This is a genomic window from Streptomyces vastus (assembly GCF_039532825.1).
Classification (GTDB): domain Bacteria; phylum Actinomycetota; class Actinomycetes; order Streptomycetales; family Streptomycetaceae; genus Streptomyces; species Streptomyces vastus.
The window spans coordinates 1-115,343 of sequence record NZ_BAAASJ010000044.1; the positions used below are offsets into that span (position 1 = coordinate 1).

Sequence of the window (115,343 nt, forward strand, 5' to 3'; positions counted from 1 at the left end):
CCATGGAGCAGGCGGAGCCGACCTCGCCCTGGCAGCCGACCTCGGCGCCGGAGATGGAGGCGTTCTCCTTGAAGAGCATGCCGATGGCTCCGGCGGCGAGCAGGAAGCGGACCACGCCGTCCTCGTCGGCGCCCGGCACGAAGTTGATGTAGTAGTGCAGGACTGCCGGGATGATGCCCGCGGCGCCGTTGGTCGGGGCGGTGACGACGCGTCCGCCGGCCGCGTTCTCTTCGTTCACGGCCATCGCGTAGAGCGTGATCCACTCCATGGCGTGGGCCAACGGGTCGCCCTCTGCCCGGAGTTGGCGTGCGGAGACGGCGGCCCTGCGGCGGACCTTCAGGCCGCCGGGCAGGATGCCCTCGCGGGACATGCCGCGTTGGACGCAGGCCTGCATCACGTGCCAGATGGTGAGAAGCCCCTCGCGGATCTCGTCCTCGGTGCGCCAGGCCCGCTCGTTCTCCAGCATCAGCGCGGAGATCGACAGGCCGGTGTCCCGGGTCAGGCGCAGCAGTTCGTCGCCCGTGCGGAAGGAGTACTTCAGGACCGTGTCGTCGAGCTTGATGCGGTCCGCGCCGGCCACGCCTTGATCAAGTACAGCCTCGTCGACGACGAAGCCGCCGCCGACGGAGTAGTACGTCTTGGTGAGGAGTTCGGCGCCGGAGGTGTCGTACGCCCAGAGCGTCATGCCGTTCGCGTGGTACGGCAGCGTCTTGCGGCGGTGCAGGATCAGGTCGTCGTCGAAGGAGAAGGGGATCTCCCGCTCGCCGAGCAGCTTCAGGGACTTTTCGGAGCGGATCGCGTCCACGCGCTCGTCCGCCGTCTCGACGTCCACGGTCCGCGGGGAAGCGCCCTCCAGGCCGAGCAGCACCGCCTTCGGGGTTCCGTGGCCGTGCCCGGTCGCGCCCAGGGAGCCGTACAACTCGGCGCGTATCGAGGCCGTCCGGGCCAGCAGGCCCTCGTTGTTCAGGCGGTGGGCGAACATGCGTGCCGCGCGCATCGGGCCGACCGTGTGGGAGCTGGACGGGCCGATGCCGATCGAGAAAAGGTCGAAGACCGAGATGGCCACGGTGACTCCTCAACAACAGGTGGTACATGGGCGGGCACCGCGCACGTACGTCTCAGTGTGCGCGGTGCCCGGAAGAAAGCGCCCGAACAACTCGTACGGAACTACGGAACGTACGGACTTACTTCAGGCCCGCGTACAGCGGGTGCTTGTCGGCCAGCGCGGACACCCTGGCCTTCAGCGATTCGGCGTCGTAGGCGGGCTTCAGCGCCTCGGCGATGATGTCCGCGACCTCGGCGAAGTCCTCGGCCCCAAAGCCGCGGGTCGCCAGGGCGGGCGTACCGATCCTGAGCCCCGACGTCACCATCGGCGGGCGCGGGTCGTTCGGGACGGCGTTGCGGTTGACGGTGATGCCGACCTCGTGGAGGCGGTCCTCGGCCTGCTGTCCGTCGAGCTCGGAGTGGCGCAGGTCGACAAGGACGAGGTGTACGTCCGTGCCGCCGGACAGCACCGAGACGCCGGCCGAGGTGACGTCGTCCCGCATCAGGCGCTCGGCGAGGATCCGCGCGCCCTCCAGTGTGCGCCGCTGGCGCTCCTTGAACTCCTCAGAGGCCGCGACCTTGAAGGAGACGGCCTTCGCGGCGATCACATGCTCCAGGGGACCGCCCTGCTGACCGGGGAAGACAGCCGAGTTGATCTTCTTCGCGAGATCGGCCGTGGACAGGATCACGCCACCGCGCGGACCGCCCAGCGTCTTGTGGGTGGTGGTCGTGACGACATGCGCGTGCGGGACGGGGTTCGGGTGCAGGCCCGCCGCGACCAGGCCCGCGAAGTGCGCCATGTCGACCATCAGGTACGCGCCGACCTCGTCCGCGATGCGGCGGAAGGCGGCGAAGTCGAGCTGGCGCGGGTACGCCGACCAGCCGGCCACGATCAGCTTCGGCCTGGACTCCTTGGCCAGCTTCTCGACCTCGGCCATGTCGACCTGGCCGGTGGCGTCGTCCACGTGGTACGCGACGACGTTGTAGAGCTTGCCGGAGAAGTTGATCTTCATGCCGTGGGTCAGGTGCCCGCCGTGCGCGAGGTTCAGGCCCATGATCGTGTCGCCGGGCTTGAGCAGGGCGAACATCGCGGCTGCGTTGGCCTGGGCGCCCGAGTGCGGCTGGACGTTGGCGTGTTCGGCGCCGAAGAGCTCCTTGATCCGCTCGATGGCGATCCGCTCGACGACGTCGACGTGTTCGCAGCCGCCGTAGTAGCGGCGGCCCGGGTAGCCCTCGGCGTACTTGTTGGTGAGGACCGAGCCCTGGGCCTCCATGACCGCGACCGGAGCGAAGTTCTCCGAGGCGATCATCTCCAGGGTGGACTGCTGACGGTTCAGCTCGGCGTCGACGGCGGCGGCGACGTCCGGGTCGAGTTCGTGCAGGGGCTGGTTCAGAAGCGACATCAGTCAGGAGTCCTTCAGGAGGCGGAGTCGGAGCCGGAGAATTCGGTGTACTCGGCGGCGGAGAGCAGGTCCTTCGGCTCCTCCGCGATCCGTACCTTGAACAGCCAACCGCCCTCGAACGGCGCGGTGTTCACCAGCGCCGGGTCGTCCACGACGTCCTGGTTGATCTCGGTGACCTCCCCGGTGACCGGCGAGTACAGATCGCTGACCGACTTCGTCGACTCCAGCTCGCCGCAGGTCTCGCCCGCGGCCACCGTGTCGCCGACCTCGGGGAGCTGGACGTATACGACGTCGCCGAGCGCGTTGGCCGCGTACTCGGTGATGCCGACCGTCGAGACGCCGTCCTCGGCGACCGACAGCCACTCGTGCTCCTTGCTGTAGCGCAGCTGCTGGGGGTTGCTCATGGCCTGAATTCTCCTGTACGCGGGGGACTGGTGATGAGCGGGTTGTCGTGTGTGACAAGACCGCGGATGCCGGACGGCAGACACGAGACGGCAGATACGAGACGGCACACGGGAACGTACGTCACGTCGGCGCGCTGCCGAACCGCCGACGGGACTACTTCTGACGCTTGTAGAACGGCAACGCCACGACCTCGTACGGCTCGTGGCTGCCCCGGATGTCCACGCCGACACCGGGCGTGCCGGGCGCGGAGTGCGCGGAGTCGACGTACGCCATCGCGATCGGCTTGCCGAGCGTCGGCGAGGGCGCGCCGGAGGTGACCTCGCCGACGACCTGGCCGCCGGAGACGACCGCGTACCCGGCGCGCGGGACACGGCGGCCCTCGGCGATCAGCCCGACGAGGACGCGCGGCGGGTTCTCCTGAGTCCTGGAGGCGGCTTCGGCGAGCGCCTCGCGGCCCACGAAGTCGCCCTCCTTCTCGAACTTCACGACCCGCCCGAGCCCCGCGTCGAAGGGGGTGAGCGAGGTCGACAGCTCATGCCCGTACAGCGGCATGCCCGCCTCCAGACGCAGCGTGTCCCGGCAGGACAGGCCGCTGGGGACGAGGCCCACCGAGGAACCCGCCTCGGTCAGCGCCTGCCACAGCTTTTCCGCGTCGGCCGGGGCGACGAACAGCTCGAAGCCGTCCTCGCCGGTGTAGCCGGTGCGCGCGATCAGGGCCGGAACGCCGGCGACCGTGCCGGGCAGGCCCGCGTAGTACTTCAGGCCGTCCAGGTTCGCATCGGTGAGCGACTTCAGGATGCCGGGGGACTCGGGGCCCTGGACGGCGAGCAGCGCGTACGCGTCGCGGTCGTCGCGGACCTCGGCGTCGAAACCGGCGGCGCGCTCGGTCAGCGCGTCCAGGACGGTCTGCGCATTACTCGCATTCGCGACGACCATGTACTCGGTCTCCGCGAGCCGGTACACGATCAGGTCGTCGAGGATGCCGCCGTCCTCCCGGCAGATCATGGTGTAGCGGGCGCGGCCGGCCTTGACGCTCCCGAGGTTCCCGACCAGCGCGTAGTCGAGCAGCGCGGCGGCCCCTGGTCCGGTGACCGTGATCTCGCCCATGTGGGAGAGGTCGAAGAGGCCCGCCTTCGTACGTACGGCGAGGTGCTCGTCGCGCTCGGAGCCGTACCGCAGGGGCATGTCCCAGCCGGCGAAGTCGGTCATCGTGGCGCCGAGCGAGCGATGCAGCGCATCGAGTGCGGTACGGCGTGGAATGGTGCTGCTCATCGGACAGGGCTCCCAAGGCATGACGGCGAGGTCGTTCCTCCCCATCTGTCATCGGAACCTGAGAGGTTCGCCATGACCTGTACGGTCACTGGCTTGCACCGTGGGTGGAGCCGACGCCCTGGCTACCAGGAGACGGCCCGCTTTTCAGATGTGCCTCGCCCGCGCGGTAACGGGGCCTGAGAGATTCAAGGGAGGAACTTGCTCCTTCGGCGCCCGGACACTCGTACACCTTCGTGTACATGTGCCCGGAACTCTCCCGCGCGGATTCAAGCGGCCGGTATGCAGTTGGCGCGCACATCATCGCACGCATCGGTGCGGCACGGCAGGGGGGACTTTCACAGGGGCTCAGAGGCGTTCACGTCGTTCACAGGGATCTGTGACGGGCCTGTGGCACGGCGAGAACGAAAACGACAGGGTGCTCGCATTACCTTCTCTTTACACTCGACGGGGATGGGTCTCGCGACCCCATGGGGAGGACGAACAGCGTGAACAGGACCACGGCGTACGCGACGGGTGCCGCCGTCGCACTGCCCAAGCAGCCCGCTGTCCCGGCTGTCCCGGCCAAAGAGGCGTGCGGCCCGCTCCCGGCGCCCGTCGTCCGTGATCTGCGGGAGCGCGCGGGACACAGTCCGCACGGCCTGCGCTTCGGCGCGGCCGATCTCGTCGTGGTCACGGGCCTGCCGGGCAGCGGCAAGTCGACCCTGATGCGCCGCGCCGTGACGGGCGTGCGCATCGACTCACAGGACACCCGCGACCGCTGGGACCACCGCCTGTCCCGCTTTCTGCCGTACGCGGTCTACCGCCCTCTCGTACGGGCCGCGCACTACGCGGGCCTGCGCCGTGCCCTGCGCTCCGGCGAGGGCGTCGTCGTGCACGACTGCGGCACCCAGGCCTGGGTGCGCAACTGGATCGCGCGCGAGGCCAGGCGCCGCGGCGGCACGCTGCATCTGCTGCTGCTCGACGTTCCGCCGGACACGGCCCTGGACGGCCAGCGTGAGCGCGGCCGCGGGGTCTCGCGGTACGCCTTCGCCCGGCACCGCGCCGCGGTCGCCCGGCTGCTGCGCTCCGTCGAGAAGGGTGACCTGCCGGAAGGCTGCGGTTCGGCCGTCCTCATCGACCGGTCCGCGGCGGACGTGCTGCGGCGGATCGACTTCGGCGACTGAACGGCTCGCGCCACGTGGGCGCTAGGGTTTTCAGTCGCAGCGGTCGCTGCCCCGGCGGTGGTATCCGGCCTATCCGGCACTGGTTCCGGCAGTGGGTTTCGAGCAGGTGGTAGAGGCAGATGGACTTCCCGGCACAGGCGCACCCCCATCCACACGTCGGCTGGCCCGGCAACGAGTTGGAGGAGGTGCTCGCCGCGTCCCTCGGCGCTCCTGCGGGGCCCGCAGCGCCCTCAACGGGTGCCCGGATCGTGGAGGTCCTCGGACGCAGCTTCCTCTGGGTGCCACTGCCGAACGGCGGCGGCCCGCACAGCGGCCCGCTGGACCTGCCCGCGATGGAGCTCGGTGGACAGGCGTACGTCCCGGTCTTCAGCTCGGCGCAGCAGTTCCGGCAGATCGCCGGCGACCACATGGCGTACACGATCGCGCCCGCCGTCGAGTTCGCGCGCGGACTGCCGCCGCAGGTGGGCATCGCGGTGAACCCGGAGGGCACGGTGGGCATCCCGCTGCCCCCGCCCGCCGTCGCCGAACTGTGCCGCGCCGGCCGCACCGAGCTGGACGGCCCCGCGAGCGGCGGCCGGGTCCGCCTGTTCGAGCCCGACTGGCAGCAGGACCCGGTGGACTTCCTGACGGCCGCCTCCACCGAGTTCGAAGCCACCGGCGCCGTACGAACCGCCCGCCGCTGCCTGGCAGCCATCGAAACGGCAGACCCGGTCCTCTTCATAGGCGTGGAACTGACTTCCTGGGACCCCGAGGCCCGAACCCACCCCCTGAACGCCCTGGGCAGAGCCCTGACCCGAGCCCCAGCCCCCTGGCCGGTCAACCTGGTCTTCCTGGAAGCAGCCCACGACCCAGTAACCACGTGGCTACGAGAACGGGTCCGCCCCTTCTACCAGGGTCCCGCTGCAGCGCCCCTGTAAGGGGCGCGGGGCTGCATCGATTTGCGGCTCCGCCGCGTGGGCGCGACAAGCCACAACGGACCGGCAGCCCGTAATCGACATGGAGCCCCGAGCTCAAATCGGCACATGCAGCGGAGGCCGGCTCACATCGGTTCGGCCGGCGCAGCGCATAAGCTGGTTTCATATCCGAGTCAACTTCTCGAAGGGGCGGTACAGGTGAGCGCCAGCGGCATCGCGGCCGGGCAGGTCGAGCACATGCTGCGCCAGGTCACGCCCGGGCGTTACGACGCCTACGAGGCGCTCCTGCGGGCGCTCGCGACCCCCTCGGCGGGCCAGATCTGGATGCTGCTCTGGCACGGGCAGGCCGGCTCACCGGACGCCCAGTACGGGAACATGGAGGTGGAGGGCTTCAGCTACGCGCCCTGCGTCACCTCCGCCCAGGAACTCTCGGCCAGCGGCTGGAACCGTTCGTACGAAGTCGTCGACGGCCTCGATGTGGCCCGCACCCTCTACCCCGACCACTACGGCCTGTGGCTGAACCCGCACGCGCCCGGCGGCGGCGTCGGCGTCCCCTGGCTCGACCTGCGCCGCATCGCCACCGGCCTGGAGCGGCAGCCCGCAGGACCGCTCCGGATGGCCGAGCCGAGCATCGAACTCCCGCAGTTCTACGCCCTCCTGGCGCAGAACGCGCATCGCACCGCCGCCGTGCGCTCGCTGCGCCGCGCCTGGGTGCAGCCCGCCCTTGGCGCTCCGTATCTGGCCATCGGGCTCGATGTGTACGACACGAGTCCGCCCGCCGTGGACTCGGTACGGGCGATGATGCAGCAGTCGATCAGTGCCGTGCCGGAGGGGCTGCCGGTGTCGACCGTCGCGATGTCCGACGAGTACGACCCAGTGGCCATGTGGATGCGGGCCATGACGCGCCCGTTCTACGACCGCGAGGCCCACGCGGCCCCCGCGCAGGCTCCGGTGGCGGGCGGATACGGCTACCCGGATTCTTACTGACCTCTCGTACTGACCCGCTGGTACTGAGCCGCTCGTACTGACACTCCGTCGGACTCCGCCCGACGCGGCTGACCCGGGCTCACCTCGCCAGATCCCCTCCGTTCGGCTTCCGTTCGACCTCGATTCGACTTCGGATCCGGTTCGGGTTTATTGTCCCGATCTACGCGGGTAAACGCGGCGTGTGACTCTTGAGTATCAACTGTCCCGCGTCCGCACCTCGTTACGTACCGTTCGGATAACGGAACGTCGCAGACAGCATCACGTTTAGGCATCCATTCACCGCCAGGTCTGGCAACAGATCGCTGAACCGTTGAAGACTCCGGCTTCGGGGGTGTTCGCCCCTGTGTACGACGGACTGATCACGCCGCTTACAAGCGGCATGTGGGGGCCGGCTACAGCCGGTTGAGAGGGGTCGCTGCCACGATGACGGCACCATTGCACGAGCCGACCGCGGAAGCGGCCCCGAGCGCTGCCGAGGAGGCGGTGCTCGCCGGCTCCGCCGAGGGCAGGGCGGTACAGGGGCGTTCCCTCGGCCGGATCGCCTGGGAGCGCCTCAAGCGCGACAAGCTGGCCCTCACGGGCGGCGTCGTCGTGCTCGTACTGATCGCGATCGCACTGCTCGCACCGGTGATCACCAACCTGGTCGGGCAGGACCCGGAGACGCACCACGAGGACCTGATCGACCCTCTCTTCTCGACCCCCAAAGGCTCCTGGGGCGGCATCAGCGCGGACCACCCCTTCGGCGTCGAACCGGTCAACGGGCGTGACGTGTTCGCCCGCATCGTCTACGGCGCCCGCATCTCGCTTCTGGTCGGCTTCCTGTCCGCCCTCGTCGCGGTCGTGCTCGGCACGGTTCTGGGTGTTCTCGCCGGGTACTTCGGCGGCTGGCTGGACGCGGTCATCAGCCGTGTGATGGACGGTCTGCTGGCCTTCCCTCAGCTGCTCTTCATCATCGCGCTGGTCTCGGTCATGCCGAACGAGATGCTGGGCCTCACCGGCACGGGCGTGCGCATTTTCGTGATGATCCTGGTGATCGGCTTCTTCGGCTGGCCCTATGTCGGACGCGTGGTGCGCGGCCAGACGCTCTCGCTGCGTGAGCGCGAGTACGTCGAGGCCGCCCGCAGTCTCGGGGCCGGGCGGGTGTACATCCTGTTCAAGGAGCTGCTGCCCAACCTCGTCGCGCCCATCATCGTGTACACGACGATGATGATCCCGACCAACATCCTCACCGAAGCGGCACTCAGCTTCCTGGGCGTGGGCGTCAAGCCGCCCACAGCCTCCTGGGGGCAGATGCTCTCGAGCGCGATCGACTACTACGACTCGGACCCCATGTACATGGTGATCCCGGGTCTGGCGATCTTCATCACTGTGCTTGCCTTCAATCTTTTCGGCGACGGCGTGCGCGACGCGCTGGATCCGAAGGGTTCCCGCTGAACTGCCGTACCCCCAGGGCCCGTCATCTGTCGGCGGGCCGCTACACACACGGAGGATCCGAGTGACTACCCAACGCACCACAGGGCGGCGCAAGCAGGCCGTGGCCGCCGCCGGCGTGGTCGCCGCGCTGCTTGCCACGGCGGCGTGCGGCGGCGGCGGCACCGACGAAGGCGGGGAAGGCGGCGCGGCCGGCTTCAACGCCGCCAACAACAAGGTCGCCCAGGCCTCCGAGGCCAAGAAGGGCGGCGAGCTGAAGTTCGCCGGTGTCCAGGACGCCGACTCGTGGGACACCACGCGTGGCTACTACGGCTTCGCCTGGAACTTCATGCGGTACTACAGCCGCACGCTGGTGACCGGCAAGACGGAGCCCGGAGCGAAGGGCGCCGAGGTCACCCCGGACCTCGCCACCAGCACGGCGAAGATCACCGACGACGGCAAGACGTACACGTACACGCTGCGTGACGGGGTGACCTGGGAGGACGGCAAGCCGATCACCTCCAAGGACGTCAAGTACGGCATCGAGCGCCAGTGGGCGCAGGACGTGCTGTCCGGCGGTCCCGTCTACCTGAAGGACGTCCTCGACCCCAAGGGCGAGTACCCGGGCCCCTACAAGGACCCGTCCGCGGACAAGCTGGGTCTGAAGGCGATCGAGACCCCGGACGACAAGACCATCGTCTTCAAACTGCCCGCGGCCAACTCGGACTTCGAGGACATGCTCGCCATGGCCTTCGCCTCGCCGGTCCGTCAGGACAAGGACACCAAGTCCAAGTACGGCCTGAAGCCGTTCTCGTCCGGCCCGTACAAGTTCCAGTCGTACACGCCGAACAAGAAGCTGGTCCTGGTCCGCAACGAGAACTGGAAGCAGTCCTCGGACCCGGTTCGCAAGGCGTACCCGGACAAGATCTCGCTGACGCTGTTCACCAACGCCAATGACATGGACCAGCGCCTGATCAACGGTGACTACGATCTGGACATCAACCAGACCGGCATGTCCCCGCAGGGCCGCACCACTGCCCTGAAGGAGCACAAGGGCAACCTGGACAACCCGGTCTCCGGCTACGTCCGCTACGCGGTCTTCCCGCAGAGCGTGAAGCCGTTCGACAACGTGGACTGCCGCAAGGCCGTGCTCTACGGCGCCGACCACGAGTCGCTGCAGACCGCGCGCGGCGGCCCGGTGGCCGGCGGTGACATCGGCACCAACATGCTGCCGCCGTCCGTCCCGGGTGCCGAGGGTCAGAAGTACGACCCGTACGACATGGCGGGCGCGGACAAGAAGGGCAACGTCGCCAAGGCCAAGGAGGCGCTGAAGGCCTGCGGCCAGCCGAACGGCTTCAAGACCACCATCGCGGTCCGCAACAACAAGCCGGTCGAGGTGGCCACCGCCGAGTCCCTGCAGGCGTCGCTGAAGAAGGTCGGCATCGACGCCGAGATCGACCAGTACGACGGTGCGCAGACCACCGGCATCATCGGCAGCCCCTCGAACGTGGTGAAGAAGGGCTACGGCATCATCATCATGGGCTGGGGCCCGGACTTCCCGACTGTCCAGGGCTTCGGGCTGCCCCTGTGGAGCAGCAAGTACATCCTTGAGAGCGGCAACAACAACTTCGCCCTGATCAAGGACAAGACGATCGACGGCCTCTTCGACGACTACGTCAAGGAGCTGGACGACGCGAAGAAGGAGCAGATCTCCACGGAGATCAACCACAAGGTCATGGAGGGCGGTTACTACCTGCCCTTCGTCTTCGAGAAGTTCATCCACTGGCGCGGCAACAACCTGGCGAATGTCTACACGACCGACAACTACAGCGGTCAGTACGACTTCGTGAACCTGGGTCTGAAGAAGTAAATCCGACCGGCGCACCCGCCATACGGCACGAAAGGCAGGTGAAGGCCGGCGCGGCGTAACTCGTGGGCCACCGGAAGACCTCCGGTGGCCCACGGTCCGCCGCCGGGCCGAGAGCAGTGCTCGCTTACCTCACCAGGCGGCTCTTCGCCGCCGCAGTGATGCTGGTGGTCATCATCCTGGTGGTCTTCTGCATCTTCTTCCTCGTTCCCCGCTGGGCGGGCGTGGACCCGGCCACGATGTTCGTGGGCAAGCAGGCCGACCCGGGGGCCGTCGAGGCGGTGCGCCAGAAGCTTGGCCTCGGCGATCCGATCCTCGTCCAGGTCTGGGAGTTCTTCAAAGGCCTCTTCGCGGGACGTACGTACGTCGGTGGCGGCGACGTGACCAACTGCGCGGCACCGTGCTTCGGTTACTCCTTCCGCAACGAGCAGGCCATCTGGCCGGTGCTCACCGACCGCTTCCCGGTGACCCTGGCCCTCGCGCTCGGTGCCGCCGTGCTGTGGCTGCTGTTCGGTGTCGCGGCGGGCGTGCTCTCCGCGCTCAAGCGCGGGTCCCTGTGGGACCGCGGCGCGATGGTCGTCGCCCTCGGCGGCGTCTCGCTCCCCATCTACTTCACCGGCCTGCTGTCGCTGGCGATCTTCAGTTACGGACTCGGCTGGCTCGACGCCCAGTACGTCCCCATCGAGGAGAGCTTCGGCGGCTGGTTCGGCGGCATGATCCTGCCCTGGATCACCCTCGCCTTCCTTTATGCGGCGATGTACGCCCGGATCACCAGAGCCACGATGCTGGAGGTCATGGGCGAGGACTACATCCGCACCGCCCGCGCCAAGGGCCTGCGCGAGCCGGTCGTGATCGGCAAGCACGCCATGCGCTCCACCATGACGCCGATCCTCACCATGCTCGGCATGGACCTCGGCGCCCTGATCGGCGGCGCGATCCTCACCGAGACCACCTTCAGCCTTCCCGGCCTCGGACAGGCGGTCCTCAAGGCGATCAGCGACAAGGACCTCCCGGTGATCCTGGGCGTCACGCTGATCACCTCGCTCGCGGTGATCATCGCCAACCTCGTCGTGGACATCCTGTACGCCGTGATCGACCCCCGAGTGAGGCTCACATGACCGAACTCAGCAAGAGCGGGTCGGCGCTGAGCGAGCCCGTCAAGGACTCGCCCGCCCCGACCGCCTTCCTCGAAGTCCGCGACCTGAAGGTGCACTTCCCGACCGACGACGGACTGGTCAAGTCCGTCGACGGGCTCAGCTTCACGCTGGAGAAGGGCAAGACCCTCGGCATCGTCGGCGAGTCCGGCTCCGGCAAGTCGGTGACCTCGCTCGGCATCATGGGCCTGCACACCACCGGCCAGTACGGCAAGCGCAAGGCGCAGATCTCCGGCGAGATCTGGCTGGACGGCACGGAACTGCTCACCGCCGACCCTGACCACGTACGCAAACTGCGTGGCCGGGACATGGCGATGATCTTCCAGGACCCGCTGTCGGCGCTGCACCCGTACTACACGATCGGCCACCAGATCGTGGAGGCGTACCGCATCCATCACGACGTCGACAAGAAGACGGCGCGGCGGCGCGCGATCGAGATGCTCGACCGCGTGGGCATCCCGCAGCCCGACAAGCGCGTCGACGGCTACCCGCACGAGTTCTCCGGCGGTATGCGCCAGCGCGCGATGATCGCGATGTCGCTGGTCAACAACCCCGAACTGCTCATCGCGGACGAGCCGACGACCGCCCTGGACGTGACCGTCCAGGCGCAGATCCTCGACCTGATCCGGGATCTGCAGAAGGAGTTCGGCTCCGCGGTCATCATCATCACCCACGACCTGGGCGTCGTCGCCGAGCTCTCCGACGACATCCTGGTGATGTACGGCGGCCGCTGCGTCGAGCGGGGCCCGGCCGAGAAGGTCTTCTACGAGCCCCGGCATCCCTACACCTGGGGCCTGCTGGGCTCGATGCCGCGCCTGGACCGCGACCAGCAGGAGCGGCTCATCCCGGTCAAGGGCTCCCCGCCCTCGCTGATCAACATCCCGTCGGGCTGCGCCTTCAACCCGCGCTGCCCGTACGCGGACGTCCCCAAGGACAACGTCACCCGCACGGTCCGCCCCGAGCTGGCCGAGGTCGGCAGCCACCACTGGGCCGCCTGCCATATGACGCAGGAGCAGCGGGAGCGTATCTGGACCGAAGAGATTGCGCCCAAGCTGTGAGTGAGAAACCCGAGGACGCGGCAGTGACCAAACCCGCAGAGAGCGACGGCGCGGGCCCGAAGACGGCCCCGGGCGCGACCCTCACCAAGGACGCCGCCCCCGGCGAGACCCTGCTGAAGGTGACCGGGCTCCAGAAGCACTTCCCGATCCGCAAGGGCCTGCTCCAGCGGCAGGTCGGCGCGGTGCGGGCGGTCGACGGCATCGACTTCGAGGTCAAGTCCGGCGAGACGCTTGGCGTCGTCGGCGAATCGGGCTGCGGCAAGTCGACGATGGGCCGGCTGATCACCCGGCTGCTCGAACCGACCGCGGGCACCGTGGAGTTCGAGGGCAGGGACATCACGCACCTCGGGGTCGGCGGTATGCGCCCGATGCGCCGTGACGTTCAGATGATCTTCCAGGACCCGTACTCGTCGCTGAACCCGCGCCACACGATCGGCACCATCATCGGGGCCCCCTTCAAGCTTCAGGGCGTCACGCCCGAGGGCGGCATCAAGAAGGAGGTCCAGCGGCTGCTGTCGGTGGTCGGCCTCAACCCCGAGCACTACAACCGCTATCCGCACGAGTTCTCCGGCGGTCAGCGCCAGCGCATCGGCATCGCCCGCGCGCTCGCGCTCAACCCGAAGCTGGTCGTGGCGGACGAGCCGGTCTCCGCGCTGGACGTGTCCATCCAGGCGCAGGTCGTGAACCTGCTGGACGACCTCCAGCAGGAGCTGGGCCTGACGTACGTGATCATCGCGCACGACCTGTCCGTCGTACGCCATGTCTCGGACCGTATCGCGGTGATGTACCTCGGCAAGATCGTCGAACTCGCGGACCGCGACTCGCTCTACAAGGCGCCGATGCACCCGTACACCAAGGCGCTGATGTCGGCCGTGCCCATCCCGGACCCCAGGCGCCGGGCCGCCAAGAGCGAGCGCATCCTGCTCAAGGGCGATGTGCCCTCGCCGATCTCCCCGCCGAGCGGCTGCCGCTTCCACACCCGGTGCTGGAAGGCCACGGAGATCTGCACCACCAAGGAGCCGCCGCTCATCGAGCTGAAGCCCGGTCAGCAGGTCGCCTGCCACCACCCGGAGAACTTCGAGGACCAGGCCCCGCAGGACACGGTCCTGCTTTCCGCGGCCAAGGAGGCGGCGGAACTGGTGCCTGAGGAGATGCAGGCGGAGAACAGCGGCGGCCAGGAGAGCACCGACAACTGACCCTGGCAATTGCCCCCCGATCGCCCCCGTCGGCCTGAATAGGCTCGACGGGGGCGCCGCGTTTCCCTAATGTCATGGATAGTCGCATAGTTTGGTCAAGTCTTGAAGACTGTCGCGCGCCGGAGGGGGTAGGCTTTATTTTCGGTCATGCAGACACCGATAAAGTGAGCCTGTTTTATTGCGGTTAGTCCGGATGGAATCACATTTGTCCGATGGAGACCCAACGGGGGTGGTCGCGTCGTGCAGTCATTGGATAGCTCGGTGGAGTTTCGGATTCTTGGTTCCCTTGAAGTCAGATCCACTGGCAAGCGAATAATTATCACAGCTCCCAAGCAGCAGGCAGTGCTCGCCTCCTTGCTGCTCGGTGTCAATGAATTCGTTTCGCTCGACCACCTCGTGGGGTATGTCTGGGATGGGCGCCCGCCAACCGCGTACCGCACCACTCTGCAAGCCTACATATATAGGTTGCGCCAGTTGCTCGGCCGCACGGCCGGCGTTGAACTGCACACCGGGAACGCCGGCTACATGCTGGAGGTTGACCCGGTAGCGCTTGACCTGCGGGTGTTCCGGCATAAGGTCGACGAGGCCCGTGAATTCGTGCGGTCCAGGGATCTTAATCGAGCGACACCGGAGCTGCGGGGGGCTTTGTCCATCTGGCGCGGAAGTGCGCTTTCTGGTGTGCCCGGAGAAATCCTGCAGCAAGAAGCGCGGTTTCTTGAGGGTGAGAGGCTTGCCGCGTACGAAGAGTTGGTGAGTCTGGAAATCTCCCTCGGGAACCATCGGCGCATCATTCCCGAGCTTTCCAAACTGGTCAGTGCTCACCCGTTGCGGGAAACGCTGGCCGCTCAGTTGGTTCTTGCGTTGTATCGGTCCGGACTGCAGGCAGAGGCTCTTCAGAGTTATTCGACGACGCGCGGCAGACTCCGGGAGGAACTCGGGATCGAACCCGGAGTGGAACTACAGGAGTTACAGAAAGGCATTCTTGGCCGACTGCCGGCAGCTCAAATCCCGGTACCCGCCTGGTCCGAGTGATCCCCCGTGGTCCGGACACGAGTGCCTGGTCCGGACCACGTCTCACTACTGCTGTACCTGCCATCCGTCAGAGCGCAGACTCCTGCTGAGCGCAGCGGCGGAGCTCTGCGCCACGAGGAGTTCCACGAGTCCACGCGGCGGATCGGGAACATGCTCGATCCGCACATCCTCCACGTTCACACCGGCCGCCCCCACGTCGGCGAGCAACTGGGCCAGTATGCCGGGACGGTCCGAGACCTCCACCTGGACCACAGCCAGGTCCGTATGCGTTCGGCCCTTCTTCTGTGGAATGCGGTTGCGCCCGGTGTTGCCCCGGCGCAGTAGTTCCTCCAGGTCCAGGCGGCTCCGCTTGCGCTGCACTTCGTCGGTGTCGGTCAGCGCGCGGAGCGCCGAGACCGCCAGCGTCAGATCCTCCGCGTAGGCCTGGAGGACATCGGCGACCGCCGGGGCGTTGGCGTCCAGGATCTCGCTCCACAGCCCGGGATCACCGCCCGCGATCCGGGTCATGTCGCGCAGGCCCTGCCCCGAGATGCGGACCGACTGGTCGTCCGTCTCCGCCAGGCGTGCGGCCATCAGGGCTGATACCAGATGGGGGGCGTGGGAGGTGAGCGCCACCGCACGGTCGTGCTCGGCGGCGTCCATGACCACCGGGACCGCACCGCACAAAGACACCAGCTCCAGGGCCTGGTTGAACACGCTCTGCTCGGTCCGCCTGGAGGGGGTGAGCACCCAGTACCGGCCCTGGAAGAGATCGGCAGCGGCGGCGAGCGGCCCGGGCCGCTCCCCGCCGGCGAGCGGATGCCCCCCGACATAGCTGGCGGGGTCTCCGCCGAAGACGCACAAGTCCTCGTGGGCTCGGCCTTTGACGCTGCCCACGTCGGTGTACGCGCGCGCCAGCCCGCTCTGCTGCTGGCGGGTCACCTCAGCGCTGATGCGCGTGGGCGGTACCGCGAACACCGCCAGGTCCACCGGGTCGTCCGGGAGGCCGAAGGAACCGGCTCCCATCGCGGCAGCCGTTCGCGCACTGGCTGTATTCGTGTCGCTGAGGTGAACGGTCACTCCGTGGCGGGTCAGCGCGAGCGCGACCGACGTACCGATGAGACCGGTTCCGATGACCGCGGCGGACCTCATGACGCCGTCTCCGTGTGGCGGGAGGTCTCGGCATCGATAGAGCGAGCCAGTCGCCGGCCCCCCTCCGCGATCTCCTGTGGCGTCAGGTAGCTGAAGGACAGGCGCAGCGCGTGCTCACCGCCGCCGTTGGGGTAGAAGTGCGACATCGGTGTCCACAGCGGACCGAAGTCCCGCGCGCAGCGGGCCAACGCAGCGTTGTCCCCCGGGAAAGCGACGTTCATGGTCAGGAAGGATCCGCCGCTGGGCTCGTTCCACCGCACACCGAGCCGCTCCCGCTCAGCCGGCGAGAACACCTCGGTCAGCTCGCGCAGGACGCTGCGCCCCCCCGTGCCGTAGTGTGCGGCCGCCTCCGCGTTGGCCTGTGACAGACGCCCGTTGGAGGCCAGCAGTACCCCGGACACCGCCGCCTGGCTGAGCGGTGAGGTGTTCACCGTCACCGTGCTCTTGATCGTGGCGAGTTCGGCGGCCGGCAGGCCGGTGGAGCCGGTGACGACCGCGGCGACCAACTCGGTGGGCAGCGCCCGCTCGCCCGCTGCGGTAGCGGCCACGTCGTCGCATCCCAGAGCGATGTCGGCGATGCCGTCGCAGTGCTCCTTAAAGGATTCGGTTGCCGGGCCGCTCGTCACTACCAGGTGGAAATCTCCCTGACGCAACAGGATCGAGTCTCTTTCAGGCGTCTCGGAAACTCCTGTTTCGCTGAACCCGAATGGCGCGGTGAAGTACTCGGACGCCTTGTGGCGGTCGACGGCGTGCAACTCGACATAGGGGGCGTTCACAGCGGTCATGTTCGTACCTCCCGGCGTAGGAGCAGTTTGTTGTTTGAACCTCGCCAGGTCGAAAGGCTGGCACGTGGTCAGGCCTCGCAACAAGGGAATCCAGCTGGCCGCCGATAAGACGCCAGCGACCTGCCAGCAGGGCACCGTGAACCGTTCAACGCGGAGCCAGAGGCGTCGTTTGACTGAGTCTGGATCGACCGTGCGACAGGTGGTCTGTGGACGACGAAATGAGAAGAGGTGCCCCTGCTGATCTGGGATGTTGGGAGTTCCTACGCCCTCATCAGTCCCACGAAGCAAGGCACCTCGTAAGTGAAAGTCTCCCACAGCCCGGCGACGCTGTTCGCCGCGTTCGACGACCCGGACCTGATCGCGCGTGCATGTTGACGTCCGGGATCTGCGCGAGACGGGCGATGGCCTGCGCGTAGGGGGCGACTTCGTCGGCGATCTGAGCGTCCACTGCCGTGATGTCGGCGTCGATGGCGTCGATGCGGTTGAGCATGCGCGCGAGGATGAAGGCGTGGTGGTCGGTGAAGGCCTCCTCCAGAGCAGGGATCTCGGCCCGCAGCCGACGGCGGGCCAACTGGGCGAGCGTCTTGGGGGCACGCTCCCGGCGATCAGTGCGGCGCACATGTCTCTTCTCGGGTGGCCGAAGATGTCGGTGGCCAACGAGCTCAGTTTGATTTGCGCGTCCTCCAGAAGCTTCTCCACGCGTTGTTTCTTGCTGGTGCGGGCGCCGACCAGGTCGGTGCGGTAGCGGGTCAGGTCGCGCAGGCACGGATCTCGCGGGGCGGTACGAAGCTGGGCCAGACCATCTCCCGTTCGGCGACCTTGGCCAGGCACACCGTGTCGAGTTTGTCGGTCTTCGGGCGGTCCGGCAGGTGCTTGACGTCCTTGGCGTTAACCAGCCACACGTCGAAGCCCGCCGCCTCCAAGACGTAGAAGACCGGCTTCCAGTAGCCCGAAGTGGTGTCCTCGACACGGTGGCCACCGCACCAAGCAGCGTTCGCCCTGTACCTCCGTGCGGGCGTTCACACCGATTCGGGACCGGTCGGGCGTGCAAGGACAGTTCGGCGAAAAGCCGTCGGTTGTGGCGCGTCACCGCCGGTTCAGCGCTGAGTCAGCGTGCGATACGACGATCTCATTCATGCGAGCAACGCAGGGAACCACGCTGCACGAACTGATCGCTGCCCAGACGCGTGAGGACCCGTCGAGGATCGCGGTCACCGGACCCGACGGCACGCACACCTACGGCGAACTCGAATGGCGGGCGGAGCGGGTGGCCGTCCGGCTCCTCGCACTTGGCGTGGGAGTGGATCGTCCCGTAGGCATGCTGATCCCGCGATCAGCAGCGATGATCGTGGGGATGCTCGGAATACTCCGGGCGGGCGGGGCCTACCTGCCACTCGACCCCGAGCTTCCCGGCGCCCGAGTCAACGCCTTGCTGTCGGCCGCGGGCGCGGCGGCCCTGGTGACGACGCCGGAGCTGGCAGAGCGGGCCGAAAGCTCCGGGCTTCCCGTCGTAGTACTGGGTGAGGACCCCGGTGAGGCGGGCCCGAACAGGCCGCTCACGCCCGGCTCGGCCCTGTGCTATGTGCTGTTCACCTCGGGCTCGACCGGCGAGCCGAAAGCCGTCGCCGTCGAGCATCGCCAGTACGTCCACTACCTGAACGGCCTGTACGAGCGGATCGAGCCGGGGTGGTCCTGGGCACTGGTGTCCACGTTCTCCGCGGACCTGGGCAGTACCAATGTGTTCGGGGCGCTGACCACCGGCGGTTGCCTGCATGTGCTTTCCCGGGAGCAGGCGATCGATTCGGAGGCCTTCGCGGCGTACTTCGCACAACACCGGATCGACGCGATGAAGCTCGTACCGAGTCATCTCGCGGCTCTGGCGGGCGCGGACGGTGCCGCGGTCGACCGGGTGCTGCCGCGGCGCCTGCTGATCTGCGCGGGTGAGCCGCTGCCGCCGAACCTGGTCCGCCGGGTCCGGGCGGCCCGGGCGGACCTGGCCGTCGAGAACCACTACGGCCCGACCGAGACCACCGTCTCGATGCTGGCCCACCGAGTGCCGCGGGACCTGCCGGAGGCCGCGACGGTTCCCCTCGGCCGCCCGTTCCGAGGTGTGCGCGTGCATGTTCTCGGGCCGGACCGGGAGCCTGTCCCCGACGGGGCCACCGGGGAGCTGCACATCGAGGGGGCGAACCTGGCCCGCGGCTATCTCGACGCCCCCGCCGCGACCGCTGCCGCCTTCACACCGTGCCCAGCAGGCCCGTCCGGGGCGCGCATGTACGCCACCGGCGACCTGGTCCGGTGGCTGCCGAGCGGAGATCTGGAGTTCGCCGGGCGCGCCGACGACCAGGTCAAGGTCATGGGATACCGCGTCGAGCCCGGCGAGGTCGCGGCCGTCCTGGCCCGCCATCCGCGCGTGGGGCAGGCCGTCGTCCTGCCGTACGGCGCCGCCGGCGAGCTACGGCTGGCGGGCTATGTGACCGGATCCGGCGTCACCGGGGCGGATGTGCGCGTCTTCGCTGCGGACCGGCTGCCCGACCACATGGTGCCCGCGGCCGTCGTGGTGCTCGACGCCATGCCGCTGACCCCGAACGGCAAGATCGACCGTGCCGCCCTGCCCGCCCCGGTCGTCGAGCGGACCGGCCACCAAGGGGCGCCGCGGGCCGGCCTGGAGGAGGAGATAGCCGCGGTCTGGGCCGAGACGCTCGGCCTCGAGAACGTCGGCGTGCACGACAGCTTCTTCGACATCGGCGGCACATCGCTGCTGCTGATGCGGCTCAGGGTTCGGCTGGTCAAGTCGCTCGACCGGGAGATTTCGATGGTCACGCTCTTCCGCAACCCGACTGTGCGCCTGCTGGCGCGCCATCTCGAGACCGCCGCGGATCCCGCGCTCGAGGCGGACCGGGGCCGGGCACGCAGCAGGCTGACAACGGCTGCCCGCGCCCGGCGGCGTGCCGCGATGGGAGGGGACGAGCGATGACCCAGCAGCAGGCGGAGCCGACCGGGCTCGAGATCGCCGTCGTGGGTATGGCGGGGCGCTTCCCCGGCGCAGACTCTGTCGGACGGTTCTGGGACAGTGTGCTCGACGGCGGTGACCGGATCACGTCGTTCACCGCGGAGGACTCCATAGCCGCCGGTGTGGCGCCGGACGAGGCCCGGCACTCCGACTACCGGCATGTCCACGGCGTGCTCGACGGAGTCGAGTACTTCGACAACGTGCTGTTCGGGTACACGCCACGGGACGCCGCCCTGCTCGACCCGCAGCAGCGCGTCTTCCTCGAGTGCGCCTGGGCCGCGATGGAGGACGCGGGGTACGCCCCTCGCACCGAAGCAGGCGCGCCGGTGGGCGTCTACGCCGGTGTCAGCCAGAACGCCTACCTGCTCAGCAACCTGCTGGGGGCCCCTGGGGCGCTGGCGAACACGAGTCCGCAGGAGTTGTTGCTGGCGACCGAGAAGGACTTGCTGGCGGCTCGGGTCTCCTACCACCTCGACCTGCGCGGGCCGAGCGTGAGTGTGCAGTCGTCCTGCTCCTCGTCCATGGTCGCCGTGCACATGGCCTGCCAGGCGCTGCTCGCCGGTGAGTGCGAGATGGCCCTGGCCGGCGGCGTGACGATCCATGTGCCCCAGCACGAGGGGTATCTGCACACCGTCGGCTCGGTGTTCTCCCAGAGCGGGCGCTGCCTGCCGTTCGACGCCGGGGCCGATGGGACGGTCTTCGGCAACGGTGTGGGCGTGGTCGTGCTGAAGCCGCTGGCGGACGCCCTCACCGACCGCGACACGATCCACGCTGTCATCCTGGGGTCCGCGGTGAACAACGACGGCGCGCGGCGTCTCAGCTTCACCGCTCCGGGGGTGGACGGGCAGGTCGCCGTCGTCCGCGCGGCGCATCGCGTCGCGGGCGTGGACCCCCGCACCATCACGTACGTGGAGACGCACGGGACGGGTACCCCCCTGGGGGATCCGATCGAGTTCGAGGCGCTCACCGAGGCGCTCGGCCGCGACGGTGCTCCTTGCACCCTCGGGACCCTGAAGGCACAGATCGGTCACCTCTCCTCGGCGGCCGGCGTGGCCGGCCTCATCAAGACGGCGCTGGCGCTGAAGCACCGCGTCCTGCCGCCCAGCCGCCACTTCACCCGGCCGAACCCGGAGATCGAACTGGGCTCCGGCCGGTTCCGCCTGCTCACCGAGGCGATGCCGTGGCCGGAGTACGACGGGCCGCGGCGCGCGGCGGTCAGTTCCTTCGGTATCGGCGGGACGAACGCCCACATGGTTCTTCAGGAGCCCCCACCCCCGCCGCCGCGCTCTCCCGCGGGCCGCAAGCACGAGGTGCTGCTTCTGTCCGCCCGTGCGGACGAGCCGCTGCTCGAACTGGCCGTCCGGCTCAGGGAGCACCTAGCGACCCACCCGGAGGCCGAACTGTCGGACGTCGCCGGAACCCTGCAGAGCGGCCGTACACCCCAGCGCCGCAGAGCCGCGGTCACCTGCACGGACCTCGACTCGGCAACCGCTGCCCTGGCCGCCGTGCGTCCGCCGGCGGCGGACGCACGCGACCGTGGCGTGGTCTTCATGTTCCCCGGGCAGGGCAGTCAGCGGGTGGGCATGGGGCGGGAACTGTACGAGACGGAGGAGACCTTCCGCTCCTGGATCGACGCCGCGGACGAGCGCCTGGACTTCGATCTGCGCGGCCTGCTGTACGCGGGGGATCCGGCCGAGAACGCGCGGACGCTGGCACTCACCGGCTACACACAGCCGGCGCTCTTCGCCGTCGAACACGCCCTCGCCCGTCTGTGGATGGGGCTCGGGCTCGTGCCCAGGGCGATGATCGGGCACAGCCTCGGCGAGTACGTGGCGGCGACCGTCGCGGGGTGCTTCGACTTCGACGTCGCGCTCGATCTGGTCGCCGTGCGGGCGCGGCTCATGCAGGACCAGCCGCCCGGCGCCATGCTCACCGTCAACCTTCCGGTGGCTGAGGTGCAGCCCGCCCTCGACGCGGAGACCGCGGTCGCGGCCGTCAACGGTCCTGCCCTGTGCGTCGTGTCCGGTCCCGAGCCGTCCGTGGAGATGCTGGAGAAGCGGCTGCGGGAGGCCGGGGCCACCTGCCGTCGACTGCGCACGTCCCATGCCTTCCACTCCCCGATGATGGAAGCGGTGGCCGCGCCCTTCGCGTCGAGGCTGCGTGAGGCCGTTCTCCGGCCGCCGGAGATCCCGTTCGTGTCCAATCTGACCGGCGACTGGATTCGCGCCGAGGCGGCCGTGGACCCGGAGTACTGGATCCGTCACCTGCTGGCCCCGGTCCGCTTCCACGAAGGGGTGGGGCGGCTGCTGAGCGGCCCGGCGTCGGTGCTCCTCGAAGTCGGTCCGGGGGCCACCCTTCGTACCCTCGTCGGCCGGGTCGGCGACGACCATGTCCTGCTCGGCGGCCTGCCCGACCCGGAGCGCGAAGCGGACGGCGGTGCCTATCTGGCCCGTACGGTCGGCCGGCTGTGGGAGGCGGGAGTCCCCGTGGACTGGAGCCGATGGCGCCCGGGCGAGTGGTCGCGAATACCGCTGCCGACGTACCCGTTCCGGCGCCTGCGGCACTGGGTGGACCCGATGCCCGGATCTGGCCCGGCCTTCGCGGTCGTGGGGGAGGAGACACCCGACACCTCGGGCGTACGGCCCCTGACGGATGCCGGGCCGGCCGGTGCGACGAGGCCGGGTGAGTCTCTGTCCGAGACCGTTCTGGGCATCTGGCGGGAGTTGCTCGGCACCGAGGACGTCGGTCTCGACGACGACTTCTTCGAACTCGGCGGCCACTCGCTGCTGGCGACCCGCATCATCGCCAAGGTGGCCGACGCGACCGGCATCGGGCTTCCGGGCGACGCGCTGTACTCGGCACCGACGCCCCGGGAGCTCGTCGCGCTCGCCGAGGAGCGCCAAGTGCCGCCTGTCGAGGCCGTCCAGCGGGACTCGGAACTGATGGCCCAACTCATCGCGGACATCGCGGAGATGTCGCCCGAGGAGGTGGAGCAGCAGCTGCGCGAGGGGAGCTGACGGCTCCGATTCTGTTCAGCGAAGCGTTCAGGGTGCCGTAAAGACACCGATGTGAAGATGACGTCGACCGGGGTCCATGGGGACCCCTGGGTTACGGGGGCAGTCATGGAGCGTGCAAGGCTCAGCCATGTCCACCTTTACGTGGGCGACGCCTGTCAGGCGTCGTACTACTACCGAAAGGCCTTCGGCTTCCGGCCGATCGCGGAGTCGCCCTCGGGCCGGCAGACGCACACGGTATTGCTGGCCCAGGGCCGCATCCGCCTGATGCTCAGCTCGACCACCGACGCGAGCGACGCGGTCGCTCGTTATGTGGCCGCGCACGGCGACGGTGTGGCCGACATCGCGATCGCCGTGCCCGACGTAGTACAGGCCTTCCGCACCGCGGTGGCGAACGGCGCCGATCCGGTCAGGGAGCCGGCGTCCCGCACCGGCTCGGGCGGCACCGTCCTGAGCGCCTCGGTGCGCGGCTTCGGGGACGTCATGCACACGCTAGTCGAGGAGGGTGCGCCGCTTCCCCACCCCGATCTCTCTCCCGTCGAGGAAGGGCATCCCGCGCCCTCGGACGGCGAACTGCTCAGGGACATCGACCACTTCGCCGTATGCGTTCCGGTCGGTGAACTGGACAAGACGGTGAGTCGGTATCAGCAGATGTTCGGCTTCGAGGAGATCTTCTCCGAGTTCATCGAGGTGGGGCAGCAGGCCATGCTGTCCAAGGTGGTGAGCGACCCGTCCAGCGGCATCACGCTCACCATCCTGGAGCCCGACGCGACGCACGACCCCGGCCAGATCGACACCTTCCTGCAGTCCCACGGCGGGGCCGGAGTCCAGCACATGGCCTTCGAGACCGGAGACATCAGGGAGGGCGTGCGGCGCCTCGCCGGCCAGGGCGTCGAGTTCCTCACGACGCCCGACGCCTACTACGACCTGGTGGAGGACCGGGTCGGGGAACTCGGCGCCGAACTCCCCGACCTGCGGGCGAGGGGCATCCTCGCCGACCGCGACGAGTGGGGTCTGCTGCTGCAGATATTCACCCGGTCCCCGTACGCCCGCAGGACGCTGTTCCTGGAGCTGATCGAGCGGCGTGGGGCGCGCACCTTCGGCAGCGGCAACATCAAGGGACTCTACGAGGCGGTCGAGCGGGAGCAGAGCCGCGAGGGAGTCATCGATGCGGGCTGAGCCCAAGCTCGGCGAGACGCCTCCGGCGCTGCTCGCCGAATACGCCGAGGCCGCCCGCGCCGCGCTCGACCCGGGGATCTGGGACTTCATCTGCGGAGGCGCGGGCGACGAGCGGGCGGTCGCCCGCAACACGGCGGCCTTCGAGGCGGTACGGCTCGCGCCGCGGGTGCTGACCGGGGTGGGTGCGGCCGACCTCTCGGTGCGCCTGTTCGGCCAGTCGTGGGGTATGCCGGTCGCTGTCGCCCCCATGGCCCATCACACGATGGTGCACCCCGAGGGAGAGGTGGCGACGGTACGGGCGGCCGGCCGCTTCGGCGTCCCGACCGTGGTCAGTACGTTCGCCGGCCGCACCTTCGAGGAGCTGGTGGCGGCCGCCACCAGCCCGCTGTGGCTGCAGCTGTACTGCTTCCGCGACCGCGGGCTGACGCGCGAGCTGGTCGAGCGGGCCACTGCCGCGGGCTTCGCCGGGCTGGTGCTCACCGTGGACGTTCCGCAGCTGGGCCGGCGTCTCCGCGATGTCCGCAACGCCTTCCGCCTGCCCGACGACGTGCGACCGGTGAACCTGCCGGTCTCCGAGGCGTACTCCTCGACCGACGTCCACGCACGCTCGGATCTCGACCCGGCGCTGGACTGGTCGGTCGTCGACTGGCTGCGGTCGATCTGCCCGCTGCCCGTGCTGCTCAAGGGAATCCTCACGCCCGCGGACGCGGCTCGGGCGGTCGAGGCCGAGGCCGACGGCATCATCGTGTCCAACCACGGCGGCCGCCAGCTGGACGCGGCCCCCGCCACGCTCGACGCGCTGCCGACCGTCGCCGAGGCCGTCGACGGCCGCTGTCCGGTCCTCCTGGACGGCGGGGTGCGGGCCGGCCGCGACATCGCGGCCGCCGTCGCCCACGGCGCGGACGCCGTACTGGTCGGGCGGCCGGTCCTGTACGGGCTGGCCGCGGCCGGCGAGGAGGGTGCCGCGGGGGTGCTCGGCATCCTCTCCGAGGAACTGACCGACGTGCTGCTGCAGACGGGCCGGCGGAGCCCGGCCGACCTGGACGCCTCGCTGCTGTTCGGCGCCGCGGCGCCGGCCGTCCCCGCCCCGGCCGCGACCGCGGCCGGCCCGGTCGACGCGGGCGGCGGGCTGCTGTCCAAGGAGGGGCTGCACCCGAGCGTGTCCGAGCCGGTGATGGACACGATGAACTTCCTCAACGAGATCACCATGCGCCATCCCGACGCGATCTCCTTCGCACCGGGCAGGCCGCTGGAGGACTTCTTCGAGACCGAGCAACTGTTCCGGTGGCTGCGCCACTACATCGATCACCTGGCGAGCAGCGGCCGGTCCGAGGAACAGATCCGCACCACACTGTTCCAGTACGGCACGACCGCCGGGGAGATCAGGGGCCTGGTGGCCCGGACCCTGGCCGACGACGGCATCACCGCGGATCCCGCCGACATCGTGGTCACGGTCGGGGCGCAGGAGGCGATGTTCCTCGTACTGCGGACCCTGTTCGCCTCCCCGCGGGACGTGTTGCTGGTCGCCAGCCCGTGCTATGTCGGGATCACCGGGGCGGCCCGCATGCTCGACATCGAGCCGGTCGAGATCCTGGAGGAGTCCGACGGGCTGACGGCGGCGGCGTTCGAGCAGGCGGTGGCGGCGGTCCGGGCCCGGGGGAACAGGCCGCGTGCGTGCTACGTCGTGCCCGACTACTCCAACCCCTCCGGCAGCACCATGCCCCTTCGGGCGCGCCACGAGCTGCTTCAGGCAGCCGCCCGGCACGGTGTCCTCATCATGGAGGACAGCCCGTACCGGATGGTCAGCTCCGCCGAGCCGCTGCCGCCGCTGAAGGCGCTCGACCCGGCGCGCTGCGTCGTCCACATCGGATCCTTCGCCAAGTCCGCCTTTCCCGGCGCCCGGCTCGGTTACCTGGTGGCCGATCAGGAGGTCGAGGACAACAACGGCAAGCGCACCCGCCTGGCCGACGAGATCTCCAAGCTCAAGAGCATGCTCACCGTCAACACCCCGAGCCTGAGCCAGGCGATGGTGGGCGGCCTGCTGCTGGAGTCGGGCTTCGGGCTGCGGGCGCGGAACGCGGCGGCGGCCTCCGCCTACGACGCCAACCTGACCGCGGTCCTGGACACGTTGAGCCGACTGTTCCCCGAGCGCGAGCGGGCGGCGCACGGCGTCTCCTGGAACCATCCCGCGGGCGGCTTCTTCCTCGCGGTGACCGTGCCGTTCGCCGCCGACGACGACGCGCTGGCCGTCTCCGCCGAGAAGTACGGGGTCGTCTGGACACCCATGCGCTACTTCCACCCGAGCGGCGGCGGCGAGAACGTCATCCGGCTGGCGTGGAGCTACCTCACGCGGCAGCAGGCCGTCGAGGGCGTCGAGCGGCTGGCCGCCTTCGTCACCGACCACTCCCGGCACGGCCGCGTTTCCTGACCCCGGAGCCCGAACCGACGGCGGGGGATCGTCGTACGGACACGAGGGAGCATGATGCAATTCTGCATTCTTGGTTGCCTCCAGGTGTGGGACGGCGACCGACTGATCGACATCGCCGCCGACAAACAGCGGACCGTGCTGGCCGTCCTGCTGCTGCGGGCCGGCCAGACCGTGCCTGTGCACGAACTGCAGGACCAGGTCTGGGGGGACGCGCCCCCCGCCAAGGCAAAGAACACGCTGCAGGCCTACGTCTACCGGCTCCGCCAGCTGCTGAAGTTCGGCTCGGACACCGCACTGGTGACCGAGGCGGGCGGCTACCGGATGATGATGCCCGACGGCGCACTCGACCTGCACCGCTTCGAGGAGCTGACGGCCCGGGGGCGCGCGGCGATCAAGGCCGGGCGGGTGGACGAGGGGTTCGTCGCCCTTCAGGCGGCGCTGGACCAGTGGCAGGGGCCCGCCTTCGCCGACGTGTCCGCCACGGCGCTCCAGGCCGACGTCCAGCGCCTGGAGGATCAGCGCATCGCGGTCGCGGAGGACGCCGCCGAGGCGGCGCTCGCGCTTGGGCGGCAGGCGACGATGGTGCCGCGGCTGGAAACCCTGGTGGCCGCCCATCCGTACCGTGAACGGCTGTGGGCCCTGCTGATGGTGGCGCTCTGCGGCACCGGCCGCAGAGCCGACGCGCTGGCGGCGTACGGGCGCCTGCGGGCCCGGTTGCGGGAGGACCTGGGCATCGAGCCCGGGCCCCAGCTGCGGCAGCTGCAACGGGACATCCTTTCCGCGCGGACCGTCGGCAGGACGGGGGACGCCGACGGCTTCTGGTTCGTGGGGGCGGCGGCCGCACGGTCCCGCTCCGGGACCGGCGCCGGGCCGGTACGGCTGGCCGCCGAACTGCCCCGTGACACCTCGACGTTCGTGGGGCGCCGGGCCGAACTGGCGGAGGTCTGCGGCTGGTTCTCCGAAGAGTGGGCGAGCCGGGTCGGGATGATCAACGGTTCGGCGGGGGTCGGGAAGACCACTCTCGCCGTGCACGCGGCGCACCGGCTCGCCGCACGTTTTCCCGACGGCCAGTTCTATGCCAATCTCCACGGAGACGACGACACCACGCTGGAACCGGTGGAGATCCTCAGGCGTTGGCTTCCCATGCTGGGCGTCACCGCGGTGCCTCGCGGCGTCGAGGAGTCGGCCGCGCTGTTCCGATCGGCGCTGGCGACCCGGCGCGTGCTGGTCGTCGTGGACGGCGCGGCCGGCCTCAGCCATGTCAGCCCGCTGCTGCCCGGGGCCGGCAACTCCGCCGCGCTGGTCACCGGGAAGCGCGCGCTCACCATGATCGATGGTTCCGCGCATCTCACCCTGCGGGTCCCGGACGACGAGGAGGCGCTGGAACTGCTGCGTCGTACGGCCGGACCGGAACGGGTCGACGCGGAGCTCATGGCCGCGCGGACCGTCGTCCACCTGTGCGAGAACCTGCCGCTCGCGATCCGTATCGTGGCAGCGCGACTGGCCGCCCGGCCGGAGCTCTCGCTCAAGGGCATGGCCGGTCAACTCTCCGACGAGCAGCGGCGCCTCGACGAACTCGCCTTCGGCGGGCTGACCCTGCGGGCCCGCATCCGGGCGGCCTACGACCGGCTGCTGTCGGCGGACGGCAGGACGATGTTCCGGACGCTCGGTGACTGGCCGCAGATCGACTCCCTGGGCGTGGCCGCGCCCGCGCTCGCCGCATGCACCGGGCTCACGCTCTCCCGGGTGCGCACCGGCCTCAACGCCCTCGCCGATGTGCACCTCCTCCTGGCGCAGCGGGACGGGCGGTACCGGATGCCCACGCTGGTCCGGCTGGTCGCGGCCGAACTGGCCCCCGAGCCCGGGGGCGTGAGGCGGTTGCCCGTGGTCGGCGCGGGCAGTCGTGCCGACGGCGCGTGAGCGCGTCAACGGCGGACCAGTGGGCCGTCAGCGGCGCGCCAGAGCCGCAGACGAGGCTGGGTACCGCGGTCCGTTGCAGGGCCGCAGGGAGGTGGACCAGCCAGCCATGACCAGCGCCCATGACCACCCGAACGGCATGGACACCCTGCACGGCCTGTTCGAACGCCAGGCCGTGGCGACCCCGGAGGCGGTCGCCGTCGTCCAGGAGGGCACCGTGCTCACGTACGCCGAGCTCAGCGAGGCGGCCTGCCGCCTCGCCGAGCGGCTGCGCGAACGCGGCGCCCGTCGGGGCGGCAGCGTCGGTGTTCTCCTCGACCGCTCTCCCGAGCTCGTCGTCGCGCTGTTGGCGGTGCTGAAGTCCGGTGCCGCGTACATCGGGCTGGAGACGGCCTATCCGCCCCGCCGGCTCGGCGTCATGCTCGACAACGCCGGCGCCGCCCTGGTGGTCACCCGCACGGATCTCGCCGACCGGGTCCCCACCGACGCCTGCCCTGTGGTGCTGGTCGACGAGCGCGCCGGCTCCCGCCCCGGTGGCGGCCTCCCCCGCACATCCGCGCGTCCCGGGGACCTGGCGTACATCATGTACACCTCCGGTTCGACCGGGAGGCCCAAGGGCGTCATGGTCGAACACCGCTGTGTGACCGCCTTCCTCGCCGGAATCGGCAGCCGTGTCGGCTTCGGACCGGAGACCCGGACTCTGCAGTTCGCCGGGATCACCTTCGACGCGACCATCGGGGAGATCTTCGGGCCGCTGACCAACGGGGGCGCGGTGGTGCTCCCGCCGCCGGGCGCCGACCTGATCGGCCCCGGGCTGGCACGGCTGCTCGAACAGGAGCGCGTCACAACGGCGTTCCTGCCCCCCTCGGTACTCGGGGTGCTGCCGGACGCGGAACTGCCCGACCTGCGCACCCTGGTGGTCGGCGGTGAGGTGGTCCCCCCGGAAGTCGTCGAACGCTGGGGCCGGGGACGGGACTTCCACGTCGCCTACGGCCCCACCGAGACGACCTTGATCGTCACCACGAGCGATCGGCGGCTGCCGGACCGGCCGCCGCCCATCGGCCACCCGCTCCCCGGTGTGGAGGCCTACGTCCTGGACGCCGACCTCTGGCCGGTCGCACCCGGGACGGTGGGTGAACTCTTCCTGGGCGGCCCGACGGTGAGCCGCGGCTATCTGGGCCAGCCGGGGCTGACCGCCGATCTCTTCGTCCCGCATCCCTTCGCCGAGCAGCCGGGCGCCCGGCTCTACCGGACGGGCGACCTCGCGCGCGTGCTGCCCGACGGTCAGCTCGAGTTCGCCGGCCGGACCGACGACCAGGTGAAGATCCGCGGTGTCCGGATCGAACCGGCCGAGGTGGAGCGGGTGATGTCCACTCTTCCCGGCGTGCGCCAGTGCGCGGTGGTCGCCCGCGGTGACGGCGCCGACGCCCGGCTGGTCGCGTTCGTCTGCGGCAGCCGTCTCTCGGCCGCCCGGCTTCGCCGCGAAGCCGCCGCCGCACTGCCGTCGACGATGGTTCCTTCGCTGTTCGTGCCGCTCGCGGCGCTGCCCATGCAGACACACGGAGGCAAAGTCGACCGCGCAGTGCTGCGGACGCTGGAACTCGACCCCCGCCTGGACGGCACGCCCTTCGAGGAACCCTCGGACGACCTCGAACGCGCCCTGGCCGCCATCTGGGAGGACGTGCTCGGCGTGCGGCCCGTGGGCCGAGCCGACGGCTTCACCCGGCTGGGCGGCAGCTCCCTGCAGGCCGCCCGTGTGCTCACCAGGATCGTGGCCGACCTCGGGGCCCGGCCGACCCTGCGGGAGTTCCACGCGGCCGAGTCACTGGCCGCCCTCGCCGCCCTGATCCGCGCCGGGGACGCCGGACGGGCGTCCTTCCCCGAGGTCACGTCGTCGGACGCGCCCCGCGTCCCGGCGCCGGGGCAGCGCCGGCTCTGGTTCCTGTCCCACCTGAATCCCGCCGCCGCCCCCGCCTACAACGTGCCCTCCGCGCTACGGCTGCACGGTCCCCTGGACACGGCCGCCCTCGACAGGGCGCTCGTGGCGCTCGTCGACCGCCACGACGTGCTGCGGTCGGCCTTCGGACTCGTCGACGGCAACCTGGTCGTGTCCCAGACCGCCGTGGACCGCACGGTGCTGAGAGTGGCCGACGCGGCCGGACGTCCGGCCGATGAGGTCCTGGCGGAGGCCGCGGCCGAGGCCGCGCGCCCCTTCGACCTCGCCCGTGCGCCGCTGGTGCGGGCCACCCTGTACGCGTTCGCACCGGACGACCATCTGTTCGTGATCGTGGCGCACCATCTGGTCACCGACGGATGGTCGCAGAATGTCTTCGACCGCGATCTGGCCCTGCTCTACGCCCGGGAAACCGGGGCGGGCACTCCTCCCGGTCCGCCCGCGCTCCGGTACGCCGACTTTGCGCGCTGGCACGACACGCTCGCCCGGTCCGGTGCGCTGGAGTCCGGCCTCGTGTACTGGAGCCAGGCGCTGAGAGGTGCTCCCACCCGCATCGAGCTGCCCGCGGACCGGCCCCGGCCGCCGGTCCAGACCCACACGGGCGGCCGGGTCACCACGACGCTGACCGCGGACCGGGCGGCCGCCGTCGCCGCCTTGGCCACCGCCGAGAACGCCACCCCGTTCGCCGTGTACCTGGCGGCGTTCGGCGCGCTGCTACGCGTCGTCGGCGCGGGGGACGACATGGTGGTGGCCGCGCCGACGGCCGGGCGGCCGAGCCTGGAGACGGAGGACCTGGTCGGCTTCTTCACCAACACCGTGCTGCTCCGCCTGCGCCCGGACGGCCGGCAGACCTTCCGCTCGTTCCTCCGGGAGGCCCGGGACCTCACGATGGACGCGCACGAGCACCAGTACGTTCCTCTCGATGCCGTCGTGGCCCGGGTCGCGCCCGACCGCGACCTGTCCAGGCAGCCGATCGCGCAGGTGGCGTTCGCCTACCAGGGGCCGCTGCGGCCGCAGGCCGCACTGCCGGGGCTCGACGTCGAGCCGGTCGCCCTCGACAACGGCACCGCGAAGTTCGACCTCACCCTCGAGCTCGACGAACTGCCCCAGGGCGTCAGGATCACGGTGGAGTACAGCGCCGACCTGTTCGAGCGCACCACGGCCCAGCGGCTCCTGGACTGGTACACACGGCTTCTGGACGCGGCCGTGGCCGCACCCGGCGCCCCGCTGGGCACCCTGCGGTCCACCACCGAGGCCGAACGCGCAGTGATCCTCCCCGTGCGGACCTCCGGCCCCGAGGGCTGTCTGCACGAGCTCTTCTCCGCCCAGGCCGGCCGTACCCCGGGCCGGGTGGCCGTCAGCGACGACCGGACCCGTCTCACCTACCGGGAGCTGGACCTGGCGTCCAACCGGCTGGCGCACCGGTTGCGTGCCCACGGTGCGCGACCGGAGACCCTGGTCGGAATCTGCCTCGACCGCGGGGCCGACATCGCCGTCGCGATCCTGGCTGTGCTCAAGGCGGGCGCGGGCTACCTGCCGCTCGACCCCGGCTACCCACCGGACCGTCTCGCTCGGACCGTCGAGGACTCCGGCTGCCGCACGGTCGTCGGACATCGCCGGTACGCGGACCTGGCACCCGGGGCCGACTTCGTCGACGTCGCCGACGCGTACGACAGCACCGCGCCGGACACCCCGCCGGACAGCGGCGCGGGCCCGGAGAACACCGCCTACGTCATCTACACCTCCGGCTCGACCGGACGCCCGAAGGGCGTGGTGGTGACGCATGCCAACGTGTCCCGGCTCTTCGCCGTCACCGCCGCGGACTTCGGGTTCGGGCGCGAGGACACCTGGTCGCTGTTCCACTCCTTCGCCTTCGACTTCTCCGTGTGGGAGCTGTGGGGAGCGCTGCTGCACGGCGGCCGAGTCGTGGTCGTCCCCTACGCCCTGAGCAGGGATCCCGAGGGGTTCTGGGAGCTGCTTCGGAAGGAGCGGGTCACCGTCCTCAGCCAGACACCGTCGGCCTTCCGGCAGCTCGCCGCGGTCGCCGCCGACCGCGGCCATCCGGCTACGGACCTGCGCCTGGTCGTCTTCGGCGGGGAGGCGCTCGAACCCGCCAGACTGCGCGACTGGCTGGCGCACTACGGCGACCGGACCCCACGCCTCGTCAACATGTACGGGATCACCGAGACGACCGTCCATGTAACGCTCCGGCCCCTCGACGCCGCGGATGCCGAGGCGGCGGGCAGCCCCATCGGCGGCCCGCTCGCCGACCTCGGGCTGGCCCTGCTCGGCGCCGACCTCGAACCGGTCCCGGTCGGAGTGCAGGGCGAGTTGTACGTGAGCGGCGCGGGGGTCTCCCGCGGCTACCTGGGGCGGCCCGGTCTCACCGCGGAGCGATTCCTGCCCGATCCCTTCACCGGTACCGGCACCAGGATGTACCGGACCGGCGACCTCGCGATACTCCGCCCGGACGGCGAGGTCGTGTTCTGCGGGCGCGCCGACCAGCAGGTGCAACTGCGCGGCTTCCGGATCGAGCCGGGGGAGATCGAGGCGACACTGCTCGCCGATCCGGAGGTCCGTTCGGCGGCCGTGGTGGTGCGGGCCGACCGGGATGAAACGGAACGGCTCGTCGGCTACGTCGTACCGACGCCCGGCGCGCGGCCGGACGTCGCCGCGTTGCGCCGACGGCTCGCCGAGCGGCTGCCCGCGCACATGGTGCCCGCCGCGCTGGTCACCCTGGACAGGCTGCCGCTCACCGTGAACGGCAAGCTCGACCGGGCCGCGCTGCCCGCCCCGGACGCGGTGCGACCCGCGGCGGTGCGACCGGACGCGTCCGCCGCCGCCACGTTGTCCGGCATCTGGGCGGACGTGCTCGGCATCGAGCGGGTCGGCGAGGACGACGACTTCTTCGTGCTCGGCGGTGACTCCATGCACGCCGTCCAGGTCGTGGCGGCCTCGCGGGCCGCCGGACTGCCGATGACGGTAGCTGACCTCTTCACCTATCCGACGGTCGCCGAGCTGGTGGGGTCGGTCCTCGGCGGAGGCGACGTGGCCCGCACGGAGGCCGACGGAGCCGGGGCGGGCGGGGAGCCGGCCGGAGAGCCGGCGCACCACCTGTCCGACGGCACGGCGGACGGGCTGGTGGACGCCTACCCCGCCGCGACGCTGCAGACCGGGATCATCTACGAGTACGAGATCCGCGACGATCCGACCCTCTACCACGACCTGAGTACCGTCCGCCTCGCCGGGCCGCTCGACCCCGCGGCACTGGGCGACGTACTGAACACCGTCTCGGCCCGGCACGACCTGTTGCGCACCTCGTTCGACCTGCTGCAAGACGACGGGCCGGTCCTACGGGTGCACAAGGAGGCTCCGATCCCCCTGACGGTGGTTGGGGCGCCGGTCGGGCCGACGGGCGACCATGCGGCGGTCGTGCGTGACTGGTGGATGCCGAACTGGCACGAATGGTTCGACCTGACCCGGCCTCCGCTGGCCCGGTGCCATGCACTGGACCACGGCGACGGCTCGTGGACGCTGGCGCTGTCGGTGCATCACGCGGTGATGGACGGATGGAGCCTCGCGGTCTTCCTCACCGAGGTCGTGCGGGCCTACGACCTGCGGCTCTCCGGGAGCGGTGCGGGCATCACCGAACCGTCGCGAGCGGGCGGTTACCGCGACTTCGTGGCGCTCGAACAGCGGACGGCGACCGATCCCGGCGCCGCGGAGTTCTTCACGGCGATGCTGAAGGGACACGTTCCGGCGCCGGCGGTGACGGCCCGGGAGCGGCCCGCCTCGGACCCGTCGGCCGATCCCGACGCCGACGTCCGGCGGGTGCTCGACCCCGAGGTACTGCGGAGCGCGCGGGCGGCGGCCGCGCGGCTGGCGGTGCCGGTCAAGAGCGTCTTCCTCGCCGCGCACCTGCGGGCGCTGGCCCAGCTGAACGGCTGCGACGACGTCGTGACCGGTCTGACCGTCAACGGCCGCGCCGAGACGGACAGCGCGGACCGGCTGATCGGCATGTTCGTCAACAGCGTGCCGCTGCGCGTCGAAACCGCGGACGCGGCGGGCTTCAGCGACGTGGTCGCCGCGGCCTGGGCCGCGGAACGCAAGGTCACGCCCTATCGCAGGTTCCCCCTGGCCACGCTGCGGGGTGCGCTCGGCTCGGCACCGTTCGACGTGCTGTTCAACTACGCCGACTTCCACACCTACGACTCCCTCGCGGACCTCCGGCACATCCGGCCGCTGGAGTTCTGGTACTCGGACCGCAACGACTTCCCGATGACCGTCACGATCGCACGGCGGCCGCTCTCGGAGAAACGGGAGTTGATGGTCCGGGTGCGGCCGGACCTCGCCGACGAAGGGCTCGCCGGCCGCATGGCCGATCTCGTGCTCGCGTCGATCAGTGACGGGGTCGCGGACCTCGAAGGGCGGACAGTGCGATGACCAAGGACCTCGGCGAGCTGCTCGACGGGCTCACTCCGCAGCAGCGCAGACTGCTCCAGGCCAGGCTCGCCCAGCGAGGCACCGCCTCCGCACCGGCCCCTGGGACCGGTGACAGGGACGCGCTGCCCCTGTCGCCCGCACAGGAGCGGCTGTGGCTGGCCGACCAGCTCTCGCCCGGCCGGTCGGTGCCGGTGACGTTCGCGGTTCGGCTGACCGGTCCGCTGGACCGGTCCGTTCTGCACGCGGCGACAGGGGACGTCGTCGCCCGCCAGTCGGCGCTGAGAACGGTGTTCCGCAAGACGCCCGACGGGCCTCGCCAGATCGTTCTCGACTCGTTCCTGCCGCCCATGCCCGTGGTCGCCGTGGAGGCGAGGGCGGGAGAGCCGGCCGGACCGGACTCGCCGGCCCTCGCGCGGCTGGTCGCCGAGCGGGCCCGGCCGGTGTTCGACCTGACCGCCGCTCCTCCGGTGGGCGTGACCCTGTTCGAGCTGGGCCCGGACGAGCACCTGCTGCTGGTCTGCGCCCACCACATAGTCATCGACGGCTGGTCCACCGAGGTCTTCCTGGGCGACCTGGTCGCCTGCTACGCCCGCCGCAAGGGCGAGGACGCCGAACTGCCCGGACTCCGGCTGCGGTTCGCCGACCATGCCGCGGCCGAGCGGGAGGCCGCCACCGATGAACGGCTCGCGTCGCAGTTCGCCTACTGGCGCGAGCGGCTGGCCGACGCCCCGGCCCTCTCGACCGTTCCGGAGGACCGGCCCCGCCCGTCCCTGCAGAGCGGCCGGGGCGCCCACACGGAGTTCGCTCTCGCCGCCGACGTGACCGACCGTCTGGTGGCGGTGGCCCGGCGGGCCGGAGTCACCCTCAACAACGCCGTCAGCGCGGCCTTCGCGGCGCTGGTCCAGCAGGCCACCGGACAGGACGACGTGCTGTTCGGCACGCCGGTCGCGCGGAGGAGCCGGACAGAGCTCGAACCGCTCGTCGGCTGCTTCGCGGACACGCTGGTGACCCGTGTCGAGCTGTCCGGCAGTCCGTCGGGCGAAGAACTGATGCGCCGGGTCCAGCGGTCGGCCGCCGCTGCCGCGGCGCACCAGGACGTGCCCTTCGCCACGCTCGTGCGGGAGCTCGCGCCCACCCGGCGGCCCGCGTACAACCCGCTGTTCCAGATCATGCTCAGCGTCAGTGAGATCGGCTCGACGGAGCCCCGCGAGGCGGGCGGCGTCACGTTCACGCCCGAGCGCGTCGAGACCGGCACCACCGACTTCGACATGTTCCTGACGCTGCGCCGCACGGCCACCGGGCTGACCGGCCACCTCGGGTACAGCACCGACCTCTACCTGGACGAGACCGCCCGGCACATCGTTGACGACCTGGCCGCCGTACTGACCGGGCTCGCCGAGACGCCCCACCTGCCGATCGCCGAACTGGTGCCGGTGCGCCGCCGCACGGTCCAGGTCGCCGCGTCGTTCACTGCCGAGTCGATGGGCGAGACGATGCGGTTCTGGTCCGGTTTCTCGCGCGTTCCGTTCCACACCCGGTTCGCGCCCTACGGCCAGCTCCTCCAGCAGCTCCTTGGCGGCGACGCGGGCGACGGGCAGGTCGTCCTGCTGCGCTGGGAGGACTGGTCCCGCCACCGGCCGGGCCGCTCCTCGGCGGACCACCTCGCCGGAGTGGTCGACGAACTGCTCGCGGGTGTCGCCTCCTTCCGATCCCGGACGAACACGCCGCTGCTGGTGATGGTCTGCCCGTCCCGGGAGGGGACCGACTTCGGCGCGGCGGACGAGCGGCTGGCCCGGGGCCTGGCCAAGGTGCCCGGCGTCGAGGTGACATGGCCCGAGGAGTTCGCCGCCGGGCTGGGCGTCACGGAGATCACCGACCCCGCCGCCGACGCGTTCGGGCACGTCCCGTACACCGAGGAGTTCTTCGCCGCGCTTGGCACGCTCGCCGTCCGGCAGATGCACGCCGCATGGCGGGCAGCGCCGCCGGGGCCCGAACGCGCGGACCACACGGCCGCTCATCTCGCCACCGCGGCGCAGATCCTGGAGTCGGCGAGGCGCCCCGCGGAGCCCGCCGCGGAAGTGGATCCGCAGGAGTACGTGGAGCCGCGGACGGAGACGGAGAAGCGGCTGGTGGCGCTGTGGGCCGATCAGCTCGGCGTCGACACGGTCGGCACGCACAGCAACTTCTTCGCCCTGGGCGGGCACTCGCTGCTGGCCACCAGGGTGCTGGCCCAGGTGCACCGGGAGTTCGGCGTGACCGTGCCGTTCCACGAGTTCTACGCCGACCCCGTGATCACGGCGCAGGCCCGCGCGATCGACCTGGCCCGCTCCTCGGAGAACGAGGCCGCACCGGAGCCCGGTGGCCACCCGGCGGTCGTCCCGGTGCCGCGGGACCGACCCGTCGAGCCGACTCCGACGCAGCGGCGGATGTGGGCGCTCGCGCAACTCGGCACCACCTCCGCGGCGGTCACCTTCGCGGCCACCCTGACCGGGCCTCTCGACGAGGCGGCGCTGCGCGGCGCGGTGGACGACGTCGTACAGCGGCACGAGGGCCTGCGCACAACCTTCGGCAGCGAACAGGGCCGCCCCGTCCTGGTCGTCCACGACCGGCTCGACTGCTGGTGGCCCACCGAACGGACGGACGACGTCAGCGGCCGGCCGGACGAGGCGGCCGCGGCGATCCGGGAGCACGCGGCGCAGCCGTACGACCTGGGGACGGGGCCGCTGCTGCGGGTACGGCTCCTCAAGGACGGCCCCGACCGGCATCACCTGTTGATCGGCATGCACCACATCGCCTGCGACGACGGATCCTGGCACCTCTTCCTGACGGACCTGTCCGCCGCCTACCGGGCCAGGCTGGGTCTGGGCGAGCCGCTGTCCCGGCTGCCCGTTCAGATGACGGACTACGCGGTGTGGGAGCGCAACCGGCTGGCCGGCGAAGCCGCTCAGGCCGACTCGGCCTACTGGGCGGACCGTCTGCGGGATGCGCCGCCACGGCTGGAACTGGCCCGCGCCCGCGACGGCGGGAGCGCGTCGGCGGTGGGGGCGACCGGTGCGGTAACCCGGCCGCTCCGCGGTGACCTGGGCGCCCGTGCCGAGGAGCTCGCCCGGGTGTGCGGCGTCAGCACGTTCGTCGTGCTGCTCACTGCGTACGCGCTGGTGCTGGGCGAGGAGAGCCGCAGAGGGGACGTCGTGCTCGGTATGCCCTCAGGGGGCCGGGACCGCCCCGAACTGCAGGGCCTTGTCGGCCGCTTCGCCAACCTGCTGCCGCTCCGCCTGGACCTGTCGGGGGCGCCGACGTCGCGGGCGCTGCTGCGCCGCGTGCACGAGGCGGTGCTGAGCTCGCAGCGGCATCGAGGCCTGCCGTTCGCTCGGATCGTCGAGGCGGTCCGGCCACCGCGCGACCCCTCGTACCATCCGGTCTTCCAGCATGCGTTCAACGTGGTGGAGGAGCCGTCGGTCGGCCTCGACCTGCCGGAGGTGTCCGTACGGACGCACGACGTGCCGGTGGCGGCCACTGCGTTCGAGTTCTTCCTCCATCTGCGCCGGCGGGACGGAGCACTGGAGGCGGATGTCGAATACGACACCACCAGGCTCGGCGGGGACGTGGTCGACGATCTGCTCTCCCGCTTCGAGTCGGTCGTTGCGCAGATGAGCGACGCCCCCGACGGCGCCGTCCCCGGGCCACCGCTGCCGGAGCCCGCCCGCGCCGGCTCGCGCACCACCGTGCCGAGGCTGACCATCGCCACGACCTGCGAGGCCGAGCCGATCCGCGGGGAGACCGAGCGACTGCTGGCACGCCTCGACGGCAAGCCCGGCCTCGCGATCACCTCCCGCGTGTTCGGCACCCTGCTCGACCCCGCCGGCGCCTTCGCGGCCGGGTCCGAAGGGCTCAACGTGGTGGTGCTGCGCTGGGCCGATCTGATCGGGGCACCGGTGCCCGGACGGCTGGGCGCGCTCGTCCGTCGCCTGGATGACGCGGTGACCGACTTTGTGGCGGCGGTCCGGGCGTACCGGTCCGGATCGAGCCGTCCGCTGGTGGTGCTGCCCCGAGCCTCGGAGGGCCTGCTCCAGCCCCGTCTGGAGGCCCGCCTGGACGCCCGGCTGCAGGTGGAGCTCGCCGCGCTCCCCGGGACGGAGGTGCTGACCGGTCCGTTCCGGGCATCGGTCGGCGAGACGGCCGTGCGGCGGCTGCACCAGGCCTTCCGCGTCCCCCCGGTGAAGTGGGTGGTCACCACGGCGACCGGCTGGTCGCGGGCCGACCTGGTCCGGCTGGCCGCGCTGCAGCACGGCTACGGCCGCCGCCTCGTCGTCTGCGTGCCGCCCGGCACCGAGGCTCCGGGCCGGCTCGGCGATGACCAAGGTGTCCGAATGATTGATGGTGACGTGGACATGTCGCTGGCTACGCTCACCGCCATGGACGGGACCGGATCGGCCGAGTACGCGGTGCTGCTTCCCGAAGGAGACGATCCCTGGGCCGACGTGGCAAGCCGGTGGGAGCTGGATCCGCCGATGACGACGTCCGACCGGTCACCGGCGGTGCCGCTGACCTTGTCGGAACAGACGGGCGAAGGGCCCCGCGACGACCGGGAACTGGCGTTGGCGCACATCTGGGCCGACCTGTTGCGCCTGGATGTCGCCCGGATCGGCGTCCACGACGACTTCTTCGTCCTCGGCGGCGACTCGATGCTCGCCATCCAGGCGGCCCACCGGGCGACCCGGGCCGGTGTCCCCATCACCGCCGGGCAGTTCATCGCCCGTCCCACGATCGCCGAGCAGGCGGATCGTCACCGGCGGCCCGCCGCCGACGTGACCGAAGAACAATCCCCAGAGGGAAGGACATGAGTCACCTGTGAAACGCGCCTCGGGTTTCACCGGGTTCACCGTGATGTGGGCCGGCCAGATGCTTTCATCGGTCGGCACCCGGATGACCAACTTCGCCATCGGTATCCGTGTCTACGAAGACACGCACTCGGCCCTCAACGTGACTCTGCTCTCGTTCGTCGCCTTTGGTGCGACCGTTGTCTTCTCGCCCATCGCGGGGGCACTGATCGACCGGTGGAACCGCCGCGTCACGATCATCGCCTCGGACGTGGGCGCGGGAGTCGTGACCCTGCTGCTGCTCCTCGTCTACCTGTTCGGGGACCCACAGCTCTGGCAGTTGTACGCGGTGAACTTCCTGACCGGAGCGTTCCTCGCGTTCCAGGTCCCCGCGTACGGCGCCACCATCACCCTGATGATCGAGAAGGGTGGCTACACCCGGGCCAACGCGATGATGACGATGCTGCGGGCGGCGCCGTACGTGGTCGCCCCCGCCCTGGCCGCGCCCCTGGTGTCGGCGATCGGGATCTCCTCGGTCCTCGCCGTCGATGTGCTCTCGTGTGTGCTGGCGGTCGCCGCGGTGTTCGCCGTCACCCTGCCGGCCACCCCTGCCCGCGACCACACCACGGCGGCGGCGTCCGGGTTCCGGCGCGAGATAGGCACGGCCTTCAGCTACATCGCGCGCCGGCCACCGCTGGTCGGACTCCTGGGCATCATGCTCTCGATCAGCTTCCTGTCCGCGTTCGGCTGGGTGCTCTTCCCGCCGCTGGTCCTCGCCCGTACCGACGACTCGGCCAGTGCGCTGGGCATCGTCCAGGCCATCGGGGCGATCGGCGGCACGGGGGCGGGCATCTGGCTGGCCATGCTCAAACCCACCGACAAGAAGATCTTCCGCATGCTCGTCGCGATCCTCGTCCTGGCCATTCCGGGGCGGATCTTCTTCGGCTTCGACGGCATCTGGATCTGGTCGATCGCGCTGTTCCTCGGCTGGGGAGCCCTCCCCTTCATCGACGGCTACAACCAGAGCATCTGGCAGGAGAAGACCCCGCCCCATCTCCAAGGGCGCATCTTCGCCGCCGTCCAGATGACCGAGAACATCGCGAGCCCCCTCGCCTATCTCTCCGCCGGAGTGCTCGCCGACCAGGTCTTCGAACCCGCCATGCGGTCGGACGGGTGGCTCGCCCCGGTCTTCGGTCCCGTCACCGGCACCGGACCGGGCAGCGGGATCGCCGTCCTGTTCATCGTGTCCGGCATGGCCGCGGTCGTCCTCGCCGTCATCGGCTTCCTCACGCCCACCATCCGGAACGCGGAGGCCCTGCTGCCGGACGGAGGCGGCGAGACGGCGCCCGCGGCGCAGACGTCCGACACCGCACGTGCCACCTGAGCCACCCCTGGAAGGAGACATCCATGACCGACACCGACTCGGCCGCCCCCGCCTACCGGGTGGTCGTGAACGACGAGGGCCAGTACTCCGTCTGGCCGGACCACAAGGAGAACCCCCCGGGCTGGCACGACGCCGGGAAGACGGCGGGCAAGCAGGAGTGCCTCGCCCACATCGAGGAGGTGTGGACGGACATGCGTCCACGGTCCGTCCGAGAGGCCGCGTCCGACGCCTCTCCGCTGGTCCGGCTCATCGCCGAGGTCCTGGAGACTGACCCGGCGGACATCGACGATGAGGCCGGGCCGGGCAGGTCCGGCGAGTGGACGAGTCTCAAGCACGTCCAGCTCGTCATCGCGCTGGAGCACACCTTCGGCATTTCGTTGTCGCAGGCCGAGATCCGCGGCCTGACCTCCGTCGCAGCCATCCGGGGCACGCTGCGGGCCAAGAACGTGCTCGCCTGACCGGAAGCGTCCGGCTCGCCCACCGCAGACACCGGGAGAGAACGAGTAGATGACCGACGACCTGGCGACGACGGCCCTCGCAACGCCGCCGGACGGCGCCGACCGCCTCCAGCCACCGGTGGACGCCGACCTGGCGACGATGTTGCTGATCCGACACTTCGAGCTCGCCCTCCTGGAGCTGTTCGCGCGGGGTGAGCTGCACGGCACCACACACACCTGCCTGGGACAGGAGTACGTCCCGGTCGCGCTGACACCCCTGCTGGACGAGCGGGACTACGTCTTCAGCAACCACCGCGGCCACGGCCACTACATCGCAAGGTACGGCGACCCCGCCGGCCTGCTCGCGGAGATCATGGGGCGGGAGGGCGCCGTCTGCAACGGCGTCGGCGGCAGCCAGCACGTTCTGCGCGACCGCTACCTGTCCACCGGCGTGCAGGGGGAGAGCCTGCCGGTCGCCGTCGGCGTCGCCCTCCACCTCAAGCGGCACGAGCCGGGAGCCCTCGCCCTCACCTATGTCGGCGACGGCACCTGGGGCGAGGGCGCCGTCTACGAGGCGCTCAACCTGGCGGCGCTGTGGCGGCTTCCGCTCCTCGTCGTCGTCGAGAACAACGGCATCGCCCAGTCGACCCCCACCGGCGCGCAGATGGCGGGCACGATCCAGGCTCGCGCCGCCGCGTTCGGCATCGCCCACCTGCGCGTCGAGAGCGCCGACCTGACCGGGATACGCACCGCGGCGGCGCCGCTCCTCGAGCAGGTGCGGGCCGACGCTCCGCTGGTCCTGGAGTTCGTCACGCACCGGCTCGGTCCGCACAGCAAGGGCGACGACACCCGGACGGACGCGGAACTGCGGCGGGTGCGCGCTGCCGACTGGCACGCACGGTACCGGGAGGCGCTCGGGGAGCGCTTCGCGGAGGCCGACGCGGTCGCGGCGGCACGGATCGCCCGGCTGGTGGACGAGGTGGCCGCGAGGCCCGCGTCGGTCTGGAGCGCGGCGTGAACGGGCGGCCGGAACGAGTGGTGGAGAACCTCAACAGCGCGCTGCACGAGCGCATGCGGGCCGACTCCCGGCTCTACGTGCTCGGCGAGGACATCACCGACCCCTACGGCGGGGCGTTCAAGGTGACCCGCGGACTGTCGCAGGCTCATCCGGACCGGGTGATCACCACGCCGATCAGCGAGAACGGCATCGTCGGCGTCGCCGCCGGACTCGCCATGACCGGGGACGCGGCGATCGTCGAGATCATGTTCGGCGACTTCGCCGGCCTCGCGTTCGACCAGGTGCTCAATTTCGCCAGCAAGTCCGTGTCCATGTACGGGCGGCCGCACCCCATGCGCCTGATGGTGCGCTGTCCGTCCGGCGGAGGCCGCGGCTACGGTCCGACGCACAGCCAGACCCTGCTGAAGCACTTCATCGGGATCCCCGGACTGTCGCTGTTCGAGCTGTCACCGTTCCATGACAACCGGACGGTGCTGGCGCACATGATGGCACTCGGCGAACCCTGCGTGTTCATCGAGGACAAGGTGCTCTACACCCGCCGGACGGCCGCGGACGGCCGGGTGGACGACCTGTTCGACTACGACTTCCTCGGTGCGCGGGACATCGCACCCGCGCATGTGTACGCGGACGCCGACGCAGACGTGGACTGCCTCGTCATCGCGCCCGGCGGCATGGCGGAGCGCGCCCTGGCCGCCATGCGCGACCTGCTGCTGCGCCACGAGATCAATTGCCGGCTCGTGGTCCCCTCCCGGCTCTACCCGGTGGAGACCGAGGCGCTGCTGAGCGCGGCGCGGCGCGCGTCGCACGTCTGCGTCGTCGAGGAGAGCACGGCGGGCGGGACCTGGGGTGCGGAAGTCGCGCACGTCCTGCACGAGCGCTTGTGGGGGCGGCTGAGCCGGCCCGTCCGGCTCGTCCACTCGGCCGACAGCGTCATCCCGGCGGCCGTCCACCTGGAACGCGAGGTCTTGGTCCAGGCCGACACGATCCGCGACGCCGTGCTGGCGGACCTGCGGGGCGAAAGGAGCCCGGTGTGATCGACATCGAGGTGCCGAAGTTCAACAGCAACGACACCGCCTACGTGCTCGTCGAATGGCTCGCGGAGGACGGGCAGCAGCTGAAGGAGGGCGATCCGGTCGCCGTGATCGAGACCTCGAAGGCGGCCGACGAGCTGGCTTGCGAGCACGACGGCGTCCTGCAGAGGCTGGTCGCCGCCCCGGCCGACTGCGGCCAGGGAGACGTCATCGCCCACCTCTTCGCGTCGGAGGCGGACCGGCAGGAGTTCCTGGCGGGCCGGAACGAGAAGCCCGCGCCCGGATCCGTGGACGAGGCCGCCGAACGGCTCCCCACGCTCACCGAGCCCGCGCGTCTCCTGGCCGAACAGCACGGCATCGAGCCGGCCGCCCTGGCCCGGCTGGGCCTCAGGGTCGTCCGCGAGGCCGACGTACGCCGACTGCTGAGCGAGGCGCCGCAGGACGGCGGGGGGAGAACGCACACCCCGAACCGGGTGCAGCGCGCGGTGGCCGCGGCGGTCTCCCAGTCCCATCGGGAGATCCCGGCCGCGTTCACCGCCGTCGTCGTCACCGTCGACTCCGCCCTGGCCACCGCCAGGGAGCTGTCGGAGCGGACGGGAGCGCTCATCGGGCTTCCCGAGCTGCTCGTGGCCGTGCTCGGCGGCCTGCCCGGGCGGTTCCCCCTCTGTTACGGCACCCCCACCACCGAGGACACGCTGCTGCTGCCCGAAGCGGCACACGTCGGTGTCACCGTCGACGTCGGGCAGGGGCTCTCCGCGCCGGTGGTGAAGAACGCGGGCGAACGGACGCTCGCCGACATCTCCGGCCTGCTGATGGACTACCGCATCAAGGCCATGAGGGAGGCCTTCCAGACGGACGATCTGGGAGGCGCCAACATCCTTCTGTCCCTGAACAGCGACGAGGACATCCTGCTCGCCCAGCCCATCGTCTTCCCGGGCCAGACATGCGCGGTGTCGCTGGCCGGTGTCCGCCGCGAGGCCGTGTTCGCCGCCGACGGCACCGTCACCCCACGCTCCGTGGCTGTCGTCGGGCTCGCGTACGACCACCGGTTCGTCAACGGCAGCACCGCGGTGGAGTTCCTGAAGGCGGTCAAGGAGGCGCTCGAGTCGCCCGCCGCGCTCGGCGTTCGTGACGAGGAGGCAGGTTCCGATGCCGTCGACCGCTGAGCGGGACGCCCCGGCCGCCCAGGCAGCCGCCGTGCGGACGCGCCGCCGGAGCCTGCCGGTGGCCCCGGCCGCTCTGACCGTGGGGCTGCTGGCCTCCTACACGATCGACCCGATCGAGCCGTATCTGTACGTGGCGCTCGCCGACGCGGATCTGGTTCCCGAGATCGTCGTCGGGCCGTACAACCAGATCATGCCCGAGTGTCTCGACGACCGCGGGCAGCTGGCCCGGCTCGACCCCGACGTGCTGGTCGTCGCCCCTCGCTGGGAAGAGATGCCGGACGGCGAGGAGGAGGGCGAGCTTCTGCGGGTCGCGGACGCCGCGCTGGCGGCGACCGACCGGAGGGGGACATGCCTGGTGTTCGTGCTCCCCGCCCTTCCGCAGTCGAGGGGCGGCGTGGCCGATGCCGGGCGACCCGACGGGGTCGCCGCGGCCGCCACGGCGGCCAGACAGCGGCTGCGGGACCGGCTCGCGGGCCACTCCCATGTGCTGGTCGCCGACGCGGAGGAGGCCGTGCGCGATGTCGGGGCGCTGCGTGCCCACCACCCCGCCCTCTACGCGTTCGCCCGCATCCCCTACACCGAGGAGGTGTTCTGGCGGCTCGGGCTGGGCGTCGCCCGGCTGCTGCGGGCCCGCTTCGGCGGCGTTCCCCGCGCCATGGTCCTCGGCGGTGATCTCGTGACGCAGGCGTACGCGGAGGTCCTCCGCGACCCGCTGCTTCGGCTCGGTGAGGCCGGAATGCGCCTCGCCGTGACCGCGCCGGAGGACCGGGACACGTTCCTGGAGGCGCTGACCGGCGACTGGGCTGCGCTGGCGCCGTACCTGGTCGGCGAGTGGACGGCGGGAGTGGGCACCGAGCCGTTGCGCGCGGTGACCGGAGGCCTCGGACCGAGCCTGCTGCTGACCGCGGACCCCGCACTGGCGGGCGCGGCCGAGGCGGTGGACGGACTGGAGCCGGTGCTCCTCGGCTCGGCCCCCGAGTCCTGGCCGGCCGAGCTGCAGGAGGCCGGCGTCTTCGACAGGCCTCTCGGAGGCCGGCCCGGTTCGGACGGTGCAGCCCTCCCGGCGCCTTCGGGGGAGTCCGCTCGGACGCTGTCGCTGGAGGACTTCGTGGCCGGCCTGGACGTCTCGGTCACCTTCGACGAGCCGGGTGAGGCCGTGCACCCGGAGGCGAGCGAGTTGCTGGTGCGGGCCAAGGACTTCGTGCTCGGACCAGTGCCCGAGGGGTTCGAGCCCGCCCGCTTCGCCGGTGGAGGCGACCGGCTGCTGCTCACCGCCGACGTGCGCGACCGGTTCGGCGACTACGGTCTGGGGGCGGTGGCCGCGCTGGAGTTCTCTGCCGGGGTCTGCCGCGTTGAGGTGTTCTCGGTGTCGTGCCCTGTGATGGGCCGTGGCGTCGAGCCGCTCGTCCTCGAGGAGATCGTGAAGATCACGGGGCGCCGCGGCTGCGACGCGGTCGAACTCGTCCTGACCCCCACCGGGCGCAACGGCGTCGCGCTCGAGTTCGCCGCCGAGGCCCAGGAGCGCACGTGGGAGGACGGCGGCGGCCGCACCGTTACCGTGCAGGCGGTGCAACGGTGATGGTGAGCCGCAGACCGCTCACCCCTTTGCTGTGGCAGTTCGGTGGCGCCGGTGATCCGGGGGGCGTGACCTTCGTGCTCGCCCCGTTCGCCGCGGGCAGCGCGTACTCGCTCGCCGATCTGCCGCCCCGGCTGGTGCGGCCGGGCGACACCGCGCTGGTGATCCAGTACCCGGGACGCGGGCCCCGTATCACCGAGCCGCACGCCTCCAGCCTCTCTGAGCTGGCGGAGGAGGCCGCCCGTGACATCGTCCGGCACAGCACCGGCCCGCTGGTCCTGGCCGGTCACAGCCTGGGCGGCGTTCTGTGCTACGAGATCGCCTCACTGCTGACGGCGATGGGCCGGGCGCCGGCGTGGGTGGTCGTCTCGGCGGCCCGCCCCCCCGACCGCAACCGTATCGACGCGGGGAAGGTGCTCTCGATGGGGCGCGAGGAATGGCTCGCCGAGATCGCCGAGGGCGTGGTCGCGATGGGACCGCCGGCCGAGGCGGAGGAATTCGCCGAACTCGTGATTCCGGTTATGCGGGCCGACTACCTGATGCTTGCCCGATACCGGCCCCGGCACGGCCCTCTTTCGGTTCCTCTGCTCGCGCTCGGCGGGGTGGACGACCCGTGGGTGACCGACGACCATCTCGCGGCTTGGCAGGCCTGGACGGTCGGCGACTTCGGGCGCAGGACATTGCCCGGTGGCCACTTTTACTATCGTGAACAACTCGCCGAGTTCTGCGGCGCAATACGGAGCCTCGATCCACCGCGTGAATTCTGATCACGGGCGTCGGGCGGGTTCCGGGTGTGTTCTCGGAATGCGGGCAGCGGCGATCGCCGGGTGGCCGTCCGGTGCGGGGTCTCCGAGGTCTTTCGGGTCGTGGGCGGGCAGGGCGGTCGTGTAGGTCAGGTGACCATGCGCTGTCCGGTCGCCATCCACAGCTCGGTGAAGTCGTCCTGCCAGCGTCAGTGTTGGGGCAGGTGGAGGGTGAGGCGGCGGGCGCCGGCGGCGATCCGGGCGGGGATGTGGATCAGGTGGCGTCGGATGGTGCCGGTCCGTGCCCTGGCGTGGAAAACGGAGGCGAGGTGGCCGGCGGCCCGAGTGAGGTTGTAGGCGGTGGCGGCGAGGGTGAGCCAGGCGGCGTTCGCGGTGAACTTCCCCGACGGCAGGTGGGCAAGCGCGGAGTCTTCCAGGTCGGCGAAGACCTGCTCGACCTGGGAGTGTTCACGGTGCATGGGTTCGGCCTGGGCCAGGACGAACGGGCTGTCGGTGAAGATGACGTGGTGACGCCAGACACCGAACAGCTCGGCCTGCCCCTGGGGCACGCTCTTGGGGTTGAGGCGTTTCACGCGGCGCACGATGATGAGCCGGGCGGTGGTGTGCATCCGCGACATCCGGCTGCTGGAGCATCAGCGGCCGGTCTTCGGCGCCCTCGCCTCTCACTCCACCGTGTGGCGGGCGCTGAAAGAGGCCGACGAGCAGGGACTTTCCCGGATCGAGCAGGCCCGTGTGTCGGTGCGGCGTCGCGTGTACGCACTCCTCCGCGACCGGCCCGGGGTTTTCCCGGGGTGGAGGTCGAAGGGGTGCCGCTGACCGGCTGGACCGTGATCGACAGCGACGGGACGCTGATCCCGGCACCGCGGAGAAGGAGGGAGCCCACGGCACCTACAAGGGCTTCCTCGGACATCATGTGTTCGTCGCCACCTGTGACAACACCGGCGAACAGCTGGCTGCGACCCTGCACCCGGGCAACGTCAGCGCCAACGACGCCGAGGTGAACATCGACATCCTGACCCGGGCGGTGGCCCAACTGCCCTGGTGGCGGCGCCAGAAGATCCTCCTCGCTCTGCCGCACCCCACCTGACCAGAACGAACGATCACATCGAGCACCGAGAGGGGGGCCACCAGCAGGCTCCCGGGCCCGTGGAAGTCGGCGTCATCCGACACGTCAGCCGACGCGCACCCCTGACTGGCACCGTCACCGGACAGGAATCAACGCGACATCACGGACGCAAGATCAACCGACTGCCGCTGTGAAACAACGAGGCCGGCGCAGAGCGCACCGCTCGGCCAGTCGGATCGTCGGGACCAGCCCGGCATGCGCGATCAGGTCCGGGTCGTCGAACGCGGCGAACAGCGTCGCCGGGCTATGGGAGACTCTCACTTACGAGGTGCCTTGCTTCTGGGACTGATGAGGGCGTAGGAACTCCCATCATCCGAGGTCAGCGGGCACCTCTTCCTATTTCTCCGTCCACAGGCCGATCATCACGCGGTGGATCGAAGCGATATGAACCCCTCTGGAAAGAGGTGGGCGCCTAATGCGGTCGCGAGATTTCAGTTATCACTTATATGGGCCCCCAAATTCCGTTATATTTAAAGCAAAAAGCGGCTAGGTGCATGTATAGTTTCAGATCATGATCACTCATGGTGTCGGCGCTTTTTCGCGTAGTTATGTCCGGATTCTCGGTTCAGTCGGCATCTTTGCCGGAGGTCTGCCGGTTCCCCTGGCTCGGCGCAAGCAGCGCCTTCTGCTCGCGTTACTTGCCTTGGAGTCCAACAAGCCTGTTTCCTTCTCACGCATCGTCAGCATCCTTTGGCCTGCCGATATGCCCGCCGGTGTCCGCAATCAGGTTCACGTCCACATATCTGCCCTCCGTCGGGCGTTGGCGGAGATCTCCGGGAGAGAGGAGTGCCTGGACAGGAGGCACGACGGATACGTGCTCAACGTTCCGCCCGTCCACGTGGATGTGCACAGCTTCGAGCAGGCGGTGGCCGAGAGTGAGCGCGCATCGGCGGCCGGCCGCCTGGCCGAGGCCCATCGCATCCTGTGTGCCGCGCTCGACCTGTGGCACGGGACACCTCTCGACGGCCTGGACGGGGGGGTGTTCGCCCTGTCGGAGTCGGCTCGGCTGCAAGAGCGCCGGCAGATGATCCTCGAACGGCGACTGGACCTCGATCTGGCCATGGGCAGACATGCCGAAGCCCTGGCCGAACTGGCCGGGCTGGTGGCCGCCGATCCGCTGCACCAGGGCTTCCAGCGCCGTCGCATACTCGCTCTCTACTGCTGTGAGCGCACCGCCCAGGCCCTGTCCGCATGCCGTGTGGCACGCCGTCTGCTCGTCGACGAGCTGGGCATCGAAGCGGGCGAACAGATCGACTCGCTGGAGCTGGCCCTCCTGCGCGGCGTGCGGGCGGAACAGCTGGTGGCCGAGGCCGTCGGCTGTGGATAGCCGCGTAGGCCGGTCACGGCTCGTGACCGGCCTACGTCACTGGCGCGCGGGCTACTCCGGCTTGCGTGCTGAGAGGGTCCATGTCAGCGGGATCGGGTCGCCGGGCAGACGCCAGAACCCCTCCTCCTCGTCGCGGACCATGGAGGCGAGGCGCTGCCGGCAGTCGACCGGCACCTCGGTGAACGTCTCGATCTGCAGACCCGCCTGGATCAGCGCCGTGAAGACGGTGGAGAGGGTCCAGGGCCAGGCGTACTGCTGGTACGGATCGATCTCCCGCGCCTCCTCGTACGCGTCTCCGTAGGTGAGGCTGACCTCGTACTCCCGGACACCGCTCTTGAACAGCTCCGAGCGGAGCCGCAGCTCACCGTCGACCTCCGCGAACGCGCCGAGGATCGGGTGGATCTCCACGATGTGGAAGACGCCACCGGGCTTGAGGAAGTGAGCGATGATCTTGGCCCAGCCGGAAAGGTCCGGCAGGAGGTTGAGCACGCCGTAGTCGGTGTAGACGATGTCGAAGGAGCTCTTCAGCACCTCGGGCAGGTCGTAGATGTTGGAGTGGACGAAGTTGATGTTGTCCACGTTCAGGCCTTTGGCCAGGTCACGGCCTATCTCGAGGGCCTGGTCGGCGAAGTCCACCGCGGTGACGTTGGCGCCCCGCCGGGCCCAGGAGATGGCGTTCAGCCCGATGTGGCACTGCAGGTGCAGGAAGTCCTTGCCGGATACGTCACCGAGCGCCTCCAGCTCCAGCGAGCGTAGACTGCTCTTCCCGGCCCGAAAGGTGTCCAGGTCGTAGTAGGACGAGTCGATGTGTGCCAGGGCTCGCCGGTTCCAGCCTTGCTGGTTGCTCTGCATGCGGTCGCGGTCAGTGGCGGTGTCCAAGGGAGGCCTCTCTTCGATGTGATGGCCAGCGTCGGTGATGCGTCCTGCCGCCGATCCTCTCCGCGACCGCTGACTCGGTGCTGAAGTGAACCGTTCCGGGCCCGGTTCAGGCACACCAGACGGCGCCCACGCACCCGGCCCCGTGAGACGCACGAGGCCCTGGTGACGGCCAGACTCCACAGACCACCGAGGAATGGCAGGAACGCTACAAGCACCGGGCGGGGATCGAGGGGACTGTCGTTGGTTCCCGGACCTTGATCGGCTACACCGCTCGGCGGCGCTCGGCGGGTCATCCTCGCGTCCACCGCCGACCGGCTTCTGCCCCGGCGCACCCTGCTGATCCAGTGGAAGCGCAGGCAAGGCGGGGTCGTCTTTCCGGTCCTGGATCACAGGCCTGCCCGCGGATGCTCCGCTCACGGTCCTGATCATCGGATTGGGCGACTACGAGGGCCGGGCCTACCAAGGCTTTCACCGCCGAGAAATTGTGCGGTCCTCACCAAGAGAGGAGTGCCCGGGACTCGAGAAAAGCTACCGCTTAGTATCTACTTGTTGTACCGTTCGGCCATGCCAGAAGCAGCCTCCGCCCCGGCCGTGCGGGCCACGATCGGCGACAGCGAGTTCGACCGCGACACCGCGCTCACCCCACGCGGACCCGGCGTCTACGCCATCGACCTCTCCGCCGGTTGGACGATCATCAACACCGTCAACGGCGGTTACCTGCTGGCCGTTCTGGGCCGCGCGCTCGCGGACGCCCTGCCGCACGGCGACCCGTTCACGATCTCCGCGCACTACCTGACGGCATCCGAGCCGGGTCCGGCAGTCGTCCGCACGGACGTCGTACGCACCGGCCGCACCCTGTCGACGGGCCAGGCATCCCTCTTCCAGTACGACGACGAAGGCAGGGAGGTCGAACGGATCCGCGTCCTGGCCTCCTACGGGGACTTGGACCAACTCCCCGACGACGTACGGACGTCGGCGAAGCCGCCCGCGATTCCGCCGCTGGACCAGTGCTTCGGCCCCGCCGACTCGCCCGCTCCCGTCCCCGGCAGCTCCGCCATCACCGACCGGCTGATGCTCAAGCTCGACCCGTCCACCCTGGGCTGGGCCCTCGGCTCGCCGTCAGGCAGGGGGGAGATGCGGGCCTGGTTCGGGCTCGCCGACGGCCGGGACGCCGACCCCTTCTCGCTGCTCCTCGCGGTCGACGCGCTGCCGCCGACCGCCTTCGAACTGGGCCTGTCCGGCTGGGTCCCGACCGTCGAGCTGACCGTGCACATCCGCTGCCGTCCGGCGCCGGGTCCGCTGCGGATCTCGATCACCACGCGCAACCTCGCCGGCGGTTTCCTGGAGGAGGACGCCGAGGTCTGGGACAGCGCGGACCGGCTGGTGGCGCAGTCGCGACAGCTCGCGCGGGTCAGGCTCTGACCCTGTTCGGCGCAGGGCGACCCAGGCGACTGAAGGGCGCGTACGACAGCTTCGTACGCGCCCTTCGTATGCACTCTTCGTGCGTGTCCTTGCGTGGGAGCTCACCCCAGCCAGTGCTGTCGGCCGACGGCGATCAAGCGCATGCGGCGGGTCGCCACCCGGATGACCTGCTCCTGCTCCTCGGGGGACGCGTCCAGGAGGTTGGAGGCGGTCATCAGCATCTGGTCGACGTACAGGCCCGCCAGCATCAGCAGGTCGTCGTCGCTCCAGCCGGCCGACTCCGGGTGCTGGGCCAGTGCGGTCCTCACCTCGTCGGTGAACCGGGCGAGTTGCTCGGCTATCGCGGCACGGACCTTCTGAACCCCGCCGTTGCGTTCGCGGGCGATAAAGCGGATGTGTGCGGGGTACTCGCGCACGTGACGGGCGATCAGCGCGACGGCGCGCTCGATACGTTCGTCGCCGGCCGCTGACACCGTGCCGGCGATCACCACGTGCAGGCTGCCCAGCGCCTCCTCGACCAGGGCCACCCCGAGATCCGCCGTCGAGGGGAAGTGCCGGTAGAAGGCGGTCGGGGCGACGCCCACGGCCCTGGTGACCTCGCGCAACCCCAGACTGCTGAGGCTCTGCTCCTCCAGCAGGCCCAGCGCGGCGTCCAGGAACGCCTGCCTCGTCCTCTGTTTCTGGGCCTGCCGGACGCCGAGCGTGTGACTCATGCCATGCAGTTAACAACTGTTCTCTGTGATTTGAAAAGTCATGAACGCGCTAGACTGGCAAGTCAGTGAACAAGTGTAACTACAAGCGTTCACTGATCAACGAATACGACCCACGACACCACGAGAGGCATCTCATGCTGTTCCTCGTCGCGGCACTCCTGCTGCTGGGCGTCGTCCTGGGCACCGTGGCCCACGCGCCGCTCTCCTTCACCCTCGTCGCCGCCGCGGTCATCGGCGTCTGGCTGGCCGTGTTCGCGGCCCGCGAGCGTCACTCACGCCGCCGCGAGAACACCAACTGACCACGTCCCTAAGCCTGTTGGGAGCAGACTCATGCAGCTGACCACCGCCGCGCCCCAGCGCCGTAACGCCGTCCGTCGCGACGCGGACGGCATGGCCGTGGCGTCCTTCATCCTCGGCCTTGTGGGCCTTCTGGTCTTCAACATCTTCCTGGGCCCCATCGCCATAGCCCTGGCCTCGGTGGCCCTCTACCGCAACACCACCCGCCCCGGCCGCGCCTATCTGGGCCTCGGCCTCGGCATCGCCGACCTCCTGGTCCTGGCGGCCTTGATGTCGGCGGACAACACGTTGTCGTGGAGCCTCGGCAGCTGACGGACCGGCCCAACGGAGTCACACCACAGCGGGCTCTAGAATTGGGCCCACCATGGCATACCTCGACCACGCCGCGACCACCCCCATGCTCCCGGAGGCGGTCGAGGCAATGACCGCCCAGCTGAGCGCAACGGGCAACGCCTCCTCCCTGCACGCAGCCGGCCGCCGCGCGCGGCGAACCGTCGAGGAAGCCCGCGAAACCCTGGCGGCAGCCCTCGGCGCACGCCCCAGCGAGGTGGTCTTCACCTCCGGCGGCACCGAGGCCGACAACCTCGCCGTGAAGGGCCTGTACTGGTCCCGCCGCGACGCCGACCCGTCCCGCACCCGGGTCCTCGCCAGCCCCGTCGAGCATCACGCCGTCCTCGACGCCGTGCACTGGCTCGGCGAACACGAGGGCGCCACGGTCGAGTACCTCCCGGTCGACCCGTACGGCCGCGTCCACCCCGAAGCCCTGCGCGAGGCCATCGCCCGCAACCCCGACGACGTGGCCCTCGCCACGATCATGTGGGCGAACAACGAGATCGGCACGGTGCTGCCGGTCCGCAAACTGGCCGACGTCGCCGCCGAGTTCGACATCCCTCTGCATGCCGACGCCGTCCAGGCCTTCGGCCAGCTCCCCGTCGACTTCGCCGCCTCCGGGCTCGCGGCGATGTCCGTCTCCGGCCACAAGATCGGCGGCCCGTACGGCATCGGCGCTCTGCTCCTCGGCCGCGAGTACAGTCCCGTACCCGTCCTGCACGGCGGCGGCCAGGAGCGTCACGTCCGCTCCGGGACCCTGGACGTGCCCGCCGTCGCCGCGTTCGCCGTCGCCGGCCGGACCGCCGCCGAGCAGCGCGAGTGGTTCGCCCGCGAGATCGGGGCGCTGCGGGACGACCTGGTCGACGCCGTGCGCAAGGCCGTCCCCGACGCCATCCTCGGCGGCGACCCGGCCGGCGAGGGGCGGCTGCCCGCGAACGCCCACTTCACGTTCCCCGGCTGCGAAGGCGACTCTCTGCTGCTGCTGCTGGACGCCCAGGGCATCGAGTGCTCCACGGGCTCGGCGTGCACGGCGGGTGTGGCCCAGCCCAGCCATGTCCTCCTCGCCACGGGCACCGACCCGGACCTGGCCCGCGGCACCCTCCGCTTCTCCCTCGGCCACACCTCCACGGAGGCGGACGTCGAAGCGGTGGCCAAGGCGATCGGCCCGGCGGTGGAGAGGGCACGGACGGCTGGGCTCAGCTGAGGCCCAGCAGCGCCGTGGCCACGCCTACGCCTTGGCCGTACGAGCCTGTCGTACGAGCGGTATGTACCGGTCCCAGTCCCAGCCCGGCCCCGGATCCGTGTGGTCCGTGCCCGGCACTTCGACGTGGCCGATGATGTGCTTGCGGTCGACCGGGATCTTGTAGCGCGCGCAGACCCGTGCCGTGACGCGGGCCGAGGCCTCGTACATCGCGTCCGTGAAGTCCTCCGGCTTGTCCACGAAGCCCTCGTGCTCTATGCCGATGCTGCGTTCGTTGTAGTCGCGGTTGCCGGCGTGGAAGGCCACGTCCAGCTCGCGGATCATCTGGGCGACGTAGCCGTCCTTGCGGACTATGTAGTGGGTCGCGGCGCCGTGCCGGGGGTCCTGGAAGACCTTCACCGCGCTGTCGAAGCTGCCCTGGGTGACGTGGATGATCACGCGGTCTATGCCGTAGTCGTCGGGACGGTCTGCCGTCCGCAGGTTCGCCGACGAGGCCGCCACCCAGCCGGCGCCCTGGAAGTCGACCTCGCCCATCTTTCTCGGCTTCTCCATGCCGGGCATGCGCCACCACATGCGGGACATCTCGTCCCACGCGAGAGCGGCGGTGCCCGCGGCGGCCGCCGTGCCGCCGATCAGCAGCGCCCGGCGCCCGATACGCCGGTCCGCGTCCCCTGCCCCTTGGGCCCTATGGCTGTTCGTCTCGCCCATGTGATCTCCAACGGATACTCGCGGGCTCCGGTTCCCGCGGCCCCTTACCCTTGAAGGGTTATGACTCAGATCTCGCAGCGCCCCCGCCCCCTCCGCGTACTGGCCGCCATGTCCGGCGGCGTGGACTCCGCCGTCGCCGCCGCCCGCGCCGCGGAAGCCGGGCACGACGTGACCGGTGTCCACCTCGCCCTCTCGGCGAACCCTCAATCGTTCCGCACGGGCGCGCGCGGCTGTTGCACCATCGAGGACTCGCGCGACGCCCGCCGCGCCGCGGACGTGATCGGCATCCCCTTCTACGTATGGGACCTCGCCGAGCGTTTCCGCGAGGACGTGGTCGAGGACTTCGTCGCCGAGTACGAGGCCGGACGCACCCCGAACCCCTGCCTGCGCTGCAACGAGAAGATCAAGTTCGCGGCCCTGCTCGACAAGGCCCTCGCCCTCGGCTTCGACGCCGTCTGCACCGGCCACTACGCCAAGGTGATCGTGAACGACGACGGCACGCGCGAGCTGCACCGCGCCTCCGACATGGCCAAGGACCAGTCGTACGTCCTCGGAGTTCTCGACGACCGCCAGCTGGCGCACGCCCTCTTCCCGCTCGGCGACACGGTCACGACGAAGGACGAGATCCGCGCGGAGGCCGAGCGCCGGGGACTGGCCGTCGCCAAGAAGCCGGACTCGCACGACATCTGCTTCATCGCCGACGGCGACACCCAGGGCTTCCTGGCGAACCGGCTGGGCAGGTCGGAGGGCGACATCGTCGACGAGTCGGGTGACAAGCTGGGCACCCACGAGGGCGCGTACGGCTTCACGATCGGCCAGCGCAAGGGGCTCCGCATCGGCACACCCGCCCCCGACGGCAAGCCGCGCTACGTCCTCGACATCTCACCGGTGAACAACACGGTGACGGTCGGCCCCGCGGCCTCCCTGGACGTCCGCGCCCTGACGGCCATCAAGCCCCGCTGGTGCGGCGCGGCCCCCACCGGCCCCGGCACCTACACGGCCCAGCTCCGCGCACACGGAGGTGAGACGACGGTCACGGCCGAACTCGTCGACGACTCCCTGGAGGTCACCTTCACCGAGCCCGTCCGCGGCGTCGCCCCCGGCCAGGCGATCGTCCTGTACGACGGCACGCGAGTGGTGGGCTCGGCGACGATCGCTACTACGGTGCGGGCGACGACTGCGGTGGCCTAGTCGGTCAGATGACTTCCACTTCGTAGAAGCACACGTGGTTCTTGATCTCCGCGACCTCCGGCTTCGGGTCCGGGTAGGTCCAGACGAGGTCGGGGGCGCCGGGCAGCGACCAGTAGGACGCGTCACCCTTGAACGGGCAGTGGGTGTGAGTGTCCGAGGGCGTCAGCAATTCAGTGCGTACGTCCTCCACGGGCAGGTAGTAGCGTACGGGCAAGCCTGTTTCGCGCAGCAGCAGCGGGCGTGTGCTCTCCGCGAGTACCTGCCCGTCGTGCAGTACGCGTACGTGCTGGGTGCCCTTTTCGATGGTGATGCGGTGGCCTGCGGTCACGTTCCGGCTCCTCGGATTGCGGTCTCACCGGGTGCAGCGCACGCTGCTGGCGGATTCTTCCCTGACATCGTCCCGATCGGGAGTCCCTATGGGATCCACGCGACTGACCCGCTACCGCAAGAGCCTTGCGCATCAAGTGACTTACGCGCTGAGGCACCCCGACAAGGTGCCCCCGTACGCCCGCCGGGCCGCGCGTGACGCCTGGCTGCGGCTCCGATACCGCGACCACATCGCGTACTACCGGGCCGTGATGGCCTCCGACGCCGCGCGCAGTACGGAGGCGGCGGTGGGCCACAATCCGTCGCGCGAGAGGTGGGCACAGATCGGGCGGATGCAGTTCGACTACCTGGTTCGGCACGGGCTGAAGCCGGAGCACAGGATGCTGGAGATCGGCTGCGGGAACCTGCGCGCCGGGCGGCTGTTCATCGACTACCTGGAGAGCGGCCACTACTACGGGATCGACATCTCGCCGGACATCCTGATCGCGGCCCAGGACACCGTCGTACGGGAAGGCCTCCAGGCCAAGCTGCCCCATCTGACGCTCACGGACGATCTGACCTTCGCCTTCCTGCCCGACGCGTCCTTCGACGTGGTGCACGCGCACAGTGTGTTCTCGCATTCGCCGCCGGACGTCATCGAGCAGTGTCTCGCCCACATGGGCCGCGTACTCGCGCCCGGCGGTTTCTTCGACTTCACCTTCGACCGGACCGAGGGCAGAGAACACCAGGTGCTGCACGAGGACTTCTACTACCGCACCGACACGCTGGTCCAACTGGCCGCGAAACACGGCCTCTCGGCCCAGTTCATGGATGACTGGGAGAAGCTGCCGCACCGTCAGTCGAAGCTCCGCGTGACCGCGATGTCCGATGTCGGCGTTGCCCCGTAGCGAACTCATCCGGAGTGCACCCGGCGAGCGCAGGCGCATCGCTAGCATGACGACGTGCACGCGTCCAATGCAGATCGAAACCTGGTGCCACGCGCCGTGGCCGTGGTCTTCATCCTCGACGGCCTGGGCCGCTTCTTCTATCACCAGCGCCGCTTCGACCGCGCCCTGTTCCCGGGTGGCTACGGGCTCGGCGCCGGGGGAAAGGTAGAGCAAGGGGAGACCATCGCTTCGGCAGCGGAACGGGAGTTGTATGAGGAGACGACCCTGCGCGCCAGGCCCGTACGCCTCTTCGACGCCACGTACCGCGATGGTTCCGTGGTGCACGCCATGCACGTCCACGAGCTGGTGACGGAGCGTACGTCGTTGCCGAACAACGACGCGGAATGGCTGCGGTCGGGATGGGCCGCGCCGGGCGAGGTCGACGCCTGGCTGGACGACGGCCTGCTCAGCGGAGACACCGCGTATGTCTACCGGATCTACCGGCAGCGCTACCTCAGCGCTCCCGCGAAGGTGTCCGGGATGCGGGTGACCACGTCTTGAGGCAGCGGAACGAGGGCGAGGACCGCTGACACGATCAGGACGTCGCGTACATAGCGGGACGCGTCCCCCGGCAGTGAGTTGTGGAACACGGCGGGGATCGCGAAGGCAGCGACCGCCAGCAGCAGGGCGGCGCCGACCCGCCGTGAGATCCGGGCCAGCCGCCCGGGCGCCCGAGATTGCGGACGAGGGCCGCCCATCTCCTGCCACTCCTGGCAACAGGCATGGAGGAACAACAGGGCCAGTTCGAGGGGCAGTTCCGTGTGCGTCCGGGCCGAGGGCAGTACAACCCGCTGCTTGCACTCCCTCAGCCGCGCCGCTATGGCGTACGCCTGGTCGCGGAGGTCGAGGCGGGTCTGCGGGTCGGACGACGCCGAGGGCAGCAGTTTCGGCAGGTCACGCTGGGCGATGCGCGACAACCGCTCCAGACTGCCGAGCACCTGCTTCCTGCGCAGCCCGTCCTGCAACCAGGCCGCGCTCGCTGCGGTCTGGTGGAGGCACTGCAACAGGCCCAGGATGATGCGCGCCCGCGGGTCGATCAGCCAGGACAGCCGGATCGCGACCGTGTAGGCGATGACGACCAGTGGAAGTGTGGCCAGGTAGGCGGCCGCCGGCACCATGCTGAAGACGAGAGCGACCCGCACCGCTGCGGGAGGCTCTGAGTCGGTGGCTACCAGGCCCACTGCGCCGACGACCGCGGCTGCGCCGGCTCCCGCCGCGTGGATGCCGACCCGGTCGGCCACGACCGCCCAGACCAGCAGCAGTAGGTTGAGCAGAAGGCAGCCCCCGGCGACGGCGGCGAGACGCGAAGCCGGTACCTGTGGCTCCCACCGGCCGAGCAATGCGTCGGTCACCAGCAGGATGCCGCCCGCGCCGAGCGGGAGGACCAGCCAGTTCGCGAGCTGTTGCAGCGCCTCGCGGTGCAGGGCGATGACGCTTGCGTGGACGGCCGCGCGCCGCACCACGGCGCGCGCGGGTGCGGCTTCCGGCTGTCCGAGCACGGCGCTGAGCGACGGGGCCTGCACCAGCTCGTCGAACCGGTGGAGGTGCAGCCCGGCCTGTCTGCGCCCCATGTGAAGAGCGCGCACCGGCGGTGTCCTGACGCCGTGCACGCGTCTGACGAACCGCATGACGTCACCGTCACCGCGCCGTTTCCGCGCAGAAGTGCGGCAGGGCGAGCAGCGGCAGGCTGTTCATGGCCAGCCCGTCGAACTCGGCGCTGTCGTCGCGGCGTCGCACGAGGCACAGGTCGGTGGCGATGAGGGGGGTCTTCTCGAGCAGACCGTTGGCCTCAAGAGTTTCGCCTGTCGTCACGAGGACGAAGGCCGCCGCGTCCGGGTCCTCGCGGGCGAGGCCTTCGAGCGACCCGTGCAGAGGTATCACCTCCACGTCATGCAGCCCCCGGGTGCCGCGAGCCCATCGTGCCGCGGTGTGCGGATACTCGGTGTAGAGGCGCCGGATCGAAGTGCGCCCGGGGACCGTGGCGTAGCACACGAAGGAGGCCCGAGCCGGGGCGAGCGAGCGGATCTCCAGGTCCTGGCCGGTGGCGAGAACGGCTTCCACTGCCATGTCATACCCCGTCAGGCCGATGTCGGCCAGGCCGCGGGCCACCAGGAGCGGGGCGTCCGTCCCCCGGCAGTTGATCAGGACGTCCCCGGTCGTCAGCTGCCGGACGAGGCTGCGCCGCTTCGATGCCGTGGCGGGCTCGGACACCAGTGCGTGCGCCAGGACATCGGCGACGACGGGGTACAGACGACTGGTGTCCGAGGGAGCCACGATGCGCAGACGCCGGGTCACAACGCGGCGGCGAGGTGTTGGGGAAAGACGTCGATCGGAACCACCGCGTCGGTCAGCGCGCGCACGGCACCCTCCTCGGCCGGCTCGGCGAGGACGACGGTCCGGCCCAGCGCCGAGGCGTACCCGACCTCGATGCAGACGCTGCGTCCGGTGTACCCCTGCTTGTCGATGACGTAGACGGCATCAGAACGGCGGATTTTGTCGAGAAATTCCCGGGTCAACTCCATTTTTTCGTCCAGGCCCACTTCGACGAATTCCTCGTCGAAGTCGAATCGAGGTGTGTGGACCTGGATTCCCTGGCGCTCCAATTCCTTGGCCAGACTCTTGGCGGCCGGATAGAACTTCGAGCTGCTGCAGATGGTGACGGTCGAGATTCCGGTCAGACGATCCACAAAGATTCTCCTGTCCTGGGACGGTAGGTAATTGAGATGGTGTAGTAGGTGATTCAGTTGGTGTAGTGCTGAAGCTTTCCCAGCAGCATGAAGGGGCGGGCGATCCCGCGGTACCTGAACCATTCGATCTGCCGTCCCATGGTTCTGACGACCACGGCGTGGGGCAGCACGGCCCCCACCACGTCCCAGGCCGCGCCCTCGACCGGCGAGTTACGGGACGGACGGGCCGAGGGGCGCACCTTGCGGTACTCGGCGACGATCATGCCTGCCAGTTCGGCTGGGGACAGATCGTGGCCGGACGTCCCGTCGGCCGAGAGCCTTTGTGCGAGCAGGTTGCTGAACCGGGGCATCGCACGTCGGCAGTCCTCCACCGCCGACAGCGGCAGATCACACAGTTCCCCGAAGGAGCACCGGCCGACGACCTCACGGACGACAGCTTCCCGGGGATCCACGGGAACCGTCGTCCGTTCTACGGAGCGAATGATCGGCGACCGCTCCCGGCCCCCGGCGAGTAATCCGCCGGCATCCAGAATGTCCGCCAGCCGGAACGTGGACATCGAGTGCCGGAGCTGGACAATCTCGCTCACCCCTTCGCGCAGGCCCGTACCGGGACTGTAGGGAAGGTCGCGGTTCTCCGTGAGCTCCTCGTCGATCCTGAGCCGCAGCGTTCTCGTGATCTCCATGGGGATCACATGGTGCGGGTCCCCTGTGATCACCGTCCGGCGGTCTCCCACACGGATCCGTCCGCCGCGAGCGAGTTCGTACTCATGAGCCCAGGTCCGCACCGCCCCCATGTCGATCAGTTCGTTGAGTCGGCGGTACGTCACCTTCGAGGTCTCCGGGATCGTGGCGGTGGCCCGTACGGTCACGGTGTCGGCGTAGAAGAGCACGGCCTGCATGACTCGTTCGAGGGTCATGTCGTCGATGAGCAGGCTGCGCTGGAGCAACAGCCTCATGGCGCACCGTCCGCCATGAGGTGGACCAGGCAGTCGTCCTCGTACACATGGGCGCTCCACGCGTGGTAGACCAGCCCGCCGGGTCGTCGGCGGAGGTCGTCGGCCACCTTCTGTAAGAGCCGTGCGAAGACGACGAGTTCAGGGACCGCGCCGATCCAGTAGTCCACGCTGCGTGCGACCAGCAGCAGATGGACCGCCTCGTCGATGACGCGGAAACAGCCGGAGACGGGGGACACCGGGAAGTCGGACGCGTACTCCGACTCGGGCTGCCACAGGGAGAAGGCGGCAGCCCGGGTGTCGGGACTGGATCGCAGCAGTGCCGTGGCCTGGGCGATCTGATCGAGGGTCGCGCCTTCCCGGGTGGGCCAGGCGTGCATACGTCGGTGGAGGAGCGACGTCTCGCGCTCCGCGCCGAACACCCTTTCCGCGTACTCGGTCACCAGGGAGGGATAGGCGTAGCGGGCGGGCAGCGCCAGGTCGTCGGCCGACTCGACGAAGAGGGTGAGGCCGGGCACTTCGAACGCCACGCCCCGCTCGCTGTCATGGCGGTACAGGTGATCGGGGGAACGGAACAGCTCAAGTCCCGCCTCCCACGCCTCGGCAAGGGTGCGCCCGCTCAGGGACCGGCCCGTCAACATGTCAGCGCAGCCCGATCACATGGCGGGGACGGGCGAGATAGAAGTCGCCGGTCCGCTCTTGGAGCAGTACCTCCCAGGCCGCTGAGGCGCTCAGCGACGGCGGGCGGCCGGCTGCCTCCTTCAGGGCGGGACGCCGGCCGTGCCGTTCGGCATAGGAGAGGTTGAAGGGCCGGACGGCCAAACGGTGCACGAGTCCGCGCGCCACTGACTGCAGTGCGTCGAACAGGGCCCGCATGTCGGCCATGGTCCAGTCGGCGCCACCGATGGCCGGGTAGACATCCATGCCCAGGTCGACGGCCAGCGCGAGCCCTTGCCGGACGAGTGGCCAGTCCCGCTCGCCCGGTTTGGCGTGCAGGGTGGCATGCAGGGTGATCTGCGGGGACACGTCGCGCAGCGCCGCCCGGGAGTTCCGGTCCAGACGTCCGTAGCTGTAGGGCAGTGCGCTGAGGTTGCTCTCCACCTTCACCATGCACGAGTCGAGCAGGCCACGCCTGTCCAGCTCCTGATGGACCTCGGTGATCAAGTCCGGGGCGAGCAGGGGCTCACCGCCGCTCACCCGGAGAATGGACAGCCACTGCCCATCCTCGGCGAGGCGCCGCCGGATGTCGACGAAGTTGGTCACGATCTCCCCGGCGGTCGTCCTGCGCGCATGGTCCCCCGCCAGCAGCCGGTAGTCGACGTAGCAGTAGGAACAGCGGAAATTGCATGCGGCGACATGTGTGATTGCCGCCAGATTGTGCTCGCTCCAGTGCCCGCCCAGTGTAGCGGCGGCGGTCACCGGGCTGTCCGATAAAGCCGCATGATGCCGGAACTCAGAAAACTCCGGCAAGGAAGTGGGAAGGCGCATCCGTTCGGATTTGACTGGTACGAACAAGCGGAAATAAGAACTGCGCACGTCTTCGAACGAAGTTTTCGTGAGATCGGTGATTCGGTGCTGCCCCCGGCCGGCGTGCACGATCTCGTGCGCTTTTCGCACCGCGGCCAGCGCGGCCTTTTCCCCACGTGCGCTGATTTCGGCCACCACCACTCCCCCTTGCGGCCATGTGTCCGGTAAGCGCGTCATGACGCATGGTAGCCGGTCGGGTTGTATGCGTATACGGGGCGAGGTGCTGCTGGAGGGACCGACCGCGGGCCGCGGTTGCCGGGCACCTCGTCGAGCGACGTGCCGGGGGGCGGGTGCGAGCATGGGGCCCATGGCTACACATGTGATCACCGGGGCCGGTTCCGGCATCGGCGCGGCAGTCGCCCGCCGACTTCACGCGCGCGGGGACGAGCTCGTGCTGCACGCGCGCGACGCGGGCCGCGCAAAGGAGTTGGCCGCAGAGTTCCCGGGGGCGAAGACCCTGGTCGGCGACCTCGCGGATCCGGACCGGCTGTCCTGGGCGTTCTCGCACCAGACGTTGCCCGACCGGGTCGACTCGCTCATGCACATCGCGGGTGTCATCGACCTCGGCCCGGTCGGCGAGCTGACTCCCAAGACCTGGCGCCACCAGCTGAACGTCAACCTGATCGCGCCCGCCGAGCTGACCCGGCACTTCCTGCCCCAACTCCGCGCCGCCCAGGGGCATGTGATCTTCGTCAACTCCGGCTCCGGCCTCAACGCCGGCCGCGAATGGTCCGCGTACGCCGCCTCCAAGCACGGTCTGAAGGCCCTCGCCGACTCCCTGCGCCACGAGGAGCACGTGAACGGCGTCCGCGTCACCTCGGTCTACCCGGGCCGTACCGCAAGCCCCATGCAGGCCAAGGTCCACCAGCAGGAGGGCAAGGAGTACGACCCCTCGAAGTGGATCGACCCCGAGTCGGTGGCGACGACGATCCTCATGGCCCTGGACCTGCCCCGGGACGCGGAGGTCCACGACCTGACGGTGCGGCCGGGGCGCTGAACCGCGCCACGACGATTCCGTACGGATTCCGTACGCTTCCTGGGTGAGCGAAAACAGCGTGTTCAAGCCCGGTCCCGCGACCGGGGTCGGGTCGATGCCGGGCGAGGACGCCCGGGAGGCCGCCAAGACCGTGACCGGCACGTTTGAGGGTCCGGTGACGGGGATGCCGTACCTGGCGGAACTGCCTGCACGAGGGCCCGGGGCAGACATGATCGGGCGGACCGCCGGGATGCTGGTCGAGTTGTACGCGCGGGTGGAGCCCAGCGGGTGGCGGATCGGGGACCGGCCGGGGCGGGACACCCGGCGGGCCAGGGCCTGGCTCCGTCAGGACCTCGACGCGCTGGAGGAATTCACGCAGGGGTACGAGGGGCCGCTGAAGGTGCAGGCGGTGGGGCCCTGGACGCTCGCGTCGGCGCTGGAGCTGAAGAACGGCCAGGCGGCGCTTTCCGACGCCGGTGCCTGCCGGGATCTCGCCGGATCGCTCGCCGAGGGCCTGCGCACCCACCTCGACGACGTACGACGTCGGGTGCCCGGCGCCGAGATCGTGCTGCAACTCGACGAGCCCTCGCTCGTCGCCGTCCTGCGCGGCCAGGTGAAGACCGCGAGCGGCTACCGCACCCACCGGTCCGTGGACCGTCAGATCGCCGAGAGCACGCTGCGGGACGTCGCAGGTGTGCACGACGGCGGGCCCGTGGTCGTGCACACCTGCGCCCCCGACGTCCCGTTCGCCCTGCTGCGGCGGGCGGGAGCCACCGCGATCTCCTTCGACTTCGGTCTTCTCACCGAGCGTGACGACGACGTGATCGGGGAAGCAGTGGAAGGGGGCACGAAGCTGTTCGCGGGCATCGTGCCGGGCACGGACGGCCCATTGTCAGACCCTGCCGGTAGCGTCATGGGTGTCAGGACGCTGTGGCGCAGGCTGGGGCTGAATCCGGGGCTTCTCGCGGAGTCGGTCACGGTCACTCCGACATGCGGACTCGCGGGTGCTTCGCCCGAGTACGCACGCCGGGCGCTCGCCCACTGCGTCCAGGCGGCGAGATCCCTCGCGGACAACCCAGAGTAACGGGAGGACGACACGGTGGCCGGCGACAAGGACGCACAGACTGGCTCGACTGCGGGGCCCGTGCCCGCCGAGGCACGGGAGAAGCACGCGCACATCGCTGAGCAGATCGAGGAGCACCGCTTCCGGTACTACGTGAAGGACGCGCCGGTCATCAGCGACGCGGAATTCGACCGGCTTCTGCGCACCCTGGAGGCCCTCGAGGACGAGTATCCCGAGCTGCGCACCCCCGACTCCCCGACCCAGAAGGTCGCGGGGGCGTACGAGACGGACTTCACGGCGGTTCAGCACCGCGAGCGCATGCTGTCGCTGGACAACGCCTTCGACGACGCGGAGCTGGCGGCCTGGGCCGACCGCGTCGCGAAGGAGGTCGGCACCTCCGACCACCACTTCCTGTGCGAGCTGAAGGTCGACGGCCTCGCGGTCAACCTCACCTATGAGCACGGCCGCCTCACCCGGGCGGCAACCCGCGGCGACGGCCGCACCGGGGAGGACATCACACCGAATGTGCGGACGATCGCGGAGATCCCCGACCGCCTGAGGGGCGACCGCATCCCCGACCTCGTGGAGATCCGCGGCGAGGTCTACTTCCCGATGGAGAAGTTCCAGGAGCTCAACGCCCGCCTGGTGGAGTCCGGAGACAAGCCCTTCGCCAACCCGCGCAACGCCGCGGCGGGTTCACTGCGCCAGAAGGACCCCCGCGTCAGCGCCACCCGCCCTCTGCACATGGTGGTGCACGGCATCGGCGCGAGAGAGGGCTTCGACGGACTCGACCGGCTCTCGGAGGCCTACGGCCTGCTGCGCGAATGGGGCCTGCCGACGACCCCGTACAGCAAGGTGGTCGACGACCTCGACGGCGTACGGGAGTTCATCGCGTACTACGGAGAAAACCGCCACTCCGTGCAGCACGAGATCGACGGCGTCGTCGTGAAGCTCGACGAGATCCCCCTCCAGGGCCGCCTCGGCTCGACCTCGCGCGCACCGCGCTGGGCGATCGCGTGGAAGTACGCGCCGGAGGAGGTCAACACCAAGCTGGTCAACATCCGTGTGGGCGTGGGCCGCACGGGCCGCGTCACGCCGTATGCGCAGGTGGAGCCGGTCACCGTGGCGGGCTCCGAGGTCGAGTTCGCGACACTGCACAACCAGGACGTGGTCAAGGCCAAGGGCGTCCTCATCGGCGACACGGTGGTGCTGCGCAAGGCCGGTGACGTCATCCCGGAGATCCTCGGCCCGGTCGCCGATCTGCGCGACGGCAGCGAACGGGAGTTCGTGATGCCCGCCGAGTGCCCCGAGTGCGGTACACCGCTGCGGCCGATGAAGGAGGGCGACGTCGACCTGCGCTGCCCCAACGCACGTACGTGCCCGGCCCAGTTGCGCGAGCGCCTCTTCTACCTGGCGGGACGCAAGGCGCTGGACATCGAGAACTTCGGCTACGTCGCCGCCGCGGCGCTGACCAAGCCTCTGGAGCCGGCCGAGCCGCCGCTGAAGGACGAGGGCGATCTCTTCGACCTCACCATCGAGCAGTTGCTGCCCATCAAGGCGTACGTCCTCGACCAGGACAGCGGCTTGCCGAAGCGGGACCCGAAAACCGGTGAGGAGAAGATCGCCACGGTCTTCGCCAACCAGCAGGGCGAGCCCAAGAAGAACGCGCTGGCCATGCTGGACAACATCGCCGCCGCCAAGAGCCGCCCGCTCGCCCGGGTGCTCACCGGGCTGTCGATCCGTCATGTCGGTCCGGTCGCGGCCGAGGCACTGGCGCGCGAGCTCCGCTCGATCGACCGAATCGAGCAGGCCACCGAGGAAGAGTTGGCCGCCACCGAGGGCGTCGGCCCGATCATCGCGGCGTCCCTGAAAGAGTGGTTCGCGGTGGACTGGCACCAGGAAATCCTGCGCAAGTGGCGGGCGGCAGGAGTTCGGATGGCGGAAGAGAGTTCGGGCGAGGATGAGGGGCCACGCCCGCTCGAAGGGCTCACCGTCGTCGTCACCGGAACGCTCGAACACCACACACGGGACGGCGCGAAAGAGGAACTCCAGAGCCGGGGCGCGAAAGTGACCGGATCGGTTTCGAAGAAGACGTCTTTCGTGGTCGTAGGTGACAATCCTGGATCGAAGTACGACAAGGCAATGCAGCTCAAAGTGCCTGTTCTGAACGAGGACGGCTTTGCCGTTCTGCTCGAACAAGGGCCGGAAGCAGCCGCTGAAGTCGCGCTTCCGGTCGAGGAGTAGGGATTGAAGGCCACCCGTTCGGCGCATACCAGATGCATGCGGGTGGCCTGGTCGCATTCGGGCAACCGTAGACGACCGGTGCCCGTAGAAGCCTTCTGCGGCCTACTGTTGAGATGTGCGCCTGCCGTGCCCAGCTGCGGTTGGGGCATCTCCCGCTCGTCAAGAGCGGGGGAAGAGTTTTCAGACGCGGTGCCGTTGAGGGTGTGTCGGGCATCGGGCCGCGTGGCGTGGGCACCGCCGGCTGTGAGAGGGACGGGAATGGAACCGACCGAGAGCGCCGCTCCGGACTCACGGCTGCGCCCGCGCTGGGTGACCGGCATGCGGAGATGGGGGGCGTCCCTGAGTGCCGCCGGACAGCGGGCCGTGGGCGGGCAGCGCAATGTGGTGGAAGGGCAAGCGCCGGGCACGGACCCGCGCGGACACGGGCACGGGCAGGGCCGGATGAGCCCCGGCTCGGGGCTCGGGATCCCCGGCACCCGCCCCGGGCTTGGGATGCCGGGCCGGGAGAGCGCGGATTCCGGGCCAGGAATGCCCAGCCATGGAAGCGCCGGCGCCGGGCACGGGCTGCCCGGCCGTGAATCCGAGCGGCAGACGTACTGGCCCACACTGCCCACGGCCGTCGTCGCGGCGGCCGGGTTCGTGCTGGGCGCGGGCTTCTTCCGGGGATTCGCCGGGCACCAGGCGCTCTTTCCGTCCGGCTCCGCCGGCTGGTCCCTTGCCGTGCTGGTGGGCATCATCGTCGGTCATCTGGTGGCGCTCGGCCGCGCCCGCTGGTGGGGCGGCACGGGCTCCGGCGCGGCCCTCACGCTCGCCGTCCTGCTGCTGTACGGCTGGGTGCCCGCGGGAATGGTCAGCCTCACCGTCGTCGTGCTCGTCGGCATAGCCCGCCGTCACCGCTGGCGGCAGGGCGTGCTGCAAGGCGCGGTGGACATTCTCGGCATCGGCGGCGGTGCGCTGGTGCTGGCCGTGTTCGGCCGGGTCCCGTCCGTGGAGGAGCCCTGGAACCCGGAGAGCTGGACCGTCTACACCGCGCCCGAGGTGGCGTTGGTGGCAGTCGCGTACCTCGCTGTGACGCGCGCGCTCCTGTGGTACCTCCATGCGCCCCGTGCCGGTGTGCCGACCATCGCCCGTACGGCCCTGGTCAGACACGGGCTCGTGGCCGTGGCGCTGCTCGGCATCGCCCCGCTGATCTGCGTCGTCGCGATGTCCCTTCCCGTACTGCTGCCACTCTTCTCGATCCCGCTCATCGCGCTCGACTTCAGTCTGTGGATTGCCCGCGCCCGGGCCGAGGAACAACTGCGCGACCCGCTCACCGGGCTGCCCAACCGTCAGTGGCTCCTCGAACGCACCTGGACGGCGCTCGAGGACGCCGAGCGGATCGGTGCGCGTTCCGCACTGATGCTGATCGACCTGGATCGTTTCCGGTCCGTGAATGACACGCTGGGGCATCTTGCAGGGGACCGGCTGCTGTTGCAGATCGCGGATCGGTTGCGGCTGGCGTTGCCGCGCGGGGCGGAGGCCGCGCGGCTCGGTGGTGACGAGTTCGCCGTACTGCTGCCCGTAGCCGACTCGACGACGTCCGCGACGCGGGTGGCTCGTAACCTCGTCGCCGCGCTCGGTTCGCCGCTGGATCTCGACGGGCTGACGCTCGTGCTGGAGGCCAGCGCCGGGCTCGCCGTCTTCCCCGACCACGCGCTGGACGCGGAGGGGCTGCTGCGGCGGGCGGATGTCGCGATGTACCAGGCGAAGCGGGACCGTACGGGAGTGGAGGTGTACGAGTCTAAGCGGGACTCCAACACCCCGGACCGGCTGGGCCTGTTGGGGGATCTGCGCCGGGCTCTGGATTCCGGGGACGTCGAGTTGCACTACCAGCCGAAGGTCCGCTTCGACGGGCAGGTGGCCGGGCTCGAGGCGCTCGTACGGTGGGTGCATCCCGAGCGGGGGAAGGTGCCGCCGGACGAGTTCATAGCGATCGCCGAATCGTCCGGGCTGATGCCGCATCTCACGGAGTATGTGCTGGAGACGGCGCTCGGGCAGGTGGCCCGGTGGCGGGCCCAGGGGCTTTATGTGCCGGTGGCCGTGAACGTGTCGCCGCGGGATGTGCATACGCCGGGGTTCGCGGGGTCGGTTGCCGCACGGCTCGCGCGGCATGGAGTGCCGGCGGGGGCCCTGCAGTTGGAGATCACCGAGCATGTGCTGCTCGAGGATCCGCATCGGGCCGCTGCCACGCTGGCCGCACTGACCGGACACGGCGTGAAGATGTCGCTCGACGACTTCGGGACCGGGTACTCCTCGTTGGTGCACCTGCGTCGGCTGCCCGTGAGCGAGCTGAAGATCGACCGGTCCTTCGTGGCTCGGCTGGCCGTCGACACGGAGGACGCCGAGATCGTCCGCTGCACCGTCGATCTCGCTCACTCGCTGGGGCTTCTCGTCGTCGCCGAAGGGGTGGAGGACGACGAGACGTGGGAGCGGCTCCGGGACCTCGGATGCGACGCGGTTCAGGGGTGGCTGGTCGCCGCGGCGATGCCCGCGGAGGAGACCACCGCGTGGCTCCGGGCCCGTGGGTCCAGGGGGTGGCAGCGGCCTCGGGCCGCGCTGCCCGCCGCTGCGGCGGATGATCCGGGGCGGGTCGTTTAGGGCCACAGCACCCCAGAGGGCGGGAGGCAGAAAGGAAACCCGGGCGCAGCCACCCGCACCGGCGCCATAGGATTGGCGCAAAGCACACACACTCACCCCTGAGGATCGCTGCATGCCTGGCATCACGCGCGAGGAGGTCGCCCACCTCGCACGGCTGGCGCGTCTGGAGCTGAAGGACGAAGAGCTCGATCACTTCGCCGGTCAGCTCGACGACATCATCGGCGCGGTCGCCCGCGTCAGCGAGGTCGCCGACCAAGACGTACCGCCGACCTCCCACCCGCTGCCGCTGACGAACGTCATGCGCGCGGACGAGGTCCGTCCGTCGCTCACCCCCGAGCAGGCGCTGTCCGGCGCCCCGGCCCAGGAGCAGCAGCGTTTCAAGGTGCCGCAGATCCTGGGGGAGGAGTAACCCGACATGACGGACAGCAACGTCAACATCATCAAGCTCACCGCCGCCGAGATCGCCCAGAAGATCGCCGCCGGTGACCTGACGGCCGTGCACGTCACCGAGGCCCACCTGGCCCGTATCGAGGCCGTCGACGAGAAGGTGCACGCCTTCCTGCACATCGACCGGGAGGGCGCGCTCGCCCAGGCCCGTGCCGTCGACGAGAAGCGGGAGCAAGGGGAGAAGCTCGGGCCTCTCGCCGGTGTGCCTCTCGCGCTCAAGGACATCTTCACCACCGAGGGGATCCCGACCACGGTCGGTTCGAAGATCCTCGAGGGCTGGATCCCGCCGTACGACGCGACCGTCACCCAGAAGCTGAAGGCCGCCGACGTCGTCATCCTCGGCAAGACCAACATGGACGAGTTCGCCATGGGGTCCAGCACCGAGAACAGCGCGTTCGGGCCGACCGGCAACCCGTGGGACCTCACCCGCATCCCCGGCGGCTCCGGCGGTGGGTCCTCCGCCGCCCTCGCCTCCTTCCAGGCCCCGCTCGCCATCGGCACCGACACCGGCGGCTCCATCCGCCAGCCCGCCGCCGTGACCGGCACGGTCGGCGTGAAGCCGACGTACGGCGGCGTGTCCCGGTACGGCATGGTGGCGTTCTCGTCCTCCCTCGACCAGGGCGGCCCCTGCGCCCGTACGGTCCTGGACGCGGCCCTCCTCCACGAGGTCATCGCCGGTCACGACCCCCTCGACTCGACCTCCATCGCCGCGCCCGTACCGCCCGTCGTCGAGGCCGCCCGCAACGGCTCCGTCGCGGGTATGCGCGTCGGTGTCGTCAAGCAGTTCCGCGGCGAGGGCTACCAGGCCGGTGTCGTCCAGCGCTTCGACGAGTCGGTCGCGCTCCTCAAGGAGCTGGGCGCCGAGATCGTCGAGCTGGACTGCCCGTCCTTCGACCTGGCGCTGTCCGCGTACTACCTGATCGCGCCGTCCGAGTGCTCCTCCAACCTCGCCCGCTTCGACGGCCTGCGCTACGGCCTGCGCACCGGCGACGACGGCGGCCGCTCCGCCGAGGACGTCACCTCCCTCACCCGTGAGGCGGGCTTCGGAGACGAGGTCAAGCGCCGCATCATGCTCGGCACGTACGCCCTGTCGAGCGGCTACTACGACGCGTACTACGGCAGCGCCCAGAAGGTCCGTACGCTCATCACCCGCGACTTCGAGAAGGCCTTCGAGCAGGTCGACGTGATCGTCTCGCCGACGACGCCGACCACCGCCTTCCCGATCGGTGAGCGCGCCGACGACCCGATGGCGATGTATCTCGCCGACCTGTGCACCATCCCGACCAACCTGGCGGGCAACGCCGCCATGTCGCTGCCTTGCGGCCTCGCGCCGGAGGACAACCTCCCGGTCGGTCTGCAGATCATCGCCCCCGCGATGCAGGACGACCGCCTTTACAAGGTGGGCGCCGCGGTCGAGGCCGCCTTCGTGGAAAGGTGGGGACACCCGCTGATCGAGGAGGCTCCGTCGCTGTGAGCAAGGCACTGTCGAAGGCCAAGGGCTTCAAGAAGTCGAAGTCCGGCACGTACCTGTCCATCGCCACGACCGCGTTCGGCGCGATCGGTGTCGCCAAGCAGATCAAGAAGGCCCGCGCCGAGAACGACACGCTGCGGCTCGTCGACGCCGTGGTGACCGCCGCCGGTGTCGTCACCGGTCTCGCACTGCTCTACCGCGAGCTGAAGCGGCTGGGCGACGACGACGTCCTGCTGGGCTGAGAGGGAAGTTTCACCGTGACCACCACGACCGACCTGGTGTCGTACGAGGACGCGCTGGCGTCGTACGACCCCGTCATGGGCCTCGAGGTCCATGTCGAACTCGGCACCAAGACCAAGATGTTCTGCGGCTGTTCGACCGAGCTGGGCGCCGAGCCGAACTCGCAGACCTGCCCCGTCTGTCTCGGCCTGCCCGGCTCGCTCCCGGTCATGAACAAGACCGGTGTCGAGTCCGCGATCAAGATCGGTCTCGCGCTGAACTGCGAGATCGCCGAATGGTGCCGTTTCGCCCGGAAGAACTACTTCTATCCGGACATGCCGAAGAACTTCCAGACCTCCCAGTACGACGAGCCGATCGCCTTCAACGGCTATCTGGACGTCCAGTTGGAGGACGGCGAGGTCTTCCGTGTGGAGATCGAGCGCGCCCACATGGAGGAGGACACCGGCAAGTCCACGCACGTGGGCGGCGCCACGGGCCGTATCCACGGCGCCTCGCACTCCCTCCTCGACTACAACCGCGCCGGCATCCCGCTGATCGAGATCGTCACCAAGCCGATCGAGGGAGCGGGGGAGCGCGCTCCCGAGGTCGCCAAGGCGTACGTGGCCGAGCTGCGCGAGCTCATCAAGGCACTCGGTGTCTCCGAGGCCCGCATGGAGATGGGCCAGATGCGCTGCGACGTGAACCTCTCGCTGCGCCCCAACGGCACCGAGAAGTTCGGTACGCGCTCCGAGACGAAGAACGTCAACTCGCTGCGGTCGGTGGAGCGTGCCTGCCGGTATGAGATCCAGCGGCACGCCGCCGTCCTGAGCAGCGGCGGCACGATCATCCAGGAGACCCGCCACTTCCACGAGGACACTGGCTCCACGACCTCCGGGCGCGTGAAGGAAGAGGCGGAGGACTACCGCTACTTCCCCGAGCCGGACCTCGTCCCCGTCGCTCCGACCCGCGAGTGGGTCGAGGAGCTGCGGGCGGGCTTGCCCGAACTGCCGCGGGTACGCCGCAACCGGCTGCGCGAGGAGTGGGGGATCTCCGAGCACGACATGCAGTCGATCCTGAACGCGGGCGCGGTCGATCTGATCGCCGCCACGATCGAGGCGGGTGCCGACTCGGTCTCGGCCCGCAAGTGGTGGATGGGCGAACTGGCCCGGAACGCCAACGAGTCGGGGCGTCCGATCGACCAACTGCCGATCACGCCCGAGCAGGTGGCCCGGGTGACCTCGCTGGTCAAGGAGGGCTCCCTCAACGACAAGCTGGCCCGTCAGGTCATCGAAGGCGTTCTCGCGGGCGAAGGCACCCCGGACGAGGTCGTCGAGAAGCGTGGCCTGAAGGTCGTCTCGGACGAGGGCGCCCTCACGGCCGCCGTCGACGAGGCCATCGCGGGCAACGCGGCCATCGCGGACAAGATCCGCGGTGGCAAGGTGGCCGCGGCGGGTGCCCTCGTGGGCGCGGTCATGAAGGCCACGCGGGGGCAGGCCGACGCGGCCCGCGTCAAGGAACTGATCCTTGAGAAGCTGGGGGTCGAGGGCTAGCCCTCGCTCTGTCGCTTGAGGGGCGGTGCACCTGGGTTCAGGCGCACCGCCCCTCGTGTGTGCCGCCCCTGGGGACTCCGCCCCCAGCCCCCCGTATCGGCCTGGCGGCCTCGTCCTCAATCTCCCCAGCTACCGCTGGGAGGTGCCCCCAGACGGGCTCAAATGCGGCAACCGAACCGCCATAGGAAGCGCCAGCGCCATCAACCCCGCACAGTAGCGTCGTACGGAACCCGTCCGTAGCCGTCAGCGCCATGCCGACGGACGCGGCGATCTGCAGGATGATGCTCAACGCCGTGCTGCCCACGGCGACTTCACCTGTTTCTTGCGAGGAGGCCCCGGTGTTCACGCCGAGGGGGAATCGCATCCGGGTGTCGCGACGCTGAGCGTCGCCGCTCCCGGTTCAGGGCGCGGAGCGCCCGTACCGCTGTCGGCATCGCCGAGGGTGATGCGAACACGTGTGCCTGTGATCGCTGGTCGGGGTGGTGGCCGGGGGATCGGGGTGCGTGTGTGCTGGCGTCGTACATATGGTCCTTCGGAGAGGTTCGGGACGGCACCGTGGCCCGGCCAGGGGCCGTGAGGGGGCGAGATGGCGCAGGTGACGGCGGCTGCGGAGGCCGGGCAGGCCCGCTACACCTACCGGCTGCGCGTGTCGTCCACCGCCCGCACCGCCCGCACCGCCCTGGCGGCGGAGTGGGACCGATGCCGCTGGGTGTGGAACGAATGCGTCGCCAAGTCCAGGGCCGTACACCTGCACAACAAGTCCACCGGCCAGAAGGCCACCTGCGGCCCGGCGCAGCTCGACAGGATGCTGACCGAGGCCCGCGCCTGTACGCCGTGGCTGCGTGAGGGCTCGTCGGTTCCCCAGCAGCAGGTCATCCGGGATTTCGGCAAGTCCAGGGCCAAGGCGCAAAAGGACATCCGCGAGGGCGTTGCGCAGCACCGTCGGGCGGGGATGCCGACGTGGAAGACCAAGCGCGAGGCGCTGCCGACCCTGAACTACACCCGGCGCGGCTTCCGTCTCAAGGACGACCGGCTGCACCTGGCGGGCGGCATCGTATTGACCGTGGTGTGGTCGCGGGACCTGCCCGCAGAGCCGTCCTCGGTGCGCGTATACCAGGACAGCCTCGGGCACTGGTACTGCTCGTTCGTCGTCCCCGCCGAGGTGCAGCCGTTGCCCAAGACCGGCCGCGCACTCGGTGTCGACTGGGGTGTGAGGGAGACCGCGACCACCACGTCCGACGCGCACGACCTGCCGCACGCCGAGCACGGCAGGAAGGCGCAGCAGAAGCTGACCCGGTACGACCGGATGATGGCCCGCCGCAAGCCGAAGCAGGGGCAGGCTGCCTCGAAGGGCTACCGCGCGGCGAAGGAGCTGCGGGCGAAGGCGCACAAGAAGGTCGCCAGGCAGCGTGAGGACACCGGCCGCAAGTGGGCCAAGAAGGTGGTCCGCGACCACGATGCCCTCGCGGTGGAGGACTTCCGTCCGAAGTTCCTGGCCAGGACCACCATGGCCCGCAAGGCCGCGGACGCCGCCATCGGCGCGACCAAGCAGGCTCTGATCGAGATGGGCCGCAAGCACGGCAGGACCGTGCACCTGGTCCATCCCGCGCACACCACTATGGACTGCGCGCAGTGCGATGCGAGAGCCAAGCATCGCCTGCCGCTGGGTGAGCGCACCTACACCTGCACCGTGTGCGGAACCGCGTCTCCACGGGACAAGAACTCCGCACGCGTGATGCTCGCCCGGGCTGGTCTCAACCCGGCTGGTGCCGATGGCGGAAGACCTCCTGGAGCGCTGCTCCAGGAGGCGGCCTGAGCCGGGAATCCCCTCCCCTTCAGGGGGAGGGGAGGATTCAAATAAGCGTGCTGTGAAGTCCCTCGCATTTCTGTGAGTAAGTCCACGAAAACGGCTAACGATCTCTACGGCCTGCAAGAGTTGTCCACGTATTGCTCATGTGTTCTTTGCTCGGCGGTTCCCGGTAAAGATCCACAATCCCCACCCCACTGGGAGCTCGTTCGTGGCAGCACTCGCGCGCTGGTGTGTCAGGCACCGCCTTCTGGTCGTTCTGCTCTGGATCCTCGCGCTCGGCGGTACGACCGTCGTCGCAGCGGTCGCCGGATCCGCGTACTCGAACGACTACAAGGTGCCAGGCACGGAATCCGGCCGCGCCGCCCAGCTGCTGCAGAAGAGCTTCCCGGACCTCAGCGGGGACAGCGACACGATCGTCTGGCACACCGCCTCCGACGCGGGTTCCGTACGCGCCGCCGATGTCGAGCAGACGATGACGGTCACCCTCGACAAGATCGAGGAACTGCCCGGCGTGGCCTCCGTGACCGACCCGTACGACAGCCAGGGTGCCGGCCGGATCAGCGCAGACGGGCACACCGCCTACGCCTCGGTCACCTTCGACGAGCAGTCCAAGGACGTCGACAAGGCCGAAGTCCAGGCCGTCGTGGACACCGCCAAGGACGCCGAGACGGACGGCCTTCAGGTCGAGCTGGGCGGTAACGCCATCGGGCTCACCGAGTCCTCGGGCGGCCATATCGCCGAGGTGGTCGGCGTGATCGTCGCCGCCGTGGTCCTCTTCCTCGCCTTCGGCTCGCTCGCCGCCTCAATGCTGCCGATCGCCACAGCTCTGGTGAGCGTCGGCACGGCGTACGCCGGGATCGTGCTGCTCGGCCACCTCATGACCGTCGCCGACTTCGCGCCGATGCTCGGCATGCTGATCGGCCTCGGCGTCGGCATCGACTACGCGCTGTTCATCGTCACCAGACACCGGCGCGGACTCAAACGCGGACTGCCGGTCGCCGAGGCCGCGCGGACCGCGGTGGCCACCACCGGACGCGCCGTCGTCTTCGCGGGCGCAACGGTGTGCATAGCCCTGCTCGGCATGCTCATCCTGCGGCTCAGCTTCCTCAACGGCGTCGCGATCGCCGCGTCCCTGACCGTGATCCTCACCGTCGCGGCCTCCGTGACCCTGCTGCCCTCGCTGCTCTCCCTCATCGGCATGCGCGCCCTCAGCCGCCGCGAGCGCCGCCACCTGGACGAGCACGGCCCCCAGCCGGAGATCCCCACCGGGCTCGCCGCCCGCTGGTCCGCCTTCGTCGAGCGGCACCCCAAGCTGCTCGGAGTCGTCGCCCTCGCCGTCATGACCGTGCTGGCGCTGCCCACACTCGGCCTGCACCTCGGCACCTCGGACCAGGGCAACAACCCGGAGACCGCCACCACCCGCCAGGCGTACGACCTGCTGGCCGACGGTTTCGGACCCGGCGTCAACGGTCCGCTGACCCTCGTCACGGAGGTCGACACCGCCCAGGACCAGCTCGCCCTGAACAACCTCGACACCACGCTCCGGTCCACCGAGGGGGTCGCCTCGGTGACCCCGGTGACGTACGACAACGGCGGCGACACCGCTTACCTCACCGTCATCCCGGAGTCCTCGCCGCAGTCCCAGAAGACCAGCGACCTCGTCGACCGGCTGCGCACCGACGTGCTGCCCCGGGCCGAGACGGACACCTCGCTGGACCTGCACGTCGGCGGTGTCACGGCCGGCTACGACGACTTCGCCGAGGTCATCATCGGCAAGCTGCCCCTGTTCGTGGGCGTAGTGATCGGGCTCGGCTGCCTGCTGCTGCTGCTCGCCTTCCGCTCCATCGGCATACCCCTGAAGGCCGCCGCGATGAATGTCGCGGCCGTCGCCGCCGCCTTCGGCGTCGTCGTCGCGATCTTCCAGTGGGGCTGGGGGAGTGAGCTGCTGGGCCTCGGCAGCGCGGGTCCGATCGAACCATTCCTGCCAGTGATCATGGTGTCCGTGCTCTTCGGGCTCTCCATGGACTACCAGGTCTTCCTGGTCAGCCGGATGTACGAGGAATGGCTGGAGACCGGCGACAACCGGCGGGCCGTCCGCGTCGGCCTCGCCGAAACCAGCCGGGTGATCAACTCCGCCGCCGTGATCATGATCTCGGTCTTCCTCGCCTTCGTGCTCAGCGGCGACCGCGTCATCGCGATGTTCGGCATCGCGCTCGCCGCCGCGGTCGCGCTCGACGCCTTCGTACTGCGTACGCTCCTGGTGCCCGCCCTGATGCACATGCTCGGCGGCGCCAACTGGTGGCTGCCACGCTGGCTCGACCGCCGCCTGCCACGCATCAGCATCGAACCGCCCGAGTCCAGCCCTGCCGGCCCCTCCCATGCGACGATTCCGGCTGCGCGAGACGGCGCGCTGATGGACGTACTGGTGAAGGAGCGGCAGCAGGATGTACGCAATATCCCTGGGTGAGGACGGCGCCGAACTGAGACCCCTGGAGCCCTGGCACGCCGAGGAGTTCCTGGCGCACCTGGACCGGGGACGTGAGTTCATCGGGCAGCACATCCCCTTCGGGGCGAACGCCACGGATGCCGGCTCCGCGCGCGAACTCCTCCAGTCGTACGCCGACAAGCGCGCCGCCGACACCGGCAGCCTGCACGGGCTGTGGCTGGAGGGAAAGCTCGTCGGCGGTGTGCTGTTCCTGCACTTCGACGCCGAGCGGGGCACCTGCGAGGTCGGGTGCTGGCTGGAGCCGGCCGGCGCGGGACGCGGGCTCGTCACCCGCGCCATGCGGATCCTCGTCGACTGGGCGGTCGACGAACGCGGCATCCACCGTGTGGAGTGGCAGGCGTCGACCGCCAACGAACCGAGCATCAACGTGGCGCGGCGGCTGGGCATGAGCCGCGACGGCGTGTTCCGGGAGAGCTACCCCTACCGGGGCGTGCGCCAGGACCTCGAAGTCTGGTCCGTGCTCGCGCCGGAGTGGCGTGACGCACGCGCGCGTGCAGCTCGCGACGATCATTAAGACACTTCTCAGACAGCGTCCGTACGGTGCCGTGCATGGGATCCAAGACAGTTGACGAGGCCGGCACCGACACCGGCACCGAGGCAAAGCGCGACGAGGAGGACGTGCAGCTCACGAAGGACGGCGACACGGCCGGGGACCAGGCCGACGCCGAAGCGTACGAGGACGACGACGAGCAGGCGTACCCGGACTCCGGTGACGGCACCCGTGCAGGCGCGAGCGGTTCCGGCGTGGGCCAGGGTGCCGCCGCCGTCGTATCCGCCGGACTCGGCATCGTTTCGCTGACGGGCAGCTGGGTCGGCACCGTGGCACAGGCCCGCGACTCGCTGTACGGGCAGCTGGAGACGGCGCAGCAGTCGAGCGTGGGCACCCAGCTCAAGGAGTTGTACGGCGACTCCTGGAACGCCAACGCGTTGGTCGCGGGGTTCTTCGCGCTGGCCGCACTGATCGTCGGCGTCGTGGTGCTCGTGCGGCCCGCGTTCGGGAACCCGGACCGCGTACAGGCCCCGTGGACCAAATCGGTCGCCTGGGCGGGCGTCTCGCTCGGCGTCATCGGTCTGCTGCTGGCCGCCCTCAAGTACTCCGACATCCTGCTCTCCGTGCCCGCCGGCAGCTGAACCGCCTACTGGGAAGCAGTCTGGAAACCGCACGTCCTGAGGGGCCTTAGGTCCGCCGCGAGATTCTTACGGCAGACCTAAGGCCCCTCCCGTGCGCAAGATGCGGAACTCTCCCGATGCGAGGCACCCCCCTTGGAGACGAAGGTTGAGGCATCGCACAAAGCGAAGCCCGAAACCGACTTCTTCACGAGGGGTACGAGATGTTCGCGTACGAGCTCCAGCAGATCCGTTCCGCCGAGATGATCCGCGAGGCCGAAAGCTACCGGATGGCGCGCGAGGCCGTCCGCGCCCGCCGAGCCGCCCGCCGCTCAGCGAAGGACGACACCGAAGGGCAGGTGAACCGACGCCCGCACCCACGCCGCCACCGCTTCGCACGCGCTGCGTAATGCCGGCCGGGGAAGGCGCCAAGAGCGCCGGAGGTGCCAGCAGTGCCGGGAGTCCGGGGGGACTCCCGGCACTGCGCCGTGCGGGGCTGCCGCCACACCGTGCAGGGAAGTCAGGGACGGGCGGGCCGCCGATAATCGCTGCCGCGCTGTCAGACCCCTGTGCGATGCTCGGCGTCGTGGAGACCAGGTCCGTCAGTCCGGTTTTCGTGGGTCGCGCCGACGAGCTGGACGTGCTGAACGACGCGCTCGCCCGCGCTGCCGCGGGCGAGCCACAGGCGTTACTGGTCGGCGGTGAGGCGGGCGTCGGAAAGACACGTCTCATCGAGGAGTTCGCCGGCGCGGCCGACCGTGCGGGCGCAGTCGTGGCGCTCGGCGGCTGTGTCGAGATCGGCGCCGACGGGCTGCCCTTCGCCCCGTTCTCCACCGCCCTGCGCGCCCTGCGCCGCCGGCTTCCCGACGAGCTGTCCGCAGCGGCGGCCGGGCAGGAGGAGGAGCTGGCCCGGCTGCTGCCCGAGCTGGGCGACACCTCGCGTGGGCGGCACGACGAGGAGGGCATGGCCCGCCTCTTCGAGCTCACCGTCCGCCTCCTGGAGCGCGTCGCAGCCGAGCGCACGGTGGTCGTCCTCCTGGAGGACCTGCACTGGGCCGACGCCTCGACCCGTCACCTCCTCGCCTACCTCTTCCGTACGCTCCGCAGCGGCCGGCTCGTCGTCGTCGCCACCTATCGCGCCGACGACGTCCACCGCCGCCATCCGCTGCGCCCGCTGCTGGCCGAGCTGGACCGCCTGCGCACGGTCCGCCGTATCGAACTCGGCCGCTTCAGCCGCGCCGAAGTCGGCCGCCAGATCGCCGGAATCCTTGCCTCCGAGCCCGCCCCGACCCTCGTCGACGAGATCTTCGAACGCTCCGACGGGAACGCGTTCTTCGTCGAGGAACTCGCCGTGGCAGCGAACGAGGGCTGCCGCACCGGCCTCACCGACTCCCTCCGGGACCTGCTCCTGGTCCGGGTCGAGAGCCTGCCCGAGAGTTCGCAGCGGGTCGCCCGGATCGTCGCGGAGGGCGGCTCCACCGTCGAGTACGCGCTGCTCGCCGCCGTGGCGCAGCTCTCCGAGGACGATCTCATCGAGGCGCTGCGGGCCGCTGTGGGAGCCAACCTCCTGCTCGCGACACCCGACGGGGACGGCTACCACTTCCGCCACTCCCTGGTGCGCGAGGCCGTCGCCGACGACCTGCTGCCCGGCGAGCGCTCCCGCCTCAACCGGCGCTACGCCGAAGCACTGGAGGCGGACCCGACGCTCGTACCGGCCGATGAGCGTGCCGCGCGCCTGGCCAGCTACTGGTATCACGCGCACGACGCGGCCAAGGCCCTGCCAGCCGTTCTCGACGCCTCCGTGGCGGCCCGTCGCCGGCACGCCTACTCGGAGCAACTGCGGCTCCTGGAGCGGGCGATGGAGCTGTGGGACTCCGCCCCCGACGCCGTGCGCGCCGAGCTGCGCCCAGTCGACTACGCCGAGGCCTATCCTCCCTGTGGCTGCGCCCCGGCTCCGCCGTGCGGCTGCGACCCGGTCAACAAGCCGCTGACCTATCTCGACCTGATGGCCGAGGCGGCCGTCGCGGGCCGGCTCTGCGGGGAGCGCGAGCGCGCTCTGAAGATCACTAAGCGGGCCCTTCATCTCCTGGAGGGCGACGACGAGCCCCTGCGCGCCGCCTGGTTCTGGACCCAGCGCTCCCGACTGGTACAGGCACTGGGCCGCGGCGACGGCTGGAAGGAACTCGGCACCGCCCAGGAGCTGGTCCGCGGTCTGCCGCCCTCGGAGGTGCACGCCGAGGTCCTGGCGACGGTCGCCGGCTGGTCCATGCTCCATACACCGGGGCCCGAGGCCCTGACGGACGCCGAGCGCGCCGTGGAGTACGCGCGCATGGTGGGTGCACGAGAGATCGAGCTGAACGCGCGGCTCACGCTCGGCGGACTCATGGTCGAAGCGGGGGACATCGAAGCGGGCCTCGCCGAGTTGTACGAGGTCCGGAGCCAGTCGGTGGAGCTCGGGGCGGCCCGGGAGGTGGGCCGCAGCTATGTGAACCTGCCGGGCACTCTGGAAGGCATCGGCCGTTCCAAGGAGGCCGTCGGCATCCTGCGGGACGGTCTTGAACTCACCGGGAGAATGGGTCTGTTGGAGTCGGAGTCCTGGGTGTGGGACAACCTCTCGGATTCTCTCTACTCCCTGGGCCAGTGGGAGGAAGCCTGCCAGGCCGCGACGAACGCTCAGCATGCCCTCCCGAGCGCCGAGCCACGTGGCGGCGCGTGCCTGCGCTTGAGCGACATCGCGCTCGCCCGGGGGAATCTCGCCGAGGCGGGCCGCCACCTGGCCGCCGCCCGTGACGCGTACGGCACCCACGACCTCATGCCGCAGAACTCGCTGCCGCTGGCCCGGCTCACCCTCACTCTCGCCGCGGCCGAGGGCCGCCTCCTCGACGCCCGCGACGAACTCGACCGCGCCCTGGAGGCCGGCCTGCCACCCGGCACCCAGCGCTACGGCTGGCTGCTGCTGCTCGCCGCCGTCACCGCGGAGGCCGACGCCCGCGGTCTGCCCGCTGCCGAGCAGGGCCGCGCCGAACACATCGAGCGCATCCGCGAGAGCGCCAAGCAGCTTGCTACGAACGTGCCGCTCTGGGGGGCGTACGAGCGCTGGGTGCGCGCCGAGCTGCTGCGCGCCGAGGGCAGGGACACCCCGGCCGACTGGTCCGCCGCCGTGACCGCCTTCGAGCCGCTGGAGCGCCCGTACGACCTGGCCCGCGTCCGCCACCGCCTCGCCGAGTCCCTGCTGGCCTCCGGCCTGGGCGACGACGATGCCCGCGACCGCGCCACCGAGCTTCTGCGCCTGGCCGGAGCCGTCGCGGGCCACCTCCGCGCCCGCCCGCTCGCCGAGTCCATCGCCCTGCTCGCCCAACGCGCCCGCCTCACCCTGACGCGCACCCCTCGGGCCCCCGAGCCGCCGGCCCTCACACCTGCCGACCCGGCCGAGGCGCTCGGCCTGACCAGCCGGGAGCGCGACGTTCTGCGCCTGGTCGCCGCCGGCCGCAGCAACCGCCGGATAGCCGAGGAACTCTTCATCTCCCCGAAGACGGCCAGCGTCCACGTCTCCAACATCCTCGCCAAGCTGAACGTCTCCGGCCGCGGCGAGGCAGCGGCCCTGGCCCACCGGCTACGGCTGTTCCCGTCCGAGACACCCGCTGCTGAAGCGGCAGGGTGAGGCTTACGCTGTAGAGGACCCCGGGCCCAGGGAGGCGCCGTGTTCAACATGCTCGAGCAACTGTTCGCACCCGGCCGCAAGCACACCCAGGACGAGCGCAACCGTCTGGAGATGACCCGCGAGGACGCAGGGGACAGCGACCCGGGCCGCGGGCCGATAGACCTCACGTCCGGCAAGGTCGTCGTACGCCTGCCTGCCCAGACGCCCGCGGAACCGGACGCCGACGCGGACTGAAAGCCTGTCCGGTGCCGCCGCCCTACGTCACCTCCAGCTCAAGGATCTTGTCGTCCCCGTCGTCCGGTGTCCCCCGGCCGTCCGTTTCGCTGGTGACCAGCCACAGCTTGTTGTCGCCCGCCGAGACCACCGTGCGCAGGCGCCCGTGCTCTTCCTTCAGGAAGGCCTGGGGGTCGGCCGCCGTCTCCGTGCCGTTCAGGGGGATGCGCCACAGGCGCTTGCCGCGCAGGCCCGCCATCCAGATGGAGCCCTCCGCGTAGGCGATGCCGCTGGGGGAGGCCTCGGCCACGCCCCACTGGGCGACCGGGTCGTGGTACTGGGAGTCGTCGGACTTGCCCTCGGCGTCCGGCCAGCCGTAGTTGTCGCCCGGCTCGATGTGGTTCAGCTCGTCCCAGGTGTTCTGGCCGAACTCAGCGGCCCACAGGCGCTTTTCGGAGTCCCAGGCCAGACCCTGCACATTGCGGTGGCCGTAGGAGTAGACGGGGGAGTCGAAGGGGTTGCCCGGCGCCGGCTCGCCGTCCGGGGTCAGGCGGAGGATCTTGCCTCCCGTGGAGTTCTTGTCCTGGGCCAGTTCGGCTTCGTACCGCTCGCCCGTGCCGGCGTAGAGCATCTTGTCCGGGCCGAAGGCGATCCGCCCGCCGTTGTGATTCGTGCCCTTCGGGATGCCCCTGAACACCGTGTCGGGTGCGCCCAGCTGCTCACCGGCCGGCTTCTTCTCGTCGTACAGCATGCGCACGATGCGGTTGTCCGACGCCGAGGTGAAGTATGCGTAGACCATGTGGTCCGAGGCGTACTCCGGTGAGAGCGCGAGGCCCATCAGGCCGCCCTCGCCGGCGGCAGCGACGCCCGGTACCGAGCCCACCTCGGTCTTCTCGCCGCTCTCCGTGTCGACCCGGGTGATCGTCCCCTCGTCTCGCGAGGACACCAGCAGGTCGCCTTCGGGCAGTGGCGCGAGGCCCCACGGTGTGTTCAGACCCTCGGCGACGGTCCGCACGACCTTCACGGAGCCCTTCGCGGGTGGCGCCCCCTCGGTCGCCTGCCCGCCGGGGGAGGACCCCGATTCCGTACGACTCGGGGAGGCGTTCGCTCCGCCGTCCGACCCCTCCCCGTCGCCGGAAGAACAGCCGGCCGTCAGCAGGAGGGCGGCAGCGGCCAACACGGCCGTCACAGCTCGACGTTGCACGATCTGGATCCCTTCGACGCGGCAGGTTCTACTGTTCATACACCGCAACCGCCTCACAGGTTCCCGATCTCCGCACGCGAAGTGCGACGAGATCCGGACGCGCATCACGGCGAGACCTTTAGGCAGTCCCCGAACCACCCTCGCTCATCAAGCTGTGAGCTGCCGTGCTGCGGGCCGTCGTGCCGTGGGCCGTCGTGCCGTGGGACGTCGTGCTGTGAGCCTGCCGTGCTGTGAGCCTTGTCGTGCGTCCCGCTCAGTCCCACGACCCCTGAGCCGCAGGCAGCTCCGCCACCTCCGCCAGATCCCGCGCCGACAGGCGCAGCCCGGCCGCCCCCGCGTTCTCGGCCGCCCAGCGCTCCCGCTTGGCCCCCGGCACCGGCACCACATGCCGCCCCTGCGCGAGCACCCACGCGAGCGCCACCTGCGCGGGAGTGACCTCCTCACCGGTCTCCTCCCCGTGCCGCCGCGCGATACGGCGCAGACCGGCCACGACCGGCTGGTTCGCGGCCATCATCTCGGCCGTGAAACGGGGATGCCGGGCGCGTACGTCATCGGGTTCGAAGCCCTCGCCGGGTGTGAGCGTGCCGGTCAGAAAGCCGTTGCCGAGGGGCATCGCGGCCAGGAAACCGATGCCGCGCGCCTCGCACCACGGCAGCAGCCCGTCCAGTGCCTCCGGCGACCACACCGACAGCTCGGCCTCCACCGCGCTCACGGGGAAGACCTGCTGCACCCGCTCCAGCTGCCGGATCGTTCCGTCGTGCAGGTGTGCCCCCGAGCGGCGGCCTGACCGGGCGCTCACCGCGCACAGCCCGAGCGCCCGTACCTTTCCCGCCGTCACGAGCTCCGCCATCGCGCCCCAGGTTTCTTCGACCGGCACCTCGGGGTCGGCGCGATGCAGCTGGTAGAGGTCGATGACGTCCGTCTGCAGCCGCCGCAGCGAGGCGTCGCAGGCCCGTTTCACATACCCGGGACGGCCGTTGGCGACAATGTGCTGCTCACCGACCAGCAGCCCGCACTTCGTGGAGACGAACGCCTCCGGTCGCCGCTCCTTGAGCACCCGGCCCACCAGCAGCTCATTGGTGAACGGCCCGTACATGTCGGCGGTGTCCAGGAGGCTCGAGCCCTGGTCGAGGGCCGTGTGCAGGGTCCGCAGCGACTCATCACCCCGCTGCCGCGAAGCCGAGTACGCCCAGCTCATCGGCATGCACCCGAGCCCGACAGCCCCCACCTCGAGCGCCGCAGCCCCGATCGTCCTGCGCTCCACCTGGCTGTGCCCTCCCTTTCGCGACCCCCAAACTAACCTCTGGCTCTGACAATCCTTCGCCTAGCCTCCTGAGCATGACTTCCGAAGTGTGGCTTCCTTTCGACCCGGCCGACATCGATGGCCTCCCCGAAGGCCTCGACTACCGTTTCTGGGACGGTGAGCAGGACTTTCCCGCCGATCCCGCGAACTGCGCGCTCTATGTGGTGCCTTACATGAAGAGCAGCGAGGTATCGGTGCGGCCGATGGCCGAAATGACGTCCGTACGGGTCGTGCAGACGATGTCGGCCGGCATCGACCACGTCCAGCCGGGTCTGGGACTGCTCCCCGAGGGCGTGCAGTTGTGCAATGCGCGCGGGGTGCACGACGCCAGTACGGCCGAGCTCACGCTGACGCTGATCCTCTCCTCGCTGCGGGGCATCCCCGACTTCGTGCGCGGGCAGGAGCGCGAGGAGTGGCGGTCGGGGTTCCGGCCCGCGCTCGCCGACAGGTCTGTTCTGATCGTCGGCTACGGCTCGGTCGGCGCCGCGATCGAGGACCGGCTCGCGCCCTTCGAGGTCGCGCGGGTGGCGCGCGTCGCGCGCTCCGCACGTGAGACGGAGCGCGGCCCCGTGCATCCGATCAACGCATTGCCCGAACTCCTGCCGGACGCCGATGTCGTGGTGCTCATCACACCGCTCACCGAGCAGACCAAGGGCCTGGCGGGCGCCGATTTCCTGGCACGGATGAAGGACGGCGCACTGCTGGTGAACGTCGCCCGCGGCGGTGTCGTCGACACGAAGGCGCTGCTCGCCGAGCTGGAAAGTGGCCGGATCCGAGCGGCTCTCGACGTCACCGACCCCGAACCGCTGCCCAAGGGGCACCCGTTGTGGCATGCGCCCGGAGTGCTGATCAGTCCGCATGTGGGGGGCCCGACATCCGCGTTCTATCCGCGTGCCAAGCGGCTCCTGGTGGACCAGTTCCGTCGTTTTGTGAACCGGGAGCCGATGCGGAACGTGGTCCTTACGACGGGCGCGTAGCCTCTGCGACCACCCTCCGCAGTCCCCTGACTGCGGTCGGTTCACGTATCACCGCTGGTCGTCACGGAGAGTAGAGGGACTATGTCCCTGAGTGACGAGACTGGTGTATCGTCCGGACAGGGGATGCGCCGCGCACCGACGGCGCCGGGGACGAGACAGCGGACTGTGAGGGGGGCGACGGGCGATGTACGGCCTATGGACCAACGATCCGACGCGGCGGGGCCGCCGACGGCGAACCTCGCACGCACCACACAGAAGCGGCCAAAGCCACCCTCACCGCCGCAGGCCCAGCGGCCGCAGGCGGCACGCGCCCCCACCCTCGAACCGGCTTCGCACGGCTCGGGCGGCGGGACCCCCTTCGGCAAGCCGGGACCAGAGGGACTCGGGGGCGGCGCGGACCGGAGGGACACAGTGAGCTCCCAGGGGGCGCTGCTGGCCCGCCGCCCGCTCACCGACGGCGGCACGAGCCTGGTCCCGCAAGTGGTGCTGGCCCTGGTGTGCGCGGGATACACCATCGGCTGCGCCTTCAGTTGGGGCTCGCAGACGCTCGCGTTGATCATGGGTGACTTCGGGCTGAGCGCGGCAGCCGCCGCCGCGGCCGTCTCCTGTTTCCTCGGCGCCCGGCCCGGCCGCAGCCGCTTTCGCCCCGCCTGGCTGCTGTTCGCCCTCTCCTCCGCGATGACAGCGGCGGGCAACTTCGTCTGGGGCTGGTACGAGGTCGTCCTGTCCCGCCCGATACCCAGCCCCAGCTACGCCGACCTGTTCTTCCTGTGCTTCGCACCGCCGGCCATCGTGGGACTGCTCGTCTTCGCCAAACGGCCCGAGACCAAGTCCGGCTGGACCTGCCTGGCCCTGGACGCCTGGCTGATAGGCGGCTCGCTGCTCACGCTCTCCTGGAGCCTCGCGCTCGCCCAGGCGGCCAAGGCCGGGGGGCAGAGTGTCGCGCACACCGCGCTGTCGCTGGCGTACCCCCTGCTGGACATCGCCCTGATCAGCATGGTGCTCGCGCTGCACTTCAGGCGATCGCCCGTCCACAGGTCCGCGGTGAACACCGCCATAGGGGCCCTCGCCCTGACGGTGATGTGCGACGCGCTGTTCACCTCGCCGCTGCTGCACAACGACTACCGCTCGGGCCAGTTGCTCGACGCCGGCTGGTTCGCCGGTTCGCTGCTGCTCGCCTACGCCCCCTGGGTGGGGCCCCGACAAGGACAGACGGAAACGGAAGAAGAGGGGCACACGCGCGTGGTGTTCGGCTACGTGCCGCGGCCCCGGCCGGGACAAGCGGCACCCCTGCCGGAACAAGCGGCTCAGGTGCCCCTCCAGGAAGGAGGTCCCAGTCGGCATCCGGCAGGCCGGCCCATCGCCGGTTCGCTCGCGGCACTCACGCCCTATCTGGCCGCGGCCGTCTGCACGTTGGGCATTCTCTACAACGTGCTCAACGGCAGAAGCGTCGACCGCGTGGTGCTCATCACCGGTGGCACGGTCGTACTCGCCCTTGTCGTGCGCCAGGGCATCATGCTGCTCGACAACATCACCCTCACCCAGGAACTGGCCCAGAAGGAGAACCACTTCCGCTCCCTGGTGCAGGGCTCCAGCGACGTCATCATGATCGCCACGCCGAACGGCATCCTCCATTACGTCAGCCCGGCCGCCGCCGGAGTCTACGGACGGCCCGCGGAGGAACTCGAAGGGACCGAGCTCGCCTCCTTCATCCACCCGGAGGACCTGGGCTGCGTGGTGCACGAGGTGCGCCGCTTCCTTGCCGCCAGCCCACTTGAGGAACCCACTACGCGCATCGAATGCCGCTTCCGCTCCGGCGACGGCGGCTGGCTCAACGTCGAGTCGACCGTCAACCGGCACCACGGCGGCCTCATCTTCAACAGCCGTGACGTGACCGAACGGGTGCGCCTCCAGGCCCAGTTGCAGCACAACGCCGAGCATGACCCGCTCACCGACCTGCCCAACCGCGCCCTGTTCACCCGGCGCGTCCAGCAGGCGCTCTCCGGCCGCCGCTCCTCCGACCGCGGCACCGCCGTGCTCTTCATCGACCTCGACGGCTTCAAGGCCGTCAACGACACGATCGGGCACCAGGCCGGCGACGAGCTGCTCGTCCAGGCCGCGCGCAGACTCCAGGACGCCGTACGGCAGGGGGACACCGCGGCCCGGCTCGGCGGCGACGAGTTCGCGGCCCTCATCGTCGGCGACGGCACCCGCGACCGCACCGCGCGCGAGCGCCACATCTTCGAGCTCGCCGACCGGCTCCGCGTCACCCTCTCGCAGCCGTACTCCATCGACGGCAACGATGTGCGCGTGGCCGCCTCCATCGGCGTCGCCTTCGCCGAACCAAGCCTGGGCGCGGGCGAGTTGCTGCGCAACGCCGACCTTGCGATGTACCGCGCCAAGGCCGCGGGCAAGGGCCGCGTCGAGCTGTACGCGCCACAGATGCAGCAGGACGTCGTACGGAAGGCGGAACTCGCGACCCGGCTGCGGGCCGCCCTGCACGACGGCGAGTTCGCGCTGCTGCACCAGCCCGTGGTCTGTCTCGACACCGGCCGGATCGAGACGGTCGTCGCGCAGGCACGCTGGCGCTCGGCGCAGGGCGCGCTGCTCACGCCCGCCGACTTCCTGCGCGTCTCCGAGGACAGTGACCGCACCGCCGAACTCGGCCGCTGGATACTGCAGGAGGCCATCGAGCAGGCCGCCGAGCGCGGTGTCACCGGGCTCGCCGTGCCCGTCGCCGTCCGGATGGGCGCCCGCCGGCTCCTCGACCGTTCGATGCCCCTCAGTTCCATCGAGGCCCTGCTGACCCGGCACGGCGTGGCCTCCGGCGCCCTGGTCATCGAACTGGCCGAGACGGATCCCGAGGTCTCCCTGGACGAGTTGGAGCGCCGCCTGAGCGCGCTCAGGCGTCTCGGCGTCCGGATCGCCCTGGACGGCCTCGGCAGCGGCTACGCGACGATCACCGCACTACGGCGCCTCCCCGTCGACGTACTGAAGCTCGACCGCTCTCTGGTCGAGGGCGTCGTCGAGTCGGCCCGGCTACACAAGATCACCAGTGGGCTGCTCCGTATCGCCGGTGATCTCGGGCTGCAGTCTGTGGCGGACGGTGTGGACCGGCCCGAGCAGGTCACCGCCCTGCGCGACATGGGCTGCACCCACGGCCAGGGCATGGCCTTCTCCGAACCGCTCGACGAGGTCCGGCTGCGCCGCGCACTGGCCTCCGGCCGCTACCCCCTGCCCGGCCGCCCGGCCGAGCCGGTCCTCGTCAGCGGCTCCGTGGCCGGTGTTTACGCAGGTGGAGGCTCCGGTGCGTATGCGGTGGGCGGCCCTTCGGCGGCGTACGCCACAGGGACGGCTCTGCGCTCACATGATGAGACTCCCGTCCCACCCACTTGACAGGCACAGTGTGCCGGGGAGAAGGTCTGTGCCATGCGCACCCGAATTCTCGTACTTGGAAAGCGCGTCGGCTGAGCTGGGAACGACCGGACCGATGAACCGGAACTCCCAGCGACCGCACCCGACGCGCTCCCCTCGCTTGCCTCACGGCACGAGGGGTTTTTTGTTGCACCAACACCAGTCGAACTTCGCACAAACCTCGCAAAAACCCTCAGCATCGAGAAGAGAATGCCGATGACCGAGCAGGCCACCGGGGCCCACCATCCGCAGCCGCGGCCCCGTTCCTCAGGGCAGCCGTCCGCGCCCGAGCACGTCACGGGTGCGCAGTCCCTCATCCGTTCTCTCGAGGAGGTTGGGGCCGACACGGTATTCGGCATCCCCGGCGGCACCATCCTGCCGGCGTACGACCCGATGATGGACTCCAAACTGGTGCGTCACGTGCTGGTCCGCCACGAGCAGGGTGCCGGCCACGCGGCCACCGGTTACGCGCAGGCCACCGGCAAGGTCGGGGTGTGCATGGCAACGTCCGGGCCGGGTGCCACCAACCTGGTCACCCCGATCGCGGACGCGCACATGGACTCCGTGCCGCTGGTCGCGATCACCGGGCAGGTCGTGTCCAAGGCGATCGGTACGGACGCCTTCCAAGAGGCGGACATCGTCGGCATCACCATGCCGATCACCAAGCACAGCTTCCTTGTCACCAAGGCGGAGGACATCCCCCGGGCGATCGCGCAGGCGTTCCACATCGCTTCCACCGGCCGCCCGGGACCGGTCCTGGTCGACATCCCCAAGGACGTCCTCCAGGCGAAGACCACCTTCACCTGGCCGCCGACCATGGACCTGCCCGGCTACCGCCCGGTGACCAAGCCGCACGCCAAGCAGATCCGCGAGGCCGCCAAGCTGATCACCGCCGCAAAGCGGCCCGTCCTGTATGTCGGCGGCGGCGTCATCAAGGCCGGCGCGACCGCCGAGCTGAAGGTCCTCGCAGAACTCACCGGAGCGCCCGTCACCACCACCCTGATGGCGCTCGGCGCATTCCCCGACAGCCACCCGCTGCACGTGGGAATGCCGGGCATGCACGGTTCGGTCACCGCCGTCACCGCGCTGCAGAAGGCCGACCTGATCGTCGCCCTCGGAGCCCGCTTCGACGACCGCGTCACCGGCAAGCTGGACAGCTTCGCCCCGTACGCCAAGATCGTCCACGCCGATATCGACCCGGCCGAGATCGGCAAGAACCGCGCCGCCGACGTGCCGATCGTCGGTGACGCCCGCGAGGTCATCGCCGACCTGGTCCAGGCCGTGCAGAAGGAGCACAGCGAGGGCAACACCGGCGACTACAGCGCCTGGTGGAAAGACCTGAGCCGCTGGCGCGACAACTACCCGCTCGGCTACGACCAACCCGACGACGGCTCGCTCTCGCCGCAACACGTCATCGAGCGCATCGGGCAGCTCGCCCCGGACGGCACGATCTTCACGGCGGGCGTCGGCCAGCACCAGATGTGGGCCGCGCACTTCATCCAGTACGAGAAGCCCGCGACCTGGCTCAACTCCGGCGGCGCCGGAACCATGGGCTACGCGGTCCCGGCCGCCATGGGAGCCAAGGCGGGGCAGCCGGACCGTACTGTCTGGGCGGTCGACGGCGACGGCTGCTTCCAGATGACCAACCAGGAACTCACCACCTGCGCCCTGAACAACATCCCGATCAAGGTCGCCATCATCAACAACGGCGCCCTCGGGATGGTCCGCCAGTGGCAGACCCTCTTCTACAACCAGCGCTACTCCAACACCGTGCTGCACAGCGGCCCGGAGGCGGACGGCAGGCAGCCGAGCGCCGGCACCCGGGTCCCCGACTTCGTGAAGCTGTCGGAGGCCATGGGCTGCCACGCCATCCGCTGCGAGTCCCCGGACGACCTGGACAAGGTCATCGAAGAGGCGAACTCCATCAACGACCGCCCCGTCGTCGTCGACTTCATCGTCCACGAAGACGCGATGGTCTGGCCGATGGTCGCCGCCGGCACCTCGAACGACACGATCATGGCCGCCCGGGACGTCCGCCCCGACTTCGGCGACAACGAAGACGACTGAGCGAGAGAGACCACCGAGAAATGTCCAAGCACACGCTCTCCGTCCTGGTCGAGAACAAGCCCGGTGTCCTCGCCCGGATCACCGCCCTGTTCTCCCGCCGCGGCTTCAACATCGACTCGCTCGCCGTCGGTGTCACCGAGCACCCCGACATCTCCCGCATCACCATCGTGGTGAATGTCGAGGACCTGCCGCTCGAACAGGTCACCAAGCAGCTCAACAAGCTCGTCAACGTCCTGAAGATCGTCGAACTCGAGGCGGGCTCGGCCGTTCAGCGGGAACTCGTTCTGGTGAAGGTCCGCGCCGACAACGAGACCCGCTCCCAGATCGTCGAGATCGTCCAGCTGTTCCGCGCCAAGACGGTCGACGTCTCCCCGGAGGCCGTCACCATCGAGGCCACCGGCTCCAGCGACAAGCTGTCCGCCATGCTCAAGATGCTGGAACCCTTCGGCATCAAGGAACTCGTCCAGTCGGGCACGATCGCGATCGGCCGCGGGGCGCGTTCGATCACGGACCGGTCGCTGCGCGCGCTGGACCGTTCTGCGTAAGTCCTGATACGGGCGGTCGAGCCCCGAAGAAGGTCGCGTGGCCGCCCGTATTCCGAGACCGCGAAACTTCCCTTCCCCTCGCCGTCATACGGTGGGACGCAACACCTGCACTCCCGAGGAGAGAACCCAAAGTGGCCGAGCTGTTCTACGACGCTGACGCCGACCTGTCCATCATCCAGGGCCGCAAGGTCGCGGTCATCGGCTACGGCAGCCAGGGCCACGCCCACGCGCTGTCGCTGCGCGACTCGGGTGTAGACGTCCGCGTCGGTCTGCACGAGGGCTCCACGTCCAAGGCGAAGGCCGAGGAGCAGGGGCTGCGCGTGGTGACGCCGTCGGAGGCCGCCGCCGAGGCCGACGTCATCATGATCCTGGTTCCGGACCCGCTCCAGGCGCAGGTCTACGAGGAGTCCATCAAGGACAACCTCAAGGACGGCGACGCGCTGTTCTTCGGGCACGGCCTGAACATCCGCTTCGACTTCATCAAGCCCCCGGCGAACGTCGATGTCTGCATGGTCGCCCCCAAGGGCCCGGGCCACCTCGTGCGCCGTCAGTACGAGGAGGGCCGCGGCGTTCCGTGTATCGCGGCCGTCGAGCAGGACGCGACCGGCAACGCCTTCGCGCTGGCCCTCTCGTACGCCAAGGGCATCGGCGGCACCCGCGCCGGCGTCATCAAGACGACGTTCACCGAGGAGACCGAGACCGACCTGTTCGGTGAGCAGGCCGTTCTCTGCGGTGGTACGGCCGCGCTGGTCAAGGCGGGCTTCGAGACGCTGACCGAGGCCGGCTACCAGCCGGAGATCGCGTACTTCGAGTGCCTGCACGAGCTGAAGCTGATCGTGGACCTCATGTACGAGGGCGGCCTGGAGAAGATGCGCTGGTCGATCTCCGAGACCGCCGAGTGGGGCGACTACGTCACCGGCCCGCGGATCATCACGGACGCCACCAAGGCCGAGATGAAGAAGGTCCTCGCCGAGATCCAGGACGGTTCCTTCGCCCGCGAGTGGATGGCCGAGTACCACGGCGGCCTGAAGAAGTACAACGAGTACAAAACCCGGGACGAGAACCACCTCCTGGAGACCACGGGCAAGGAGCTGCGTAAGCTCATGAGCTGGGTCAATGACGAAGAGGCGTAAGCCGTAGGCACGGGGCCGCAGCGATCCGCTGCGGCCCTTTTGCCGAACCCCCGGTAACCACTCGTCCACGGCCCGCAGCCACGGATGAGTGATCCTTCCGCGGAGGCGCAGGACGACCTCCCGAGCAGCACTAGACTTGCTGCATTACATACGCGTCGGGCCACAGCGTCGTGCGTCTTCCACGCGGCAACCCCTCCACCGCCTGCGGCCGTCGGGACGGCCGTCCGCATTGGACTTGTGAGGACTCACGTGAGCACTGCTGCCAACGGCAAACCGGTCGTACTCATCGCTGAAGAGCTGTCGCCTGCGACTGTCGACGCCCTGGGCCCGGACTTCGAGATCCGGCACTGCAACGGAGCGGACCGAGCCGAACTGCTCCCGGCCATCGCCGAGGTCGACGCGGTCCTGATCCGCTCCGCCACCAAGGTCGACGCCGAGGCCATCGCGGCCGCCGGCAAGCTCAAGGTCGTCGCACGAGCCGGCGTCGGCCTGGACAACGTCGACGTCTCGTCCGCCACCAAGGCCGGCGTGATGGTCGTCAACGCACCGACCTCCAACATCGTCACCGCCGCCGAGCTCGCCTGCGGCCTGCTCCTGGCCACCGCGCGCCACATTCCGCAGGCCAACACGGCGCTCAAGAACGGCGAGTGGAAGCGCTCCAAGTACACGGGCGTCGAGCTCGCCGAGAAGACCCTCGGTGTCGTCGGCCTCGGCCGCATCGGCGCGCTCGTCGCGCAGCGCATGTCGGCCTTCGGCATGAAGGTCGTGGCGTACGACCCGTATGTGCAGCCCGCGCGGGCCGCACAGATGGGCGTGAAGGTCCTGTCCCTCGACGAGCTGCTCGAGGTCTCGGACTTCATCACCGTGCACCTGCCGAAGACCCCCGAGACCCTCGGCCTCATCGGCCACGACGCGCTGCACAAGGTCAAGCCGTCGGTGCGGATCGTGAACGCCGCGCGTGGCGGGATCGTCGACGAGGAGGCGCTGTACTCGGCGCTCAAGGAGGGCCGCGTCGCGGGCGCGGGCCTCGACGTGTACGCGAAGGAGCCCTGCACGGACTCCCCGCTCTTCGAGCTGGACCAGGTCGTCTGCACGCCGCACCTCGGTGCCTCCACGGACGAGGCGCAGGAGAAGGCCGGTATCGCCGTCGCTCGGTCGGTGCGGCTCGCGCTCGCCGGTGAGCTCGTCCCGGACGCCGTGAACGTCCAGGGCGGCGTCATCGCCGAGGACGTCAAGCCGGGTCTGCCGCTCGCCGAGAACCTCGGCCGCATCTTCACCGCGCTCGCGGGCGAGGTCGCGGCCCGCCTCGACGTCGAGGTGTACGGCGAGATCACCCAGCACGACGTCAAGGTGCTCGAACTCTCCGCTCTGAAGGGCGTGTTCGAGGATGTCGTCGATGAGACCGTGTCGTATGTCAACGCTCCGCTGTTCGCGCAGGAGCGGGGCGTCGAGGTGCGGCTGACCACCGGCTCGGAGTCGCCGGACCACCGCAATGTGGTGACCGTGCGCGGCACGCTCGGCAACGGCGAGGAGGTGTCGGTCTCCGGCACGCTGGCCGGACCCAAGCACCACCAGAAGATCGTCGCGGTGGGTGAGTACGACGTGGATCTCGCCCTCGCCGACCACATGGTCGTCTTCAAGTACGTCGACCGCCCGGGCGTCGTCGGCACCCTCGGCCGCATCCTCGGCGAGGCCGGCATCAACATCGCGGGCATGCAGGTCGCCCGTACGGACCTGGGTGGCGAGGCGCTGGCGATCCTGACGGTGGACAGCACTGTTCCGCAGAACGTGCTCAACGAGCTGGCCGAAGAGATCGGCGCGACGTCGGCTCGGTCGGTCAACCTCGTGTGAGGTTGTCCGCCACCTGGGGGCTCCGCCCCCAGACCCCCCGTGTCGGCCTGGCGGCCTCGTCCTCAATCGCCGGACGGGCTTGAAGGTGCCGGGCGGGCTGGAGATCCAGCCCGCCCGGCGTTTTTGTGTAGCCGCGCTCAGGCGAGGGCCTTCTCGGACTCACTCGCACTCCGTGGCCTCCGTCTCACGGACCCGCACCCGCCGCAGTGTCACCGATGCCAGGACCGCCGCCCCCAGCAGGAGTACCGTCGCGGCGATCGCCGCCGCCTGCATTCCGTGGGTGAAGGCCTCACGGGCCGCCGTCGCCAGGGCTTCGCCCGCCCGGCCGGGCATGTGACCGGCCACGGCCAGGGCGCCGCCGAGCGTCTCGTGGGCCGGGCCCGGAGCGGAGGCGTCTTAAACGGCTGTCTAGAACGTTCGTATAAGTCAGTCGTGTAGGACGGTCGTATGGATCGGAGTAGGGTGGCCCGTATGGGACACCGTGAGGATCTGCTCGAAGGCGCCAAGCGCTGCCTGCTGGCGAAGGGGTTCGCGCGCACGACCGCGCGCGACATCGTCAAGGAGTCGGGGACCAACCTGGCCTCGATCGGCTATCACTACGGCTCGAAGGACGCGCTGCTGGCCCAGGCGTATGTGTCGCTGGTCGAGGGGATGGGTGACGCCTTCGAGGGGGACGGGACGGCCCTGAGCGATACCGAGCCCGGCTCCCTCGAACGGTTCCAGGGGGTGTGGTCGAACATCATCGGCACCATGCGGGATCCGGGATCGATCTGGCACCTCAGCATGGAGGTCCTGGTCATGGGCGACCAGATGCCCGAGGTGCGCGATCACCTGGCGCTGGCGCAGCGGGAGGCCGCGCGCGGGCTCGTTCCGATGCTCATGGGCGGGCGCGAGGAGGACGTCTCCGACCAGACCGCGGACTCGCTCGGCATGTTCTACGTGACCCTGATGACGGGTCTGATCGCGCAATGGACCTTCGACGCGAAGACCGCACCCGGCGCGGAGCAACTCACCGAGGGGCTGCGCCAGGTGATCGCCGCGGCGGCCAGGGCTACGAAGGGCTGATGCGCCCGTCCCGCATCTTCGCGACACGGTCGCAGAAGTGGCGTACGAGCGCCATGTCGTGGCAGATGAACAGGTAGCCAAGGCCCAGACGTTCCTGCAGCTCGGCCAGGAGGTTCAGGATTCCGGCGCGCAGGGACGGGTCGAGGGCGGAGACCGGTTCGTCGAGGATCAGGAGCTTGGGCTCACAGGCCAACGCGCGGGCGATTCCGGCGCGTTGGCACTGTCCGCCGGACAGCTCGTGCGGGCGGCGGTCGCCGTGCGCCGGGTCCAGGCCGACCTGCTCCAGCAGCTCGGCGACGCGGGCGGGGCCTGTGGTGCGGTCCCAACTCCCTTGTACGCGCAGGGGTTCCGCGATGGCGTCGCGGATCCGGTGGCGAGGGCTCAGCGATCCGTAAGGGTCCTGGAAGACGGGTTGCACTGCCTGCCGCAGCGGCCGGAGCCGCCGCTCGTCCATTGCGGTCAACTCCTGCCCGTCGAACCAGACTTCGCCGCTGTCGGGGCGGCGCAGTTGCAGTACGGCCATGGCGGTGGACGACTTGCCGCAGCCCGAGGGGCCGATGAGGCCCAGCGTTTCGCCGTGGGCGATGTCGAAGGAGACGTGGTCCACGGCGGTGCGGGGGCCGTGGCGGACCACGAGTTCGCGTACGTCCAGGAGAGGGCTCACATGGCTCGCTTCGCTCACGTCGCTCACACGGACTCCAGGAACAACTCGGCGGGGTTGTCGGGCAGTTCGCGCCAGCGGTGGCAGGCGACGGTGCGGCCGTCGTGGGTTTCGGGTTCGGGCTGCTCCGTACTGCACCGGGTGGCGTCCGCCAGGGGGCAGCGGGGTTGGAAGGCGCAGCCGGCGGGGAGGTCGGTGGGTGCGGGTGGCACGCCCGCGACGGCAGGCAGCCGCCGGGGTTTCGCGGAGCGCTCCGCCGAGCGCTCCGCGGGGATGGCAGTGGACACAGTGCGGGTCCGATGTGGCTGCTCGCACCCTCGCGGCGGAGCCGCAAATGTCACAGTCCCGCGCTCCTCAAAGGGCGCTTCCGGCATCCCCTCCTCTGTTGGCACCGACGCCAGCAGCCCCGCCGTGTAGGGAGCTCGAGGGCACCCGAACACCTCGTCCACCGGGCCCGCCTCCACCAGTCGCCCCGCGTACATCACCAACATCCGATCGGCGTGCTCCCGTACAGCCGCGAGGTCATGCGTGACCAGAACAAGCGCGGCGCCCGCGGCCCCCGTACGGCGGGCCAGCAGGTCGAGCACCTGCTTCTGCGTTTCAGGGTCCTGTGCCGTTGTCGGTTCGTCGGCGATCACCAGGTCCGGCTGGTGGAGCATCGCCATGGCGATGACCGCCCGTTGGCGCATGCCGCCGGAGAACTCGTGCGGGTACGCCCGTGCCTTGTCCGGTGCGATGCCCACCTCCTCCAACGCGGCCACCGCACGGGCCCGTGCCTCCTTCCGGGAGACACGGTCCACGGACCGTACGGCGGCGGCGAGTTGGTCGGCCACCTGGTGTACGGGGGAGAGGGCCGAGAGCGCGTCCTGGGGGACGAGCGCGATGCGGCGGCCCCAGAGGCCGGAGCGTACGGAGCGGGGGGCGTCGACGAGTTCGTCCGCACCCAGTCGTACGCTCCCCGTCACCGTCGCCCCGCGCGGCGGCATGCCCAGCAGCGCCCGTGCCGTCAGCGACTTGCCCGCGCCCGACTCGCCCACCACGGCGAGGACTTCGCCCTGGTGTACGTCGAATGAGAGGCCCCGTACCACTTCCACGGCACCGAAGGAGATGCGCAAGTCCCGTGCGGAGAGGAGTACTTCAGTACTCGGTGTGCTCAGCGTGCTCATCGGGCGGCCTCCTTGAGAGACACCTTGGGCGACTTCTTGGGGAAAGGAGTCCGAGCCGCTCCCCCTTCTGCATAAGCCGCCAACGACACCGCCAGCCCCGCCATCACCGCCAGCGCGACCGCCGGAGCCAGCGCCGCCCACGGAGCCCGTTCCACATACGCGCGGGACTCGTCCAGCAGCAGCCCCCACTCCGGAGCGGGGGGCTGGGCGCCGAGGCCGAGGAAGCCGAGGGAGGCCAGGGCCAGGGCGATGCCCGGCAGGCGCAGGAGGGCGTGGCGGGCGACCGGGGCCGTCACAGAGGGCAGGACGTGACGCGTGAGGATCCACAACGGCGTTGCGCCGATGGCCCGTTGGGCGTGCAGGAACGTCGAGGCGCGCACCTCCTGCACCAGTGCCGCCGCGTGGGCCGCGAGCGGAGGCCAGGAGATCAGGGCCACCGCGAGCGCCGCGCCGCCCGTGCCGGGGCCCGCTGCCGCCGCGACGAGGATGCCGACGATCACCGGCGGCAGCGCGTTGGCGATGTCCGAGGAGCCCGCAGCCACGGACGGCAGAAAGCCGAGAGCGAGCGCGAGGAGCAAGCTGACCAGGCAGACCGCGGCGGCCGTGCCGACCGTCGACGCCGCCCCATGCCCGAGCCGGGCCAGCACGTCACGGCCGAGCCCGTCCGTGCCGAGCGGGTACGCCCACGACGGCGCCTGGAGGCGGGCGGTCGTGTCCACGGCATACGGATCGCGCGCCAGCCCCCAGCCGATACAGGTCAGCAGTACGGCTGCGAGCGCCACCGGAACGGCCGGGTGCGCGCGGACCGGGCGGGCCGCGGGCAGCGTCAGCCCCGCGTCCCGCAGCGCCGGGCCCAGCAGCCGGCGCCGTACGAGGGCCGCCAGCGCGCCCGCGACCAGGCCCAGTGTGAGCAGCGCGAGGACCGAACCCTGGAGCAGCGGCAGGTCCTGCGACTTGGCTGCCCCCAGCGCCGTACGCCCGATGCCCGGCACCGCGAACACGACCTCCACGGCGACCGCCCCGCCCGTGAGACCGACGGCGACCATGCCGAACTGCGGTACCAGCGGCGGCAGTACGCGACGCAGCGCGGCGGCCGAGATACGCGCCTGACGGACCCCCGCACCCCGCCACAGCTCCACCCACCGCTCATCCAGAACGGCGGGCAGCGCGTCGGCGACCAGGCGGCCGAGCAGACCGCCCGCGGGGATGCCCAGGGCGAGGGCGGGCAGCACCATGTACTGCGGGCCGATCCAGCCGGAGGTCGGCAGCCAGCCCAGCCACACCCCGCCCACCAGCAACGCGAGTGTGGCGAGCAGGAATTCGGGCAGCGCGGCGAGCATCGCGGCGAACGAGCCTGCCGACCCCCGGGCGCGTATGAGCACCGGTGCGACCAGGGCGCAGGTGATCAGCAGTGCGAGGACGAGGGCGGCGCCCATCAGGGACAGCGACACCTGGAGCCCGGCCACCACCGACGGCAGTACGTCGGTGCCCGACACCCACGAGGTGCCGAGGTCGCCGCGGAGCAGTCCGGAGGCCCAATTCCCCAGCAGGGAAAGGGGCCCCGCGCCCAGGCCGAGGTCCTCGCGGATCGCGGTCAGCGCCTCCTCGGTCGCCTCCTGCTCGGCGGACCGGGCGCGCAGCACGGTGAGCGCGGGGTCGCGGCCGGAGAGCCAGGGGAGCAGTCCGACGGTGGCGAGGACGGCCACGAGGCAGCCGAGCCGGGTGAGTCCGGCCCGGCCGCCCGGTGTCCACATCGCCTTCGACAGGCGTGCCACGAGCGTCATTTGACGTAGGTGTCCTTCGTGATCAGCTCGCGCTCACGCGGGTCGTGCGCGACGTCCACGACGCCGGCCGCGTCGCCCTGGATGACCCGCTCGTGCAGCATCGGGACGGCGGCATCGGTGGCGAGCACCGCGGACTCCGCCTCGATGACGGCCTTCCGGCGCGCGTCACCGGACTTCATCGCGGATGCCTTGTCCAGGGCCGCGTCGACGGTCTTGTCCGACAGCTGGGAGAGGTTGAAGGAACCCTTGGATCCGAAGTCGCTGTAGAGGTACGCGGCCGGGTCGCCGGAGTCGAGCACGGTCGCCCGGGACAGGATGAAGGCGTCGAACTTGCCCGCCAGCGCGTCGGACTCGATGTTCGCGTACTCGCGGACGTCCAGCTTCACCTTGAACCCGGCCTTCTGCAGCTGCTGTTGCAGCGTCTGGGCCACCTCGGGCAGTTCGGCGCGGTCGGTGAACGTACCGATGGTGATGGTCTTCCCGGCCGGTTCACCGGCCTTGGCGCGCCGTACCGGCGAGCGCAGGTCGGCGGCCCACGGCAGGGCGGGCCCGAGCAGGCCCTCGGCGACGTCGGCGCGGCTCTCGTACACACCCTTGACGATCGACTCGGCGTCGATGGCCTTGCGGGCGGCGGCCCTCAACGCGGCGTCCTTGAAAGGACCTTCGGAGGTGTTCAGGTAGAGAGTGTTGGTGCGCGGCATCGGCACCTCGGTGATCTGGTCCTCCTCGAGCAGCGCGGCCTGCGAGACCGGTACCGCCTCGACGACGTCGGCCTCGTCGCTGCGCAGGGCGGCGGCACGGGCGGTGCCATCGGGCACGAACTTCACGTCGATCCCGGGGGATTTGGCCTTGCCGTCCCAGTAGTCGTCGTAGCGGTCGAGGGTCGCGGAGGACGTGCCGTTCACCTTCTTCAGCTCGAAGGGACCGGTGCCCGCGCCGACGGGGCTGACCGTCTTCCCCTCGTACGCCTTCGCCGCCAGGATCGACAGCTGCGGCGAACTCAGCCGCTGCGGGACGAGCGGATCCTCGGTGGCGGTGGTGACGGCTACCGAGTCACCCTGGACCTTCACCGTCAGGTCCACGCCGTCGAGGATGCGGGGCTTGGGGGAGGCGCCGGCAGCAGTGGTGAGCGAGCGTACGACGGCCTCGGCGGTGAGTTTCGTACCGTCGTGGAAGGTCACGCCGTCACGTATCTCGAAGGTCCAGGTCTTCCCGTTCTGCTGCCACTTGGTGGCGAGCGCGGGTTGGGCGTCGCCCTCCGCGTCGAGCTTGACGAGCGTCTCGGCGGTCGACCAGCGGGACAGCTTGAACGCGTCGTCGGACAGCGGCGAGAGCCCGGAGCGCGGCGGCAGCATGTGCGCGACACGCACGCGCTTCTCGCCGCCCTCGGCGGAACTGTCCGAAGCGGCTCCCGAGAAGCAGCCGGTGAGCAGGGCGGAGGCGGCGGCGACCGCGGAGACGGGGAGAAGGCGGGCGGGCAGGCGCACGGGACCCTCCGGTAAAGGGGTGGTCAAGGGGACGTATGCCTGACCGTAGCATGATGACAATCATTTTCAGTACTGGCGTCCGGATTCCGGCGGTCCGGTGGGCGGCCCTGGGTGTCGGCTCCTGGGGCCGGCTCAATGTGTAACCTACCGGTTACGCTTCTGTTGTGGACGAACTGACCGAAGTGGCCGACGCCGTCGCCGATCCGGTGCGCCGGGAGATCCTGGTCATGCTGCGCCACGCCCCGCTGACCGCGGGCCAGGTCGCTGGGCGGTTCAGCATCAGCCGGCCCGCGGTGAGTCGCCATCTGCGCGTGCTGCGGGAGAGCGGACTCGTGCAGGACGAGCAGGTGGGACGGCATCGGCGTTATTCGCTCGTCCGCTCCCGGCTGGGCGGACTGGTCGCGTGGCTCACCCAGTTCGACGAACGGCACCCGGACTGGGCTGCGCGCCTCGCGGCTCTTGACACCGAAGTGCACCGCACGCGCCGGGACCGCAGCCGGGCGCAGCCCACCGACACCGCGCACCACTCAAGGGAGGACACGGCATGACCGGCATCACCCCTGAACCCACCGGGCGGCTCGTACCCACTCCGACGGGATACGACCTGATCCTCACCCGCACCTACCGCGCCCCCGTCGACGACGTGTGGGCGAGCGTCACCGAGCCGGAGCGCACCGCCCGCTGGTTCGGCCCGTGGCGCGGCGACGCGGCGCCGGGCCGCACCATCGAGGCGCAGATGGCCTTCGAGGAGTCGGCACCCTGGATGCCGATGCGCATCGAGGCCTGCGAACCGCCGCACCGGCTCGCCGTCACCACCGAGGACGAGGCCGGCGTCTGGTCGCTTGAGCTGCTCCTGGCCGAGACCGACGGCACCACCGAACTCCGTCTGGTCCACCACCTCACCTCCACGGAGGGCCTCGGCTCGACCGGCCCAGGCTGGGAGTACTACCTGGACATGCTCACCGCCGCCCGTACGGACGGTCCCCGCCCCGACTTCGACGACTACTACCCCGCACAGAAGGCCTACTTCGAGTCCCTGGCCTGAGCCGTCGCAGGCCAGTTACAGGATCCGCGACTTCGTACGCACTCGCGGCGGCGGCCGGCGCCATCGGCGGCAAGCCCAGGCAGTCCACGGCCACGTGTCCTTTGAGGCCCGCCACCTTCTTCGCGGCGTCCCGGCCTTGGCCGTCGGCGCCGACGGGGACTGCGAGTCGACGATCGCCGCCGTCGCCGTGCGGCTGCAGGCGTACACTGCTGGATAAATACGCTCTTAATTGTTTTTACCTTGCAATTCGGGCATAAGTGCAGTCGGAACCGTCGGATCCGGCGTCCGAACTGCTCGAGGTGTCTGCTGGCGCCAGGAGGAAGATTTCTCGATGACCCGGCCCGATGACCCGCGCACCGCGGCGGCCCGGGTGTTCGCCGAGGGCGGCGCGTTCGGCGAGCTTCTGGCAGGGATCGACTGGGCGGCGACCCCGCTCGGGCCTCCCGTCTCCTGGCCGGGGCCCCTGGTGGACACCCTTCGCCTCATGCTCACCTCTGAACATGGGATGGCTCTGTACTGGGGGGCTGAATTCACCACGCTGTACAACCTGGGCTCCGCACCCATTGTCGGCGCCAAACACCCCTCGGCGCTCGGCAGGCCCTACAAGGAAGTGTTCCCCGAGGTCTGGGCCCACCCCGTGAGCGCCCACTTCCACTATGTGACCGGCACTCGCAAGCCCCTGCTGGTTCCGGATGAGCTGCTCATCATGGAGCGCCACGGCTTCTTGGAGCAGTGCTACTTCGACTCCGCCTTCCAGCCCGTGCTGCTGGACGACGGCAACGCCGGCGGCGTACTGCAGATCCTCACCGAGACCACCGGCCGGGTACTGGGCGAGCGCCGACTGCGCCTGCTGAGCGAGACCGGCACGCGCACGGCCGGGCTGCCCACCCCGGGCGAGGTCGCCCGCGTGGTCGCCGAGGTGGCGGGCTCCTACCCCGAGGAGATCCCGTTTCTGGGCCTGTACCTGGCCTCCGAGCCTGGGCTGCAACGGCCGGCGGCCTCCGCCGGGCTCCGGTCGGCGCCCGAGACCGTCTCGCTGAGTGCGGCCGACGGGTCGGAGGCGGCGGCCCGGCTGGCCCGGGTGGTCGCCGACGGTGCCCCGGCCACGCTGCCCGCCGCCGCGTTCACCGGCGGCAGAACGGCCGGGCAGCACGCCGCGGCCACCCGGATCCCGGTCGAGCAGGCGCTGGCCCTGCCGCTGTACTGCGCGGGCCAGGTGGAGGGCGTCCTGGTGGTGGGCGTCAATCCCTGCTTCCCACCGGCCGGGGCCTACCACGACTTCCTGGAGGTGCTCGCCTCCGCCGTGGCCGGGGCGCTGTCGGCCGCGCTCGCGCACGAGTCGGCCGCGCTCGCGCACGAAGAGCAGCGCCGGCGGGCGGAGGCGCTGGCCGAGCTGGACCGGGCCAAGACGACCTTCTTCGCCAACGTCAGCCACGAGTTCCGCACCCCGCTCACCCTGCTCCTGGGCCCGCTCCAGCAGGCCCTGGCCGACGAGGACCGGCCCGAGCGGCGCGAGCAGTTGGAGCTGGCCGAGCGCGGCGCCCTGCGCCTGCTGAAGCAGGTCAACACCCTCCTGGACGTCGCCAGGGCCGAGGCCGGGCAGATGAGCCCGACCCTCGAGCCGGTCGACCTCGCCGGTGCCACGGCCGAGCTGGCCGGGGTGTTCCGCTCCGCCTTCGAGGCGGCCGGGCTGACGCTGGAGGTGGACTGCCCGCCGCTGCCCAAGCCGGTGCCCCTGGACCGGGAGATGTGGGAGAAGATCATCCTCAACCTGCTCAGCAACGCACTGAAGTTCACCTTCACCGGCGGCGCCCGGGTGCAGGTGGCCGCGGACGGCGACCGGGCCCGGCTGACCGTGACCGACACCGGCACCGGCATCCCCGCGGACGAGCTGCCGCGCCTGTTCGAGCGCTTCCACCGGGTCCGCGGCGCCCGCTCCCGCTCCCACGAGGGCAGCGGCCTCGGCCTGGTGCTGGTGAAGGACCTGGTGGAAGCGCACGGCGGCACCGTCGGCGTGGACAGCCGGCTCGGCCAGGGAACCACCGTCACCGTGGCCCTCCCCTTCGCAGCCGCCCCCCGGCCCCGCCCGGCGCCGCCCGCGGCCGGCGCCGGATCCCCTGGGGAAACCCCCAGGGAAGGCGGAGGCGGCCGGACCGGCCGCGCCACGGCATATGTGCACGAGGCGCTGGGCTGGCTGGCGGCCACCCCCGTCCCCGCCGCGGCACGCACCCCGCACGCCCCCGCGACCCACGATGCCCCCCACGTCCCCGGCCCGCACGAAGCAGACCGCCCCCACCGGGCCCGCCTGCTGGTCGTCGACGACAACGCCGACATGCGCGCCTACCTCACCCAGGTCCTGCTGCCCGACTACGACGTGCTGCTCGCCGCCGACGGCCGGGACGCCGTGGAGACGGCCCTGGCGCAGCCGGTGGAACTGGTGCTCAGCGACGTGATGATGCCCCGCATGGACGGCTTCGAGCTGGTCCGGGCGCTGCGCGCCGACCCGCGCACCGCTCGCCTGCCCATCGTTTTGCTCACCGCCCGCGCCGGCGAGGAGGAATCCGTGCAGGGTCGGCACGCCGGCGCCGACGACTACCTGGCCAAACCCTTCTCCGCGCGCCAGCTGCTGGCGCGCGTCCGCACCGGGTTGGAACTGTCCCGGCTGCGCGAACAGGCCCTGACCGAGACCCGCAACCAGCTGGCCGTGCTGGCCTCCCTGGCCGACGCGGGCCTGCGGCTGTCGGACACCCTTGACCCGGACCGGATACTGCAGACTGCCGGCCAGATCCTGCTGCCCGACTTCGCCGACCAGATCAGCATCCACCTCACCGCCACAGCACCCGCCCCGGCGCAGTCGCCCCCGGCATACATCGCCGGCACTCCCCTTCTTGCCCGCGAGGCCCTGGCCACCGCCGCCACCCATGCGATCAACGGGACCGCCCCAGCCCCAGCCGGCCCGCACCCGGCGCCCGCCGCCGTGCTGGCCCTGCCGCTGCACGCCCACGACCAGACGCTGGGGGCCCTGGTACTGGTCCGGCACACCGGCGGGTACTCCGTGGTCGAACACAAGTATCTGGAGAACCTGGCCCACCGCTTGGCCCTGGCCTACGACAACGCCACCCGGTACCACAACGAGCGCCGCATCGCCCTGACCCTGCAGCGCGCCCTGCTGCCCCACCGCCTGCCCCAGGTGCCCGGGGTGCGCCTGGCCACCCACTACCGGGCCAGCAACCGCGGCGCCGAGGTCGGCGGCGACTGGTACGACGTGCTCGCCCTGCCCGACGGCGCCGTGGGGCTGGCCATCGGCGACGTCATGGGCCACGACGTGGAGGCCGCCACGGTGATGGGCCAACTCCGCTCCGCCCTGCACAGCCTCGCGCTGGAGGGCGCCGGCCCGGCCCAGGTGCTGACCAGGCTGGACGCCTACCTGCAGTCGCTCGCAACCGACCGCTTCGCCACCTGCCTGTACGCGGTCTACGACCCCCACCTTCACCGCCTGCGCTACGCCGCCAGCGGGCACCTGCCGCCCCTGCTGGTAGCCGCCGACACCGCCTACCTGGAGCTGCCCCCGGCGCTGCCGCTGGGACTGGGCAGCACCCCGGTCGACCGCAAGGTGGCGTTCCCGCCCGGCACCAGCCTGCTGCTGTACACCGACGGCCTGGTGGAGAACCGGGCGCTGTCCCTGGACGACGGCCTGGCAGCCCTGCGCCAGACCTGCGGCGCGCTGCCCGCCACCGCCCGAACCGACCCCCAGCAGATCACCGAACAGGCCCTGGAGTTGCTGAACACCCCCGACAGGGTCGACGACGACGCCGCACTGCTCGCCACCACCGCCGAACCATCGTGTCGAACCGGTGTCGACCAGTAAGAATCAGAGGCGGTGCGCCTTCAGCGTCATGTGCAGGAGGAGGCGGTCCTCGCCGTCGTCCAGGTCCAGGCCGGTGAGCTGTTCTACGCGGGAGAGGCGGTAGTAGAGGGTCTGGCGGTGGATGCCCAGATGGGCCGCCGTGCGGCCCGCCTGCCCCGCGCAGTCGAGGAACGCCTCGGCGGTGCGGGCCAGTTCACGGTGGGCCGGGTCCAGCAGGGGGCGTACGACGGGGTCGTGGGCCGCCTCCGCGGGCAGCGCCGTCAGCAGGCGGTACGGGCCGATGGCGGCCCACTCGGCGATCGAGCCGAGCCCCGGTTCGGCCAGAGCCGCACCGGCCGCAGCCGAGGCCTCCTGCCAGGCGGCACCCAGCTCGGCGAGGCCACTGCGGGGCACCGCGATTCCCGCCGCCGGGCTTTCCGAGGCCGTTCGCGTTCCCTCCGCCTCCCTCAGCAGCCGAGCGGCCGCCGAAGTCGCCGGTGTCAGTACCGTCGACGAGCGCAGTCGCACCAGCAGGGCGAGGCTCTGGCCGGTAGTGCCCCAGGGGACCGTGCACAGGGCCGTCGCCCCCGGGATCGTACGGACCGAAGGCGCGTCGTCCGGGTCGGCGGACGGCCAGGGGGTCACGCAGACCATCGTGTGCAGTCCCTCGCCGCGCACGCCCAGTGCCGTACGGAGTTCCGCCACCGCCATGTCCCGTGGCCAGCCGCGGTCGGCGGTCAGGACGGCGCGCAGTTCACGGGTCAGGTCCGCGCCCGCCTGGGCCTCGTCCGCGAGGAGGTCGCCGATCCGGGCTGTCACCTCCATGGCCGCGTCGAGCTGCTCCTCGGTGGGGCCCGGATCGTCGGCGAGCAGCCATACGTAACCGAACACGAGCTCCCGATGGCGTACCGGAAGACAGACACGCCCCCGGTACACGCCTGCCTCGGGCGTCGGCGGGATACGGACCGGGCCGGTGGCATGGGCGATACCGAAGCTCTCGAACCAGGTGCGGACCGCCGTGGTGGAGCGGCGGGTGAGGATCGAGCGGGTGCGGACGGGGTCGAGGGCGGACTCGTCGATCTCGCTGTCGCTGTCGTACGCGCCGAAGGCGATCAGCTCGAAGTCCCGGTTCTCCAGCGTCGCGGGGGCGCCGAGGATGCCCGAGATCTCGTCGACCAGTTCCTGGTAGTCGCCTTTCACTCCGGCATTCTCCCGCATTTCCCACGCCCTTCATACAGATGTCTGAGATCCAGGGCACGGATGCGTGACGTCTGTCGATGGCCCACGATCGGAGGGATCCTTAAGTTTCACGGTGGTTCTCCGCGCCGTCGCCGAGGCGTTCACCCGCGAACGTTCGGTTACGGCCCCCTGCTGGTCGCTGTTGTGGAGGTTGCCCCGTGTTGGGACCCGTGATTCTCGCCGCCTCGCGCAGCGACAGGATGCGCCGCCTGGTGTCGGCGGCGCCGGTGACGAAGCCGGTCGTCGAGCGGTTCATCGCCGGTGAGTCGGTCGACGACGCCGTACCGGTCGTCAAGCACCTCACCGACCGTGGCCTCGAGGTCAGCCTGGACGTGGTCGGCGAGGACATCACCACGCCCGGGCAGTCCACGGCGGCGCGCGACGAGTATCTGCAGCTGATCGACCACCTCGAAGGTCTCGGCCTGGGCGAGCGGGCCGAGATGTCGGTCAAGCTGTCCCTGTTCGGCCAGGCGCTCCCGGACGGCCATGAGCTGGCGCTCGCCAACGTCCGTCCCGTCGTCGAGGCCGCCGCCCGCATCGGCACCACGGTCACGCTGGACGCAGAGGACCACACCACGCTCGACTCGATGTTCGCCATCCACGAGGAGCTGCGGAAGGACTTCCCGCAGACCGGCTGCGTGATCCAGGCCTACCTGTACCGCACCGAGGCCGATGCCCGCCGTCTCGCCGCGAACGGCAGCCGCGTGCGTATCGTGAAAGGGGCGTACAAGGAGCCCGCGTCGGTCGCGTTCCAGAAGAAGGCCGAGATCGACAAGGCGTACGTCCACATCCTGAAGATCCTGATGGAGGGCGAGGGCTACCCGATGATCGGGTCCCACGACCCACGCCTCATCGCCATCACCCAGGAGCTGGCCCGGCGCGTGGGACGCAAACTCGAAGACTACGAGTTCCAGATGCTGTACGGCATCCGCGGCGAGGAGCAGACCCGGCTCGCCGCCGAAGGGCACCGCGTACGCGTCTACACGGCATACGGCACCGACTGGTACGGCTACTTCATGCGCCGCCTCGCGGAGAAGCCGGCGAACCTCCGCTTCTTCGCCCGCTCGATCCTCACCAAGGGCTGACCCACCGCTCAGTTAAGGAGTTACGGAACCCATGGACGCTGTGACCCAGGTCCCCACCCCCGTCAACGAGCCGGTGCACGGCTACGCCCCCGGCTCTCCCGAGCGCGCCCGGCTCGAGGCCAAGCTCAAGGAGCTGGCCGAGAACCCCATCGACCTGCCCTGCACCATCGGCGGCGAGAAGCGGATGGGCGGCGGCGAGCCGTTCCAGGTCGTGCAGCCGCACAACCACAAGGCCGTGCTCGGCACCTTCCGCAACGCGACGCAGCAGGACGCGCAGGACGCGATCGACGCGGCCCTGGCCGCCGCGCCCGCCTGGCGCGCGATGTCCTTCGACGACCGCGCCGCGATCATCCTGCGCGCCGCCGAGCTGCTGTCCACGACCTGGCGCGAGACACTGGCCGCCTCCACCATGCTCGGCCAGTCGAAGACCGCGCAGCAGGCCGAGATCGACACCCCCTGCGAACTGATCGACTTCTGGCGCTTCAACGTCAAGTACGCCCGTGACCTGCTCGCCGAGCAGCCCGTGGCGAACTCGACGGGCGTCTGGAACCGCCTCGACCACCGCCCGCTCGAGGGCTTCGTCTACGCGATCACGCCGTTCAACTTCACGGCGATCGCAGGCAACCTGCCGACCGCGCCCGCCCTCATGGGCAACGTCGTCGTGTGGAAGCCGTCCCCGACGCAGACCCACGCGGCCGTCCTGCTCATGCGGCTGCTGGAGGAGGCGGGCCTGCCCAAGGGCGTCATCAACCTGGTGACGGGCGACGGTCTGGCCGTCTCCGAGGTCGCCCTGAACCACCGTGACCTCGCGGGCATCCACTTCACCGGCTCGACGAAGACGTTCCGGCACCTGTGGAAGACGGTCGGCGCGAACATCGACAAGTACCGCACGTACCCGCGTCTGGTCGGCGAGACGGGCGGCAAGGACTTCCTCGTCGCGCATCCCTCCGCGGACCGCGCCGCGCTGAAGACCGCGCTGACCCGTGGCGCCTTCGAGTACCAGGGCCAGAAGTGTTCTGCGACCTCCCGCGCGTACATCCCGGCCTCCATCTGGAACGCCGGTTTCAAGGAGGAGTTCGCGGCCGAGGTCGACGGCATCAAGATGGGTGACGTCACCGATCTGTCGAACTTCATCGGTGCCGTCATCGACGAGCGCGCCTTCGCGAAGAACAAGGCGGCGATCGACCGTGCCGCGGAGGACCCGAAGTGCACGGTCGTCGCGGGTGGTTCGTACGACGACTCGGTGGGCTACTTCGTCCGCCCGACCGTCGTCGAGTGCTCCGACCCGGCCAACGAGGTCTTCACGACAGAGTACTTCGGCCCGTTCCTCGCGGTGCACGTCTACGACGACGAGAAGTACGAGGAGATGCTGACCCAGATGGAGTCGGTGTCCGACTACGCGCTCACGGGCGCCGTCATCGCGAACGACCGCGCGGCGGCGGCGTACACGGCGGAGAAACTCCGCTACGCCGCCGGCAACTTCTACATCAACGACAAGTCCACCGGCGCCGTCGTCGGCCAGCAGCCCTTCGGCGGCGGCCGCAACTCCGGCACCAACGACAAGGCCGGCGCCCCCCAGAACCTCCAGCGCTGGACCCTCACCCGAGCCGTCAAGGAAACCCTGGTCCCGCCGACGGACTACCCGTACCCGCACATGGGCTGATCCCGCACGGTTCAACACCCGCCCCCGCTCCGGGACTCCGGAGCGGGGGCGGTGTCGTATCGGTGATCGGTCGGTTCGGTCAGCGGTCGCAGGTCGTGCGGCCCGGTGACCAGCGGCAGGCGAGGGCCGCGAAGCCGCCGTCCGCCACGACCGGGACGGTGAGGGTGTCGCCGCCGTGGACGACGTGCGGCTCCCGGACCAGACCCGACGGGCCGTCGGTCACGGTCTCCACGAGCCATTTGCCCGCGCCGAGACGCATGGGTACGTCCACACTCCGGGCCGCGCCCGCGAACGTACCGCCGATGAACCAGCGGCCATCCGGCGCTTTCCGCGCCAGCACCGCGGAGCGGCCGGGGTCGCCGGTGAGCAGGCGGGTCTCCTCCCAGCCGGTGGGAAGCTGCTCCAGGTAACGGCGGGCCTCGGGGCGGGCGTCGTACGACTCCGGAGTGCCGGCGAGGTTCTGGATGCCGGACTCGTAGAGCACGCTCAGGCCCAGCTCACCCGCGTCCGACTGGACGTTGGGGCGGAACGGGCGGTGGAAGGCGCCCGGGGTGAAGTCCATGGAGCCGATGACGTTGCGGGTGAAGGGCAGCGCGGCCAGTTGTGCCGCCGTGTTGTTGCGCTTCTCCTCGCCGCCGACGCCCTCCAGCGTCATGACGTGCGGCCAGGTGCGCTGCATGCCCTTGGGGATCGTGGAGCCATGGAAGTTGACCATGAGGCGGTGCTTGGCGGTGTCCTCCAGCGCCTCGTCGTACCAGCGCATCCGCTCCTGCGACTCCGAGTCCATGAAGTCGATCTTCACGCCCTTGACGCCCCAACGCTCCAGTGTGGACAGCCACTTCTCCCGTTCGGCGGGGTCGGTGAGCAGGGTGTAGTGCAGCCAGACGTGGATGCCGACGCCCTTCGCCGCCGCGTACCGCACGAGTTCCGGCATCCAGCTGTTCGTCTGCCAGTCGGGGTCGATGACGTCCCACTCGCCGGGCTTGTAGTACCAGCCCGCGTCGACGACTTCGTAGGGCCAGTCGCGCTCGGCCGCGTAGTCGACGTACTTCTTCTGGGCCTCCAGGCTCTGGCCCGCCTCCTTGCCGCCCGCGAGCCAGGTCCACAGGGCCGGGCCCGGCTTGACCCACGAGGTGTCGCGGATACGGGACTTGGGCGCGAGGTCGTCCGTGAACGTCGACTCCGTGACGGTCGCCAGATCACCCGTGATCACCGTGCGCCAGGGGGTGGTGAGCGAGCCGGACACCTGGATGGGGTCGTTGTTCCACAGACTCACGCCGTACGTCGGCGAGTTGGCCGCGTGGGTGAGCTGGGCGCCCGCGTAGCTGCCGGTCAGGTCCGACTCGGCGATCAGGGCGTAGCCGCCGTCCGTCTTGAAGAGGGCCTGCATCGAGTACGTGCCCTCAGGTGCGGCGGCTGCCGACTCGTAGCGGATGAAGGGTAGTTCGTTGTCCGCGCGATAGCGGTTGATGACGGCCTCGGCGGTGGCGGGGAAGGTGAAGGCGGAGGCCTCGCGTACGACGTCGCCGTGGTCGCCGGGCAGGACGTAGCGGTAGGCGACGCCGTCCGGGGCGACACGCGTGAGCAGGTCGAGCCGGGCGCCGTCGGCTGTACGGAAGCGGAAGCGGGACTCGGTCATCCGGGCAACGCGCTTGTGGGACTTGCCGGTTGGGATGGTGTAGCGCTCGTTGATCGTGCGGTCGGTACGGCCGGTGAAGGTCAAGTCCTCGGAGAAGTCGGCCTGTTCGGTGACGAGGCCGAGCGGTGACGGTTCGAGGACGGTGCGGCCGGCGCGTCTCACGGTGAGCGTCGGCCGGCCGTCGTCGAGAGTCACCACGGCCGTGGGTGAGCCGTTCGGGCCGCGCACCTCCCAGGATGCGGGGGCCGCTGGGGCTTCGGGTGCCTCGGCGCGAGCGGGAAGCGCCGTCGTGGCCGTGGCGAGCAGTGCGGAGCAGAGCGTCAACACGATGGTGCGGGCCCGGGGTTGGACCGCCATGTGGAACCCCTCCTGTCACAGACATCGGATGACTGTGAGGGTGGATGGGCTCTTGAGGGGTGTCAAGGAGTCTGGCAGCATCAGACATCGGATTGCTGATGAGCAGTTCAGTACAGAGAGCGGACCTGCAGGAGAACCAGAGGCACTAGAGGCAGGAGTGGGCCAGGAAGGGAGACGTCAGTCCGGGAGCGCAAGGACGAGCTCCCGAAGTGAGCCGTCCGCACCCCGCCGTCCGCACCCGCCGCCCCCGCGATACTGACGCGATGACCCTCCGACTGCGTAACGCTCACACGGCCGATCTCGCCCCCGCAGAGCTCCGCGCCGTCCGCACCCTCCTGGACGACGCCTTCGAGGGCGACTTCAGCGAGGACGACTGGGACCACACGCTCGGCGGCGTCCACGCCCTCGTGCACGACGACACCGGTCTCGCCGCACACGGCGCGGTGGTCCAGCGCCGGGTGCTGCACCACGGCCGCTCGCTGCGCACCGGTTACGTCGAGGGCGTCGCGGTCCGCGCGGACGTCCGGCGCCAGGGGCTCGGCGGCCGGGTCATGGCCGCCCTGGAAGGGGTCATCGACCGCGCGTACGCACTCGGCGCGCTCTCCGCCACATGCGAGGGTGCAGGTCTGTACGCCGCTCGCGGCTGGCACGAGTGGCCGGGACGGTTCCACGCGCTCGGCCCGGACGGCATCGTGCACCTTCCGGACGAGGAGGTCTGGCTCTTCCTCCGCCCTGCCTCCGCCGGTGCGCTCGACCCCGCGTACGAACTCGTCTTCGACTGGCGCGACGGCGACGTGCTCTGACCGGATCGGCCATCACCGCAGGTCAGAGGGTTGTGACCGATTCCACCGTCTCAGATAGTAGGAAGCCCAAGTAATTGTGGAGACAGACGCCCGGTCCTCGCTTAACTTTGTAGAAGCCGAACGTCTCGCTCGATCAAGCGAATGGCGGTCGTGAGCCGGAGCCTAGGCAGGCAACCCCTGCGGCCCGCTCGCCCGCCCACCCGGCGTCTCGCACCCCCTTCCGCACTCCGTGCCGCCATAAGGAGTCGATTTCCCATGGCCGAGACGACCGTCCGCCGAGTCCGTCACGTCTCCCGTACGAGCGATTCCGACCGTAAGAACGCCGCCGCCGCGCTCCAGCGCGCCCTCGACCGCAGGGACAACGGCGGCGCGACGGGCCACTGAGCCCCGCCGTCGATGGGCCGCTGAGCCCCTCAGCTTCCGGGAGCCGCAACCCGTAAGTGGTGCGGCGCGGCCTCAACTGCCGCGCCGCACCTCGAAGTAGTCGATGCGCCCGCCGTTCTGCGCGAGCGCCGACACCTTGAGCTTCGCGGACGAGCCGGTCTCCGCCTCGATCGCGAGGAAGGAAAAGCCGGTGTAGCGGACCCGGGACCACTCCACGGTCTCCGGGCTCTCCGACTTCCCCTTGGTCCAGCGGAAGCTGCCGACCGACTCCCGGTCGTTCACCTTCCCCTCGTAACTGTCCTTCACCCCGTCCGGAAAGCCGTACAGCTCCTTGCCGGCGCCGCCCGCGGTGACATACACGGTCCCGTCGCGCGTGGGATCCGTCGAGGCGCCCACGGGCACGCGCTTGCCGACCTCGCCGTCCTTGATCGCGTCGGTCCGTTCGTAGACGTGGTTGTGCCCGTTGATGACCAGGTCCACCTGGTGCTTGGTGAACAGCGGCAGCCAGGCGTCGCGCAGGCCGCCGTCCGAGGCGTGCGTCGACGTCGAGTACATGCAGTGGTGGAAGAACACCACAATGAATTCAACGGACTTGCGCAGCTCCCCGAGCCGCTTGTCCAGCCATTCGCTCTGCTTGCCGTCCGAGTAGCCGAGGTTGGCGGGTATCTCGTACGAGACGTCGTTCGCGTCGAGCGCCACGATGCCGACATTGCCGTACGTGAACGAGTAGACGCCCGGAGACCTCTTCGGATCGAAGCCGTTGTCCGGGAGTGACCAGCGGGCCGCCTGGCCGCCGTAGCCGTCGGGGGAGTACCAGGCCTCCATGTCGTGGTTGCCGGTCGTCACCATCCAGGGCACGGACTTCGCGACCGACTCGGTCTGCGCGAGGAACTGGTCCCAGACGCGGGCGTCGTACATGTCCGAGTCCTTGCCGTGGCCCGTCGTGTCCGCGTAGCAGATGTCGCCCGCGTGGAGGTGGAAGGACGGGTTCTGACCGAGGATCACCTGGTCGTTGGCCAGCGCGTCATAGCTGACGCCCTGGTCGCCGAAGGCCGTGAATACGAACTGCCCGGGACGTGCGGGCGCCGTACGGAACGAACCGACCGTCGACAGGCGGTCGGCCGACGTCGGGTCGAAGCCCTCGTGGCCGACGCCGTAGTAGTACGTCGTGCCGGGCTTGAGGCCGTCGAGGGCGGCGTGCAGGTAGTACTGCTCGACCGCGGGGAGCTTCTTCGACAGGGACGGGGTGCGCAGGTCCCGGACCTCGGCGTCGATCCTGCGGCTCAGGTCCCAGGGTTTCGAACCCACCCGTACATAGGGCTTCTTGACGGCGAAGGGCACCTGCCAGGAGATCCGCATCTGTGTCTTCGGGTCGGCGCCGAAGGCGAGATGGCGGCCGAAGGGGGCGACCACGGAGCCGGGCACGCGACCGGTCGCGGGATGCGTCACCGGTGAGGACGTCGTCCGCGCGGGGCTCGCCGAGCCCTCGCCCGTGCAGCCGGCCAGCAGCCCCGCGCCCGTGAAGGCGCCCGCGGTCACCAGCGCCCGCCGGGACAGTCTCGCCCGCAGGTATTCGTGCTGCTCCGCCATGCTCATACGGCGGGCCAGTTGCTCGGGGATGCCGACGTTCGGGACGAGGTGCTCGGGCGGTGACCCGCTGGGCGGAACAGTCATGGTGGGAAAACTTCCCAGCGAGCCCCAACACAGGCCTGACTTCTGGGTGAACGGAGGCTGACGGGCCGATGCGGCGTCACTCGGCGGGCCGTGGACGGGCTATAGATGGGCTGTACATATGTGTCCGTATCGCGGACGCATCGTGTCATCCCGTGGGACGGAGGAGTAGGGTGCCGACATGTCTCGCAGCCTCAATCTCGCAGTGATCCCCGGTGACGGCATCGGCCAAGAGGTCGTTGCCCAGGGCCTGAAGGTGCTCTCCGCCGTCCTTCCGCAGGATGTGAAGCTGGAGACCAAGGAGTACGACTTCGGTGCCAAGCGTTACCACGCCACCGGAGAGATCCTCACCGACGCGGACGTCGACGCGCTCAAGAAGCACGACGCGATCCTGCTCGGCGCGATCGGCGACCCGAGCGTGCCGTCCGGCGTCCTGGAGCGCGGCTTCCTGCTGAAGCTCCGCTTCCTCT

90 protein-coding genes, 3 pseudogenes and 2 riboswitches (1 of these 95 running past the window's edge) are annotated in these 115,343 nt (G+C 70.1%); of the genes and pseudogenes, 64 read left to right on the top strand and 29 right to left on the bottom strand.

Annotated elements, in window-relative coordinates:
- From ABD357_RS22630 to gcvT, 4 genes are all read right to left on the bottom strand, one after another.
- Window positions 1-1,066: L-serine ammonia-lyase (locus ABD357_RS22630; protein ID WP_344392442.1), on the bottom strand; the 1,066-nt coding region annotated here is incomplete at its 3' end.
- A gap of 118 nt (window positions 1,067-1,184) precedes the next feature.
- Window positions 1,185-2,447 (bottom strand): serine hydroxymethyltransferase, encoded by a 1,263-nt coding sequence (glyA, locus tag ABD357_RS22635; RefSeq protein ID WP_344392443.1) that lies wholly within the window; start codon window positions 2,445-2,447, stop codon window positions 1,185-1,187.
- A gap of 14 nt (window positions 2,448-2,461) precedes the next feature.
- Window positions 2,462-2,851 carry a glycine cleavage system protein GcvH gene (gene gcvH / locus ABD357_RS22640; protein ID WP_344392444.1) on the bottom strand — a complete coding sequence of 130 codons (390 nt, stop codon included), beginning with the start codon at window positions 2,849-2,851 and terminating at the stop codon, window positions 2,462-2,464.
- Between the two features lie 154 nt (window positions 2,852-3,005).
- On the bottom strand, window positions 3,006-4,124 hold the full coding sequence (gcvT, locus tag ABD357_RS22645; RefSeq protein ID WP_344392445.1) for a glycine cleavage system aminomethyltransferase GcvT: 1,119 nt from the start codon (window positions 4,122-4,124) through the stop codon (window positions 3,006-3,008).
- A 35-nt stretch (window positions 4,125-4,159) separates the two neighbouring features.
- A riboswitch (glycine riboswitch) is annotated at window positions 4,160-4,278 on the bottom strand.
- A riboswitch (glycine riboswitch) is annotated at window positions 4,279-4,393 on the bottom strand.
- Between the two features lie 198 nt (window positions 4,394-4,591).
- On the opposite strand from gcvT, the gene ABD357_RS22650 reads away from it, so the two are divergent.
- The 9 genes from ABD357_RS22650 to ABD357_RS22690 all read left to right on the top strand — a co-directional run bounded on the left by ABD357_RS22650 (window position 4,592) and on the right by ABD357_RS22690 (window position 14,905).
- On the top strand, window positions 4,592-5,287 hold the full coding sequence (locus ABD357_RS22650; protein ID WP_344392447.1) for an AAA family ATPase: 696 nt from the start codon (window positions 4,592-4,594) through the stop codon (window positions 5,285-5,287).
- Window positions 5,288-5,406: 119 nt separating this feature from the next.
- Window positions 5,407-6,204 carry an enhanced serine sensitivity protein SseB gene (locus ABD357_RS22655; RefSeq protein ID WP_344392448.1) on the top strand — a complete coding sequence of 266 codons (798 nt, stop codon included), beginning with the start codon at window positions 5,407-5,409 and terminating at the stop codon, window positions 6,202-6,204.
- Between the two features lie 195 nt (window positions 6,205-6,399).
- A complete protein-coding gene (locus ABD357_RS22660) occupies window positions 6,400-7,188 on the top strand; it encodes an enhanced serine sensitivity protein SseB C-terminal domain-containing protein (protein WP_344392450.1) in 789 nt (262 codons plus the stop codon).
- Window positions 7,189-7,611: 423 nt separating this feature from the next.
- Window positions 7,612-8,622 carry an ABC transporter permease gene (locus tag ABD357_RS22665; RefSeq protein ID WP_344392451.1) on the top strand — a complete coding sequence of 337 codons (1,011 nt, stop codon included), beginning with the start codon at window positions 7,612-7,614 and terminating at the stop codon, window positions 8,620-8,622.
- A 61-nt stretch (window positions 8,623-8,683) separates the two neighbouring features.
- On the top strand, window positions 8,684-10,468 hold the full coding sequence (locus ABD357_RS22670; protein ID WP_344392452.1) for an ABC transporter substrate-binding protein: 1,785 nt from the start codon (window positions 8,684-8,686) through the stop codon (window positions 10,466-10,468).
- Between the two features lie 116 nt (window positions 10,469-10,584).
- Window positions 10,585-11,583 carry an ABC transporter permease gene (locus ABD357_RS22675; protein ID WP_344392634.1) on the top strand — a complete coding sequence of 333 codons (999 nt, stop codon included), beginning with the start codon at window positions 10,585-10,587 and terminating at the stop codon, window positions 11,581-11,583.
- Window positions 11,580-12,677: an ABC transporter ATP-binding protein gene (locus ABD357_RS22680; protein WP_344392454.1), complete on the top strand. Its 1,098-nt coding sequence runs from the start codon at window positions 11,580-11,582 to the stop codon at window positions 12,675-12,677. The genes ABD357_RS22675 and ABD357_RS22680 overlap by 4 nt, the downstream gene beginning before the upstream one ends.
- A gap of 23 nt (window positions 12,678-12,700) precedes the next feature.
- Complete coding sequence (locus ABD357_RS22685) at window positions 12,701-13,873, top strand: ABC transporter ATP-binding protein (RefSeq protein ID WP_344392455.1); 1,173 nt, start codon at window positions 12,701-12,703, stop codon at window positions 13,871-13,873.
- Window positions 13,874-14,113: 240 nt separating this feature from the next.
- Window positions 14,114-14,905, top strand: a complete 792-nt coding sequence (locus ABD357_RS22690) for an AfsR/SARP family transcriptional regulator (RefSeq protein WP_344392457.1) — start codon at window positions 14,114-14,116, stop codon at window positions 14,903-14,905.
- Between the two features lie 45 nt (window positions 14,906-14,950).
- On the opposite strand, the gene ABD357_RS22695 is transcribed toward ABD357_RS22690, so the two are convergent.
- From ABD357_RS22695 to ABD357_RS22710, 4 genes and pseudogenes are all read right to left on the bottom strand, one after another.
- Window positions 14,951-16,036 carry a prephenate dehydrogenase gene (locus ABD357_RS22695; protein WP_344392459.1) on the bottom strand — a complete coding sequence of 362 codons (1,086 nt, stop codon included), beginning with the start codon at window positions 16,034-16,036 and terminating at the stop codon, window positions 14,951-14,953.
- Window positions 16,033-16,821 carry a hypothetical protein gene (locus tag ABD357_RS22700; protein ID WP_344392461.1) on the bottom strand — a complete coding sequence of 263 codons (789 nt, stop codon included), beginning with the start codon at window positions 16,819-16,821 and terminating at the stop codon, window positions 16,033-16,035. Before ABD357_RS22700 ends, ABD357_RS22695 begins: the two co-directional genes overlap by 4 nt.
- Before the next feature lie 271 nt (window positions 16,822-17,092).
- Window positions 17,093-17,440, bottom strand: a complete 348-nt coding sequence (locus ABD357_RS22705) for a hypothetical protein (RefSeq protein WP_344392463.1) — start codon at window positions 17,438-17,440, stop codon at window positions 17,093-17,095.
- 130 nt (window positions 17,441-17,570) lie between these two features.
- Window positions 17,571-17,771 (bottom strand): annotated as a pseudogene (locus ABD357_RS22710) (IS110 family transposase); the annotation flags it as partial.
- A 185-nt stretch (window positions 17,772-17,956) separates the two neighbouring features.
- Here ABD357_RS22710 and ABD357_RS22715 point away from each other — a divergent pair.
- From ABD357_RS22715 to ABD357_RS22780, 14 genes are all read left to right on the top strand, one after another.
- Complete coding sequence (locus tag ABD357_RS22715) at window positions 17,957-19,798, top strand: non-ribosomal peptide synthetase (protein WP_344392464.1); 1,842 nt, start codon at window positions 17,957-17,959, stop codon at window positions 19,796-19,798.
- Window positions 19,795-22,851 carry a type I polyketide synthase gene (locus ABD357_RS22720; RefSeq protein ID WP_344392465.1) on the top strand — a complete coding sequence of 1,019 codons (3,057 nt, stop codon included), beginning with the start codon at window positions 19,795-19,797 and terminating at the stop codon, window positions 22,849-22,851. Before ABD357_RS22715 ends, ABD357_RS22720 begins: the two co-directional genes overlap by 4 nt.
- A 105-nt stretch (window positions 22,852-22,956) precedes the next feature.
- Window positions 22,957-24,027, top strand: coding sequence for a 4-hydroxyphenylpyruvate dioxygenase (hppD, locus tag ABD357_RS22725; RefSeq protein WP_344392467.1), 1,071 nt, complete (start codon window positions 22,957-22,959; stop codon window positions 24,025-24,027).
- Complete coding sequence (locus tag ABD357_RS22730) at window positions 24,017-26,455, top strand: aminotransferase class I/II-fold pyridoxal phosphate-dependent enzyme (RefSeq protein WP_344392468.1); 2,439 nt, start codon at window positions 24,017-24,019, stop codon at window positions 26,453-26,455. The genes hppD and ABD357_RS22730 overlap by 11 nt, the downstream gene beginning before the upstream one ends.
- 51 nt (window positions 26,456-26,506) lie before the next feature.
- Window positions 26,507-28,375 (top strand): AfsR/SARP family transcriptional regulator, encoded by a 1,869-nt coding sequence (locus ABD357_RS22735; protein WP_344392469.1) that lies wholly within the window; start codon window positions 26,507-26,509, stop codon window positions 28,373-28,375.
- A 106-nt stretch (window positions 28,376-28,481) separates the two neighbouring features.
- Window positions 28,482-34,769, top strand: coding sequence for an amino acid adenylation domain-containing protein (locus ABD357_RS22740; protein ID WP_344392471.1), 6,288 nt, complete (start codon window positions 28,482-28,484; stop codon window positions 34,767-34,769).
- Window positions 34,766-39,613, top strand: coding sequence for a condensation domain-containing protein (locus ABD357_RS22745; RefSeq protein WP_344392472.1), 4,848 nt, complete (start codon window positions 34,766-34,768; stop codon window positions 39,611-39,613). The genes ABD357_RS22740 and ABD357_RS22745 overlap by 4 nt, the downstream gene beginning before the upstream one ends.
- Before the next feature lie 7 nt (window positions 39,614-39,620).
- Window positions 39,621-40,973, top strand: coding sequence for an MFS transporter (locus ABD357_RS22750; protein WP_344392474.1), 1,353 nt, complete (start codon window positions 39,621-39,623; stop codon window positions 40,971-40,973).
- A 23-nt stretch (window positions 40,974-40,996) separates the two neighbouring features.
- Window positions 40,997-41,431, top strand: coding sequence for an MbtH family NRPS accessory protein (locus ABD357_RS44785; RefSeq protein WP_425584963.1), 435 nt, complete (start codon window positions 40,997-40,999; stop codon window positions 41,429-41,431).
- 49 nt (window positions 41,432-41,480) lie between these two features.
- Window positions 41,481-42,428 (top strand): thiamine pyrophosphate-dependent dehydrogenase E1 component subunit alpha, encoded by a 948-nt coding sequence (locus tag ABD357_RS22760; RefSeq protein WP_344392476.1) that lies wholly within the window; start codon window positions 41,481-41,483, stop codon window positions 42,426-42,428.
- On the top strand, window positions 42,425-43,462 hold the full coding sequence (locus ABD357_RS22765) for an alpha-ketoacid dehydrogenase subunit beta (protein ID WP_344392478.1): 1,038 nt from the start codon (window positions 42,425-42,427) through the stop codon (window positions 43,460-43,462). Before ABD357_RS22760 ends, ABD357_RS22765 begins: the two co-directional genes overlap by 4 nt.
- A complete protein-coding gene (locus ABD357_RS22770; RefSeq protein ID WP_344392479.1) occupies window positions 43,459-44,625 on the top strand; it encodes a 2-oxo acid dehydrogenase subunit E2 in 1,167 nt (388 codons plus the stop codon). Before ABD357_RS22765 ends, ABD357_RS22770 begins: the two co-directional genes overlap by 4 nt.
- Complete coding sequence (locus ABD357_RS22775) at window positions 44,609-46,204, top strand: hypothetical protein (protein WP_344392480.1); 1,596 nt, start codon at window positions 44,609-44,611, stop codon at window positions 46,202-46,204. The genes ABD357_RS22770 and ABD357_RS22775 overlap by 17 nt, the downstream gene beginning before the upstream one ends.
- Entirely contained in the window at window positions 46,204-46,968 is a 765-nt protein-coding gene (locus ABD357_RS22780) for a thioesterase II family protein (RefSeq protein ID WP_344392481.1), read from the top strand. Before ABD357_RS22775 ends, ABD357_RS22780 begins: the two co-directional genes overlap by 1 nt.
- 185 nt (window positions 46,969-47,153) lie before the next feature.
- Here ABD357_RS22780 and ABD357_RS22785 read toward each other — a convergent pair whose 3' ends face one another.
- Window positions 47,154-47,537 (bottom strand): transposase, encoded by a 384-nt coding sequence (locus ABD357_RS22785; RefSeq protein ID WP_344392483.1) that lies wholly within the window; start codon window positions 47,535-47,537, stop codon window positions 47,154-47,156.
- Between ABD357_RS22785 and ABD357_RS22790 the strand changes: the two genes are divergently transcribed.
- From ABD357_RS22790 to ABD357_RS22800, 4 genes and pseudogenes are all read left to right on the top strand, one after another.
- On the top strand, window positions 47,524-47,781 hold the full coding sequence (locus ABD357_RS22790) for a hypothetical protein (RefSeq protein ID WP_344392484.1): 258 nt from the start codon (window positions 47,524-47,526) through the stop codon (window positions 47,779-47,781). The genes ABD357_RS22785 and ABD357_RS22790 overlap by 14 nt on opposite strands.
- Window positions 47,782-47,878: 97 nt before the next feature.
- A complete protein-coding gene (locus tag ABD357_RS22795; protein ID WP_344392485.1) occupies window positions 47,879-48,052 on the top strand; it encodes a hypothetical protein in 174 nt (57 codons plus the stop codon).
- 550 nt (window positions 48,053-48,602) lie between these two features.
- A pseudogene (locus tag ABD357_RS44790) lies at window positions 48,603-48,896 on the top strand (AfsR/SARP family transcriptional regulator); the annotation flags it as partial.
- A 9-nt stretch (window positions 48,897-48,905) separates the two neighbouring features.
- Window positions 48,906-49,418 carry an AfsR/SARP family transcriptional regulator gene (locus ABD357_RS22800; protein WP_344392487.1) on the top strand — a complete coding sequence of 171 codons (513 nt, stop codon included), beginning with the start codon at window positions 48,906-48,908 and terminating at the stop codon, window positions 49,416-49,418.
- 51 nt (window positions 49,419-49,469) lie between these two features.
- Here ABD357_RS22800 and ABD357_RS22805 read toward each other — a convergent pair whose 3' ends face one another.
- Window positions 49,470-50,297, bottom strand: coding sequence for a class I SAM-dependent methyltransferase (locus ABD357_RS22805; protein ID WP_344392489.1), 828 nt, complete (start codon window positions 50,295-50,297; stop codon window positions 49,470-49,472).
- A gap of 564 nt (window positions 50,298-50,861) precedes the next feature.
- Between ABD357_RS22805 and ABD357_RS22810 the strand changes: the two genes are divergently transcribed.
- Window positions 50,862-51,719, top strand: a complete 858-nt coding sequence (locus tag ABD357_RS22810) for a thioesterase family protein (protein WP_344392490.1) — start codon at window positions 50,862-50,864, stop codon at window positions 51,717-51,719.
- Between the two features lie 101 nt (window positions 51,720-51,820).
- On the opposite strand, the gene ABD357_RS22815 is transcribed toward ABD357_RS22810, so the two are convergent.
- The gene (locus ABD357_RS22815; protein WP_344392491.1) at window positions 51,821-52,432 is read right to left on the bottom strand and encodes a TetR family transcriptional regulator; all 612 of its coding nucleotides are present in this window, start codon (window positions 52,430-52,432) and stop codon (window positions 51,821-51,823) included.
- Window positions 52,433-52,497: 65 nt separating this feature from the next.
- Here ABD357_RS22815 and ABD357_RS22820 point away from each other — a divergent pair, with 65 nt between their 5' ends.
- Genes ABD357_RS22820 through ABD357_RS22830 form a run of 3 tightly spaced genes read left to right on the top strand, consistent with a single transcriptional unit; the run spans window position 52,498 to window position 54,263 of the window.
- A complete protein-coding gene (locus tag ABD357_RS22820) occupies window positions 52,498-52,731 on the top strand; it encodes a hypothetical protein (RefSeq protein WP_344392641.1) in 234 nt (77 codons plus the stop codon).
- A 31-nt stretch (window positions 52,732-52,762) separates the two neighbouring features.
- The gene (locus tag ABD357_RS22825; RefSeq protein WP_344392492.1) at window positions 52,763-53,041 is read left to right on the top strand and encodes a DUF4190 domain-containing protein; all 279 of its coding nucleotides are present in this window, start codon (window positions 52,763-52,765) and stop codon (window positions 53,039-53,041) included.
- Window positions 53,042-53,093: 52 nt separating this feature from the next.
- A complete protein-coding gene (locus ABD357_RS22830) occupies window positions 53,094-54,263 on the top strand; it encodes a cysteine desulfurase family protein (RefSeq protein WP_344392493.1) in 1,170 nt (389 codons plus the stop codon).
- 24 nt (window positions 54,264-54,287) lie between these two features.
- Here ABD357_RS22830 and ABD357_RS22835 read toward each other — a convergent pair whose 3' ends face one another.
- Entirely contained in the window at window positions 54,288-54,968 is a 681-nt protein-coding gene (locus tag ABD357_RS22835; RefSeq protein ID WP_344392494.1) for an N-acetylmuramoyl-L-alanine amidase, read from the bottom strand.
- A gap of 60 nt (window positions 54,969-55,028) precedes the next feature.
- On the opposite strand from ABD357_RS22835, the gene mnmA reads away from it, so the two are divergent.
- Complete coding sequence (gene mnmA / locus ABD357_RS22840) at window positions 55,029-56,159, top strand: tRNA 2-thiouridine(34) synthase MnmA (protein ID WP_344392495.1); 1,131 nt, start codon at window positions 55,029-55,031, stop codon at window positions 56,157-56,159.
- A 4-nt stretch (window positions 56,160-56,163) separates the two neighbouring features.
- Here the strand turns inward: mnmA and ABD357_RS22845 are convergent, their stop codons facing one another.
- The gene (locus ABD357_RS22845; protein ID WP_344392497.1) at window positions 56,164-56,487 is read right to left on the bottom strand and encodes a DUF427 domain-containing protein; all 324 of its coding nucleotides are present in this window, start codon (window positions 56,485-56,487) and stop codon (window positions 56,164-56,166) included.
- Window positions 56,488-56,575: 88 nt separating this feature from the next.
- On the opposite strand from ABD357_RS22845, the gene ABD357_RS22850 reads away from it, so the two are divergent.
- Entirely contained in the window at window positions 56,576-57,373 is a 798-nt protein-coding gene (locus ABD357_RS22850; protein WP_344392498.1) for a class I SAM-dependent methyltransferase, read from the top strand.
- Between the two features lie 54 nt (window positions 57,374-57,427).
- Entirely contained in the window at window positions 57,428-57,913 is a 486-nt protein-coding gene (locus ABD357_RS22855; protein ID WP_344392500.1) for an NUDIX hydrolase, read from the top strand.
- On the opposite strand, the gene ABD357_RS22860 is transcribed toward ABD357_RS22855, so the two are convergent.
- Genes ABD357_RS22860 through ABD357_RS22885 form a run of 6 tightly spaced genes read right to left on the bottom strand, consistent with a single transcriptional unit; the run spans window position 57,862 to window position 62,714 of the window.
- The gene (locus ABD357_RS22860; RefSeq protein ID WP_344392501.1) at window positions 57,862-59,040 is read right to left on the bottom strand and encodes a hypothetical protein; all 1,179 of its coding nucleotides are present in this window, start codon (window positions 59,038-59,040) and stop codon (window positions 57,862-57,864) included. The genes ABD357_RS22855 and ABD357_RS22860 overlap by 52 nt on opposite strands.
- Window positions 59,041-59,050: 10 nt before the next feature.
- Window positions 59,051-59,707: a type 2 periplasmic-binding domain-containing protein gene (locus ABD357_RS22865; RefSeq protein WP_344392502.1), complete on the bottom strand. Its 657-nt coding sequence runs from the start codon at window positions 59,705-59,707 to the stop codon at window positions 59,051-59,053.
- On the bottom strand, window positions 59,704-60,099 hold the full coding sequence (locus ABD357_RS22870) for a hypothetical protein (protein ID WP_344392504.1): 396 nt from the start codon (window positions 60,097-60,099) through the stop codon (window positions 59,704-59,706). Before ABD357_RS22870 ends, ABD357_RS22865 begins: the two co-directional genes overlap by 4 nt.
- A gap of 53 nt (window positions 60,100-60,152) precedes the next feature.
- Entirely contained in the window at window positions 60,153-61,055 is a 903-nt protein-coding gene (locus tag ABD357_RS22875; protein ID WP_344392505.1) for a hypothetical protein, read from the bottom strand.
- The gene (locus ABD357_RS22880; RefSeq protein ID WP_344392506.1) at window positions 61,052-61,693 is read right to left on the bottom strand and encodes a thymidylate synthase; all 642 of its coding nucleotides are present in this window, start codon (window positions 61,691-61,693) and stop codon (window positions 61,052-61,054) included. The genes ABD357_RS22875 and ABD357_RS22880 overlap by 4 nt, the downstream gene beginning before the upstream one ends.
- 1 nt (window position 61,694) lies before the next feature.
- Window positions 61,695-62,714, bottom strand: a complete 1,020-nt coding sequence (locus tag ABD357_RS22885; RefSeq protein WP_344392507.1) for a radical SAM protein — start codon at window positions 62,712-62,714, stop codon at window positions 61,695-61,697.
- Window positions 62,715-62,877: 163 nt separating this feature from the next.
- Between ABD357_RS22885 and ABD357_RS22890 the strand changes: the two genes are divergently transcribed.
- The 15 genes from ABD357_RS22890 (at window position 62,878) to ABD357_RS22960 (ending at window position 82,504) form a co-directional block, all read left to right on the top strand.
- Window positions 62,878-63,576 carry an SDR family oxidoreductase gene (locus ABD357_RS22890; RefSeq protein WP_344392508.1) on the top strand — a complete coding sequence of 233 codons (699 nt, stop codon included), beginning with the start codon at window positions 62,878-62,880 and terminating at the stop codon, window positions 63,574-63,576.
- A gap of 43 nt (window positions 63,577-63,619) precedes the next feature.
- Window positions 63,620-64,639, top strand: a complete 1,020-nt coding sequence (locus ABD357_RS22895) for a methionine synthase (RefSeq protein WP_344392510.1) — start codon at window positions 63,620-63,622, stop codon at window positions 64,637-64,639.
- A gap of 15 nt (window positions 64,640-64,654) precedes the next feature.
- Window positions 64,655-66,862 carry an NAD-dependent DNA ligase LigA gene (gene ligA / locus ABD357_RS22900; RefSeq protein ID WP_344392511.1) on the top strand — a complete coding sequence of 736 codons (2,208 nt, stop codon included), beginning with the start codon at window positions 64,655-64,657 and terminating at the stop codon, window positions 66,860-66,862.
- Between the two features lie 258 nt (window positions 66,863-67,120).
- Window positions 67,121-69,499: a putative bifunctional diguanylate cyclase/phosphodiesterase gene (locus ABD357_RS22905; protein WP_344392512.1), complete on the top strand. Its 2,379-nt coding sequence runs from the start codon at window positions 67,121-67,123 to the stop codon at window positions 69,497-69,499.
- Between the two features lie 112 nt (window positions 69,500-69,611).
- Window positions 69,612-69,908, top strand: coding sequence for an Asp-tRNA(Asn)/Glu-tRNA(Gln) amidotransferase subunit GatC (gene gatC / locus ABD357_RS22910; protein ID WP_030258164.1), 297 nt, complete (start codon window positions 69,612-69,614; stop codon window positions 69,906-69,908).
- Window positions 69,909-69,914: 6 nt separating this feature from the next.
- Window positions 69,915-71,420 carry an Asp-tRNA(Asn)/Glu-tRNA(Gln) amidotransferase subunit GatA gene (gene gatA, locus ABD357_RS22915; protein WP_344392515.1) on the top strand — a complete coding sequence of 502 codons (1,506 nt, stop codon included), beginning with the start codon at window positions 69,915-69,917 and terminating at the stop codon, window positions 71,418-71,420.
- Window positions 71,417-71,659: a hypothetical protein gene (locus tag ABD357_RS22920; RefSeq protein WP_344392517.1), complete on the top strand. Its 243-nt coding sequence runs from the start codon at window positions 71,417-71,419 to the stop codon at window positions 71,657-71,659. Before gatA ends, ABD357_RS22920 begins: the two co-directional genes overlap by 4 nt.
- A 15-nt stretch (window positions 71,660-71,674) precedes the next feature.
- Window positions 71,675-73,186: an Asp-tRNA(Asn)/Glu-tRNA(Gln) amidotransferase subunit GatB gene (gatB, locus tag ABD357_RS22925; RefSeq protein ID WP_344392519.1), complete on the top strand. Its 1,512-nt coding sequence runs from the start codon at window positions 71,675-71,677 to the stop codon at window positions 73,184-73,186.
- A gap of 586 nt (window positions 73,187-73,772) precedes the next feature.
- Window positions 73,773-75,002 carry an RNA-guided endonuclease InsQ/TnpB family protein gene (locus ABD357_RS22930; protein ID WP_344392520.1) on the top strand — a complete coding sequence of 410 codons (1,230 nt, stop codon included), beginning with the start codon at window positions 73,773-73,775 and terminating at the stop codon, window positions 75,000-75,002.
- Window positions 75,003-75,204: 202 nt separating this feature from the next.
- Entirely contained in the window at window positions 75,205-77,463 is a 2,259-nt protein-coding gene (locus ABD357_RS22935; RefSeq protein WP_344392522.1) for an MMPL family transporter, read from the top strand.
- Window positions 77,441-78,016: a GNAT family N-acetyltransferase gene (locus ABD357_RS22940; protein ID WP_344392524.1), complete on the top strand. Its 576-nt coding sequence runs from the start codon at window positions 77,441-77,443 to the stop codon at window positions 78,014-78,016. Before ABD357_RS22935 ends, ABD357_RS22940 begins: the two co-directional genes overlap by 23 nt.
- A gap of 35 nt (window positions 78,017-78,051) precedes the next feature.
- The gene (locus tag ABD357_RS22945) at window positions 78,052-78,633 is read left to right on the top strand and encodes a hypothetical protein (protein WP_344392526.1); all 582 of its coding nucleotides are present in this window, start codon (window positions 78,052-78,054) and stop codon (window positions 78,631-78,633) included.
- 200 nt (window positions 78,634-78,833) lie between these two features.
- Complete coding sequence (locus ABD357_RS22950) at window positions 78,834-79,019, top strand: hypothetical protein (RefSeq protein WP_344392527.1); 186 nt, start codon at window positions 78,834-78,836, stop codon at window positions 79,017-79,019.
- A gap of 164 nt (window positions 79,020-79,183) precedes the next feature.
- Window positions 79,184-82,270: a helix-turn-helix transcriptional regulator gene (locus ABD357_RS22955; RefSeq protein ID WP_344392528.1), complete on the top strand. Its 3,087-nt coding sequence runs from the start codon at window positions 79,184-79,186 to the stop codon at window positions 82,268-82,270.
- A 39-nt stretch (window positions 82,271-82,309) separates the two neighbouring features.
- A complete protein-coding gene (locus ABD357_RS22960) occupies window positions 82,310-82,504 on the top strand; it encodes a DUF6191 domain-containing protein (RefSeq protein WP_344392531.1) in 195 nt (64 codons plus the stop codon).
- A gap of 22 nt (window positions 82,505-82,526) precedes the next feature.
- Here ABD357_RS22960 and ABD357_RS22965 read toward each other — a convergent pair whose 3' ends face one another.
- Together ABD357_RS22965 and ABD357_RS22970 are read right to left on the bottom strand one after the other, a co-directional pair.
- On the bottom strand, window positions 82,527-83,726 hold the full coding sequence (locus ABD357_RS22965; RefSeq protein WP_344392533.1) for a PQQ-dependent sugar dehydrogenase: 1,200 nt from the start codon (window positions 83,724-83,726) through the stop codon (window positions 82,527-82,529).
- A gap of 214 nt (window positions 83,727-83,940) precedes the next feature.
- Window positions 83,941-84,951: an aldo/keto reductase gene (locus tag ABD357_RS22970; protein ID WP_344392535.1), complete on the bottom strand. Its 1,011-nt coding sequence runs from the start codon at window positions 84,949-84,951 to the stop codon at window positions 83,941-83,943.
- Between the two features lie 74 nt (window positions 84,952-85,025).
- Between ABD357_RS22970 and ABD357_RS22975 the strand changes: the two genes are divergently transcribed.
- The 6 genes from ABD357_RS22975 (at window position 85,026) to serA (ending at window position 94,977) form a co-directional block, all read left to right on the top strand.
- A complete protein-coding gene (locus tag ABD357_RS22975; protein ID WP_344392537.1) occupies window positions 85,026-85,967 on the top strand; it encodes a 2-hydroxyacid dehydrogenase in 942 nt (313 codons plus the stop codon).
- Window positions 85,968-86,162: 195 nt separating this feature from the next.
- Window positions 86,163-89,363: a putative bifunctional diguanylate cyclase/phosphodiesterase gene (locus tag ABD357_RS22980; RefSeq protein WP_344392538.1), complete on the top strand. Its 3,201-nt coding sequence runs from the start codon at window positions 86,163-86,165 to the stop codon at window positions 89,361-89,363.
- A gap of 234 nt (window positions 89,364-89,597) precedes the next feature.
- Window positions 89,598-91,448, top strand: a complete 1,851-nt coding sequence (locus ABD357_RS22985; protein ID WP_344392539.1) for an acetolactate synthase large subunit — start codon at window positions 89,598-89,600, stop codon at window positions 91,446-91,448.
- Window positions 91,449-91,468: 20 nt separating this feature from the next.
- Window positions 91,469-91,993, top strand: coding sequence for an acetolactate synthase small subunit (gene ilvN, locus ABD357_RS22990; RefSeq protein WP_344392540.1), 525 nt, complete (start codon window positions 91,469-91,471; stop codon window positions 91,991-91,993).
- 131 nt (window positions 91,994-92,124) lie between these two features.
- Window positions 92,125-93,126 carry a ketol-acid reductoisomerase gene (gene ilvC / locus ABD357_RS22995; RefSeq protein ID WP_344392541.1) on the top strand — a complete coding sequence of 334 codons (1,002 nt, stop codon included), beginning with the start codon at window positions 92,125-92,127 and terminating at the stop codon, window positions 93,124-93,126.
- Window positions 93,127-93,375: 249 nt separating this feature from the next.
- Entirely contained in the window at window positions 93,376-94,977 is a 1,602-nt protein-coding gene (serA, locus tag ABD357_RS23000) for a phosphoglycerate dehydrogenase (protein WP_344392543.1), read from the top strand.
- 159 nt (window positions 94,978-95,136) lie between these two features.
- Here serA and ABD357_RS23005 read toward each other — a convergent pair.
- A pseudogene (locus tag ABD357_RS23005) lies at window positions 95,137-95,370 on the bottom strand (MFS transporter); the annotation flags it as partial.
- 78 nt (window positions 95,371-95,448) lie between these two features.
- Between ABD357_RS23005 and ABD357_RS23010 the strand changes: the two are divergent.
- Window positions 95,449-96,042: a TetR/AcrR family transcriptional regulator gene (locus ABD357_RS23010; protein ID WP_344392544.1), complete on the top strand. Its 594-nt coding sequence runs from the start codon at window positions 95,449-95,451 to the stop codon at window positions 96,040-96,042.
- Here the strand turns inward: ABD357_RS23010 and ABD357_RS23015 are convergent.
- The 4 genes from ABD357_RS23015 to ABD357_RS23030 are packed head-to-tail and all read right to left on the bottom strand — an operon-like array spanning window position 96,029 to window position 101,140.
- The gene (locus ABD357_RS23015; protein WP_344392545.1) at window positions 96,029-96,733 is read right to left on the bottom strand and encodes an ABC transporter ATP-binding protein; all 705 of its coding nucleotides are present in this window, start codon (window positions 96,731-96,733) and stop codon (window positions 96,029-96,031) included. The genes ABD357_RS23010 and ABD357_RS23015 overlap by 14 nt on opposite strands.
- Window positions 96,730-97,869 (bottom strand): ABC transporter ATP-binding protein, encoded by a 1,140-nt coding sequence (locus ABD357_RS23020; protein ID WP_344392547.1) that lies wholly within the window; start codon window positions 97,867-97,869, stop codon window positions 96,730-96,732. Before ABD357_RS23020 ends, ABD357_RS23015 begins: the two co-directional genes overlap by 4 nt.
- Window positions 97,866-99,653 carry an ABC transporter permease subunit gene (locus ABD357_RS23025; protein ID WP_344392548.1) on the bottom strand — a complete coding sequence of 596 codons (1,788 nt, stop codon included), beginning with the start codon at window positions 99,651-99,653 and terminating at the stop codon, window positions 97,866-97,868. The genes ABD357_RS23020 and ABD357_RS23025 overlap by 4 nt, the downstream gene beginning before the upstream one ends.
- Complete coding sequence (locus ABD357_RS23030) at window positions 99,650-101,140, bottom strand: ABC transporter substrate-binding protein (protein WP_344392549.1); 1,491 nt, start codon at window positions 101,138-101,140, stop codon at window positions 99,650-99,652. The genes ABD357_RS23025 and ABD357_RS23030 overlap by 4 nt, the downstream gene beginning before the upstream one ends.
- Window positions 101,141-101,304: 164 nt before the next feature.
- Here ABD357_RS23030 and ABD357_RS23035 point away from each other — a divergent pair, with 164 nt between their 5' ends.
- The 3 genes from ABD357_RS23035 (at window position 101,305) to ABD357_RS23045 (ending at window position 106,053) form a co-directional block, all read left to right on the top strand.
- Entirely contained in the window at window positions 101,305-101,688 is a 384-nt protein-coding gene (locus tag ABD357_RS23035; RefSeq protein ID WP_344392550.1) for a metalloregulator ArsR/SmtB family transcription factor, read from the top strand.
- Window positions 101,685-102,185, top strand: coding sequence for an SRPBCC family protein (locus ABD357_RS23040; protein WP_425584966.1), 501 nt, complete (start codon window positions 101,685-101,687; stop codon window positions 102,183-102,185). Before ABD357_RS23035 ends, ABD357_RS23040 begins: the two co-directional genes overlap by 4 nt.
- A 331-nt stretch (window positions 102,186-102,516) precedes the next feature.
- The gene (locus ABD357_RS23045; RefSeq protein ID WP_344392551.1) at window positions 102,517-106,053 is read left to right on the top strand and encodes a SpoIIE family protein phosphatase; all 3,537 of its coding nucleotides are present in this window, start codon (window positions 102,517-102,519) and stop codon (window positions 106,051-106,053) included.
- A 3-nt stretch (window positions 106,054-106,056) separates the two neighbouring features.
- Here the strand turns inward: ABD357_RS23045 and ABD357_RS23050 are convergent, their stop codons facing one another.
- Window positions 106,057-107,250, bottom strand: coding sequence for a PucR family transcriptional regulator (locus ABD357_RS23050; RefSeq protein WP_344392552.1), 1,194 nt, complete (start codon window positions 107,248-107,250; stop codon window positions 106,057-106,059).
- A gap of 179 nt (window positions 107,251-107,429) precedes the next feature.
- Here ABD357_RS23050 and ABD357_RS23055 point away from each other — a divergent pair, with 179 nt between their 5' ends.
- Window positions 107,430-108,356 carry a proline dehydrogenase family protein gene (locus ABD357_RS23055; RefSeq protein ID WP_344392553.1) on the top strand — a complete coding sequence of 309 codons (927 nt, stop codon included), beginning with the start codon at window positions 107,430-107,432 and terminating at the stop codon, window positions 108,354-108,356.
- Between the two features lie 31 nt (window positions 108,357-108,387).
- Window positions 108,388-110,019 carry an L-glutamate gamma-semialdehyde dehydrogenase gene (gene pruA, locus ABD357_RS23060; RefSeq protein ID WP_344392554.1) on the top strand — a complete coding sequence of 544 codons (1,632 nt, stop codon included), beginning with the start codon at window positions 108,388-108,390 and terminating at the stop codon, window positions 110,017-110,019.
- 79 nt (window positions 110,020-110,098) lie between these two features.
- Here the strand turns inward: pruA and ABD357_RS23065 are convergent, their stop codons facing one another.
- The gene (locus ABD357_RS23065; protein ID WP_344392555.1) at window positions 110,099-112,015 is read right to left on the bottom strand and encodes a glycoside hydrolase family 97 protein; all 1,917 of its coding nucleotides are present in this window, start codon (window positions 112,013-112,015) and stop codon (window positions 110,099-110,101) included.
- Between the two features lie 263 nt (window positions 112,016-112,278).
- Between ABD357_RS23065 and ABD357_RS23070 the strand changes: the two genes are divergently transcribed.
- Both ABD357_RS23070 and ABD357_RS23075 read left to right on the top strand, forming a co-directional pair.
- A complete protein-coding gene (locus ABD357_RS23070) occupies window positions 112,279-112,818 on the top strand; it encodes a GNAT family N-acetyltransferase (RefSeq protein WP_344392557.1) in 540 nt (179 codons plus the stop codon).
- A gap of 255 nt (window positions 112,819-113,073) precedes the next feature.
- Entirely contained in the window at window positions 113,074-113,202 is a 129-nt protein-coding gene (locus ABD357_RS23075) for a hypothetical protein (protein ID WP_344392558.1), read from the top strand.
- A gap of 72 nt (window positions 113,203-113,274) precedes the next feature.
- On the opposite strand, the gene ABD357_RS23080 is transcribed toward ABD357_RS23075, so the two are convergent.
- Window positions 113,275-114,876: a purple acid phosphatase family protein gene (locus ABD357_RS23080; protein WP_344392559.1), complete on the bottom strand. Its 1,602-nt coding sequence runs from the start codon at window positions 114,874-114,876 to the stop codon at window positions 113,275-113,277.
- A gap of 178 nt (window positions 114,877-115,054) precedes the next feature.
- On the opposite strand from ABD357_RS23080, the gene ABD357_RS23085 reads away from it, so the two are divergent.
- Window positions 115,055-115,343 carry the start of a 3-isopropylmalate dehydrogenase gene (locus tag ABD357_RS23085; RefSeq protein WP_344392560.1) on the top strand. The gene runs 752 nt beyond the window's last position, so 289 of the gene's 1,041 nt are visible here — the first part of the coding sequence; its start codon is at window positions 115,055-115,057; its stop codon lies beyond the right edge, outside the window.

Coding starts and splice junctions, on each gene's coding strand:
- glyA (WP_344392443.1), bottom strand. CDS start 2,447: ATGTCGCTTCTGAACCAGCCCCTGCACGAACTCGACCCGGACGTCGCC.
- gcvH (WP_344392444.1), bottom strand. CDS start 2,851: ATGAGCAACCCCCAGCAGCTGCGCTACAGCAAGGAGCACGAGTGGCTG.
- gcvT (WP_344392445.1), bottom strand. CDS start 4,124: ATGAGCAGCACCATTCCACGCCGTACCGCACTCGATGCGCTGCATCGC.
- ABD357_RS22650 (WP_344392447.1), top strand. CDS start 4,592: ATGGGGAGGACGAACAGCGTGAACAGGACCACGGCGTACGCGACGGGT.
- ABD357_RS22655 (WP_344392448.1), top strand. CDS start 5,407: ATGGACTTCCCGGCACAGGCGCACCCCCATCCACACGTCGGCTGGCCC.
- ABD357_RS22665 (WP_344392451.1), top strand. CDS start 7,612: ATGACGGCACCATTGCACGAGCCGACCGCGGAAGCGGCCCCGAGCGCT.
- ABD357_RS22680 (WP_344392454.1), top strand. CDS start 11,580: ATGACCGAACTCAGCAAGAGCGGGTCGGCGCTGAGCGAGCCCGTCAAG.
- ABD357_RS22695 (WP_344392459.1), bottom strand. CDS start 16,036: ATGAGGTCCGCCGCGGTCATCGGAACCGGTCTCATCGGTACGTCGGTC.
- ABD357_RS22700 (WP_344392461.1), bottom strand. CDS start 16,821: ATGACCGCTGTGAACGCCCCCTATGTCGAGTTGCACGCCGTCGACCGC.
- ABD357_RS22715 (WP_344392464.1), top strand. CDS start 17,957: ATGCGAGCAACGCAGGGAACCACGCTGCACGAACTGATCGCTGCCCAG.
- ABD357_RS22720 (WP_344392465.1), top strand. CDS start 19,795: ATGACCCAGCAGCAGGCGGAGCCGACCGGGCTCGAGATCGCCGTCGTG.
- hppD (WP_344392467.1), top strand. CDS start 22,957: ATGGAGCGTGCAAGGCTCAGCCATGTCCACCTTTACGTGGGCGACGCC.
- ABD357_RS22730 (WP_344392468.1), top strand. CDS start 24,017: ATGCGGGCTGAGCCCAAGCTCGGCGAGACGCCTCCGGCGCTGCTCGCC.
- ABD357_RS22735 (WP_344392469.1), top strand. CDS start 26,507: ATGATGCAATTCTGCATTCTTGGTTGCCTCCAGGTGTGGGACGGCGAC.
- ABD357_RS22740 (WP_344392471.1), top strand. CDS start 28,482: ATGACCAGCGCCCATGACCACCCGAACGGCATGGACACCCTGCACGGC.
- ABD357_RS22745 (WP_344392472.1), top strand. CDS start 34,766: ATGACCAAGGACCTCGGCGAGCTGCTCGACGGGCTCACTCCGCAGCAG.
- ABD357_RS44785 (WP_425584963.1), top strand. CDS start 40,997: ATGACCGACACCGACTCGGCCGCCCCCGCCTACCGGGTGGTCGTGAAC.
- ABD357_RS22760 (WP_344392476.1), top strand. CDS start 41,481: ATGACCGACGACCTGGCGACGACGGCCCTCGCAACGCCGCCGGACGGC.
- ABD357_RS22775 (WP_344392480.1), top strand. CDS start 44,609: ATGCCGTCGACCGCTGAGCGGGACGCCCCGGCCGCCCAGGCAGCCGCC.
- ABD357_RS22780 (WP_344392481.1), top strand. CDS start 46,204: ATGGTGAGCCGCAGACCGCTCACCCCTTTGCTGTGGCAGTTCGGTGGC.
- ABD357_RS22810 (WP_344392490.1), top strand. CDS start 50,862: ATGCCAGAAGCAGCCTCCGCCCCGGCCGTGCGGGCCACGATCGGCGAC.
- ABD357_RS22815 (WP_344392491.1), bottom strand. CDS start 52,432: ATGAGTCACACGCTCGGCGTCCGGCAGGCCCAGAAACAGAGGACGAGG.
- ABD357_RS22825 (WP_344392492.1), top strand. CDS start 52,763: ATGCAGCTGACCACCGCCGCGCCCCAGCGCCGTAACGCCGTCCGTCGC.
- ABD357_RS22830 (WP_344392493.1), top strand. CDS start 53,094: ATGGCATACCTCGACCACGCCGCGACCACCCCCATGCTCCCGGAGGCG.
- ABD357_RS22835 (WP_344392494.1), bottom strand. CDS start 54,968: ATGGGCGAGACGAACAGCCATAGGGCCCAAGGGGCAGGGGACGCGGAC.
- mnmA (WP_344392495.1), top strand. CDS start 55,029: ATGACTCAGATCTCGCAGCGCCCCCGCCCCCTCCGCGTACTGGCCGCC.
- ABD357_RS22850 (WP_344392498.1), top strand. CDS start 56,576: ATGGGATCCACGCGACTGACCCGCTACCGCAAGAGCCTTGCGCATCAA.
- ABD357_RS22860 (WP_344392501.1), bottom strand. CDS start 59,040: ATGCGGTTCGTCAGACGCGTGCACGGCGTCAGGACACCGCCGGTGCGC.
- ABD357_RS22875 (WP_344392505.1), bottom strand. CDS start 61,055: ATGAGGCTGTTGCTCCAGCGCAGCCTGCTCATCGACGACATGACCCTC.
- ABD357_RS22880 (WP_344392506.1), bottom strand. CDS start 61,693: ATGTTGACGGGCCGGTCCCTGAGCGGGCGCACCCTTGCCGAGGCGTGG.
- ABD357_RS22890 (WP_344392508.1), top strand. CDS start 62,878: ATGGGGCCCATGGCTACACATGTGATCACCGGGGCCGGTTCCGGCATC.
- ABD357_RS22905 (WP_344392512.1), top strand. CDS start 67,121: ATGGAACCGACCGAGAGCGCCGCTCCGGACTCACGGCTGCGCCCGCGC.
- gatC (WP_030258164.1), top strand. CDS start 69,612: ATGCCTGGCATCACGCGCGAGGAGGTCGCCCACCTCGCACGGCTGGCG.
- gatA (WP_344392515.1), top strand. CDS start 69,915: ATGACGGACAGCAACGTCAACATCATCAAGCTCACCGCCGCCGAGATC.
- ABD357_RS22930 (WP_344392520.1), top strand. CDS start 73,773: ATGGCGCAGGTGACGGCGGCTGCGGAGGCCGGGCAGGCCCGCTACACC.
- ABD357_RS22940 (WP_344392524.1), top strand. CDS start 77,441: ATGTACGCAATATCCCTGGGTGAGGACGGCGCCGAACTGAGACCCCTG.
- ABD357_RS22945 (WP_344392526.1), top strand. CDS start 78,052: ATGGGATCCAAGACAGTTGACGAGGCCGGCACCGACACCGGCACCGAG.
- ABD357_RS22950 (WP_344392527.1), top strand. CDS start 78,834: ATGTTCGCGTACGAGCTCCAGCAGATCCGTTCCGCCGAGATGATCCGC.
- ABD357_RS22955 (WP_344392528.1), top strand. CDS start 79,184: ATGCTCGGCGTCGTGGAGACCAGGTCCGTCAGTCCGGTTTTCGTGGGT.
- ABD357_RS22965 (WP_344392533.1), bottom strand. CDS start 83,726: ATGAACAGTAGAACCTGCCGCGTCGAAGGGATCCAGATCGTGCAACGT.
- ABD357_RS22975 (WP_344392537.1), top strand. CDS start 85,026: ATGACTTCCGAAGTGTGGCTTCCTTTCGACCCGGCCGACATCGATGGC.
- ABD357_RS22980 (WP_344392538.1), top strand. CDS start 86,163: ATGGACCAACGATCCGACGCGGCGGGGCCGCCGACGGCGAACCTCGCA.
- ABD357_RS22985 (WP_344392539.1), top strand. CDS start 89,598: ATGACCGAGCAGGCCACCGGGGCCCACCATCCGCAGCCGCGGCCCCGT.
- ilvN (WP_344392540.1), top strand. CDS start 91,469: ATGTCCAAGCACACGCTCTCCGTCCTGGTCGAGAACAAGCCCGGTGTC.
- ABD357_RS23010 (WP_344392544.1), top strand. CDS start 95,449: ATGGGACACCGTGAGGATCTGCTCGAAGGCGCCAAGCGCTGCCTGCTG.
- ABD357_RS23020 (WP_344392547.1), bottom strand. CDS start 97,869: ATGAGCACGCTGAGCACACCGAGTACTGAAGTACTCCTCTCCGCACGG.
- ABD357_RS23025 (WP_344392548.1), bottom strand. CDS start 99,653: ATGACGCTCGTGGCACGCCTGTCGAAGGCGATGTGGACACCGGGCGGC.
- ABD357_RS23040 (WP_425584966.1), top strand. CDS start 101,685: ATGACCGGCATCACCCCTGAACCCACCGGGCGGCTCGTACCCACTCCG.
- ABD357_RS23045 (WP_344392551.1), top strand. CDS start 102,517: ATGACCCGGCCCGATGACCCGCGCACCGCGGCGGCCCGGGTGTTCGCC.
- ABD357_RS23050 (WP_344392552.1), bottom strand. CDS start 107,250: ATGCGGGAGAATGCCGGAGTGAAAGGCGACTACCAGGAACTGGTCGAC.
- pruA (WP_344392554.1), top strand. CDS start 108,388: ATGGACGCTGTGACCCAGGTCCCCACCCCCGTCAACGAGCCGGTGCAC.
- ABD357_RS23065 (WP_344392555.1), bottom strand. CDS start 112,015: ATGGCGGTCCAACCCCGGGCCCGCACCATCGTGTTGACGCTCTGCTCC.
- ABD357_RS23070 (WP_344392557.1), top strand. CDS start 112,279: ATGACCCTCCGACTGCGTAACGCTCACACGGCCGATCTCGCCCCCGCA.
- ABD357_RS23075 (WP_344392558.1), top strand. CDS start 113,074: ATGGCCGAGACGACCGTCCGCCGAGTCCGTCACGTCTCCCGTACGAGC.
- ABD357_RS23080 (WP_344392559.1), bottom strand. CDS start 114,876: ATGACTGTTCCGCCCAGCGGGTCACCGCCCGAGCACCTCGTCCCGAAC.